The sequence below is a fragment of the Paenibacillus endophyticus genome (genome assembly GCF_014192395.1).
Classification (GTDB): Bacteria; Bacillota; Bacilli; order Paenibacillales; family Paenibacillaceae; genus Pristimantibacillus; species Pristimantibacillus endophyticus.
Window position 1 is genome coordinate 57,672 of record NZ_JACHXW010000015.1, and the last position, 111,927, is coordinate 169,598.

102 protein-coding genes and 2 other annotated features are annotated in these 111,927 nt (G+C 48.7%); of the genes, 26 read left to right on the top strand and 76 right to left on the bottom strand.

Features of this window, described 5'->3' with window-relative positions; all coding sequences use genetic code 11:
• The first annotated feature begins 465 nt into the window (after positions 1-465).
• Positions 466-837 (top strand): hypothetical protein, encoded by a 372-nt coding sequence (locus FHS16_RS21215; protein ID WP_183567394.1) that lies wholly within the window; start codon positions 466-468, stop codon positions 835-837.
• Positions 838-1,028: 191 nt separating this feature from the next.
• Here FHS16_RS21215 and kduD read toward each other — a convergent pair whose 3' ends face one another.
• From kduD to FHS16_RS21250, 7 genes are all read right to left on the bottom strand, one after another.
• Complete coding sequence (gene kduD, locus FHS16_RS21220; RefSeq protein ID WP_183567397.1) at positions 1,029-1,784, bottom strand: 2-dehydro-3-deoxy-D-gluconate 5-dehydrogenase KduD; 756 nt, start codon at positions 1,782-1,784, stop codon at positions 1,029-1,031.
• A 4-nt stretch (positions 1,785-1,788) separates the two neighbouring features.
• Positions 1,789-2,583 carry a DeoR/GlpR family DNA-binding transcription regulator gene (locus FHS16_RS21225; protein ID WP_183567400.1) on the bottom strand — a complete coding sequence of 265 codons (795 nt, stop codon included), beginning with the start codon at positions 2,581-2,583 and terminating at the stop codon, positions 1,789-1,791.
• Between the two features lie 25 nt (positions 2,584-2,608).
• Entirely contained in the window at positions 2,609-3,439 is an 831-nt protein-coding gene (kduI, locus tag FHS16_RS21230) for a 5-dehydro-4-deoxy-D-glucuronate isomerase (protein WP_183567403.1), read from the bottom strand.
• Between the two features lie 229 nt (positions 3,440-3,668).
• Positions 3,669-3,932 (bottom strand): hypothetical protein, encoded by a 264-nt coding sequence (locus FHS16_RS21235; protein ID WP_246431888.1) that lies wholly within the window; start codon positions 3,930-3,932, stop codon positions 3,669-3,671.
• Between the two features lie 124 nt (positions 3,933-4,056).
• Entirely contained in the window at positions 4,057-4,608 is a 552-nt protein-coding gene (locus FHS16_RS21240; RefSeq protein ID WP_183567409.1) for a histidine phosphatase family protein, read from the bottom strand.
• Positions 4,609-4,632: 24 nt separating this feature from the next.
• Positions 4,633-5,196 carry a hypothetical protein gene (locus FHS16_RS21245; RefSeq protein WP_183567411.1) on the bottom strand — a complete coding sequence of 188 codons (564 nt, stop codon included), beginning with the start codon at positions 5,194-5,196 and terminating at the stop codon, positions 4,633-4,635.
• A 37-nt stretch (positions 5,197-5,233) separates the two neighbouring features.
• Positions 5,234-5,650 (bottom strand): hypothetical protein, encoded by a 417-nt coding sequence (locus tag FHS16_RS21250; protein ID WP_183567415.1) that lies wholly within the window; start codon positions 5,648-5,650, stop codon positions 5,234-5,236.
• A gap of 264 nt (positions 5,651-5,914) precedes the next feature.
• Here FHS16_RS21250 and FHS16_RS21255 point away from each other — a divergent pair, with 264 nt between their 5' ends.
• Positions 5,915-6,397: an NUDIX hydrolase gene (locus FHS16_RS21255; protein WP_183567418.1), complete on the top strand. Its 483-nt coding sequence runs from the start codon at positions 5,915-5,917 to the stop codon at positions 6,395-6,397.
• Positions 6,398-6,574: 177 nt separating this feature from the next.
• Here the strand turns inward: FHS16_RS21255 and FHS16_RS21260 are convergent, their stop codons facing one another.
• The 7 genes from FHS16_RS21260 to FHS16_RS21290 all read right to left on the bottom strand — a co-directional run bounded on the left by FHS16_RS21260 (position 6,575) and on the right by FHS16_RS21290 (position 18,223).
• Positions 6,575-8,638, bottom strand: coding sequence for an alpha-glucuronidase family glycosyl hydrolase (locus FHS16_RS21260; RefSeq protein ID WP_312891012.1), 2,064 nt, complete (start codon positions 8,636-8,638; stop codon positions 6,575-6,577).
• Between the two features lie 23 nt (positions 8,639-8,661).
• Positions 8,662-9,600 carry a carbohydrate ABC transporter permease gene (locus FHS16_RS21265; protein WP_183567421.1) on the bottom strand — a complete coding sequence of 313 codons (939 nt, stop codon included), beginning with the start codon at positions 9,598-9,600 and terminating at the stop codon, positions 8,662-8,664.
• Between the two features lie 15 nt (positions 9,601-9,615).
• Positions 9,616-10,572, bottom strand: coding sequence for an ABC transporter permease (locus tag FHS16_RS21270; protein ID WP_376769692.1), 957 nt, complete (start codon positions 10,570-10,572; stop codon positions 9,616-9,618).
• A 111-nt stretch (positions 10,573-10,683) separates the two neighbouring features.
• Complete coding sequence (locus FHS16_RS21275; RefSeq protein WP_221226437.1) at positions 10,684-12,348, bottom strand: type 2 periplasmic-binding domain-containing protein; 1,665 nt, start codon at positions 12,346-12,348, stop codon at positions 10,684-10,686.
• Between the two features lie 179 nt (positions 12,349-12,527).
• Entirely contained in the window at positions 12,528-14,333 is a 1,806-nt protein-coding gene (locus FHS16_RS21280; protein ID WP_183567430.1) for a sensor histidine kinase, read from the bottom strand.
• A gap of 11 nt (positions 14,334-14,344) precedes the next feature.
• Positions 14,345-15,925, bottom strand: coding sequence for a response regulator (locus FHS16_RS21285; protein ID WP_183567434.1), 1,581 nt, complete (start codon positions 15,923-15,925; stop codon positions 14,345-14,347).
• Positions 15,926-16,249: 324 nt separating this feature from the next.
• Complete coding sequence (locus FHS16_RS21290; protein ID WP_183567437.1) at positions 16,250-18,223, bottom strand: glycoside hydrolase family 127 protein; 1,974 nt, start codon at positions 18,221-18,223, stop codon at positions 16,250-16,252.
• 138 nt (positions 18,224-18,361) lie between these two features.
• Here FHS16_RS21290 and FHS16_RS21295 point away from each other — a divergent pair, with 138 nt between their 5' ends.
• Positions 18,362-19,234 (top strand): AraC family transcriptional regulator, encoded by an 873-nt coding sequence (locus FHS16_RS21295; protein ID WP_183567440.1) that lies wholly within the window; start codon positions 18,362-18,364, stop codon positions 19,232-19,234.
• A 143-nt stretch (positions 19,235-19,377) separates the two neighbouring features.
• Positions 19,378-19,640, top strand: a binding site (T-box leader).
• 141 nt (positions 19,641-19,781) lie between these two features.
• Positions 19,782-20,867, top strand: coding sequence for an aspartate-semialdehyde dehydrogenase (gene asd, locus FHS16_RS21300; protein WP_183567443.1), 1,086 nt, complete (start codon positions 19,782-19,784; stop codon positions 20,865-20,867).
• 1,068 nt (positions 20,868-21,935) lie between these two features.
• Here asd and FHS16_RS21305 read toward each other — a convergent pair.
• The 12 genes from FHS16_RS21305 to FHS16_RS21360 form a co-directional block, all read right to left on the bottom strand.
• Entirely contained in the window at positions 21,936-23,393 is a 1,458-nt protein-coding gene (locus FHS16_RS21305) for an alpha-L-fucosidase (RefSeq protein WP_183567446.1), read from the bottom strand.
• A gap of 358 nt (positions 23,394-23,751) precedes the next feature.
• Positions 23,752-24,780, bottom strand: coding sequence for a dienelactone hydrolase family protein (locus FHS16_RS21310; protein ID WP_183567449.1), 1,029 nt, complete (start codon positions 24,778-24,780; stop codon positions 23,752-23,754).
• Positions 24,781-24,808: 28 nt separating this feature from the next.
• Entirely contained in the window at positions 24,809-25,897 is a 1,089-nt protein-coding gene (thiO, locus tag FHS16_RS21315; protein WP_183567663.1) for a glycine oxidase ThiO, read from the bottom strand.
• 49 nt (positions 25,898-25,946) lie between these two features.
• A complete protein-coding gene (locus FHS16_RS21320) occupies positions 25,947-26,726 on the bottom strand; it encodes a thiazole synthase (RefSeq protein ID WP_183567452.1) in 780 nt (259 codons plus the stop codon).
• A 4-nt stretch (positions 26,727-26,730) separates the two neighbouring features.
• Positions 26,731-26,931 carry a sulfur carrier protein ThiS gene (thiS, locus tag FHS16_RS21325; protein WP_183567455.1) on the bottom strand — a complete coding sequence of 67 codons (201 nt, stop codon included), beginning with the start codon at positions 26,929-26,931 and terminating at the stop codon, positions 26,731-26,733.
• Positions 26,932-26,938: 7 nt separating this feature from the next.
• Complete coding sequence (gene thiE, locus FHS16_RS21330; RefSeq protein WP_183567458.1) at positions 26,939-27,559, bottom strand: thiamine phosphate synthase; 621 nt, start codon at positions 27,557-27,559, stop codon at positions 26,939-26,941.
• A 20-nt stretch (positions 27,560-27,579) separates the two neighbouring features.
• Positions 27,580-28,614 (bottom strand): ThiF family adenylyltransferase, encoded by a 1,035-nt coding sequence (locus tag FHS16_RS21335; RefSeq protein ID WP_183567460.1) that lies wholly within the window; start codon positions 28,612-28,614, stop codon positions 27,580-27,582.
• A gap of 32 nt (positions 28,615-28,646) precedes the next feature.
• Complete coding sequence (locus tag FHS16_RS21340; protein ID WP_183567666.1) at positions 28,647-29,651, bottom strand: ABC transporter substrate-binding protein; 1,005 nt, start codon at positions 29,649-29,651, stop codon at positions 28,647-28,649.
• Between the two features lie 33 nt (positions 29,652-29,684).
• Positions 29,685-30,437, bottom strand: a complete 753-nt coding sequence (locus tag FHS16_RS21345; RefSeq protein ID WP_183567463.1) for an ABC transporter permease — start codon at positions 30,435-30,437, stop codon at positions 29,685-29,687.
• The gene (locus tag FHS16_RS21350) at positions 30,434-31,258 is read right to left on the bottom strand and encodes an ABC transporter ATP-binding protein (protein ID WP_183567669.1); all 825 of its coding nucleotides are present in this window, start codon (positions 31,256-31,258) and stop codon (positions 30,434-30,436) included. Before FHS16_RS21350 ends, FHS16_RS21345 begins: the two co-directional genes overlap by 4 nt.
• 2 nt (positions 31,259-31,260) lie before the next feature.
• Positions 31,261-31,953 carry a thiaminase II gene (tenA, locus tag FHS16_RS21355; RefSeq protein WP_183567466.1) on the bottom strand — a complete coding sequence of 231 codons (693 nt, stop codon included), beginning with the start codon at positions 31,951-31,953 and terminating at the stop codon, positions 31,261-31,263.
• Positions 31,954-31,956: 3 nt separating this feature from the next.
• Positions 31,957-33,255, bottom strand: coding sequence for an acetylornithine deacetylase (locus FHS16_RS21360; RefSeq protein ID WP_183567469.1), 1,299 nt, complete (start codon positions 33,253-33,255; stop codon positions 31,957-31,959).
• An 800-nt stretch (positions 33,256-34,055) separates the two neighbouring features.
• Between FHS16_RS21360 and FHS16_RS21365 the strand changes: the two genes are divergently transcribed.
• Positions 34,056-35,267 (top strand): aspartate aminotransferase family protein, encoded by a 1,212-nt coding sequence (locus FHS16_RS21365; RefSeq protein WP_183567472.1) that lies wholly within the window; start codon positions 34,056-34,058, stop codon positions 35,265-35,267.
• Between the two features lie 3 nt (positions 35,268-35,270).
• Here the strand turns inward: FHS16_RS21365 and FHS16_RS21370 are convergent, their stop codons facing one another.
• Positions 35,271-36,284 (bottom strand): hypothetical protein, encoded by a 1,014-nt coding sequence (locus FHS16_RS21370; protein WP_183567475.1) that lies wholly within the window; start codon positions 36,282-36,284, stop codon positions 35,271-35,273.
• A 45-nt stretch (positions 36,285-36,329) separates the two neighbouring features.
• A complete protein-coding gene (locus FHS16_RS21375) occupies positions 36,330-37,058 on the bottom strand; it encodes an SDR family NAD(P)-dependent oxidoreductase (protein WP_183567478.1) in 729 nt (242 codons plus the stop codon).
• Between the two features lie 112 nt (positions 37,059-37,170).
• On the opposite strand from FHS16_RS21375, the gene FHS16_RS21380 reads away from it, so the two are divergent.
• A complete protein-coding gene (locus FHS16_RS21380; RefSeq protein ID WP_183567481.1) occupies positions 37,171-37,413 on the top strand; it encodes a hypothetical protein in 243 nt (80 codons plus the stop codon).
• A 26-nt stretch (positions 37,414-37,439) separates the two neighbouring features.
• Here FHS16_RS21380 and uxaC read toward each other — a convergent pair whose 3' ends face one another.
• Both uxaC and FHS16_RS21390 read right to left on the bottom strand, forming a co-directional pair.
• The gene (gene uxaC / locus FHS16_RS21385; protein ID WP_183567484.1) at positions 37,440-38,846 is read right to left on the bottom strand and encodes a glucuronate isomerase; all 1,407 of its coding nucleotides are present in this window, start codon (positions 38,844-38,846) and stop codon (positions 37,440-37,442) included.
• Positions 38,847-38,866: 20 nt separating this feature from the next.
• The gene (locus FHS16_RS21390; RefSeq protein WP_183567672.1) at positions 38,867-40,162 is read right to left on the bottom strand and encodes a Gfo/Idh/MocA family protein; all 1,296 of its coding nucleotides are present in this window, start codon (positions 40,160-40,162) and stop codon (positions 38,867-38,869) included.
• A gap of 124 nt (positions 40,163-40,286) precedes the next feature.
• On the opposite strand from FHS16_RS21390, the gene FHS16_RS21395 reads away from it, so the two are divergent.
• The 4 genes from FHS16_RS21395 (at position 40,287) to FHS16_RS21410 (ending at position 44,382) form a co-directional block, all read left to right on the top strand.
• Complete coding sequence (locus FHS16_RS21395) at positions 40,287-41,138, top strand: helix-turn-helix transcriptional regulator (protein ID WP_183567487.1); 852 nt, start codon at positions 40,287-40,289, stop codon at positions 41,136-41,138.
• Between the two features lie 149 nt (positions 41,139-41,287).
• Positions 41,288-42,292: a Gfo/Idh/MocA family protein gene (locus FHS16_RS21400; RefSeq protein ID WP_183567490.1), complete on the top strand. Its 1,005-nt coding sequence runs from the start codon at positions 41,288-41,290 to the stop codon at positions 42,290-42,292.
• A 29-nt stretch (positions 42,293-42,321) separates the two neighbouring features.
• Positions 42,322-43,269 carry an AraC family transcriptional regulator gene (locus FHS16_RS21405; RefSeq protein WP_183567493.1) on the top strand — a complete coding sequence of 316 codons (948 nt, stop codon included), beginning with the start codon at positions 42,322-42,324 and terminating at the stop codon, positions 43,267-43,269.
• A gap of 33 nt (positions 43,270-43,302) precedes the next feature.
• Complete coding sequence (locus FHS16_RS21410; RefSeq protein ID WP_183567496.1) at positions 43,303-44,382, top strand: Gfo/Idh/MocA family protein; 1,080 nt, start codon at positions 43,303-43,305, stop codon at positions 44,380-44,382.
• A 203-nt stretch (positions 44,383-44,585) separates the two neighbouring features.
• Here FHS16_RS21410 and FHS16_RS21415 read toward each other — a convergent pair whose 3' ends face one another.
• The 6 genes from FHS16_RS21415 to FHS16_RS21440 form a co-directional block, all read right to left on the bottom strand.
• Complete coding sequence (locus tag FHS16_RS21415; protein WP_183567499.1) at positions 44,586-45,281, bottom strand: SDR family oxidoreductase; 696 nt, start codon at positions 45,279-45,281, stop codon at positions 44,586-44,588.
• Positions 45,282-45,338: 57 nt separating this feature from the next.
• On the bottom strand, positions 45,339-45,800 hold the full coding sequence (locus FHS16_RS21420) for a VOC family protein (protein ID WP_183567502.1): 462 nt from the start codon (positions 45,798-45,800) through the stop codon (positions 45,339-45,341).
• 157 nt (positions 45,801-45,957) lie between these two features.
• Positions 45,958-47,004, bottom strand: a complete 1,047-nt coding sequence (locus FHS16_RS21425; RefSeq protein ID WP_183567505.1) for a LacI family DNA-binding transcriptional regulator — start codon at positions 47,002-47,004, stop codon at positions 45,958-45,960.
• Between the two features lie 246 nt (positions 47,005-47,250).
• Complete coding sequence (gene rpmG / locus FHS16_RS21430; RefSeq protein WP_138752655.1) at positions 47,251-47,400, bottom strand: 50S ribosomal protein L33; 150 nt, start codon at positions 47,398-47,400, stop codon at positions 47,251-47,253.
• Positions 47,401-47,458: 58 nt separating this feature from the next.
• A complete protein-coding gene (locus FHS16_RS21435) occupies positions 47,459-48,673 on the bottom strand; it encodes a GTP-binding protein (RefSeq protein WP_183567508.1) in 1,215 nt (404 codons plus the stop codon).
• 285 nt (positions 48,674-48,958) lie between these two features.
• Positions 48,959-49,537, bottom strand: coding sequence for a TetR/AcrR family transcriptional regulator (locus tag FHS16_RS21440; RefSeq protein ID WP_221226435.1), 579 nt, complete (start codon positions 49,535-49,537; stop codon positions 48,959-48,961).
• Positions 49,538-49,716: 179 nt separating this feature from the next.
• Between FHS16_RS21440 and FHS16_RS21445 the strand changes: the two genes are divergently transcribed.
• On the top strand, positions 49,717-50,457 hold the full coding sequence (locus FHS16_RS21445; protein WP_183567511.1) for an SDR family oxidoreductase: 741 nt from the start codon (positions 49,717-49,719) through the stop codon (positions 50,455-50,457).
• A 348-nt stretch (positions 50,458-50,805) separates the two neighbouring features.
• On the opposite strand, the gene FHS16_RS21450 is transcribed toward FHS16_RS21445, so the two are convergent.
• Positions 50,806-51,546: a hypothetical protein gene (locus FHS16_RS21450; RefSeq protein WP_183567514.1), complete on the bottom strand. Its 741-nt coding sequence runs from the start codon at positions 51,544-51,546 to the stop codon at positions 50,806-50,808.
• 114 nt (positions 51,547-51,660) lie between these two features.
• Between FHS16_RS21450 and FHS16_RS21455 the strand changes: the two genes are divergently transcribed.
• Entirely contained in the window at positions 51,661-52,053 is a 393-nt protein-coding gene (locus FHS16_RS21455) for a hypothetical protein (protein ID WP_183567517.1), read from the top strand.
• Between the two features lie 75 nt (positions 52,054-52,128).
• Here the strand turns inward: FHS16_RS21455 and FHS16_RS21460 are convergent, their stop codons facing one another.
• Together FHS16_RS21460 and FHS16_RS21465 are read right to left on the bottom strand one after the other, a co-directional pair.
• Positions 52,129-53,202, bottom strand: coding sequence for a Gfo/Idh/MocA family protein (locus FHS16_RS21460; protein WP_183567520.1), 1,074 nt, complete (start codon positions 53,200-53,202; stop codon positions 52,129-52,131).
• Positions 53,199-54,335 (bottom strand): Gfo/Idh/MocA family protein, encoded by a 1,137-nt coding sequence (locus FHS16_RS21465; RefSeq protein ID WP_183567523.1) that lies wholly within the window; start codon positions 54,333-54,335, stop codon positions 53,199-53,201. The genes FHS16_RS21460 and FHS16_RS21465 overlap by 4 nt, the downstream gene beginning before the upstream one ends.
• A 171-nt stretch (positions 54,336-54,506) precedes the next feature.
• On the opposite strand from FHS16_RS21465, the gene FHS16_RS21470 reads away from it, so the two are divergent.
• From FHS16_RS21470 to FHS16_RS21480, 3 genes are all read left to right on the top strand, one after another.
• Entirely contained in the window at positions 54,507-55,364 is an 858-nt protein-coding gene (locus FHS16_RS21470; RefSeq protein ID WP_183567524.1) for a helix-turn-helix transcriptional regulator, read from the top strand.
• Positions 55,365-55,460: 96 nt separating this feature from the next.
• Complete coding sequence (locus tag FHS16_RS21475; protein WP_183567527.1) at positions 55,461-55,886, top strand: MarR family winged helix-turn-helix transcriptional regulator; 426 nt, start codon at positions 55,461-55,463, stop codon at positions 55,884-55,886.
• A 52-nt stretch (positions 55,887-55,938) separates the two neighbouring features.
• Positions 55,939-57,177: an MFS transporter gene (locus FHS16_RS21480; RefSeq protein WP_183567530.1), complete on the top strand. Its 1,239-nt coding sequence runs from the start codon at positions 55,939-55,941 to the stop codon at positions 57,175-57,177.
• 1 nt (position 57,178) lies between these two features.
• Here the strand turns inward: FHS16_RS21480 and FHS16_RS21485 are convergent, their stop codons facing one another.
• From FHS16_RS21485 to ilvB, 16 genes are all read right to left on the bottom strand, one after another.
• Positions 57,179-59,002: a PAS domain-containing protein gene (locus FHS16_RS21485; RefSeq protein WP_183567533.1), complete on the bottom strand. Its 1,824-nt coding sequence runs from the start codon at positions 59,000-59,002 to the stop codon at positions 57,179-57,181.
• Between the two features lie 451 nt (positions 59,003-59,453).
• Positions 59,454-60,680: a 2-oxoglutarate dehydrogenase complex dihydrolipoyllysine-residue succinyltransferase gene (gene odhB, locus FHS16_RS21490; protein WP_183567536.1), complete on the bottom strand. Its 1,227-nt coding sequence runs from the start codon at positions 60,678-60,680 to the stop codon at positions 59,454-59,456.
• A gap of 6 nt (positions 60,681-60,686) precedes the next feature.
• The gene (locus FHS16_RS21495) at positions 60,687-63,596 is read right to left on the bottom strand and encodes a 2-oxoglutarate dehydrogenase E1 component (RefSeq protein ID WP_183567539.1); all 2,910 of its coding nucleotides are present in this window, start codon (positions 63,594-63,596) and stop codon (positions 60,687-60,689) included.
• A 300-nt stretch (positions 63,597-63,896) separates the two neighbouring features.
• On the bottom strand, positions 63,897-64,859 hold the full coding sequence (locus FHS16_RS21500; RefSeq protein WP_183567542.1) for an acetylxylan esterase: 963 nt from the start codon (positions 64,857-64,859) through the stop codon (positions 63,897-63,899).
• A 154-nt stretch (positions 64,860-65,013) separates the two neighbouring features.
• Positions 65,014-66,285: an MFS transporter gene (locus tag FHS16_RS21505; protein ID WP_183567545.1), complete on the bottom strand. Its 1,272-nt coding sequence runs from the start codon at positions 66,283-66,285 to the stop codon at positions 65,014-65,016.
• A 20-nt stretch (positions 66,286-66,305) separates the two neighbouring features.
• Positions 66,306-67,829: a leucyl aminopeptidase gene (locus tag FHS16_RS21510; RefSeq protein WP_183567548.1), complete on the bottom strand. Its 1,524-nt coding sequence runs from the start codon at positions 67,827-67,829 to the stop codon at positions 66,306-66,308.
• A gap of 222 nt (positions 67,830-68,051) precedes the next feature.
• Positions 68,052-69,422: an ATP-binding protein gene (locus tag FHS16_RS21515; protein ID WP_183567678.1), complete on the bottom strand. Its 1,371-nt coding sequence runs from the start codon at positions 69,420-69,422 to the stop codon at positions 68,052-68,054.
• 256 nt (positions 69,423-69,678) lie between these two features.
• The gene (locus FHS16_RS21520; RefSeq protein ID WP_183567551.1) at positions 69,679-71,076 is read right to left on the bottom strand and encodes an anti-sigma factor domain-containing protein; all 1,398 of its coding nucleotides are present in this window, start codon (positions 71,074-71,076) and stop codon (positions 69,679-69,681) included.
• Positions 71,073-71,885 carry an RNA polymerase sigma factor SigI gene (gene sigI, locus FHS16_RS21525; RefSeq protein WP_183567554.1) on the bottom strand — a complete coding sequence of 271 codons (813 nt, stop codon included), beginning with the start codon at positions 71,883-71,885 and terminating at the stop codon, positions 71,073-71,075. Before sigI ends, FHS16_RS21520 begins: the two co-directional genes overlap by 4 nt.
• 235 nt (positions 71,886-72,120) lie before the next feature.
• Complete coding sequence (locus tag FHS16_RS21530) at positions 72,121-72,537, bottom strand: hypothetical protein (protein WP_183567557.1); 417 nt, start codon at positions 72,535-72,537, stop codon at positions 72,121-72,123.
• Between the two features lie 266 nt (positions 72,538-72,803).
• Entirely contained in the window at positions 72,804-73,352 is a 549-nt protein-coding gene (locus FHS16_RS21535; protein ID WP_138752673.1) for a peroxiredoxin, read from the bottom strand.
• 146 nt (positions 73,353-73,498) lie between these two features.
• A complete protein-coding gene (leuB, locus tag FHS16_RS21540; RefSeq protein ID WP_183567560.1) occupies positions 73,499-74,578 on the bottom strand; it encodes a 3-isopropylmalate dehydrogenase in 1,080 nt (359 codons plus the stop codon).
• A 315-nt stretch (positions 74,579-74,893) separates the two neighbouring features.
• The gene (locus FHS16_RS21545) at positions 74,894-76,438 is read right to left on the bottom strand and encodes a 2-isopropylmalate synthase (RefSeq protein ID WP_183567563.1); all 1,545 of its coding nucleotides are present in this window, start codon (positions 76,436-76,438) and stop codon (positions 74,894-74,896) included.
• Between the two features lie 123 nt (positions 76,439-76,561).
• Complete coding sequence (gene ilvC, locus FHS16_RS21550) at positions 76,562-77,554, bottom strand: ketol-acid reductoisomerase (protein ID WP_183567566.1); 993 nt, start codon at positions 77,552-77,554, stop codon at positions 76,562-76,564.
• A gap of 129 nt (positions 77,555-77,683) precedes the next feature.
• Entirely contained in the window at positions 77,684-78,169 is a 486-nt protein-coding gene (gene ilvN, locus FHS16_RS21555; RefSeq protein ID WP_183567569.1) for an acetolactate synthase small subunit, read from the bottom strand.
• On the bottom strand, positions 78,166-79,911 hold the full coding sequence (gene ilvB, locus FHS16_RS21560; protein ID WP_183567572.1) for a biosynthetic-type acetolactate synthase large subunit: 1,746 nt from the start codon (positions 79,909-79,911) through the stop codon (positions 78,166-78,168). The genes ilvN and ilvB overlap by 4 nt, the downstream gene beginning before the upstream one ends.
• Before the next feature lie 561 nt (positions 79,912-80,472).
• Between ilvB and FHS16_RS21565 the strand changes: the two genes are divergently transcribed.
• Positions 80,473-80,925, top strand: a complete 453-nt coding sequence (locus FHS16_RS21565; RefSeq protein ID WP_183567575.1) for a GNAT family N-acetyltransferase — start codon at positions 80,473-80,475, stop codon at positions 80,923-80,925.
• 14 nt (positions 80,926-80,939) lie between these two features.
• Here FHS16_RS21565 and FHS16_RS21570 read toward each other — a convergent pair whose 3' ends face one another.
• The 5 genes from FHS16_RS21570 to FHS16_RS21590 all read right to left on the bottom strand — a co-directional run bounded on the left by FHS16_RS21570 (position 80,940) and on the right by FHS16_RS21590 (position 84,188).
• Positions 80,940-81,293 (bottom strand): eL33 family ribosomal protein, encoded by a 354-nt coding sequence (locus FHS16_RS21570; RefSeq protein WP_183567578.1) that lies wholly within the window; start codon positions 81,291-81,293, stop codon positions 80,940-80,942.
• A gap of 202 nt (positions 81,294-81,495) precedes the next feature.
• The gene (gene rplT, locus FHS16_RS21575; protein WP_054028358.1) at positions 81,496-81,855 is read right to left on the bottom strand and encodes a 50S ribosomal protein L20; all 360 of its coding nucleotides are present in this window, start codon (positions 81,853-81,855) and stop codon (positions 81,496-81,498) included.
• 50 nt (positions 81,856-81,905) lie between these two features.
• Positions 81,906-82,103, bottom strand: coding sequence for a 50S ribosomal protein L35 (rpmI, locus tag FHS16_RS21580; protein WP_053374531.1), 198 nt, complete (start codon positions 82,101-82,103; stop codon positions 81,906-81,908).
• A 34-nt stretch (positions 82,104-82,137) separates the two neighbouring features.
• A complete protein-coding gene (gene infC, locus FHS16_RS21585) occupies positions 82,138-82,635 on the bottom strand; it encodes a translation initiation factor IF-3 (RefSeq protein ID WP_183567682.1) in 498 nt (165 codons plus the stop codon).
• Between the two features lie 56 nt (positions 82,636-82,691).
• Positions 82,692-82,849, bottom strand: a sequence feature (ribosomal protein L20 leader region).
• 103 nt (positions 82,850-82,952) lie between these two features.
• The gene (locus FHS16_RS21590; RefSeq protein WP_183567581.1) at positions 82,953-84,188 is read right to left on the bottom strand and encodes a glycosyltransferase family 2 protein; all 1,236 of its coding nucleotides are present in this window, start codon (positions 84,186-84,188) and stop codon (positions 82,953-82,955) included.
• A 703-nt stretch (positions 84,189-84,891) separates the two neighbouring features.
• Here FHS16_RS21590 and FHS16_RS21595 point away from each other — a divergent pair.
• Complete coding sequence (locus tag FHS16_RS21595; RefSeq protein ID WP_183567584.1) at positions 84,892-85,464, top strand: phosphatase PAP2 family protein; 573 nt, start codon at positions 84,892-84,894, stop codon at positions 85,462-85,464.
• Here the strand turns inward: FHS16_RS21595 and trmB are convergent.
• Positions 85,461-86,228, bottom strand: a complete 768-nt coding sequence (trmB, locus tag FHS16_RS21600; protein ID WP_183567587.1) for a tRNA (guanosine(46)-N7)-methyltransferase TrmB — start codon at positions 86,226-86,228, stop codon at positions 85,461-85,463. The two genes, FHS16_RS21595 and trmB, sit on opposite strands and share 4 nt — an antisense overlap.
• A gap of 173 nt (positions 86,229-86,401) precedes the next feature.
• Entirely contained in the window at positions 86,402-86,611 is a 210-nt protein-coding gene (locus tag FHS16_RS21605) for a hypothetical protein (RefSeq protein WP_183567589.1), read from the bottom strand.
• A gap of 281 nt (positions 86,612-86,892) precedes the next feature.
• Here FHS16_RS21605 and mnmL point away from each other — a divergent pair, with 281 nt between their 5' ends.
• From mnmL to FHS16_RS21620, 3 genes are all read left to right on the top strand, one after another.
• Positions 86,893-87,849 (top strand): tRNA modification radical SAM protein MnmL/YtqA, encoded by a 957-nt coding sequence (mnmL, locus tag FHS16_RS21610; protein ID WP_183567592.1) that lies wholly within the window; start codon positions 86,893-86,895, stop codon positions 87,847-87,849.
• Positions 87,850-87,908: 59 nt separating this feature from the next.
• The gene (mnmM, locus tag FHS16_RS21615; protein WP_183567595.1) at positions 87,909-88,505 is read left to right on the top strand and encodes a tRNA 5-(aminomethyl)-2-thiouridylate-methyltransferase MnmM; all 597 of its coding nucleotides are present in this window, start codon (positions 87,909-87,911) and stop codon (positions 88,503-88,505) included.
• Between the two features lie 93 nt (positions 88,506-88,598).
• A complete protein-coding gene (locus FHS16_RS21620; protein WP_183567598.1) occupies positions 88,599-89,582 on the top strand; it encodes a type I phosphomannose isomerase catalytic subunit in 984 nt (327 codons plus the stop codon).
• A gap of 274 nt (positions 89,583-89,856) precedes the next feature.
• Here the strand turns inward: FHS16_RS21620 and FHS16_RS21625 are convergent, their stop codons facing one another.
• Positions 89,857-91,749, bottom strand: a complete 1,893-nt coding sequence (locus tag FHS16_RS21625; RefSeq protein WP_183567601.1) for a B12-binding domain-containing radical SAM protein — start codon at positions 91,747-91,749, stop codon at positions 89,857-89,859.
• Positions 91,750-91,905: 156 nt separating this feature from the next.
• The gene (locus FHS16_RS21630) at positions 91,906-93,450 is read right to left on the bottom strand and encodes a stalk domain-containing protein (RefSeq protein ID WP_183567604.1); all 1,545 of its coding nucleotides are present in this window, start codon (positions 93,448-93,450) and stop codon (positions 91,906-91,908) included.
• Between the two features lie 187 nt (positions 93,451-93,637).
• On the opposite strand from FHS16_RS21630, the gene FHS16_RS21635 reads away from it, so the two are divergent.
• Together FHS16_RS21635 and FHS16_RS21640 are read left to right on the top strand one after the other, a co-directional pair.
• A complete protein-coding gene (locus FHS16_RS21635; RefSeq protein WP_183567607.1) occupies positions 93,638-94,576 on the top strand; it encodes an RluA family pseudouridine synthase in 939 nt (312 codons plus the stop codon).
• 92 nt (positions 94,577-94,668) lie between these two features.
• On the top strand, positions 94,669-95,004 hold the full coding sequence (locus FHS16_RS21640; RefSeq protein ID WP_183567610.1) for a DUF1904 family protein: 336 nt from the start codon (positions 94,669-94,671) through the stop codon (positions 95,002-95,004).
• Between the two features lie 100 nt (positions 95,005-95,104).
• Here the strand turns inward: FHS16_RS21640 and FHS16_RS21645 are convergent, their stop codons facing one another.
• The 3 genes from FHS16_RS21645 to FHS16_RS21655 form a co-directional block, all read right to left on the bottom strand.
• Entirely contained in the window at positions 95,105-97,075 is a 1,971-nt protein-coding gene (locus FHS16_RS21645; RefSeq protein WP_183567612.1) for a glycosyltransferase family 39 protein, read from the bottom strand.
• On the bottom strand, positions 97,075-98,367 hold the full coding sequence (locus FHS16_RS21650; RefSeq protein ID WP_183567615.1) for an MFS transporter: 1,293 nt from the start codon (positions 98,365-98,367) through the stop codon (positions 97,075-97,077). The genes FHS16_RS21645 and FHS16_RS21650 overlap by 1 nt, the downstream gene beginning before the upstream one ends.
• A gap of 107 nt (positions 98,368-98,474) precedes the next feature.
• Positions 98,475-99,011: a GNAT family N-acetyltransferase gene (locus FHS16_RS21655; protein ID WP_183567618.1), complete on the bottom strand. Its 537-nt coding sequence runs from the start codon at positions 99,009-99,011 to the stop codon at positions 98,475-98,477.
• A 70-nt stretch (positions 99,012-99,081) separates the two neighbouring features.
• Between FHS16_RS21655 and FHS16_RS21660 the strand changes: the two genes are divergently transcribed.
• Together FHS16_RS21660 and FHS16_RS21665 are read left to right on the top strand one after the other, a co-directional pair.
• Positions 99,082-101,316, top strand: a complete 2,235-nt coding sequence (locus tag FHS16_RS21660) for a UvrD-helicase domain-containing protein (protein WP_183567621.1) — start codon at positions 99,082-99,084, stop codon at positions 101,314-101,316.
• 17 nt (positions 101,317-101,333) lie between these two features.
• Positions 101,334-102,332 carry an HD-GYP domain-containing protein gene (locus FHS16_RS21665; protein ID WP_183567624.1) on the top strand — a complete coding sequence of 333 codons (999 nt, stop codon included), beginning with the start codon at positions 101,334-101,336 and terminating at the stop codon, positions 102,330-102,332.
• 118 nt (positions 102,333-102,450) lie between these two features.
• On the opposite strand, the gene FHS16_RS21670 is transcribed toward FHS16_RS21665, so the two are convergent.
• The 4 genes from FHS16_RS21670 to FHS16_RS21685 all read right to left on the bottom strand — a co-directional run bounded on the left by FHS16_RS21670 (position 102,451) and on the right by FHS16_RS21685 (position 105,539).
• Positions 102,451-102,936, bottom strand: a complete 486-nt coding sequence (locus FHS16_RS21670; RefSeq protein ID WP_183567627.1) for a DinB family protein — start codon at positions 102,934-102,936, stop codon at positions 102,451-102,453.
• A gap of 289 nt (positions 102,937-103,225) precedes the next feature.
• Positions 103,226-103,729, bottom strand: coding sequence for a ferritin (locus tag FHS16_RS21675; RefSeq protein ID WP_183567685.1), 504 nt, complete (start codon positions 103,727-103,729; stop codon positions 103,226-103,228).
• A 95-nt stretch (positions 103,730-103,824) separates the two neighbouring features.
• Complete coding sequence (locus FHS16_RS21680) at positions 103,825-104,046, bottom strand: DUF1450 domain-containing protein (protein WP_183567629.1); 222 nt, start codon at positions 104,044-104,046, stop codon at positions 103,825-103,827.
• A 68-nt stretch (positions 104,047-104,114) separates the two neighbouring features.
• Positions 104,115-105,539, bottom strand: coding sequence for a S41 family peptidase (locus tag FHS16_RS21685; RefSeq protein WP_183567634.1), 1,425 nt, complete (start codon positions 105,537-105,539; stop codon positions 104,115-104,117).
• 293 nt (positions 105,540-105,832) lie between these two features.
• Here FHS16_RS21685 and FHS16_RS21690 point away from each other — a divergent pair, with 293 nt between their 5' ends.
• Entirely contained in the window at positions 105,833-106,639 is an 807-nt protein-coding gene (locus tag FHS16_RS21690) for a Cof-type HAD-IIB family hydrolase (protein WP_183567637.1), read from the top strand.
• A 182-nt stretch (positions 106,640-106,821) separates the two neighbouring features.
• Positions 106,822-107,031: a cysteine-rich CWC family protein gene (locus tag FHS16_RS32700; protein WP_183567639.1), complete on the top strand. Its 210-nt coding sequence runs from the start codon at positions 106,822-106,824 to the stop codon at positions 107,029-107,031.
• Between the two features lie 31 nt (positions 107,032-107,062).
• Here FHS16_RS32700 and FHS16_RS21700 read toward each other — a convergent pair whose 3' ends face one another.
• The 5 genes from FHS16_RS21700 to FHS16_RS21720 form a co-directional block, all read right to left on the bottom strand.
• Entirely contained in the window at positions 107,063-109,513 is a 2,451-nt protein-coding gene (locus FHS16_RS21700) for an EAL domain-containing protein (RefSeq protein WP_183567642.1), read from the bottom strand.
• Between the two features lie 261 nt (positions 109,514-109,774).
• Positions 109,775-109,966 (bottom strand): iron chelate uptake ABC transporter family permease subunit, encoded by a 192-nt coding sequence (locus tag FHS16_RS31915; RefSeq protein ID WP_246431889.1) that lies wholly within the window; start codon positions 109,964-109,966, stop codon positions 109,775-109,777.
• Between the two features lie 43 nt (positions 109,967-110,009).
• Positions 110,010-110,483, bottom strand: coding sequence for a hypothetical protein (locus tag FHS16_RS21710; protein ID WP_246431890.1), 474 nt, complete (start codon positions 110,481-110,483; stop codon positions 110,010-110,012).
• A 19-nt stretch (positions 110,484-110,502) separates the two neighbouring features.
• Complete coding sequence (locus FHS16_RS32485; RefSeq protein ID WP_312891018.1) at positions 110,503-110,748, bottom strand: hypothetical protein; 246 nt, start codon at positions 110,746-110,748, stop codon at positions 110,503-110,505.
• 170 nt (positions 110,749-110,918) lie between these two features.
• Positions 110,919-111,725 carry an AAA family ATPase gene (locus tag FHS16_RS21720; RefSeq protein WP_183567648.1) on the bottom strand — a complete coding sequence of 269 codons (807 nt, stop codon included), beginning with the start codon at positions 111,723-111,725 and terminating at the stop codon, positions 110,919-110,921.
• Between the last annotated feature and the right edge of the window lie 202 nt (positions 111,726-111,927).

Consider the following 111,927-nt stretch of genomic DNA (forward strand, 5'->3'; position numbering starts at 1 on the left):
AATATGTTTTTAAATATATAAGTCTAAAGTAATAGTCATTTCGCTAAGATTTTATCTTTTCGTCACAATTGATATGATAATATACGGCTTTTTGGAGTGTTTTTAGTTCTATCAGTCTATTTATTTTCAAAAAAAACATATGTATACAAATAAAAAAGCGTATAAAAAAGAAGAGTTATATCCAATGTCATTAAGTTAAGCTCAAAGATAAGCCCGGGAATAAAAATGGAATCCGAAACGGCATGGGAGTGAGATCCGAAGAGGCAAGCGTATGTTCTGAAATTTATCGCGCCGCACTCGCTATCAAAACAGTACCGTTGGCGCTACCCTAACGTGTAAAGAGGAACGTAGTTATAGGTCTTGGCCCTTCCCCTAAAGAACCTAACATTGCTTTGAATTTGATTCTATAGTGTCTTTTGCAATAATCGCTAATCCTTCATTATATTGTATGGGAGTTGATTTTATATGATTTTGAGGAGACCTTGGAAAGTCGCGGTATTCGGAATTATTGGAGTCGTTGTACTTATTGTTATATTCGCTGCTGCCTTTATCAATAATATTGGATTCCATAACATTAAGCTCATGTATACGTTAGGCACAACGGATAAACAAATAGTCTTGATGGACGAGAAAGGGAATTATTTAGCGGAGGATCGTTCCATTGGGCTTCTTCTTCAAGAACGAATGAGTAGCAAGGGCTGGACCTATGTCAGGCAAGAAGGCGCTAATTTTTTTTTTGAAAAGGGAAACGAATCAACCATCGTTACCGTGCAGCAATGGAATCATAACTATGTCATTTATCACGTTAAAGACAACGTCGTCAATATAGCGGACTAGTACGTAATTGTATGATAAACAGCATGTATGAGTCTTTTCAAAGGAAATCATTGTTGCTGAATGCGAGAAGCCGTTCGAATTGCCATTTCCGTTCGTTTTCAATACAGGCTGCGATATTGCTCGATAAAACAAGGCCCTCACCCATACAGCTATAGCCGTACAGGGAGAGCCTTATTATTAACACGCTTAGTTTATCTTACCAGCCAACCGCCATCCACCGCGAGAATATGTCCGTTCATATAATCGGATGCCGCTGACGCTAGAAATACTGCTGGACCGATTAAATCCTCAGAAGTGCCCCAGCGTCCAGCCGGAATACGCTGCAGGATTTGAACGCTGCGAACCGGGTCTTCGCGAAGCGCTTCGGTGTTATCCGTGCTCATGTAGCCTGGGGCAATTGCGTTAACCTGCAAGCCTTTGCTCGCCCACTCGCTCGCAAGCGCCTTGGTCAGCCCTGCTACCGCATGCTTGCTTGACGTATAGCCAGGCACGTTAATGCCGCCTTGATAGGTCAGCATCGAAGCGATATTAATGATTTTGCCGGAGCCTTGCTCGATCATTTTTTTCCCTGCAAGCTGTGATAATACAAATACCGAATTTAAATTGACGTCAAGTACCGCCTGCCAATCCTCATAGCTGTGCTCGGCGGCTGGCGTCCGGCGAATAATGCCAGCATTATTCACTAGAATATCGATTCTACCCAGCTCGTCCACTGTCCGCTCAATAATGCCGGCCAGTTTGGTACGGTCAGAAATATCCGCTTGGATCGTAATCGCTTTCCGTCCCAAAGCTCTAATCGCATCCGCCGCTTTGTCGGCAGGCGTGCTGTTAGTAACAAGCGCTACGTCAGCGCCTGCCTCCGCTAATCCAAGTGCGATAGCTGCTCCGAGGCCGCGTCCCGCTCCCGTAACGACTGCCGTTTTTCCGCTCAAATCAAACAAACCCATCGGTTCATGTCCTCCCTTTTGCACGCTTTCCGCTCTCTGGAAGCTGCGCCTTCATCATTTGTATCGGAAGAGCCTCATATTTGGCTGCAACTTCGGGCGAGATCCCCTCATCTGTGATGATGCAATCAATCTCGCCTAGGCCAGCAAATGTAATCAAGGCGCCTTTATCGAATTTGCTATGGTCAGCCAGGCAATAAACGGTCTTAGCATTGTCCATGTACAGCTTCTTCAGCTTGGACAATTCCTCTGTAAATATCGTCAAGCCATATTCCAGATGAATGCCTGTCGTCGAAAGAAACAGCTTATGAACATTCAGCCTTTTAATCCATTCCTGTGACTCCGCTCCGATCAGCAGATTGTTGTGACGGTAGCCGCCGGGAATGACCAATCTCACCTGTTCCTTCAAGGTCAGTTCGCGGATAATAAGCAGGTCATTCGTCAGCACGGTTACGGGCATATTCGGGAGCTTCTTGGCCATCTCCAGCGTCGTGCTTCCCGCATCAAGCGCTATGATATCATTCTCCTCGATGCAAGAGAGGGCTAGCGCCGCAATCGCAGACTTCTCCTGCTGGTGCTTGCTGTTAGGAAATTGGAGCGGATAGAGGCTGTCCTCGCCCTCTTGCTCTACCACGGCCCCGCCATGCGTACGTTTGAGCAGCCCCTTCTCCTCCAGCTTCTCCAGATCTTCCCGAACCGTTTTTTCCGTCACGCCGAATTGCTCGCTCAGCTCAGATACTTTCACTGCGCCGAGCTGCTCTAGTTTCTCTATAATTTTCCGATGCCGTTCAGCAGCGAGCATGGTGCACCTCCTGTAGCGAATGCTTCTATTTTAGCTCGCTTGCAGGCACTGCGTCCATGTCTGTAAATGTATAATTCTCGCCTGCCATCGACCAGCAGAACGTGTAGTTGCTCGTTCCTACGCCTGAATGGATGGACCATGGAGGAGAAATGATCGCTTGCTCGTTCGCTACGACCAGATGTCTCGTCTGCGAAGGCTCGCCCATCATATGGAATACGCGTGCGTCGTCGTTCATATCGAAGTATAGGTAAGCTTCCATGCGGCGATCATGCACATGAGAAGGCATCGTATTCCACACGCTTCCCGTTTTGAGGCTTGTTACGCCCAGCATCAACTGACAGCTTTGAATGCCATCTGCATGGATGTATTTGTACAGCACGCGCTCATTCGACGTTTCTTGTGAGCCAAGATGAGTCGGATTCGCTTCCTCCATCGTCATTTTGCGTGTTGCGATCTCCGCGTGAGCGAGCGCTGAACAGAAGTACAACTTGGCCGGGTTCGCTTTGTCTACGCTTGAAAGCAGCACTTGTCGCTTGCCTTTCCCGACGTAAAGCACTTCCAGCTTGCTCAGCTCGTAAACCTCGCCGTCCACGGAAATCGAAGCCGGGCCGCCAATGTTCAGAAATCCGATTTCACGGCGCTCCAAGAAATATTCCGTTTTCAGCGTCGCCGCATCCTCAAGCTCCAGCGTCTCATTCACAGGTGTTGCTCCGCCAACGATCATGCGATCATAATGCGTATATGTCATCTTGATTTGATCCTGTACGAATAGGCTCTCGATCAAAAACTCGCTGCGCAGACGTTCCGTATCATATTGCTTCACATCGGTAGGGTTTGTTGTGTGGCGTACTTCCATTGGATAAAAGCCTCCTATAGTTTTATTGTGCAGCCGCTTGCAGCCAGTCGCACTAACGTTTGTTAATGTTCGTTTTTATAATATCACACAATTACGAACATAAACAGTACTGAAATGGAATTTGCAGCATTTCAAACAGAATCGATTGGATGTTTTCATATGAAAAGGCGACCCATGCTGCAGGCCGCCTTTTCATCCGATTTTGGATATTTGAAGCGAATGATACAGATTACCAGGTAAGCCATCCACCAGTATGCTTATATCCATGCAGAAGTTCATACTTTTCTATGCGCATGAGATGCTTCATCTTCGTTCTATATAGGCGAGAATAATCTCTCCTTGCTTCTGCGCATTCTTTGCCAAAATGAACACTTCTTATGCCCTTCCGGTATTCCTTCGTTTTGCTGACTCTTGGATTCTTGTGCTTCTTCTCACGTACCTGCTGCGCGCTTTGCTCAGCTTCCCATACCCATATGTCTTCTCTTGCGAACATCTTCATCCCCGCCGTACCGGGTTAGATTATGGCAACCAGCCATTATTCCGATACAACTAATAGAAGAAGACCTTTGGATTGAACATGCATGTCACTCACCTCTCTGCTTTATTTATTCCACCAGCTAACTCCATATTCTTTTTACCTCCATGAGCTTAGTGCCCTCGAAGGAAAGCTTGTAAATATCCGGCATAGCCAGCTGTTTCCAGAACTCAAAGCCATAGCTTTGATCGAAAGCATTCATTATTAACACAAGCAAATTTCCGTGCGTTCCAATGACGACATTTTTGCCGGGATAGCTGCTCAGCACCTGAAGCATCGCTTCCACTCCACGTTTCTGAGCCGCCGCATTCGACTCCCCGCCATCCCATGCAAAGCTCGTATCATCCCATACCCTCTCGATTGCTGCTTGAAAATCATCTACCGGCATGCCCGATAACAACCTTTCCCTAAAGTCCTCTAATATGAATAGCTGTCCGCCTATGTATGCAGCAATCCCTTCAACGGTCTGAACTGCCCGTTTGTACGGACTGGAGATGACATATTCGACAGAGAGATCCTTAAGGAATTCCGTTACCTTTTTTGCATCATTCAAACCTTGCTCCGACAAGGGCCTAGTTAATTCGTCCGGCGTATAGACTGAATGCGCATGTCTTACAAAATAAAGATTCGTCATAGGCTTTACGGGCTCCTCCACTTGTTATTCCACTGTAATCGTTGCATGTACAAAACCGCGATAATAGCTGTCTACGACCTTTTCGTCCAAGGAGAAATCGGTATTCGCTGCGATGAGATAGGTGCCGCTTGGCAGCAGCAATTCCTTCTCCCCGTAAAAGGTTTTCCAAAAGCTCGCGTCGGGATCGTCCTGCGAATAGCCACCGCTTTTGTGGAAGGGAAAATGATGCTTTTCGCCTCTTTTCAGCACGGTCGGTTGAAGCTCAGTCGTATTAGCGCCTTCCATTTCAATGCGCTTGCCATCTGTCAAATAAAATACAAGATAAGTGCTTGGCCCCCAAATCGTAATCGAGTCTTGATCACCAATGTAGGTCAGGCTAACCGAATAATCGATAGGCTCGCCCTTAGCGAAGGCAGTCTTCTCGATGTTCAAAGTCATTTCGAATAGCTCGTCTTTGTGATGGAGCTTCGGCTCAGCCAGCTTATGGGCTAGCTCAGCGTCAATCTTATTCACTTGCCCGCCTTCTCCATGATGTGCTCCGCAGGAAGTTAACATGATCATAATAGCGATTAAAAATAGGCGTTTCATCGCATTCCTCCTCTTTTTGCGCTTCCCGCTCGAATGGTTACTTTAGGAACGATAGCACATGCGCCTTTACTTCGGTCTTTTGTTCCTCGGTCAGCTCTACCGAATGATGCTCTTCAGAGACAAGCTCCGGAACGAGTATCGTTGAAGGGTTATCGAGCTTCGTTACGTGCTCGTCGCCATCATTGGACATAAACATTTCCGACCTGCTTGAATTGTTGAGTGTGATTTCTGATTTTATGAAGTTTCCGTCAATGTCGTAATGATCCTCAATCTTTTTGATTTCGGACTTCACGTATTTCTCTCCTTCAACGACACTGGTAATGGCATTTACCTTTTTATAGCCCGTTCTCTCGAAAATGCCTTCAGCATTCTGCTCGCTCATTTCTGTGGCAAAAGCCTCAATATGTTCGATCTTCTCCGATTTACCGCAGCCATTTAATGTAACGACAATCACGCATAGAAGAATCCATTTTATAGAAATTGTGCAACTGATTATTTTCCTTTTACTGCTCAAAACACCACTCCTCTGATATATGATTTTTAATCTGATTACGGTATGAGCAGGTCTTCATCCCCATAATTACAAACGTTTACAAATTTGTAAAGGTTGCGTTTGAGCGTGTAGCAATCTGCCGCTTCATTCATGCCATTCAAAATGATATGATTGGTATGATTTTCTATTTCTCTACCCCATTATTCGTTATTGGAGGTTATATGCATGCCCATGCCCACGCATATTGTAGCAGCAGGCGGTTTCGTAGAAAACGAACACGGACAGATTCTTCTGGTGAAAACAGAGCATGACGGATGGGTGTTCCCAGGCGGACAGGTAGAAGCAGGCGAGAATGTAATCGACGCATTAATCCGGGAAATAAAAGAGGAAAGCGGAATCGACGCTAATGTTTCATTTTTAATTGGCATTTATTCGAATACAGGAACCTATAAGTGGCATGACGGCGTGACTGACATTCCAACGAAGGTCATGATGGATTTTTCATGCAAGGCAGAAGGCGGACAGCTAGCTGTTTCGGAGGAAACGTCTGAAAGCGGATGGTTCGACAAGGCAGATGTGCTGGCATTCATAACTTCTCCGGCGATCCGTACCCGTTACCAGGCCTATCTGGATTTCAATGGAAGCATCTGCTATATGGACTATATCACCAAGCCTGATTTTGAGATTAAGCTAAATCGGACCTTATGAGAATACCCAATCTGCGCAAACGAGATTAGAGCAAAGAAAGATATGCAAAAAAATAACCGCTACCTGTGAAGTGACCCCTTAAAGTTAGACATCATCTAACTTTTGGAGGTGCAGTTCACAGCATAGCGGTTTTATTATAGAGATTGTTCACCATGTTGTATTCGATGCATCTAACAGCTAATAAATTACTCGCCCGTCCGCGTCCGGAATACCCGATTTGCGGAAGAAATACGTATTGATCACGTCGCGCCAATGCTTGGCATGCTCCGCTTGCTCGGCCAGCCGCTCCGCAACGTGGACAAAGCTTGCTTCATCGATTTGGCCTTCCAACTCAGCCCACTGCTCACGCAAACGCTCGGCTTCGTCCGCGCCACCGAAATGCGTATCATAAATATGTTGAATGACGGTTTTTCCAGATTGGAGAATATGCGTATACGGCACATGATGGAAAAAAAGCAGAAGCTCATCCGGGCAAGTCGCCGCATTCTCATAGAGAGACGCATTCGGCTCGCTATACTGCGAAGTATAGCCTGTTCCGCTTGCTTGCGTTCGATCTACGCCGATGCCGTCCCGATCCGCAAAATGATAGGTTCCCCATCTAGAATACTCATAACCGTCTACATCTGGTCCGTAATGATGATTAGGCGCAACCATCCAGCCAACGCCAAGCGGCGCCGTGTAGGCTTCATATATAGCCCACGACTTCATCAGCATGCCGATGATTACTGTAGTCACCGTTGGATTGTACCCGAATGTGGCAGCTGCCCACTCCAACGCAATCTGTTCGGCGGTCAGCTCCGGATTCCACACTAGCCTGCCATACCCGTAAAAATTCGCCTGCGCGAGAATATGACCGGTCCAGCTCTCCTCATCCCCGATATTCGATACGGCAGCTATTCCGCTATGTGCCGTGCCGTATAATGAACCGTCCGCTATCCGTTTGACCTGCGAGCCTTCCCCTTGCGCATACGAATCGAAATCCAGTACCTGCTTCCATTGCGGCACGAGGTAGCAAAGATGGCGCTGCTGGCCGGTATATTCCTGCGTAATTTGAAACTCAACCATTTGGTTGGTTTCCTTGAGCGCGCCAATTAACGGAGACACGGGCTCCCGTACTTGGAAATCCATTGGGCCGTTCTTGATTTGCAGCAGCACATTGCTTCTAAACCTGCCGTCCAGCGGTTTGAAGTGATCATACGCCGCGCGTGCGCGATCCGTCTTCCTATCCCGCCAATCCTGCATGCAGTCATAGACGAAGCATCTCCATATGACGAGTCCGCTATAATCGGCAAGCGCTTCAGCAAGCATGTTCGCTCCATCCGCATGGTCACGCCCGTATGTGAAGGGACCGGGACGGTGCTCAGAGTCCGCCTTCACTACGAATCCTCCAAAATCGGGTATATGGGAATAAATGCGGGCAGCCGTATCCTTCCACCAGCTTTGCACCCCTGCATCAAGCGGGTCAGCTGTATTCCGTTCGCCTAATTGCAGAGGAGCGGCAAAGTTAACGCTTAGGAACAACGCAATCCCGTACGCCCGGAAAAGATCGGCAAGGCGCGCTACCTCCGGAAGCTGCTCCTCCGTAATAAACCGGGTTTCCAGCTCGTGCACATTCACATTATTGATGGAAATGGCATTCAGCCCGATGGAAGCGAGCAGCCGCGCGTAATCCCGAATTCGCCCCAAGTCGCTTGCAATGCGGCCGTTTCCATAAAAAATAGACCTGCCCGCATACCCTCTCTCAATGGTGCCGTCAGCATTATCCCATTGATTGATCATGCGCAGCTCATTGGCGGGTGACTCCTTGGTATTCAGCTCAGCTGCCCGCTTACCGGAAGCGACCATTCGCAGCAAATGGAATACCCCATACATAATGCCTTTGTCGGAGCCTCCGATAAGATATATAGCCTCATTGCCGTTCGCTGCTTGCATATACTGTAGCTCGAATCCATCCTCGCGCTGGCTCCGCTCTCCCTGAGTGTTAGCTTCGGGACATAGGCGGATACGGAGACCGCCTGCGTTTTCTTCTTCCGCCCTGCTCGCTGAGCCTTCCTTCACGCTTGCTGCAATGCCTAGCAAAGCCTGAATACCCTGCTGCAGCTCCTTTAAAGCGGTTTGCAAGACCAAGGTCGGCTTGCATTCAACCGATACCTGCCCGAGGAGAGAAGCATATGCTTCTCTCCTTTCTTTATCTTCAATCAGCTGAACATTCAGCCACGCTTTATACATGGAAAGACTCACGTTTGTTTATGCCTCCTCGTGCGTTATCCTTTCACGCCGCCAACCGTCATCCCTTTTACGAAATATTTCTGCAGGAACGGATATACCATAATGATCGGCAGCGACGCTACGATGGTCATCGTTGCGCGGATGGCGAACGGCGTTACCGTATTGGCCCCCGAATTGCCCGCATTGGCGAATGCATCGCCAGCAGATTTGGTCGTTAAGGACGCATTGGAATTTTGCAGGATTTTCTGAAGCTCATACTGCAATGTGCTCAAATCAATGTTCGACGAGTTGTAGAGGAATACGTCAAACCATTGATTCCATTGATAGACGGCCGAGAACAAAGCTACGGTGGCAAGCACAGGAACGCACAGCGGCAGCACGATGCTGTAGAACATTTTGAAATCGCCTGCCCCGTCAATTCTTGCCGACTCCAATATGCTCTCCGGCAGCCCTTCGATAAAGGAGCGGATGATAATTAAATTGAACACGCCGATCAAGCCTGGAAAGATGTAGACCCAGAAATTGTCGAGCAAGCCTAAATCACGGATTAATAGAAAGTTCGGAATAAGGCCGCCGTTGAAATACATGGTCAGTATAAAGGCTATCGTCACGAACTTACGAAGCACGAATTCTTGCCTGGTAATCGTATACGCGACCATTGCCGAGCAAAATACGGTGGCAATCGTCCCAATTACTGTGCGCAGAATGGAAATAAGCGTCGCATGGAAAATCGTCGATTCCTTCATGACGTAGGCATAGTTGTCGAGTGTCCACATCCGAGGAAGCAAATAGATGCCCCCTTTGATCGAATCGGTCGCGTTATTCAGCGATACGGCAGCCGTATTCAAGAATGGGTACAGGGTTACAACCATCAGCAAGGTGAGAAAAATATAATTGCAAATATCGAAGATACGATCGCCGTGCGACGAACGAATCTGGCTTGGCTTTGTGGGCACCGCTTTAGAATGATTCATGACGCACCCCTTCCTCTAGAATAGTCTGGACTCGCCCATTCGCTTCGCAAGATTGTTGGCCGCGAATAAGAGAATGAAGCTGATGATTGTTTTGAACATGCCTGCCGCAATAGATAACGAATAATTGCCTTGTGCAATTCCGTATTTCAGTACAAATATGTCAAGGTTCTCTGAAAAGTCGACATTCATGCCATTACCCAGCAAATACTGCGGCTCGAAGCCCGACTCCAGCAAATACCCGATATTCATAATTAGCAATACGATAATAACCGGTTTAATACCTGGCAGCGTCACATACCACATCCGTTTGATCCGACCTGCCCCGTCCATCTCCGCCGCTTCGTATTGCGCAGGGTCGATCATCGTCATGGCTGCCAAATAGACAATCGTATTCCAACCCACGTCTTTCCACACGGAGCTTGCGCCGAATATATTCCAGAATTGCTCCGGAATGCCGAGAAACAGGATTTCCTCACCCTTCTCTACGAAGCCCATCCACAGCAGCAATTGATTGATAATGCCATCTGGCGATAACGTGGTCTGAATAATGCTGGCCGCAACAACCCATGAAATGAAATGCGGCAAATAACTGACCGTTTGTACAATTCGCTTGAAAGCTACCTTACGTACCTCGTTAAGCAGCAAGGCAAGCGTTATGGCTGTTACGAAGCCAAGAACTAGATTGATTCCGCTCATTGCAAGCGTATTGCGAAGAACGCGAATGAAACGCTCATCCTGGAATAGAAACTTAAAATGCTCGAATCCCGCCCACGTCTGTTCGCCGAAGCTTCTCGCTGGCTTATAATCCTGGAAGGCGATGGTCCACCCCCAAAGAGGCATGTATTTAAAAATGAACAGCCAAACCAAAAACGGTACAGACATAAGTACGAGCACACGCTGCTCGACAAGCTTTATCGCAAAACGCTTCAGTCCTGACGGCTTCTTAGGCAACATCAGAGGTGACGCTGGCATCGTAGGTTTATGTTCCATCTATTCTCTCTCCTTCCGGACTGAATGAGGCTAGAGCAGCAGAAAGGCCAGCTCCTTAAGCTGAAAACCGGCCTTTCGCTCTCTTCTAGTTTGCTATTGTTTGGAAGCCTCGATGAGCTTCTTCACTTCGTCTGTCGTCCATTTCTCGTAGGCTGCGGTATCAAGCTTGCCGAATGCCTCCAAATATTCCGCCCAGACTTTATCAAAGTCGGCTGTTTTCGCAAGCACAAGCTTAGGGAAGTACTTCTTCGTAATTTCGTCTTTTTTCGTTTCCCATATTTGCTGCGCGGAGCCCTGCTCCTTCGGAATGCCCCATGATGGATACCAAGGACGGTTATCCGGCGCGGCAAACATTTCGGAATAGGTTTTCACGCCATATTTGTCAAGAATCATTTTATCTGCGTCCGTGAGGCTCATTTGGAATACTTCCGGCTGCAAGCCAGGTGCAGCGGAGTTGCCGTCAGGCAGCGATGAACCGCCTCCATACAGCGGCCAGTTCCATGAATAGTATTTAAAGCCGAAGGATTCATTGAACGGCTCGTCGATCTTAGCGATTTGCTCTGCGGTACGGAACATGCGGCCTTTGTCGTCAACCTCGTAGGTTTCACCTTTGATGCCCCATTTTTGCAAAATTTGGTTCTCATCCGTTAGCAAATTATCGAGATATTGAATAATGCGAACCGGATCCTTCGCGCTAACGGTAATGCCCATGCCGCGGTTTTTGACGAAGCCTGGAGGGTCCAAATATTGGTCCTTCTGTCCGTCGAACGTTACCGGCAATGGGAAGTAAACGAAATCGTCCTGCGTCGGATCGGCTTTCGCTGCATCCTTAAGCGCATTCTGGGCATTCGCGAATTGCCAGCCGTAATCGAAGAAGCCCACAACTTTATGCGAAGTCAATTTCGCCAAATATTGATCAAAATTGTCTACAAAGGATGCTTTGTCGAACAGCCCTTGCGCGTTAAGCTCATTCAGCTTGGACAGCCAACGCTTCGTATTGTCATCCGCCGCGTAGGTTTTGGCATCGAATGTCGTCATGTCTACAATGACATTCCCATCATTCGGATAACCAGCTAGATGGTTCGGAGGATTGGAGGTAGCGAAAAAGCGCCAGTCATGCGTTAAGGAAACCATACCTGTCAGTTCCTCGTCTTTGTGCTTCTCCACGAAGTTTTTAATCAAATCCACATAGGCATCCAGCGTCGTGATTTTCGGATAGCCCGCTTCCTTCAGCACGCGGCGCTGTACCCAGAAAGCGCCTTGGTTGATATTCGGATCAGGAATGTATTCCCCAACTGTATTGGAGAAAGGCAGGAAGTAGATTTTACCGTCTGCTGCTTTCATTTGGTTGAAGTAAGGGCCGTATACGCGTTTGATATTCGGACCATATTTCTCGATAAGCTCATCGAGTGCAATGAATGCTCCCGCATCGAGAATCTTATCAATCGCCGCATCAGGGATCATCACATCGGGATAAGCATTCGATGCGATCATCGTACCGATCTTCGTATTCAGATCTCCGACCAAATGCTCAATTTTGAAGTTAACGCCAGTTTGATCCTCGAGCAGCTTGCCGATCTTTGTCTCGTTCGTATTCGTATCCTTTGCCGCCGCTACTCCGTTGAAATAAGTAAAGGTCACTTTCTCAACAGGTTTCTCTGTCTCGCTGTTCACGGCCGTATTTGTGTCATTCGTGCTGTTTGATGGCTTTGCTTCCCCGCCATTTCCGTTATTCGAGCATGCTACAGTAAAAATCATGAAGGCAGCCAAACAAACAAATAATAATTTCTTTGTCACTTTTTTCTAGCCCCTTTCCAATCTTTTGTTTTTTGTAAGCACTTTCATTATAAAAAAATTAAAAACCTTTGTTCACCCGCTAAACTATAGTTCATACTTAAAAAAACATATATCCTTTGGCGCCTTCAGGTGCAGCATGTTCATTCAACGGGAACTTTAACCTGTATGAACGTCCCCTGTCCCGGGCTGCTTTGAATGAGAATCTGAAACCGGTCGCCGTAAATAAGCTTTAAGCGATAAATGACATTCTGAACGCCTATGCGCTCCCCAAGCTCCTCCTCGCTGTCCAAGTACCTATACAGCGTCTGCACTTTCTCCTCATCCATGCCGATGCCGTTATCCGTGATCGAGAAGATCAGCTCCTCTTCCGCTCGTTCAACTTTCACTTGAATCAGCCCGCCATGCTTCAGCGGCTCAATGCCGTGGATACTCGCATTTTCTACAAACGGTAGAAACATCATTTTGGGTACCATGCAGCCTTTCGCGGAAGGGTCGATATTGATTTCGTATACCATTCTATCCTCGAACCGGTATTTTTGAATTTCGAGGAAACAGATGATGAATTCGACTTCCTCGCTTACCATAACGCGATCCTTACCCCAGGTAAGGGAAGTTCGGAATATTTTGGCCATGTTATGAATGATCTTGGCGGTTTCCGCTTCGTCCTTTATCAAGCTTCGCATACGAATCGTCTCCAGCGCGTTGAATAAAAAATGCGGATTAATTTGGCTTTGCAGCGCATTCAGCTGCGCCTTCCTTCGCTCGAGCTCTAGCGTCTTGGTCTGGATATCCGCAATGTATACGTCATCAATCAAGCTCTTCACTTGTATCGTCATCCGGTTGAATTCGCTCGTTAATTGGCCGATTTCATCCCGGTATTCCCCCGCTTTAATCGTATCGAAATGCTGGTTTTTCACTTTTTTCATATGGCGCAATATTTGAATCAGCCGCATATTCAAGGAACGCGTAATCCATAAAATGATGGCGGTTGGGATGAAGATGTTCAAAAATGCCAGCACAATAACGAACTCTCTAGATTGCCGGACGCTCTTCAGCACCTCCTCCTCGGAAATGGTGCCGATAATGCGCCAGTTTTCTAAATAGCTTACATAGGAATAGTTCGCCTGGAAGGCGATCGCATCTGTCGGGAATTCCATGGCATCATAATCAATCGATTCCATGCGCCAGTCCACGGCAGGATCTGTCGTAAATTCAATTTGTCCGTTGTCATTCACGAGATAGATATTGCCCTGCAGGTTCTGGTTTTGAAAAATCTGCTCGATCGTGCTCGTTTTCAAATCGATTTTCAAATACTTTTTCCAGTTGTTTTTGGATTCAAAATAATTCATTTCACGAATGATGCTGAACGTATTGCGCACGGGATTGCCGTCGCTTTTCAAAAAGTCCTCCTGCTGCGTGCGTATAAAGATCGGGTATGCGCTGTTTTTTTTCTGCAGCAGCTTGTACCAATCCGTTTGCTTCATTTCATCGGAAAGAAACCCAATACCGCCTGAGTGCAGCATAGTTGGGTTTTCCACAAATATTTTAATATTCTGAATGGACGTGTAGACGGGAGTATAGCTGTTCAGTATTCTGCGGAAATACGTATCGTAAGCCTCCACATAGGCCGCCGGCTCCTTATAATCCGTTTCCAAAATCTCGTTTAAATTGTAGTCGGTATAGAACACGGATGAGATCGTAACCGCATCCTCCACCTCTGATCGGAACTCGTTGTTGATTTGGTCAACTGCCCGCGAGATATCTTTCATTCGCTGGTTTTTCACGTTATTCGTCGTCACATTGTAGAAAATAACGTTCGTCAGTACGATCGGAAGAAAGACGGAAAATACGTAAACGATCAGCATCTTATTGCGCAACCGGACATGATTGAGATTGAAGTGCAGCTTCACATGGATACTCCCCTTTTTCTGGACAACCTTATGCATAGCGGACAGGCTCATTTTAGCTGATTGCGGTACTCCGTAGGCGTCATCTGCTCAATCTTCTCGAATTGGGTCACAAAATAATCCGCATTGCTGAATCCAACTTTTTCGGCAATTTCGTAAATTCGCATGGAGCATGATTGGCGCAGCAGCTTCTTCGCTTCGTTGACGCGCAATTGAAGCAGGAATTCATTGAAATAAACGCTGTATGTCTTCTTGAACAGCTGGCCCAAATATACGGGATTGATATAAAACTTCGCAGCGATGCTCTTCAAGCTTATATTTTCCGAGTAATGAAGCTCAATATAGCTTTTGATTTTCTGAATGCCTCCCTTTTGCTGCTCCCCTCGCAGCACCGCAACATATTGCTGGCTCTCCTCAATAAACGCAGCAAACAGACGGCGGAGCTCGCCGAGAGATAGATTGCTGTCATGCCAATTCAGAACCGGCTGCAGCGTAGGCAAGGTGAGCTCATCTCCCTCCATGCTGCGGATTGTTTTCAGAATGGCTAATACGCATTGCTGAAGGTTCATCTTGATAGCCTCCGGCGCATAACGCTTCTCGCGAAAATCACGGAACCACTGCTCGACAGTCGCTTGAACGGAATCCTGCTTCTGCTCCTCGAATTGTTCCATGAACAACTGAAGCAGCGACGGCTCAAATCCGATGTACTGAAGCTGCTCCGAGCGGATTTGATCATAAACAACGATGCGCATATCCTCGTTTATATATTTATAAAGCAGCGCCTCTTTGGCTGATTTATACGACTCTCGAAGATCAGATAACCGCGAAACAAACGTACCCGCATACAGAAATACCGTTTTCCCGTATTGAGCGTCCAACATAGTTCTAAGCTTAATCAAGAAACGCTCCAAGTCTCCTTGGAACGGATCCAGCAATTGACTCGTCAGCAGGAAACCAATTCGGTTGCGGTGCTCATGCATGCAGATAGGTTGAACTGCGCCAGTTAGCCGGGTAAGCTCTTCTCGCAAAAGTTCATGGAAACGGGCACTGGAAATCGTCTGAACCGCCTGCTTCCAGCTATGGTTGTCATTAAGCTCTGCGAATACATAGGTAAGGCGATCCTTCTTGCCGAGATTCAGGCGGGCCTCCCACTCATCTGTGGAAGCGGCATCCGCTTCCTCCAGAATGAGTGCTTTTATGAGCTCGCTCCCCTGCAGCCTTTCCTTTTTCAGCTGCTCTTCTTTTTCTTGCTTCAGCTTCCCGTTTAACGTTTGCAAAATAGCAGAAAACTCGATATCGTCTATGGGTTTGACTACGAAATCATGTACGCCGTAGCGCATCGCTTGCTGGGCATATTTGAAATCATTATAGCCGCTTATAATAATGAAAGAAGGCTTTGGCATCGTTTCTAACGAGACAAGCCTTATCAGCTCCAAGCCGTCAATGACCGGCATCCGGATATCGGTTATGACAAGCTCAGGCTTAATCCGCTTAATCAACTCTAGCGCATCCTCACCGTTGTCTGCCTCACCGACGATTTGAAATCCGCATGCTTCCCAATCGATAAGCTTCATTAAACCTTTTCGGGTAAAGGATTCATCATCAACCAAAATAGCACGATGCAAATGCATGTTATCCTTCCTCCTTGTTCTTCTGATAATCGGCCAACGTATCTGCTAGCGTATGGTTTTAACCTATTGATTATATCCTGAATGCGGACGATTCTGCTCGTCTCTTATCTTTTCAATATATGGAAGGCTCGATACTTAAATAGTAAATTTCTTGAATCAAGCACACAATGTAAAAACTATAGTGTCAACCCTATAAACTAAAGAACATTTGCTAGTGAATCCTATTCGTTTGCTGTACAGGGACGTGAAAAAGCGGCCGCTCCCCGCTACCACGGGAACGACCGCCTATTTAACTCTTTCATATGAAGCAACATGAAGCTGATTTTAGAAACGTTCCTTAACCCAAACGGTCATTTCGCCCTTGCCGCGATTTGCCCACGCATAATAAGGAATAAAAGCAAGACTGGCTGGCTCCATGGCTGCTTCTGTATCCGTACGGTATAGCTGCGTGCCCCATTGCTCGAATTGAAGCCTTGAGCCTTCCGCTTTGATGACATGAATACCGCCGATTAAGCTTTCTTCATAAGCGTCTTCAAGCTTCGCGTCCTGCGGCAGAAGCAGCTGCTGCAATTGCGCTCCGTTGTCAGCTTCCTCCAAGCAATAGACGAGCGGACCGCGCTGCAGCGCAACCTTGCCGGCGTTTTGCTTGACGAGCGGATGGCTTCTAACGCGAAGTATTGGCATAGCGAGTACAAGCTCAAGCTGGTCGCCGGAAGTCCATACACGCTCAATCCGTGCATAGCCATCTACCACTTTGTCTGTAAGCGCATAGGCTTCGCCATTGACGACAACCGATGCTTCCGAAGCCCAACCCGGAATCCGCAGCGCCAGCGTAAAGGCAGCAGGCTTCGCAAGTGAAATCTCAAACCGTGCTGTTCCTTCCCACGGAAGCGAAGAATGCTGCTTCAGCTTAACCTTTGTCCCGTCCAGCGAAAGCTCTACCTCGCCACCGATATAAAGATGGGAATAAATCGTATTGCCGTTCGTTGAATACATATATCCACCTAGCGATGCCAGCAAGCGGGCGATATTCGGCGGGCAGCATGCACAGCCGAACCACTCCTGGCGTACAGGCTTCACATGGTTAAAATTTTTGTTTCTGCCCTCGCATACGTCCGGCGTAACCTCCAGGGGGTTTACATAGAAGAAATGCCTGCCATCGCGGGACATGCCTGCCAGCACGGTATTATACAGCGCCCGCTCCATGACATCGGCATAGCGGCTGTTTGGTTCCAACTGCAGCATCCTGTGGGCGAAAAAAATAAGGCCAATCGATGCGCAGGTTTCTGAATATACCGTATCATTGGGCAAGTCATAATCGAATGAGAACGCCTCGCCGTGTGCCATCGAGCCGATGCCGCCTGTAATATACATCTGCTTGGAAGCAATGTTATCCCATAATCGGCGGCATGCTTCAATTAGCGATTCATCTCCTGTTTCCTTGGCTACATCCGCCATTCCAGCCAGCATGTACACGACGCGTACGGCATGCCCGACCGCCGCCTCCTGCTCACGTACCGGACGATGGGTTTGGAAATATTCCGGATCGATATGAATCTTATTGTTGTTCCAATGCGTCGATCTGCCTCGCGCGTCAGCCTCTGCCTCGAAAAAGCTCGGCTGCTGCCCGCGCTTATCGATGAAGTAGCTGCTGATATCCAAATATTTGCGATTGCCCATCGCTTCATACAGTTTCACTAGTGCAAGCTCAACCTCTTGGTGACCATCATAGCCCGCAATTTGCCCTGGGCCATCGCCGAATACAACAGCAATGTCGTCCGCGATTCGACATACGATATCAAGCAGATTTCGCTTCCCAGTGGCATTGTAATAAGCTACGCCCGCCTCGATCATATGGCCAGCCGAATAAAGCTCATGGCATTCTGTTAGATTCGTCCACTTTTTGCCTGGCTCTTTGATCGTAAAGTAGGTATTGAGGTATCCGCTTGGCTGCTGGGCTTTGCCGATGATATCGATCATCTCGTCCGCGAGCTGCTCAAGTGCGTCATCCCGCTTCGTTACGAGCAAATAGGCAACGGCCTCAAGCCATTTGGCTACGTCCGTATCTTGGAATACAAAGCCGTAAAAATCCCCTTTTTCCAAACCGGCGGCAATTTTGAAATTGCTTACCGCACCGCTTCGTTCCGCGCCTTCAATCCGGTCATTTATCGCATCCCACTGATAAGGCACGACGACATCTCTCACCAAATCAATATAATAATTCCAGAAGTGATCTGTAATATGAACTTGCTTCAGTGAAACCGGCTTCGCTTGAACCTTGCCCAACGCTTGTCCCATCCGTATCGCACCTCTCCATGACTTCATATATTTCATACTGCTGATTTCTATTTTATGCGTTAGAATAGAACATAAATACAAACACAACTAACCTATTCCTTATAAAATATCACACAAGCAAGGGGGGCTTGGCTTCGAATGCTAGACGCCAATGATCATATTTATTTCGCAGCGCCGCCGCTTCCCTACTATTTAGAGAGCGGCGTTACCGTCCATAAACGCGGAGATCAGCATCCCAATCGCAGACAGCTTGGCGTATTCGATTTGCTCGTCGTGGAGAGTGGCTGTCTGTTCATAGGCGAGGAAGATCGGCATTGGCAATTAACAGCTGGCCAGACGCTGCTGCTATTGCCGAATCGGCATCATTATTCCGTAAAGCCCTCCGAGGAGGAGACGGTCTTTTATTGGGTTCACTTTCTGCCTGTTGGCGAATGGCAGCAAACGGAGCTGGACCATGCCAGCCTTAACCATGACAACCATTACAACCGATTTCTAACCTCGCCTTACTCGCTTCATATTCAGAAGGCTTGGACGCTTCCGTATCCCGAGCAAACCTACCGAATTATGCGCGCGCTGAACAATGCCAGTGAAGAGCGTCAATCACGGGCTTTCTGGACGCAGCAGCAATCGTTCGAGGAGCTCCTGCGGATGATGGATTTGCGTCAAAATGACAGCTATACAAGCCCGTCCGTTACCCTTGCCGAGAAAACAGAGGTTTATATCAAAAACAATTATCGTACAGAGATAACGAGCAAAATGATGAGTCACGCCCTGAATTTCCATTACAACTACATCATGCGCTGCATGAAGCAGGTATACGGCATGACGCCGATCGACTACTTATCCAAATACCGATTAGAGCAAGCCAAGCTTCTTCTATTGAAGACGGAATGGCCAGTGGCAGAAATCGCATCGTACGTCGGGTTCGAGAACGCCCCCTACTTCTCGAATTGCTTCACCCGCCAAATTGGCATGCCCCCGACGAAGTTTCGCAAGCAATATACGAGTTGAGGCGCTTGGTGTAAGATCGGCAGCAGCAGAAGCCTCATAATGGGCATAATGATGAAAAAAAAGGACTCAAATGTGGAAAGTTTTCTAATTTTTAAAAATAGTATTTACCTCTTGGATGTTATCTGATAATATAATCGCAATATTCAAATGCGATGAAGAGATGAGTAAATAACCGAATTCTTCCACAGAGAGCTCCGTCAGCTGAAAAGGAGCATGAATTCCTTATTGAATAAAGACTCAGAGCATCGCATCGGAACCTTGTATAATGGGGGATGGTGCGACAGGAGCTCCTGTTACAGAGCTAAAGTATAAGCATTCCTAGCAATGTCGTACTTGAAGAGGCTAATATGGCGACCTATTAGCGAATTTAGGGTGGTACCACGAGTATACAAATCTCGTCCCTGAGACTGCATGTAGTCTTGGGGGTGGGATTTTTTTTATTGGGACAAAGAAAATATCGCTTAAAGTCGGCAACAGGTACACCAAACTAAACTTTTTGAATAGTTATTTAGGGAAGATTATATAAAGCTGAAAGGAATGGAATATCATGACGCAAAAATTAAAGGTTGGTATTGTAGGAGGCACTGGCATGGTTGGCCAGCGTTTCATTGAATTGCTGGACCAGCATCCTTGGTTTCAAGTAACGGCGATTGCCGCAAGCGCCGGGTCAGCAGGCAAAACATATGAGGAATCCGTTCAAAGCAGATGGAAGCTGTCTACGCCTATGCCTGAAGCGGTAAAAAATATGGTCATTCTGGACGCTTCAAAAGTGGAGGAAGTTGCCACCCAGGTCGATTTTATCTTTTGCGCGGTCGATATGAAAAAGAATGAAATTCAAGCGCTGGAAGAGGCTTATGCCAAAACAGGTACGCCGGTCGTTTCCAACAATTCGGCTCATCGCTGGACGCCTGATATCCCGATGGTCATCCCTGAGATTAATGCCGGTCACCTGGAAGTCATTGCCGCACAGAGAAAACGCCTTGGAACGTCAACTGGGTTTATTGCCGTTAAGCCTAACTGCTCCATTCAGAGCTATGTGCCTGCGCTTCATGCCTTGCTGGACTTCAAGCCAACAAACGTAGTCGCTTCCACCTATCAAGCGATATCCGGAGCAGGCAAAAACTTTACCGATTGGCCTGAAATGCTGGACAACGTTATTCCTTATATTGGCGGCGAGGAAGAAAAAAGCGAGCAGGAGCCTTTGCGTATTTGGGGCAGCTTAGTCAATAACGAAATCGTAAAAGCAAGCGCGCCTTTGATTACGACGCAATGCATTCGCGTTCCGGTATTGGATGGGCATTTGGCAACCGTATTTGTTTCGTTCGAGAACAAACCTTCGAAGGATGAAATTCTGGAACGCTGGCTGCAATTCAAAGGACGTCCGCAGGAGCTTGGCCTGCCTAGTGCTCCGAAGCAATTCATCACCTACTTCGAAGAAGAGAACAGACCTCAGACGAGACTCGATCGTGATATTGAGCGAGGCATGGGCGTTTCGGCGGGCAGATTGCGTGAGGACAGCCTATTCGATTACAAATTTGTCGGATTATCGCATAATACTCTACGCGGTGCGGCAGGCGGCGCCGTTCTGATTGCTGAGCTGCTTAAAGCAGAAGGTTATATTCAGGCGAAATAGATTTTTAACTCGCATTCGCGAAACGAGACACGAACAGCAAGCTGTTTATCCTGATTAGGATAGGCAGCTTGCTGTTTTTCAATTGGCGTCTATATGCTTAACCTTCAAAGTGAGAGCGCCTCCTTGATGTATCGTAGACAAACCCATCACACCGAGGCGCTCGTACAAAAATAAGACTATTTATTCCTCCTACTGCATTGTTTTTCTCCAAAATCTACGTCTTCTCCTATTACTACTTGTGCGAGGGCTTTCCTGTTATTCACCCACACCGAGTCTTTTGGTTTCACATATGTTGTGAGAGATCGAATTGAGGGAGTGATAGCTTTGCCCGGACTGCTACGCACAGTCAACGGAACGACCGCCCTTTTTGCAACAGCAAGCATAAAATCCAAGCAAGAAGGCATCTTAAGCGCGAACATCGAATTGGTTTTAAACGCCCGTCGAGGTGTCTCCGACATCTTCCTAAACATCACGTAGAATGCATGTAACTTAGCAACATTCAAAATACAATCTCTGAATCGCACAAGCAGCAGACTCATTGCATCCTTTGGTAAACAAGTGAACGGCGTCTCCAGTGCCAGCATCATTCTCCAAGATAAGAACAGCAATATCACTGCAAGAGGATTCATTAATAAGAAAGCAATCGTTCCAGTTAGACTTGAAAGCGGCTGTCAATGTGGTTGCTCTTGCACGCGTACAAAAAAAATAAGATTCAAAGACGGCACAACATTAAAGGTGATCATCGATAAATCGCTCCAACTTGCCCTTAAACGACTATTTGCTAAGCTTGAGCGTGTATTAAAAAGGCTGACTCCGCAGAGAGGCAAAGGCGCGGCCGCTGATCCCGAATGCAATGCAAGATGTTATCGTATTGCAAACTCTTGCCGGGCTGCATGTGGCATCTTCGCTGTCTTATGCACTCCGATTTGTTTGAGTGCGCAGGCGGTTTGTCTCATTAGCTGTTTGCCGACATAGCGGCTGAATATCTTATCAATGAATTCGATTAACTATTCTCATTCCTTATTCTCTGAAAAGCTGCCCACCCTTGAAAATTTGGAACCATATCCCTTAATCAAGCGTCAAACGTATGACAACCGGAGCAGCGCTCTGAACCGTGCTTGTCTTCACGATCAGCGCTTCCTCCGTCCTCTCCCAGATCGGCTGCTCATCAAAGCCTAAAAGGCTAATTTCCTCGATAATCCCTTGGAAATCATGGGATTTCTTCCGCAGCGACTTGATCTTAACGATCCCATCCTTCGGATAGGCAAGCACAATTGCATAAAGACAGCTGCCTTTCACTGTAAACCGAATATCCTCTTTAGTGAAAGCCTTTGTCTTCCCGTCCGTGAATTGTCCTTCCTCTACTAAGGTCGGCCCTTCTCCGAAAGTACGCCAATAGGAAGTGCCGTAAATCGCCTCGCCGTTAACCTTCAGCCAATCGCCGATTTCAAGGAGAATCTGTTTGTCTTCTTCTGGTATCGAACCATCCGCTTTAGGCCCGATATTAAGCAGCAGACTACCGTTTTTACTCACGATATCAACCAAATCGCGAATAATTTCGACCGACGTTTTATAATCATTACCTGATGTATAGCTCCAAGAATTTTTGGCTACAGCGGTATCCGTCTGCCAGAAATATGGCTTCAGCTCAGCGAATTGTCCTCTTTCTACATCAGGCACGGCTGTTCCGAAATGAAAAGCCTCATGCTTATAATTAATCGCTACCTCCAATCCCCATTCCATTGCTTTGTTGTAATAATAAGCTGCGAACTTCTTAAGATAAGGCTTAAAAGCTTCCGTTTGAATCCACCAATCAAAATAAAAAATGCTTGGCCTATACGCATCTACGAGCTCGCAGCATCTTATTAACCAGTCCTCTAAATATTCGCGTGTAGGTGGGGAGCCGTAAAGATCCTGGTGGTCCGGTTCCGGCATCGACGGCCAATAGAAATCACCACATACGAGCGGCTCTTTTACGTCCGATTCAAACTCTTTGCCATGTGAAAGAAAAAACCAATGCTCTGCCCGATGTGAGGATACACAGAACGTCATCCGGCGCTTCTCGAACGCTTCTTTTAGCTCTCCGAGAACATCTCGCTGCGGTCCCATTTCATATGCATTGAAAGAAGAAACCTCGCTCTTGTACATCTGGAACCCATCATGATGCTCCGCAACGGGCATGACGTATTTGGCGCCAGACTGCAGGAACAGCTCCGCCCACTCGGCAGCATCGAACCGCTCCGCTTTAAACATTGGAATAAAATCTTTATAGCCAAAATCCTTGTGCTGTCCGTAGGTTTCGATATGATGCTTGTATTCATCTGAGCCTTGGATATACATATTTCTTGGATACCACTCATTCTTGAATGCTGGAACCGAGTACACGCCCCAGTGGATAAAAATGCCGAACTTCGCTCTTTTATACCATGCCGGCACCTCATACTCGCTTAACGACTGCCAATTATCCTTAAACTTGCCTTTCGCAATTACAGCTTCGATAGCTATTAAATAGGCATGCTTATCCATAGTCAACATCGCTCCTTCGTCGTCATCTCTATACTTATTGTAGCGACGCCCCCTTATTAAACAAAGGTATAAAACGAGTATTCTAGTGGATGAGAATAACTTTTTTTAAGTTTTTGGCCCAATTTCAAATAGATTCTCTGCTCATCCGCTCCTAGATTCTATGAACAACGATGAACTTTCTTTGCACAAGCGTAAACGGCTGATGCCGTCCTCTGGCGGCTAAGCTTACGTTTCGCGTAGAAATATAGAGAAAGTTGGCGAAATGATATACTTTCCTATATTTTAAAAAAAATGCTTTTCTCTAATGCATGCCGTGAACAACGCAGCAGCTTACTAGAAAAAAAGCATCTCATTTGATTTAAATTCCGTTTGACAATGTTCGCTTTAACCAATCGTACGACAGACGGCCGCTTATCTCATGCACACCGGGGAATACGTCTATTTCAAGCTTGTCTCCAGCGCCCTCAGCCTCATAAATCCCCTTAATCTCGGCTGCCGCCTTACGGAAGCCTGCCACTGGGAAAATGGGATCATGCTCGCCCGATTCTAGAAACAACGGACGCGGCGCGACAAGTCCGATTAGCTCTGGCAGCTCGGCATGTACGAGTAAGCCCGGCGTATAGTTGTCAATACAATGGCGAACGGCAAATATGCTGTCTTTGACCGTATTCGCAAAGCCCGTTAATACCGTCGCCTGCAGCCTTGATTCCAGAACGGAAGCCGCAAAGCCGATCAGCCCGCCACCAGAGAACCCCATTACGCCAATACGCTCCGCGTCAACTTCGGGTCTTGCAGCTAAATAATGGAACGCCTGCAGCGCTTCGGCGACACGAAGACCTGTAAGAGTCTTTCCAAGCATCATCAGCTGTGTAGACAAATTGTAGCAAGAGCTTGGCGTATCGGGGTTCAGCGCCAAGTCGGCTCGCAGCCGCCGTTCGCCGAAACCGATCACATCTGGAGCGATTACAACCATGCCCCTCTTAACAAGCTGTAGGGCAAAATGCTGATGAATGCCCGGTTTTTCTTTGTCTAGCGTGCCATCCTTAAGGAGTCCGACGATTTCGCGGCTGCCATAGCCATGCCCGTGAATAGCAAGCACGCCGGGCAAAGGCCCCATCATGCCATCCGGAACGAGGATATAAGCGGCAAAGGTCAGCTCTGGTGTGGCGGACAGCTCCACTCTCTCACGAACATAACCCTCGCACTGCACACGCTCCAGCAGCCTAGGCACAAATCCGTGGTTAGGCTCGAAATGACCCATGCTATCACGAAGCGCCGCCTTCAGCTTAAGTCTACGTTCGTTGCGAAGCTCCCGCTTTGATTGTATGTGATGCTCTTTTACCGCTTCATTATACAGCTTCTCTAACAAAGAATCGCCAGACCACATTGGTCAAATCACCGCCTCGACTAGATGATCAGATGAACCTATTCGGCAGAAAAGCATCATCGAATACCGAAAACTGCTTGTCCACGATATAATCCGCCGCCAGAAGCGCGGTAGCCGGACTAAGCAAGATGCCGTTCCGATAATGTCCCACAGCGAGCACGACACGCTCCGTTCCCGGTACCGGGCCAATTAACGGAAAGCCGTCCTGCGTTGCGGGACGCAAGCCCGCCCAGCTGTGAAACGGCGTTTGCTTCTCTAGGAAAGGAAACAGCTGCTTATTCCAATTCAAGAGCCGGCTTATTCCTTTCTCCGTGACGGTCGTGTCGTAGCCCGCAACGTCCTCCGATGCACCGCAGACAAGCGTCCCGTTTGCTTTGCCCACCAAGTAGCCTTGATTGCAAAAAACCATGTGCGAAACCGGTCTCGACTCTGCCTCGTACGCGCAAATTTGCCCGCGAATCGGATATACCGGGATATTCAGATGCAAGGTGTCCGTCAGATGCTGCGCCCAGGCACCGGAGCATATGAGCAGCTGGTCGCCTTCAAAAAAACGTCCGTTAGATGCGTGTACGACTACCTCGTTCTGCCATTCTACGATTTCAAGCTGCTCCAGCTCCTCGTAGATTTGCACGCCTAGCCGCCGGCATGCCGTCTCAAGTGCACGCACATAATGAGGCGCATATATATGGCTCTCCTCCGGTGTGTATAACGCAGCTCTCGCCTCACCCGTAAGCAGCGGCTCCATGCGATACAGCGCATCGCCTTCCACAATCATGCCGGTGGAGCCGTATTGCCGCTGCCAGAGCAGTCTGCCTTCAAGCGCCAACAGATCAGCGTCGTGATAAGCGACGTACAGACTGCCCGACTCCGTATATTCAAAGGACTCACCGGAAATCTCCCTTACAGCCCGCTGCCACTCCGGATACAGCTGAAGGCTTTCTAGGCACAGCCGAAAAAACGAATCTGGTCCCTCCACGTTTTCCGAGTAAGGGGCAAGCATACCTGCTGCCGCGCCGGAAGCTTGTCCGCCGCAGCGCTTCGTTTCTAACACCATCGCTTGATGTCCGCGTCTTTGCAGCTCAAGGGCGCAAGACAAGCCGATGATGCCTCCGCCCATGACGATTACTTGTTGTTTCTTCAATTCACCATCGCTCCCGTAAATCCGGCTATTTCAATTTGAATGCATCAAGCCCGCTGCTAGCTGAGGCGTACCTCTTTTTCCCAATCCGGCCAGCCAGATAAGATAGGCGTCCCGCTTCGATCGCCAGGCTCATCGCTCTCGCCATCCTTACCGGATCCTTTGCCTTGGCGACCGGCGTGTTCATCAGCACGCCGCTCACGCCGAGCTCCATCGCCTGCGTGACGTCGCTTGCCGAGCCAAGTCCGGCATCCACAATAATCGGTACGCCCGCCTCCTCGACGATCAAGCCGAGGTTATACGGGTTCAGAATCCCTAGCCCGGTTCCGATCGGAGCCGCGCCAGGCATGACAGCCGCCGCTCCTGCTTCCTCCAGCCGCTTGCAAATGACCGGATCATCGGAAGTATACGGCAGTACCGTAAAGCCTTCTTTCACTAATTGCTCGGTTGCTTTGAGCGTCTCGATCGGGTCTGGCAGAAGCGTCCGTTCATTGACGCTAATCTCCACCTTGATCCAGTCGCTGAGACCGGATGCGCGTGCAAGGCGGGCAATACGTACCGCCTCGTCCGCGTTCCGCGCACCGGAGGTATTCGGCAAATACACATAGTTCTCTCCTTCCAGATGTTGAAGGATTGAATCATCCTCCGTTGAAGCGAGATTGATTCTTCTAATCGCAAAGGTCAACACCTCTGCGCCGGAAGCCTTGATAGCTTCCTTCTGCACGTAAGGGTTAGGAAAAAGTCCTGTTCCTATGAAAAACCGGGAGGTCAGCGTACGACCGCCAATGGTAAGCGAATCTGTATGCATGCGTCTAGCCTCCTCCTACGAAATGAACCAATTCTATCTTCATGCCTGGATATACCGATGTTTCGGTCCATAGCTCCGCGGTTAGCACCTTGCCGTCCGCCTCCGCGACAACCGGCTTGCCGGTCAATCCCAGCTTCTCGATGACATCTTGAATCGTACCCACTAGCTCCAAATGCTGCTTCTCCCCATTTATGACAAGCTCCATGCCCTCACTACCCTCTCTCCAGCTTCCGAATAAACGCCTCGCAGACGCCTTTTACATCATCGCTTCCAACGATTTCGCTCACTGCGCATATCCGCGTGGCTCCAGCTTGAATAACGTCATCCACGTTGTGCAGCTTAATGCCGCCTATCGCCACAAACGGGATGCTAACTTCCTTCACGACCTCACGGACATAGGCAATCGTGACTGGATCTACGACATCCACCTTAGTAGCCGTTGGGTAGATCGGACCTACGCCGATGTAGTCTGCTCCCTGCTGCTCGGCAAGAAGCGCTTCCGCAATTGCATGGGTAGAGATGCCGATTATTTTGTTGCCAACCATTTTTCTCGCTTCCAGCAGCGGTACGTCGCCTTGTCCCAGATGAATGCCGTCCGCATCCACTTCCATTGCAATATCGATGTAGTCGTTGACGATAAAGGTTACGCCGTATTTCCGCGTCAGCTCTCTAAGCGCTTTGGCCTTCTCCGTTATCACGGCCTTGTCACCCGATTTGTCGCGCAGCTGAATGATGTCAACGCCGCCCTTTATCGCTTCCTCCATGACCTCGATCATGCTGCGGCCGGGGTGGAACTGCTCGCCGGTAATGGCATACAATCTGAAATCCTTCATCGATTCGTCACTCCTCTGTATTAAAGCCCGATATAACGGGCGTATAAGCTTCTCGCTCTCACGAAATCATCCGTACCCTGGACCAGCACGCGCCCGTCCGCGAACAGTACAAGCCGTTCGCCCTCCGGCAGCTCCGCTTTCAACAGGAATGGATTGAGGCTTACTTTCACCGCCGCCTGCTCCAGCCGGTCCCTCCATAGCACAAGATCAAGCGCACCGCTGCCCGCGATCTGAATAGTCTCCCGTCCGCATAAAGACAGAACCGCTTGATCCCCATTTAGCTCCAGCGCAGGGTATTCCTTCAACTGGCAGCAGGGGCAATTGTTATCCGGCTCGCCCAGCTTCATCTCGAAGTATTGATTCTGCCACAGATCAAAGGTAACCAGGCTATTTCTTCGCTGCTTCTCATCTCCGACCAAATACTTCATCGCCTCAACCGCCTGATAGGAAGCGACCATATCTACAACCGGCGCAATGACCCCGATCATATCGCATGTCTGGCCGCCGGAATCACCTGTCTTGATAAAACATCGCAGGCATGGCGTCTGCCCTGGAACGAAGATCGCGCTCATCCCCCGCGAGCTGACTGCTCCTCCGTACGTAAACGGGATACCTCGCTTAAAGCAGGCGTCATTAAGCAGGAAACGAGTTTGGAAATTGTCCGTCCCATCGAGTACCAAATCCATACCGTCAATCAGCTCTTCGATATTAAGCGCCGTTACATCAGCAACAATCGCTTCCAACCGAACAGAAGAATTAATTCTGCGAAGCTTCTTCTCCGCGGCAACTACCTTCGGATACACCTGCTCCACATCATCTTCGTCGAACAGCATTTGCCTTTGGAGATTGCTTCTCTCCACATAATCCCTATCGACAAGGCGCACACGGCCGACACCAGCGCGAACCATATGGTTCGCCAGCACCGTTCCAAGTGCTCCCATTCCTACGATACAAACCGCACTATCCATCAGCTTCTGCTGCCCCGCTTCACCAATTGGCGCAAATAACATTTGTCTTGAATACCGTTCCTCCACCTGCTGCTCCTTTCCGCACATTGCTGCTGCATCTTGCTTCTATTGTAATCCCATTATAATGGACGGAAGGCATCCTCTGCCTTAATCTCTTTCTTTAATTGGCCATGTTCGCTTAGCCAGTCAATAACGGCATTCCAAGAATCAGCGGTTTGAGAACCAAACGGCTCCGACCCGGCATCCATGAGCGGCAGCAAAATATCCAAACTCTGCTTCTCAATTTCCGCATCCAGAGGGAAATTCTCATTCTGCGAATCCAGCAGATTCTGGAGCGATTCCTCTGGATGCTCAGCCGTATATTGCTGGCCTTTGGCCGCTGCAGCGATAAATTTCTTAAATGCCTCGCTTTTGCTCGCAAGCCCTTCCTCGCTGGCAGTAAGCACTAGCTCATAATAGTCGGGCACGCCGAATTCCGATGGATCAAATGCGGTCAGCTTCATGCCTTCCTTCTCCAGCAGCGGCTTCTCATGGTTGACGTAGCCGCCGATTATGGCATCTACCTTGTTCGTGGTAATCGCAGGGATGAGATCCCATCCGATATCAATATAATTCAGCTTGGAGACGTCGCCGCCGTCCGATTCGACCATCGTATTCACGATTAGCTGGTCAAGCGGAATGGAAGGATATCCGATCTTTTTGCCAACCAAATCCTTCGGGCTTTGCACCCCTGCTGTATCGAGCGCAAACAAACGGTTAAGCGGATGCCGCACGATGGCCGCCACCGACACGATTGGAATGTCTTCTGCACGGGAAATCGCCACCTGCATCTGGTAGCTTAGCGCTAGATCAGCTTTGCCCGTAGCCACTAATTTGAGCGCATCATTCGTATCGGCCGGAGTCTGGAGCTTGACCTTAAGACCTTCCTCCGCGAAATACCCTTGCTCCTCGGCTGCGTACAGGAAAGAATGTACCGCATTCGGATACCAATCCAGCAGTACGGTAAGCTCGGTTTCCGGAGCAGCCTCTGCGTCTTTATGGTTCGGTGATCCGCAGGCAGCCAGCGCGGATAAGATCAGCACGGAAGCAGCTGTTGCCCTCATATATTTTTTCCAATGATGCATGCCCATTATTTGTTATTCCTCTCTACTTTACATTTAAGATGAACGCCGCGACAGAGCAGCCTTCTCCAGCCACAACGCAGCTAAAAACAATAAGATTCCCATGAGCGACAGCAGCAGAACACCCGAGAATACGGCATCTCCCCTCAGCATGCTTGATGCCCGCTTCGTGTACATGCCAAGTCCGGCCTCTCCGCCCAGCCATTCTCCGAGAGTCGCACCGCCCACGCTAATGGTTGCCGCCATCTTAAGCCCCGTGAAAAAACCAGGAAGCGCAGACGGTATTTTCCATTTCAGAAACAAATCACGCCTTCTCGCGCCCATCGAGCGCATGACCTCGCCTATACCGGAATCTGCCGTGCGGAACCCGTCCGACGTGTTAACCGCAATCGGGAAAAAGGTAAATAAAATGACGACCGCCACCTTGCTCCAAATCTCGTAGCCGAACCACATGACCATAATTGGCGATAGCGCGATAATCGGAATCGTTTGGGACGCAATAATAAGCGGGTATATGGTCTTTCTGGCCAAGCTCGACCCTTCGATGCAGACCGCTGCGAGCGTTCCGAATACAACGGATATGCTTAGGCCAAGCAGCGACTCTCCCAAAGTAATCATGAAATGCTTGCCGAGCAGCTGACGATTGTCCCACATGGACATCAACACGTCCGACAGCTGCGGAATAATGTAATGAGGAATAGAAAGCCATGCTGTTGCCGCCTCCCAGAGAAGGGCCAGCAGCAGGACAAAAACAAGAACAGGCACGCCCGAGCGCAATCGCTGTTTCACCGGCTTGCTCCTTCCTGTCTCGCAGCCTCTTTGCCAAGCAGCCCCAGAGCCTGCCGTTTAAGCAAAACAAAAGAATCGTCCAGCACGGTTTGGTACGTTCTCGGTCTGGGCAGTGCAACGGCAAGCTCCTTCATGATGGACACCGGCGACGCTTCCGCAACGAGCACCCTGTCCGACAGAAGAAGCGCCTCATCGATGTCATGCGTAATGAACAAGATCGTTTTGCGATGCTGCTCCCATATTTGCAGCAGCCATTCCTGCATGCTGATGCGGGTCATCGCATCCAGAGCGCTGAACGGTTCATCCAGCAGCAGCAGTTCTCCACCGCCAAGCACCGAGCGAAGAAAGGATACACGCTGGCGCATACCGCCGGACAGCTCATGGGGACGCTTTTCTTCCGTTCCTTCAAGTCCGAACGTCGGCAGCAGCTCCCGCACGCGCCGCCTCGCCTCCCGCCTTGGTATGCCGGACAGCTCAAGGCCGAGCGCCGCGTTGTCGAGCACGCTTCGCCACGGCATCAGGCTGTCCCGCTGCGGCATGTAGCCGATGCGTCCGGATTGTCGGCGGTGAGCCGCTCCGGAAGGTTCTACTTTCTCCGCGCCGAGCCTGATGGATCCGCCTTGCGGAGTGAGAAGCCCTGCAAGCAAACGAAACAATGTCGTCTTGCCGATGCCGCTTGGCGCAAGGAGCGATACGAATTCGCCCTCCCGAATCGTAAAGCTAAGGTTGGCGAATAACGGCATGCTTTCGTTGAAGGCATACGTAAGTCCCTCTACGGACAAAGCTAGCGGACGCTTATCTCCACTTGGCGTTATCGCCATGCTCACACGTCCCACTCCTCTTGCCGGAATGCCATATCCCAGAACCTGAATTCGAATTTGGACGTCATAACGAAAAGCTCCTCCAGCCTTGCAAGCTCTCGCTCCGGCAGCCCTTCAGCCAGCCTGTCCATCAGCCCGATCGTCCATTCCGCAAGCTCGCCGAACTCCTTCGAACTGTACATAAGGATCCATTCCTTATACAGCGGATGCGCAAGCGCCCCCGGATGAGCGGCGAATGCCTTCCCAATTTCCCAGTAGCTCCACATGCACGGCAGCAAGGCGGCAACCGCCTCTGCCAGCGAGCCTTGACCTGCATCAAGCATATATTTGGTATATGCAATTGTAGTCGGTGCGGGCTTTGTTGCTTCGAGTTCATTGCGCGTAATGCCGAATTGCTCCGCATACTGGCGGTGCAGCTCCATCTCCACATTCAGTGTAGCGTGTAGGAGCTCGGCGAATTTCCCCATAGTCTCCAAATCTCTAGCCTTCAAGCTGCCAAGCGCGAACATCTTGGCATAGTCGATCAAATACACATAATCCTGTTTCATATAATAAATGAATCGTTCCAGCTCCAATGTGCCTTCCCTCAGTCCTGCCAGGAACGGATGCGCATGGCATTTCTCCCACACAGGCTGTACCGCTTGGTACAGCCTTTCGCTAAAACGCTCTGCTTCCGCTTCCGCTTCGTTTCGCATCTGCTACCCCCTCTCGCTTTCCGTTTTCGGCTGGTTGCACCAGTCCGCAATGAAAGCAATCATGACCTTTACATAATCGACGAGCTCGCGCAGCTCGACGCTTTCATCTACTGCATGCGCATGGCGCAGCTCTCCTGGACCGTATATAACGGTCTCGATTCCCGCTCTGCCGATCCACCCCGCATCGGTTACGCTGCCGCTCATACCGATCGTCGGCTTAGAGCCAAGCTGATTGGCATGTGCTGCGGCGAGCGACTTCAGACCGTCTCCTTCCGCTTCAAGCGTCAGAGACGGGAATATTTCGCCGCGCTCCTCCAGCATCGATCGTCCGCCCCAGCGGAAGGTCGGCGGATGCTCGCGGAGCCAAGGATCGGCCTCGGCAACCTTGAGCAGGTGGCTCTCGATTTCGGAAGCTACCGATTCGTAATCCTCGTCAGGGTAGAAATGGACTGTGATCCACAATGCGCATTGATCAGCAATAAATGCCGCATGGCGGCCGCCTTCGATAACGGCGGGATTAATCGTATTCGAGCCTGCCGGAAAACCTGGATATGACTTCGTTACCGCCCAATGGCGTTCAAGCTCCTGAAGCCCCTCGATCAGCTTGACCATTTTCTCAATTGCGCTGGCACCTCTTACGCCTCCGCCTGCATGTATCATTCGCGAGCGCATGCCGTCATGGTAGGTCACGGGGCTTTGCACCGTGACCCAAGCTGTGATGACGCCGCCTTGACCTTGAATCTCCATATGGCTGGTATCCGCGACAATCGCAAAGTCGGCGGTACAGCCTCTTTCCATGCAGGCTCTCGTTCCTGCCTCTCCGGCTTCCTCTCCGATCACCGATTGAAACAGCAGATCACCCTTCAGCTCAACTCCCGCTTCAGCCAACAGCCTGATCGCAAACAGCAGCGCTGCCATACCGCCTTTCATATCCGCGGTTCCCCGGCCATACACGCTGCCAGACTCAACGGTCAGCTTAAAGGGATCATGCTGCCACTGCGCAGCGTCGCCCACCTCGGCAACATCCATATGCCCATTCAGCAGAAGGCTTCGATAATCCGCTCGCTGCGTGCCCGGCTTAATGGCTGTAACGTTAGGATCGCCGGGATAAACCTCCCACAGCTCCGTCTCAAAGCCCGCCGACCGCAGCTGCTCTTCGACGAACCGCTGCGCTTCCAGCGTATTTCGCGCCGGGGGGCTTACGGTCGGATAAGCGATCAGCTGCGACAGCAGCGCAAGCAGCTCATCCTGCCGCTCTTCAGTCGCCTGCTGCAGCTTCGTAATTACGCTTCCCTCAATCATTTCGGTTTCCTCCTATTTACGGAAACGCAGGTGCGGGCAATAGAAAAAAACCATTCGAGAATACACGAATGGTTACGATTCGATACGTTCTCTACGCCAGCATTACCTGGTTCAGATTAACGGTCAGGGACAAAGGGCCCCTATCTCAGCCGGACTACATCCAGCACCCGTACTCCATATGAAGTTAAAACAACTATAGCCTAAGCCTATCCAATTGGCAATATGAATCTGATCATGATTCTCACTTACGAAGGCTCCATTCCTGCCTTCGTCCGATATAGTCTATTGCTTAGAACGCATAGCGGCGTAGACGAATGCTCGTCCAGCATAAACGCGGAGTATTCGCTTGCCGGGAACTCCAATTAGGGATACCTGGAAACCATGTCTCTATTCGATGCTTGAAGGCCGCAAGCTCGCCCACAAGCTTCACTTCAGAAGTCCCTTCCTTGTCTCCTGCGAGTATCCCAATCATGTCGATACCAATTGCGTCAATAAATGATAGGGGAATGCCGAGATCCGCAGCTCCGTTAGGTATTCATACACGCCCTCTCAGCACTTTCCTTACTATGCGCATAAAATGAAACCGGCTCAGACGATCTAGAATGTTCCTCTAGTACGAGAATATGATGCAGCTTTGCCTCAGGTTGTCCGCATTCTACTTTTTTCTCCTTGACGCTTTCCAGCCCGAATGATGCAAGCCTCGCATGCCATTCGAAAATACATCGTTTTTTTAAAACGTTGAATATTTAAACGGTTTAATGTATATTTATGCAATGAGATGAATTTTCGGGAGGTTTATTATGATTCAGACAGAAAACGCAATGACATCGGCTTTATTGGAAACAGCAGAAAAATCCGTTCTATTTACGGCAAATCGTCCGAATATCGTGATGGAGCGCGGCAAGGGCATGTATTTGTGGGATACGGACGATAATCGTTATCTGGATTTCGTCGGCGGATGGGCCGTTGCAAGCCTGGGCCATTCTCCTGAAGCCCTGCAGGAAGCTTTGTCCCGCCAAGCTGCGACACTCGTACATGCAAGCCCTGGCTACTACAACCGCCCTATGCTTGAATTTGCCGAGCTGCTGACCAGCCTGAGCGGAATGGATAAGGTTTTCTTCGGCAGCAGCGGCGCGGAGGCGAACGAAAGCGCCATAAAGCTCGCAAGAAAGCATGGCGCCGTGAACTTGAATGGCGCTTTCGAAATCATTACGCTTGCGAACAGCTTTCATGGACGTTCGCTAGCCACGATGTCAGCGACCGGAAAGCCGCATTGGAAGGAGCTTTTCTCGCCTAAGGTCGATGGCTTCAAGCATGTTCCCATTAATGATTTGGATGCAATCTTCGCAGCCGTTACGAATCAAACCTGTGCCATTATGATCGAGCTCGTGCAGGGGGAAGGCGGCGTCCATTCCGTTGATGAAGCTTATTTATACGGCATTCGCAAAATTTGCGATATGTACGGGATCATGCTTATTTTCGATGAAGTCCAGACGGGGCTTGGAAGAACGGGGAAACTTTTTGCTTACGAGCATTATGGCATCAAGCCCGATGTAATGACGCTGGGCAAAGGCATTGGAGCTGGCTTCCCGCTCTCCGCCATGCTAGCCAAGAGCAAGTACGATTTGTTCGAGCCGGGTGACCAAGGAGGGACTTATACGGGAGCGCCGCTTGCCATGGCCGCAGGCTACGCCGTACTTACGGAGCTGCTTGAGCGGAATGTGACGGATAACGCCAAAACGCAAGGCAACTATATAATGAGCAAGCTGGAGCAATTGTCCGGTGAATTTCCCATTACGAATATTCGCGGCAAGGGCCTTCTTCTCGCCTTTGATACGCCTGCTGGAGCCGCTGCCGAACTTGCTGCAATCTGCTTGCGCGAGGGTCTGCTGATCAATGCGCTCAACCCCTCCACCGTGCGGCTCGTCCCGCCATTAATCGTATCGCAGCAGGACAGCGACGCCATGCTTGGCATTTTGCGCAAAGCATGGGGGCAGCTGTCCTCCTCGTGAATATCAAATAAACGGTCTGCGGTCCAACACGAGCCGAAGCGGCTTATCGGTTCGGATGAGCTCGGGAGTGATCTGCTGAATTGCTGCCAAGCCGCAGACCGCCCCGCATAAGGTATGCAGATCATCGAAGGGCTCGTCCGACTCCTCTCCCAGCTTCGCGAGTCCGGCAATAAATGCTTCCGAGCTGCCTCTGATCGCCGCTTTGCATTCTTCTCTTCGGTAGATCGGATTTTGTCTCAGACAGGTTAGAATCGTATACGCCCAATCAATATGGAAATAGGAGAACAGCTCGGTCGGCACTTCAAGCCCCCCGCTTTGGTAGAGTTCCAGGCAGGTGTCTACCATTCGTCCCGGATATGGAATAGGCTCTTTTCGATGAGCAAGGTTAAATAAGTAATGAAAACTGCCTGCTATATGATGGAACAGCGGCGCGCTCACTAAGCTGCCATCCATTTGCTTCACGCAATCACGTCGCCAAAGACCGGTTAAAGGGTCCGCATTATGCCGGAGCCAGTCGAAATACGTCCGCTCCCAGTCCTCTGTCACGGAGTCGGACAGTACCAGGCTGGCATAAAGGCCCGCTCCTTTTAACGACTCTCCCCACGGCTCATCCCGCCAATCCAAGCTTTCAAGAAATGGCGCGATCTGCTCCTTATCTATCAATGGCTTAAGCATAACGAGCGGATATTTCGCTTTCCCGTCAAACAGCTCCAATGCAGAAAGCGCGAACGCTGTGCTGTGCAGTTCATTATGGCCTAAGCCGGCGAACATACCCGTATGCTCCGATTGATGCTGCTGGATAGCCGCAATCCACAGGTTTAGATCATCTTGGTTATGCGGAAATTCATTCAATATATAAAATAGAATAGCGGCATCCGCCGTTCCGTAAACATCATCATTCCTATTATCCTGCTCAAGCTGGGATAAAAACCTGCCATAGCTTCTGCCCGCTGCATCGTACCGATGAGCCGCAAGCGTTGTCATTACGCGAGCGATAAAAGGGCGCAAATCCGTCATAACCAGCCACCCGCCTTCGTTTCTTTGTTCTGCATTTCGCAGTGCTTACCAATGAAGCGCCTCGCCTGCATAGTCGACATACTCGCACTCCGCCTCGGCTGCCGGAAGCCGTAAACGTTCTGCAATCAGCTGCTGGATGGAGCTCGCCGACTGCTCCGGCGTCAGCGCTGCGCCAGCGTCAAGCTTGCCCTGCATATAGGTTTGCACCCAGCCTGGATGAACGACCAATACACGTCCGCCATGCCTCTTGATGCCGTTATGAATCAGCTTGGACTGCATATTGAGCGCTGCTTTGGACATGCAATAAGCATACCAGCTTTCTCGGTGGCAATCGCCGATGCTGCCTGCCTCAGACGACACGTTCACCAGAAAACGCGACTCGCTTTTCAGCAGCAAGGGCATGAACGCCTGGCTCATGCGAAGGCTGCCCAGCGTATTCACATTGAAGACGTCCAGCATTTCCGCAAAGTTTAACGGATCCAGCACCGTGGCGCCGATGTCGCCTAATATGGCTCCGTTATTGATAAGCAGATCAATCCGCTCCGTTTCCCGGGATACCGCTTCAAGCGCAGCTGCTACGCTTTGGTCGCTCGCTATATCCAGCGGAATAACCGTCAGCTGCTTCGGAAGCTGTTCCCTTAGCGAGTGAAGCTCGGCGGTCTCAGCCGCATATTGACCAGCAAATACCTTATAATCATGAGCAAGCAGCCCCTTTACTAAGGCGAGCCCAACGCCTCGGTCCGCTCCTGTTACGAATGCTGTTTTTCCAGCCAAATTCGTTCCTCCTCTTTCCTATTATTATTCAATCATCGTGTATGTTGGATAAGCCGCTCCGCATATTCTAGATACGGTTGTAATGCGCCTAATCAGCAGGAGGGCTGCCAATTTGCGTACATGGGCTGGCAAAAACAAAGAATTCAAAATCTACGTCATACCCGCATGGAAATGGAAGGAATTCATCGCCTTCGAGCTGATTGCCGGAACGGCGTTTTATTTGCTCTGCAGAAAAACGGCCCATTCGGAGCTTTTCGGCTTAGCTGCGAATATCGCCGGGCCTCAGATGCTCAAATACCTCATGGCTGCTTATCGTCTCGATGCAAAAAACGTTCCACAGCCGCCGCCAAACTGACGGGTCTGCAGAACGTTTCATTCGGATTAGAAACCGAAATATGCCTTCGCATTGCGGTACGATATGTTTTGAACCATATTGCCAAGCAGCTCCATATCATGCGGAGCCTCGCCGTTCTCCACCCATTCGCCAAGCAGGTTGCAAAGCAAGCGCCTGAAATATTCATGCCGGGTGTAGGAAAGAAAGCTGCGTGAGTCGGTGAGCATCCCGACAAAGCGGCTAAGCAGACCAAGATTGGCGAGCGCATTCATTTGGTCCAGCATGCCGTTTTTCGTATCATTGAACCACCAAGCTGAGCCAAGCTGGATTTTGCCAGGCACGCCTCCGCCTTGGAAGCTGCCGATGATCGACCCAAGCACATCATTGTCCTTCGCATTCAGTGAATAGACGATTGTTTTCGGCAATGCATCGTCGGAATCAAGCGCATCAAGCAGCTTTGCAAGCGGGTATGCGACTGCGCTGTCATTGATAGAGTCGAAGCCGGTATCCGGTCCCAGCTTGCCGAACATCCGCGTGCTATTGTTTCTAGCCGCATTAATATGGAACTGCATGGCCCAGCCGTGCTTCGCATATAAACGTCCAAGAAACAGCAGCGTATACGTTTTGTATTGCTTTTCCTCGTCTAAGCTGACCGTTTCCCCGTTCAGAGCTTTGGCGAATATGGCGGAAGCCGCAGCCTTTGTCGTTTCTGCATAAGCCACATAATCAAGCGCATGGTCTGACACCTTGCAGCCAACCTCATTGAAAAACGCTACTCGTGCTTTAAGCGCCTCAAGTAGCTCATCATAACTGTTAATGGAAGCGGAAGCCGAAGCGCCGAGCTTGCCTACCCATTCAAGGAATGTCGGCCGATTAATTTCGAGCGCTTTATCCGGACGGAAGGACGGCAGCACCTGCACATTGAAATCGTCCAATCCCTTGATCGCAATATGATACTCCAGCGAATCGACCGGATCATCCGTCGTACAGATGACCTCGACATTCGACATTTGGATAAGATCGCGCGCCTTGTACCCGCCAGTTGCCAGCTTGGCACCCACCTGATCCCAAATCGCCTGAGCGTTGTTCTCGTTAATGAGCTCCTCCACGCCGAAGTAACGGCGAAGCTCCAAATGCGACCATTGATATAACGGATTGCCAATCGTTTGCGGCACGGTTCCAGCCCAAGCGGCAAACCTGTCATAGTCGCTCACGCCTTCGCCGCCCGTTACGTAACGCTCTTCTACGCCGTTCGCACGCAGCGCCCGCCATTTGTAATGATCACCATACAGCCAAGCCTCCGTCAAATTCGTAAAACTCGTATTCTCAAAAATCTGCTGCGGGCTCAAATGGCAGTGATAGTCAATGATCGGCATGTCCTTGGCAAAATCATGATACAGCCTTACAGCCGTTTCGTTCGATAGCAAAAAATCGTCGTCCATAAATGGTTTCATTTCCGCTTTCCTCCTGAACACTATTTATGAAATTTCACAAGGTCATCAATCTGAACAGCCAGCCCCGTTTGAATCGAACGGTTAGCGGCAATGCCCGTTAGAATTGATCTGGCTCCATCGATATGGTTAGCCGCGCGATTCCAAGGATCCTCTACCGGCGTCCCGAACAAGTCGTTCAGCAATACGGGATCTCCGCCGCCGTGGCCGCCCACGCCTTCTTCCACCTCTACCTCGTAAGGAGCCGCGAACATCGGGAACACTTTAATGGTTTTCTCCTTGAGAGCGCCTTCATCCGCCTTCTCGCCGCCGGAATTTACGTAGGATTGCTCGACGATATTCATCTCAAGCCGTCCTTTCGTTCCATTAAACGCAATTCGATAGCCTTCCCATGGCAAGTAAGCGTTTAACGAATACGTAAGGATGGCGTTGTTTTTGTAGCGGACAAGCACGCCCATCGTGTCTTCGATATTGATTCCGTCGCCGAATACGCTTTGGTCGCGGCGATAGCCGTCCTCATGCTCTGCGTCCAGATACATCGCTTTCAAATGGTCATTTTTATCCAAGTGTAACGCAAACGGATCGTTCTCGGCAATCGGATTTCCCGTCGCACGCTCATAAAATTGTGTTTCGCCGCGCTCCTCTGCGTTCTCGCGCCCGTAGAACAAAAGATCCCCATATGCGAATACCGACTCCGGCTGCGAACCGATCCAGAAATTAACGAGATCGAAATGGTGAGTCGATTTGTGAACCAGCAAACCGCCGCTGTTCTGCTTGTTGCGATGCCATCTGCGGAAATAGTCCGCTCCATGCTGCGTATTCAACAGCCACTCAAAGTGGACGGAAGTTACTTTGCCGATCGTGCCGCTTGCGATAATCTCTCTCGCCTTCGTATGATGAGGCGCATAGCGATAGTTGAACGTCACGCGTACATGGCGGCCCGTCCGTTCGACTGCATCCAATATTTCCTGGCATTTCTTCTCATCCACCGTCATTGGCTTCTCGGTCACGACATCGCAGCCCAGCTCAAGCGCTCGAATGATGTACGTATGATGCGTGCGGTCCATGCTCGTCACGATGACTGCATCCGGCTTCTCCTGCTCGATCATGCGCTCGAATTCATTCGACTTATACGTTCTTACTTCGTTATATTTATATTTATCCACTAGAATGCGGTTCGCATAGTCCATCCGGGTTTGGTTAATATCGCAAAAGGCAAGCAGCTCAGAGGTTTCTCTGAAATCAGATGCAAGCGCACCGTAAAAAAATTCAGCCCTGCCGCCGCTTCCCACAAGCACATAACGTTTTTTTGTCATAATCATGATTCCTCCTTGGATTTGCTTACTTTCATATTAACGCATAATAATGATATAATTCTCTGCATATCCTGCCCTTTTTTGTTGATACACCGCTTTTCTTGCGCAATGTAGAGGAGACTCATTCATGGATAATCCATTTGAAACATGCAGCTTCGGCAGCACTCCCGAGCTCTATGTAGAATACACAAAGCGGTCGACGCCTTATACGATGGCAGACGACCATTACCACGAATATTACGAAATCTATTATATGCTCTCCGGACAACGCATTTATTTCATAAAGGACCGCTCCTATTCCATTGAGCAAGGCGATCTCGTTTTTATTCGGAAGCATGAGCTGCACAAAACGATGCAGGTCGGCCACGACTCCCACGAGCGGCTCATCCTTCATTTCGACGATACCATGCTGAAGCGGTTGGCGGGAGCGCATGTGGGGCTTCTCTTGTCCGCGTTCAATGAGACAGCTCCTGTTATCCGTCTGCCCCGGCAAGAGCTGCTGGCTATGGATCAGCTAATGAGAAAGCTGCTGACAGAGATAAAAGAAGAAACGCCTGGTTATGAGCTTATTCCTCCAAATGTTCTAACGATGCTGCTATTGACTGCTGCCAGACATATTCAGCAGCACGAACCTGTTCCGATGCATCATGCAACGCCTATGCATGCCAAGATTACGGAGATCACCCGCTACATTAACGGGCATTTTGCAGAGTCTCTTCGGCTGAGCACAGTGGCCGATCATTATTTCATCAGCCCTTACTATTTGAGCCGCATGTTTAAAGAAATAACGGGGTTCGCTTTCTCCGACTACATCATCATAACGCGCATCAAAGAGGCGCAGCGCCTGCTTCGTGAGACGGACAGCAGCGTCACCGATATCGCAGCCGCGGTTGGTTTCGACAATTTCTCCCATTTCGGTAAAACGTTTAAAAAAATAACCCGTCACTCCCCGCGCGATTATCGAAAGCAATATCTGTGATGATATTAAACTATGTCGTAATATCGTATAATAATGGTCATTAATTCGCACTAAAAATGAGTGTGAATCTATGTTAAATTATATTTGTTGTCATAAATTTATAGATGAACCACAGAAACGCAAATAGATGCCCAGGGAGAGATGAACCGATGATCCGAATTGGTAAAATCAGTTATTGGCATGTACACGCATGGGATTATACAAAGCAAGCGCAGGAGCACCCCGGTACGGAGATCGTCGCAGTATGGGATGAAATCGCGGAACGCGGCCAAGCTGCCGCTGACAAGCTAGGTGTTGACTTCCACGCTAATTTGGATGAAATGCTTCAGCGCGACGATATCGACGCCGTTATCGTAGACGCACCCACAAACAGGCACCAAGAAGTAATCGTTGCTGCTGCCAAAGCAGGCAAGCATATTTTCACGGAGAAGGTCATTGCTGCAACATTGAAGGAATTGAACATTATACTAGATGAAGTAGCCAAAAGTAATGTAAAATTAACAGTGTCGCTGCCGCGCTTGAATGATGGCTACACACTTGCGATTCGTGATATTTTATCGCAAGGCGTGCTTGGCAGAATCACGCTCGTACGTGCCCGCTTGTCCCATAACGGAGCAACAGCCAACTGGCTGCCTGAGCATTTCTACAGCCTTGAGGAATGCGGCGGAGGCGCTTTGATCGATCTTGGTTGCCATCCGATGTATTTGACTAGACTGTTTATGAACGAGATGCCTCAAGAGGTGTCCGCTCATTTCGGCTATGTTACCGGCAAACAGGTAGAAGACAACGCCGTGTCAATCTTGACATCCGCTTCCGGTTCAATCGGGATTGTAGAGGCCGGCTTCGTGAACAACCATTCGCCATTTACGCTTGAGGTGCACGGTACGGAAGGCTCGCTGCTTTACGGAACGCCTGAGAACCAGCTGCTGCTTCGCACGTCGGCACCAGGTGCGGACTCTTCGGAGAAATGGACAGCGCAGTCTATTCCGCCGGCTCGCGAGAGCGCTTTTGACCAGTGGGTACAGCATATCGAGAACGACACGACAGCAGACGAAAATGTAAGCCTTGCCATCGATTTGACGAAGCTGATGGAAGCTTCCAATCTATCGGCCCGTGAGCATCGCGCCGTTCGAATCGATGAGCTGAGCAAGTAGCGGCAAGGGGGCTCCGAGGAGGAAGCAGCATGCCCAATTTTCCATACGAAATTATGCATGATCGCCAAGACGCGCTTGAGCGTCTGGAGCTGTGCATTCGATGGGGACAATACGACATTCATGTGCTCCGCTTCCATTTAACGCAGTTTCCTCCCGGACGAGTTATCGGGTTCCACAAGCATGCCGAGTATGAATTTCATTTCATCCCGCAGGGCAAAGGAAAGGTCATACTGATTGACCAGGAATTCGCTTTGAAGCCCGGCATGCTTTATTTGACCGGACCAGACATAATGCATTACCAGGAAGCAGATGCCTTCGAGGCAATGGATGAGCTATGCTTGCATGTCGATATTATCGACAGGAATCTGGATCATCCGGACACGGATTCCCATTCGTATGATGAGTGGGAAGCTGCTGAAGCCCGCGACTGCATCGAGAAGCTTAGGATGCTTCCGCTCTATCCGACTGCGGACCTGCACCAAGCCATGCCCCGCTTTCTGGAAGCCTATCAGGCATGCAACGACAATTTCGTCGGAAGCTATACAACCATTAAGCAAACCGTCATACAAATTCTTCTGAGAGCCGTACGCGCTTACGATAAGGCGAGCGAGCAGAAGCAGTTTCCAACACGCGACATGAAGGCTTACCGGTATCGGCTCGCCTTGGAATACATGTATGCGAACTATGACGGCAGCATTACGCTTGAGGATGTCGCGGACAAGCTCAACTTAAGTTCAAGGCATATTCAAAGGCTATTCAAGGAGCTTCATCACGGACATACCTTTAGCCGCATACTCGAGGATATTCGATTGGCGGTCGTGTGCCGTGAGCTTCAGGAAAGCGAACAATCCGTTGAGCAGATCGCGAAGCTTGCCGGTTTTGCAGGCGGCAATTACTTACATGCCGTATTTCGCAAGAAATTTGGCCAAACCCCTTCCGAGTACCGGAGGAGCGCACGACCCCCACAACCGCAATGACAACTATTTGGAATTATTAGGAGGCTGCTTAACATGTCCAAAATTTACAAACTCGCTATTATCGGCTGCGGCGGAATTGCCAATGGCAAGCATTTGCCGAGCCTGAAGAAGCTAGACAACGTTGAAATCGTCGCTTTCTGTGATATCGTCGAGCATCGTGCTTTTGAAGCAGCAGGCTTGTATGGTGCCGAAGGCGCTCGTGTATATACGGATTACACCGAACTGCTGAAAGATGAGTCCATCGAAATCGTCCATGTATGTACGCCTAACGATTCGCATGCGGATATTTCCATCGCAGCACTCGAAGCCGGCAAGCATGTTATGAGCGAAAAGCCGATGGCCAAAACCGCTCATGACGCACAGCGCATGGTTGATGCGGCTCGCCGTACAGGCAAGAAGCTTACGGTTGGCTACAACAACCGCTTCCGTCCGGACAGCCAGCATTTGAAGCAGCTTTGCGCTGCCGGCGAACTCGGCGATATTTATTACGCCAAAGCACATGCGATTCGTCGCCGTGCCGTACCGACTTGGGGCGTATTCCTCGATGAAGAGAAACAAGGCGGCGGCCCGCTAATCGATATCGGAACCCATGCTTTGGATTTGACGCTTTGGATGCTCGACAACTACAAGCCGAAGGTTGTACTCGGTACGTCCTACCATAAGCTTTCTCAGAAGGAGAATGCCGCTAACGCTTGGGGACCTTGGGATCCTGCCAAATTCACGGTTGAAGATTCCGCATTCGGGATGATCGTCATGGAGAACGGCGCGACAATCGTATTGGAATCCAGCTGGGCACTCAACACGCTTGAGGTTGATGAGGCGAAATGTACACTATCGGGTACTGAAGGCGGAGCGGATATGAAAGACGGACTTCGCGTCAATGGTGAAAAACACAGTCGCTTGTTCACAACGCAAATTGATTTGAAAGCAGGCGGAGTTGCTTTCTTCGATGGCAAAACCGAAAGCGATGCCGATCTTGAAATGAGAATGTGGCTGAAAGCAATCGACGAGGATACCGATCCTGTCGTAACGCCGGAGCAAGCATTCGTCGTTTCTCAAATTCTTGAAGCGATTTATGAATCCTCCAAAACAGGCAAAGCCGTTTATCTATAAGCTGTAAATCAAAAGCTGCGAGGCTTGGTCGAATGACCTGCCTCGCAGCTTTTTTAATGACGCTATTTATGAATTCGGAGTCTGTTTTGCTTGATGTTATCCATAAATTCCGAGTCTGTTTCGCTTGATGCTATCCATAATTCGGAGTCTATTTCGCTTGACGCTATCCATGAATTCGGAGTCTGTTACGTGTTTGCCCACAATTACAACGGCATTGGAGCTGCTGTATGATCGATAAACAAGGCATCCGCCGTTTTCTTGCGTTCGACTATATCTAGAATGCCCTTCGCGGAAATAGCCGCATCGCCTGGAGCCTGATCACCGCCCATATCCGTTCTAATCCAGCCGGGATGCAGCGCATGGACAAGGACGCCCTGCGGCGCCAGCTCGTTTCGAATCTGGGCAGAGAACATATTCAATGCCGACTTGGACATGGCGTAGGAGTAATCCCCGCCATATGCGCCTGCAAAGCTTCCAGCCTCCGAGCTGATGTTGATTACAGTCGGTTTTTCTCCATTAACGAGCAGTGGGAGAAAGTGCTTAAGCACCGCTATCGGACCGAATAAGTTGGTCTGGAACGATTGCTCCAGCTGCTCCAGATTAAGCTCACCGAGCTTTTGTTCCCTGCCAAGCAGAATAGCCGCGCTGTTAATAATCCCGTCAATACCATCGTATCGGCTCGCAACCTGCTCGTATGCATAGCGAACTGACTGTTCATCCGTAACGTCAAGCGGTACAATGGTTACTTTCTCTGGAAAAGCTGAGGCTAGCGCGAGCAGACCTTCCGCAGATGAGCCAGGGCTGCGCACGCCTGCCAGTACATGATGTCCGCGTTCGCAAGCTTCGTTTGCCAGCGCAAGTCCTAATCCTCGGTTCGCCCCTGTAATTAATAGATTCATTCGGTTATTCTCCTCCTATCCATTCACAAGCCATATGCGATGCCCTGTTGATCAGCATCATTCGTTCTTATCGTTCTCCAACAATTCAAGCATCACCTTCAGCTGCTTGAACGAATCCATATAGGCGTAGCGCCCGCCGGTATACTCCCCTTTTTGCACAAGGGCCATGCCGTTTTTCTCCATGAGAGCTACCTTATCCTTCATGCCGTCAATCACGAAGGCAATGTGATGCGGGCCTTCACCATGCGTATCTAGATGCTCTCTCCACGTGCTTGGATGCTTATCCGGCTCGATAAGCTCAAGCTGCAGCGCTCCCATATCGAAAAAAGCAAGCTTCGCGCGGGCAACCGACGAATCCCCTTTGTATTCGGTTTGCGCTTTGTCTACCGTATCCGTCCAGAACCAATCCGGCTTCTCCACGCCAAAAAAATCGGCATACGCCTGAGAGGTTTCGTCAATGTCATTCACCAGCAAGCCAATCTGTGTAACCGTTCGAGTTCCAAGTACATTTTTGTCCACGTTTATCTTCCCCTTATCGGTTATCGTAATCGTTCTTGAACGTTGCACATGCGTGATCTACACTACAGCTTGCTTACGCTACATGACGATCCCCCCTCTCACGTCATTTCATATCGCTTGTAATCTACTTATCCGTGCTGCGTCCTTATGCTGCCAGCTAATCAATCGCGATGCTTTGGCAGGACTCCCTTACAACCAAGGCCGTACCAGCTGTCGCTTGTTTGGTGGAGGTCGAACCATGCTCGATGGCTGCGATTAACGTTTTCGTCAATTGATCCATCATGCCTGCAAAATCAATTCGAATCGTCGTTAAGGCAGGACGATGGTGCTCACTTCGAAAATGATCATCGAAGCCGATCACGGATATGTGCTGCGGAACCCGAAATCCTGCTTCCTTCAACGCCCGAATTGCTCCGAATGCGACACTGTCATTCGCTGCAAATAGCGCGGAAGGCAGTTCTCGATCTACCTTCAAAAAATCTTTGATCGCCTTATAACCGCTTGACTCATTGAAGTCGCCGGGCAGCATCCATTCCGGATTCATCTCAAGCTTGTGCCTCGCCATCGCGCGCTGAAAGCCGTGCAGCTTGGACGGTCCTGAATATCTGTTCATATCACCGTTAATGATGCCGATTTGGCGATGCCCCAAAGAAACCAAATAATCAACCGCTTGGCCAACGCCCGTTTCATTGTCAAAATTAAACACTAGCCGATTCGGCATTTCCCGGCCAGGCAGATGCTGATCAACAATCGCAACGATAAAGCCTTCCTCGATCAGCTCCTCAATCAATGGCTCCTGGTTGGCGGCACCAATGAAAATACCTCCATCGATCCTTCGCTGGTAGAAGCTTTCCTTAATTGTACGAATCTCCTCTTTTTCGCTTACATCCCTCACGATATGCGTCAGTACGTAATAGCCTTGAGAAGAAGCGCTTTCAATGATTCGCGCAAGCAACAAGCTCGAAATGCTGTCGCCTGACACACGCCCCGAATCGATCATGAACAATCCAATCGTTCGAGTCCGCTTGCCTGCCAGCACCTGTGCCGATAAATTCGGATAATAATTGTACTGCTGAATAACCTGCATGACCTTTTGCTTGGTATGTTCAGGTACGTTGGCATAATTGTTAATAACCCTGCTTACCGTGCTTCTTGATACGCCAGCCAGCTTCGCAATTTCCGTACTGTTTATTTCTTTAGTCAATCCCATACCCCCGACTGTGAACACGCGTTTATGCGCATATGGTACCAATGATAGCCACGTCTGTCAATTAATAATTTGAATGATGCTTCTTGACCAATGCTGCTGGATGAACACAAAAAAGACTGAACGCGTACGTCCAGTCTCTTGCTCTTGTCCTGCTCTTGTCCTGCTCTTGTCTTGCTCTTGTCCCGCTCTTGTCCTGCTCTTGTCTCGCTCTTGTCCCGCTCTTATTCTGCTCTTGTCCCGTTATCTTGTTTCTCTGTGCACCGTCACGCGTTTGAGTCGCGGGCTGTATTTTTTAACCTCCAGCCGCTCCGGTGTCGTTCTTTTGTTTTTGGTCGTCGTATAGTTACGGTCACCCGATTCCGTACAAGCAAGCGTAATAATTACTCTCAATGCATTCACCTCCTGCCAAATATTATCCATTTTTTCGCGTCCATACTGCGCGCCTGATCTAGTTAAGCAAGGACTCGAGTTGCTCAGTCGCAGCATTTGGAAAGTCATCCTGAAACGAATCCCAGTCCAGTTCAAGCTCTCCGTCGCTGAGCAAGCAGCTGTCCAGGGAGTCAACCAGCTTCGTACGATCCATTTCGATTCCGATAAAGACCACTTTATTGATCCGGTCCCCATATTCCTCATGCCAAAGCTCTGCAAGTTCAGGGTCCTCCTGCAGCACTGCTGCCCTCTCCTCGTCAGAAAGTGCTGCTGCCCACTGCCCTGCAGGACCGAATTGAATGGACGGTCCCGCTTGGCTTAGGCTCTGGGCGTAATCATTTCGCGTAGCCAGCCATACCATGCCCTTGGCCCGGATAACCTCCTCCGGCCATTCCTCCATCCATTCCATAAGCCGCTGCGGATGAAAGGGCTTTGTACGCTCGTACACGAATGATGCTATTCCGTATTCCTCCGTCTCTGGCGTATGTGCAGGAGCTGCCATCTCCTTCATCCACCCAGCGGATTGACTCGCTTCCTCAAAGTCGAACAAGCCGGTATTTAAAATCGCTTTTGGGTCAATCTCGCCTCTTGAGGTGCGAATGAGCTTCGCCCGGGGCTGCAGTGTCCGAAGGACGCCCTCCAGCTCGGTCAGCTCCTCCTCGTCAACCAAATCGCATTTGTTCAGAACGAGGACATCACAAAACTCGATTTGATCAATAAGCAGATCAACGACCTCGCGCGTATCATCCTCACCTACAGCTTGGCTTCGCTCCAGCAGCGTCTCCCCGGATGAATAATCATGCCAGAACCTGTAGGCGTCTACGACCGTAACCATACAATCCAGTTTGCAGAATTGCGTCAAATCGATACCCTGCTCCTCGTCAATATACGAGAAGGTTTGCGCCACGGGTACCGGCTCGCCTACGCCAGTCGATTCAATGAGGATATAATCGAATCGATTTTCCTTGGCAAGCTTTTCAACCTCCATCAGCAAATCCTCTCGGAGTGTGCAGCATATACAGCCATTGGACATCTCCACCAGCTTCTCTTCCGTTCTGGATAATCCACCGCCATCTTTTATGAGAGCGGCGTCTACGTTTAACTCGCTTAGATCGTTTACGATAACAGCAACCCGAAGGCCATCGCGGTTATGAAGCACATGATTCATTATTGTCGTTTTTCCAGCACCCAAATAACCGCTTAATACCGTTACTGGAATTTTGTTTGTAGTCATGAAGCACCTCTTTTTCTATTCCATTCTGCATGCATTTAAACGTTATAATTACGATTAAACACCAATAAAAAAGCTGATCAAGTCAGCTAATAGTAATCATTACGTTTTTAATTAGTATAACAGCCACTGTTGCATCGGTCAAGATCGAAATGATTACTATTAACAAAAACTGCGCATGATGGCTCATGAACGATCAATTATGCTCCTGCTGCTATTGAAAGAAAACTTGGATATGCAACAGCGCCAGAAACACGGTCAATGCCATTTTCCCCGTGTGTCGCATCATTATTGATCCGGAAAGATGTCGTTCTTAGCAAAAAGCTTCCACAGCTGCTCGGCCATATAGGATGTCGCATGCGGCATTTGATGCTGAATCCACCATTCCACAATACCGACGAAAGCCGATGCCATAAACTGTGCTTTCAGCTCATTGTCGATATCGGATTGCGGCTCTTGCTTGCGGAGCTTCTCTTTCACGTTCGCTGATATGAACGCAAGCAGCCGCGCTCGGAATACGGTTGTTCTCTGATTGGAAAGCATGGCGGAGAAGAACATGTAATGATTCTCGAAATAAACGAATACGGGCAGCAGATCACTGATCAGCGTTCCATCCCCCGCTTTTGTCTCATTGGCACTGCAAAAAGTAATTAATTTGTTTAAGTGCTCCTCAATGCTTTTATCAAGCAAATCGTATTTGTCGCTATAGTGCAGATAAACGGTTCCTCTATTTACATTCGCCCGTTCCGAAATATCATTGATCGTAATTTGCTCCAGCTCTTTTTCCGAAAAAAGCTCCAAAAACGCCTTGTTTATAGCCTCCTTCGTTTTTACAACCCGCCTGTCCAACTTAGGTGCGATTACCATGGATACTGACCTCCCGTTTTAATAAACACTTTCATTCCTTATGTTGATTATGAAACAAAAGCGATCACAATAGCGATTGAACTCTCCTTGTATCTCTTTATAATAATAATCAACGAGCGTCAATTAATCAACGTTCGTTGAAAAAGATATCTACAACATCTATTTAAGGAGAGATAAGAATGGAACATGTACAGCCTAAGGTCGTTATCATTACAGGTGCATCCAGCGGGATAGGGGAAGCAACAGCCAAGCTATTAGCCCAACAAGGAGCAAAGGTGGTATTGGCCGCAAGAAGAGAGGAACGTCTGAAAACGATTGTGAACGAAATTAAACAAGACGGCGGTGAGGCCGTTTGTATACAAGCAGACGTTGTTTCCTCCGAGGATATGCAGAAGCTGGCACAATTCGCATTGGATCAGTACGGACGTATCGACGTGCTCGTAAATAATGCCGGAGTTATGCCTGTTTCACGGCTCAATGAGCTAAGAGTAGTGGAATGGACCCAGATGATCGATGTGAACATTAAAGGCGTGCTGCATGGCATTGCGGCGGTTCTGCCGACGATGCGCGAACAGCAATCAGGCCACATTATTAACGTCTCATCCGTTGCGGGCCATGAGGTTCATCCAACCTCTGCCGTATACAGCGCGACCAAATTTGCGGTTAGAGCGATTTCGGAAGGGCTGCGCGTTGAAGAATCGCCTTCCTCCCGTATTCGTTCGACCATCATCTCGCCAGGCATAACGGAATCAGAACTGCTTCAAACCATAAAAAGCCCTGAGGTACAAGCTATGGCGAGCCATTTCACCGCACTCAGCATTTCTCCCTATCGTATCGCTGGTGCCATCGCCTATGCCATCAATGAGCCCGAAGATACCGGAATCAATGAAATTATCATAAGGCCGACTTTGCAGCCTTAATCCAGAACGTATGATCGAGAGCATATGATTCAGGTCTCAACCATCGCAGATAACCAGACATATGAAGATGATACAGCTCGGCATGCCATCCTTTAGACTGAACTGTTGCAAGACTCAAGCGGGCTGCTGTGAATACTGAAGGCTGTCGATTGCCGACAGCCTTCATTTTTTTTCATAACACTGAGCAAACGAGAAACGGCTTGATCTGAATTCACTTTTCCTATGTAAGAGCCATACAGATCTTTAATATCCAAAGTAAAATCGTCTTTGAAAATTCCGTAACCACGTGTTCATGCCACCTTAATATTAATTAGATTCATAACCGTTATACGTCTCTGCGATTCTGCGTTATTCTTTTGGCTTGGCGAGGCTTGCTCTTGCCGCATGCCTTATTTGTTTTGCATTTTTTATATTCGCTGCACCTAATAAAATGTGCAATATAGCTTCCGGTGTATTCTCGTTTTGGGATAATGAAAGCCATACTTTCGGCTCATTCGTCTCCAAAAGAAAATAAAATTGTTCGTTCGTCAAATCAGCACGGCTAGCTAGTTTAGCATGATCCAGAACGATCATAAGCCGTTGCAATTCAACGGAATGGCTATTTTGTTGGATCGCTGATTCCAGCAATGATCTTTTCTCCAGCGATGAAGGATTTTTATAAATCAGGGTTTCCAGCATCCACCTGTTACCGCAAAACTTATTTAGCAGTGAAGCCATTGGATCTATTCCAAAACATTCTATCGTGTACATATCAATCGCTAACGTCAGCAAAGCTTCATCTACCAGCTCTGCCAATCTCCACATCACTTGATGCTCTTGTCTGGTGTGGCCTAATGCCATGATGGCTATCTTCCGATCAATAAGGTCCATGACAATAGGTTTGGGAAGTGACCCGCCATAGCTTAAAGACAGTTTACTCCAAATCTCATCCTCGACATCCGTATGCTTAACTGCGTTGTAAACCTCGAACAGCCTATTTTCTGTTAATTCCGATGCAACGTACTCATCCTTTAAAATATGATCGATAAAAGAATCCATCATTGTTCTTTTCACCTCAACCATCGAGCCGCTTGCTCGTGTGATGTTCAATCATGCTCTTCCAAATCAATATAACACGCCTTCACTCCTCTGTAACTTTTTGGATAAAAACTCGTCTTATAAAGTAATGACAATTCAATTTTTTGTTAGGAGGTGCTGCTGAATATGAAGCTTTGGCAATCCATTCTGCTGCTTGGGATGCTTACGGCGTGTTCTGGCAGATCTGATCCTTTTTATGATGAGAATGCAGGATATAAACCATCCACTGTAAACAATGATTTTATTGTCCCCTTGCAAGCTGAGTCTGAGGAAACAAAGTTCAGTAACCCCAACATTCTAAAGGGATTGAAATATAATCTCAAAGACGTTGGAGGATTGCAGGGGTTATATCCGCCGATGCACTATTTCGAGGAGCTAGAGAGGCTCGGTTGGATGGAGCAGAAGGAAGAACGGATGGGGCATGCCCATTTCTTTAAGAAGGAAACAACTGTAATGTCTGTCATCGTCAAAGAAGATTTCTTTCACGTTTATGAAATGAAGAAAACGAAGCAAAAGTAACATCCTGCTAATAGAAAAAGAGCTGCATGCAGGCAATGACCGCAGGCAGCTCTCTATATTCAAATGGACAGCTCCTTATTCTACTCGTACCGCATTCTTCTGCGCCAGCAGCGAAAGCTCCGCCGCTTTAAACGTATGCTCCTGAGTCATCGCATTTTCCGTGCCGTTCAAGCAATCCAGAATGAGCTGGCCAAAATAGGGAAAGCCGACCTTGCCGCCTAGCTTCATATGCTGCTCGCCGTCTCCATTCACCAAATACAGCTGGTCACCCTCCGCTTCCCGTGCGATATCGATATACTTGCGCATCTCAATATAACCTTCGGTTCCGAGGATAAGCGTACGCCCGTCTCCCCAAGTGCCAAGCCCGTTCGGCGTGAGCCAATCGACGCGGAAGTATCCGGTTGCCCCGTTATCTCCAACTACGTTCATGTCTCCGAAATCCTCGAGCTCCGGATATTCCTTGTTGGCATAATTGGCAACCTTGCTGTTCACGACCGAAGCATTCTGGTTGCCCGTGTAATACAAGAACTGCTCGATTTGATGAGAGCCGATATCGCAAATAATGCCGCCATACTTTTCCTTCTCGAAAAACCAAGCCGGACGGGCTCCCGCATTCAAGCGATGCGGCCCAAGCCCAAGCACTTGAACAACACGCCCGATCGCTCCCTGCTCAATTAGTTGGCCAGCAAATACAGCGCTCTCCACATGCAGCCTTTCACTGTAGTAGACGGCATATTTCTTGCCTGTCTCTGAATAAGCTGTACGCGCATCCCCCAGCTGCTCAAGTGTCGTAAACGGTGCTTTATCCGTGAAATAATGTTTCCCGCTGCGCATTACGCGTATGCCAAGCGGCCCGCGTTCCGAAGTGATAGCGGCTGCAGCCACCAATTGCACCTCCGGATCGGAGAGGACCTGCTCCTCCGATGCCGCAGCTCTCGCTTGAGGGTATTGACGGATAAATGCCTCCACTCTTGCAGGATCGGGATCGTACACCCATTTCAATGCTGCACCTGCTTCGATAAGTCCATTGCACATGCCATAAATATGCCCGTGATCAAGACTCACCGCAGAAATAATGAATTGTCCATTCTCCACTACTTTGTTCGGTTTTCCTTTAGGCGCATATTTCATGCCGTCTGCTTTGCTCATTTGCTTACTGCCTCCTTCTGAAAGGAAGAATTCGCGATTCGATCCTGCAGATGCTGATAGAACAGCTCCTCGTCAATCGGCAGGTCGACCCAGTTATCCGTCCACGTGGAGAGAAGCATCGCATTAGAGAGCATAAGTCCTTTGATGCCCTCTTCGCCAGGCGCGATCAGCGGCTCATCGAACAGAATCGCATTCACGAAGTTTTGCGTAATGCCTTTATGATCCGGGTAGCTGCCTTGCACCGGAATTTCGCATTTCCAGCATTCCGGCTGTCCGAAGCCACCTTTATACTCTTTATTGAATTCCGGCTCCGGCACGCGAAGACGCCAGAACGTTAATTCGTTGTTTTCAATGACGACCTTGCCGCGGTCACCGCTGATTTCAAGCCGGTTCGTACCTGGAGCTTCGCCCGTCGTTGTTACGAACACGCCGGTAGCACCATTCTCATATTCGACGAAAGCCGTCACATCATCCTCAACCTCGATATTGCGATGCTTACCGAAATAACAAAAGGCACGAACGCGCTTCGGCATCATGCTAATCGTCCATTGCCACAAGTCAAGCTGATGCGGATCTTGGTTAAGCAGTACGCCTCCGCCTTCACCGGCCCAGGTAGCCCGCCAAGTCCCTGAGTCATAGTAGCTTTGAGAGCGATACCAATTCGTAATAATCCAATTCGTTCTTCTAATTTCCCCTAACTCGCCTGCATCAATCATATCTTTGAGTTTCACATATAGCGGATTCGTCCGTTGATTATACATCATGCTGAACTTCACGTTCGCTTTACTGCCCGCCTCATTCATTTCGCGAACCTGCTTCGTGTATACGCCAGCCGGCTTCTCGCAAAGGACATGAAGCCCGCGCTCGAAGCAGGCGATTGCAAGCTCTGGATGCGAGAAATGCGGAGTAGCGATGAGAACGCCGTCCACCAGGCCAGAATCCATCATTTTGAGAGGATCTAGATACAAACCAACTTGATCGCCAAGCTTTTCTTTGGCCCACGCAAGATTTGCTTCGATCGCGTCACTGACAGCCGTTACTTCTACGCCGCTCACTTCACCATTGACTAAATAATGGATATGCCCTTTCCCCATATTGCCAAGCCCAATAATTCCCAAACGAACGATCTGCATCCGGATGCCGCCCCTTTATTATAAAATGAATGGTTGCGCTTACTGCTTACTGTTACTTGCCTTTATAGTATCACTTTGCGATCCGCTCGACTTCATTCGCATTATCCTGTTTGTTATTTTATTTGACTGTGGTTGGTGTATAATGATGTTATTTACGAGGGGAGTGACAGGATGAGCATCCAGCACCAGATTAGCGTACCGTTCACGATGGGCACCAGCTCGGATTATAATGCCCATGTTGCGTATCACACCCATTTTCATTATGAAGTCTATTATTTCCATAGCGGAAAAGTGAACTATCTTATAAATGACCGTATCTATGTGCTTGAGCCTGGTGACCTGCTGCTTATGCACGGCATGACGCTTCATCGTGCCCATGTTGACCCCGAGGTGAAGTACCATCGCTCCACGCTGCACTTTGATCCTTTTTATTTCAAACAATTCATTCAGCCGCCCTTTGCTGCCGATCTGCTCGAGCCGTTCCGCAAGCTGCAAAATGTTAGGCTTCAGCTGCGCGGGTCAGAGAAAACGGAGGTCGAAGCGGTTATGAATCGGTTAGAGCTGCATTATGCGCGGAAGGATTCCTTCTCAACCCAACGCTTTCAAGCGCAGCTGCTCGATTTCATGATTCTAATCAATCAGCTGTGTCAGAAGCCGATGAAGGAAAAGTCTACTTTCCCGTCATCCAAGCAGCTGCATGTCCAAACGATTATATCTTATCTAGACAGCCATTATCAGGAAGAAATTACGCTGGAGAGCATTCAAACGGAGCTTCATCTCAGCAAGTTTTATTTGGCAAAAACATTCAAAGAGGTTACAGGCAGTACGATCTTTCAATTTCTGATGCAGCGAAGAATCTATCAAGCCAAAATCGAGCTGATTGACGGCGACCAGTCCATTACCGATGTCGGTTACGAGGTCGGCTTTAAGCATCCTTCGCATTTCAGCCGCGCTTTCAAGCTTCATACCGACCTCACGCCTGAGCAGTATCGCAAGCAGAATCAACTCCATACTGTGCCTGCCGATTAAGCGTTAATTCGAAACCGAGGATTAGCGCTATTGACCCATTTAGTTGATAAGCGTATTATTGATATATCAACTATATAAATAGAGCAGGTGAAGACATTGGAATTAAAACAATCCGTAGGTTACGTAATCAGCAATACAGGACGCCGGCTGAATCAACGGCTGCAGCAGCTTTTTCAACATCACGACGTAACGCCCGAGCAATTTACACTCTTAATGTGTCTGAGTGAGCATGATGGAATTTCCCACAAGGATTTGGCTCAGCGTACCGATAAGGACCCTGCTAACATCACCCGCTTGGTTGATCAGCTTGAGCGCAAAGCTCTCGTTAAGCGAATAGCAAATCCGAACGACCGCCGCTCGCAGCTGATCTATATTACTGACAGCGGTACAAGCTGCGCAATAGAGCTTGCGCCTATAGAAAGAGAGTACGTTCAACAAATGTTAACTGGCATCACTCCGGATGAAATTAAGGCCTTTATGCGCTTTATGGACAAAATCAATCATAATTCTGGCATACAATAATACGCTCAATCTGTAAAACATGGTTGACCAACAGCTGAGAGGGGAACTCGCATTGAATACGAATAAATTATGGAGCGCCGACTTCATCAAAATATGCTTAAGCAGCTTTTTCTTGTTTTTTTCATTCTATACGCTGGCGACGGCTCTTTCGGTTTACGTAACCGATGGACTTGGGGGAACAGGCACGCAGGCCGGCTTGTCGATGACCGTTTTTGTAATAGCTTCCGTGCTGCTTCGGCCATTCGCAGGGCAGTTGATGGCCAAATATGGCGAACGTAAAATCGTGATCTTGTCTTTATTGCTTTTTTTACTTTTCTCAGTCGCTTATTTAGGCGTTTTTGGCTATGCCATGCTGCTGCTCGTTCGTTTTTTTCACGGCGGCACGTTTGCTATCGCAACGACTTCTACAAATACGACGGCAATTGGCATTATTCCAGAGCATCGCAAAGGCGAGGGCATCAGCTATTTCAGCTTGTTCATGAGCCTCGCGATGGTCATTGGACCGTTTGCTGGGCTTACGATTACGACGCATGGCGGTTTTACCGCGATGTTCATATTATGCGCATTATGCTCATTGATCGCCTTTGTGCTCGGAGCTTCAACGAAGCGGCAAAAGGAAGCCCTACACTCAGACTCCGCTAAAAACGATTCCACGGAGACAATCCCGAAAGCAAAGCTGCACTGGCGTGACCTTGTAGAACGGAAAGCTATCCCGATCGCACTTAGCGGCTTTGTCGTCGCCTTTGCGTATAGCGGGTTAGTGACGTTTATGTCCGTTTATACGCAAGAACAGGCACTTGATCAGTATGCGAGCTATTTTTTCGTCTGTTTTGGCATTATGATTGTGCTTCCGCGTCCGATCATCGGGAAATTGCTCGATCGTGTAGGCGAGCATGTAATTGTGTATCCGAGCATTGTCATCTTTACGATTGGCATGCTGATGCTCAGCCAAGCCAGCTCTCCTGCATCGCTGCTCGTGTCTGGCGGCGTCATTGGCCTTGGCTACGGTGCACTGCTCCCCTGCTTTCAGACGATTGCCGTACTTGCAGCACCTGTACACAGAAGAGGCCTCGCTACCGCGACCTTTTACTTACTGTTTGACCTAGGCTATGGAATTGGCTCCTATTCGCTTGGAGCACTCGCATCCGACTACGGCTACCGTTCCATGTATATGCTGTGTGCTGTTATTATCGCCGCTTCTTCTGTTATTTATTTCATGCTTCACCATAAACGCAAACGGATGACGACGAAGGCCGATGCCGAGCAAGCGCTGGGCACATCCGGCTACTGATTCAGCTCGCTTCCTGAATAGGCAACATAATTTCGACGACCGTTCCTACATTTACGACACTGCTTAGCTTCAGAGTGCCTTTATGCGCCTCGATAATTCGCGTGCTGATCATGATACCAAGGCCGGTCCCTTTTTCCTTGGTAGTCACAAAGGGCTCACCTATCTTTTTAATGAGCTCCTCGGGAATACCGGACCCTCCGTCTTTAATTCGGATCAACACATTTCCTTCATCATTAGTAGCAACGGATAGCTGTACCTCTCCGCCATGAGGCATCGCCTCAATAGCATTTTTTATAATGTTGAGGAACACTTGCTTCAGCTGATCGGCATTGCCAAATACGGTAGGTGCAGTGTGATCTAAACAAACCTTAAGCTCCACATTCAACAGAATGGCCTGCGTTTCCAGGATAGAAAGAACGCTGCTGAGGATAGGCACAAGCGGTACATCATGGAACTGGGTGAAGTGGGGCTTAGCTAGCGTCATGAATTCATTCACAATTAACGTGATTCGATCAATTTCATTCGACATAATCGTAAAATAATGCGGGTGCTCCGGGTATCTAGCACTCAGAAGCTGTGTAAAACCTTTTAGCGCAGTCAACGGATTACGGATTTCGTGCGCAACGCCTGCAGCAAGCTGTCCGATCGCAGAGAGCTTTTCGGATCGAATCAGCACCTCCTCCGACCGTTTTCGATCGGTCAGGTCTCGGATTACGCTCAGCATCACGTCCTTGCCCATATAGTTGTTGATCCGAATGCTCGAGAGCTCCACATCCATTTGCCGTCCATCCGGACAAATGATAATTCGCTCTTGGAATGGAGAAGGATCATCCGATGCCATAATTTTTTGCACCGTTTCTACGACCATGTCGTGCTGTGTCGGATGAATAAAATCGAAAATGCTTTTACCGGAAAGCTCGCAATTCTCATCCAGCCCGATAAGCTTCAGAGCAAGCTTGTTGGCGTACACAATGATGCCCTGGTCGCTCAGAACAATCGGCTCAGGAACGAATTTAATCATCTTCTGATAAAGCTTTGCGCTGTCCTTCAGCAGCTTTTCCTTTTCAAGCTTAAAGGTTACGTCCTGCACAGTACCAAGCAATGAAGGCTGTCCGTCCAGCATAATGACGGAGCTGTTCCCTTCCAGAAAGATGATGCTTCCGTCTTTTTTCTTCCCGCTTAATCGCAAGACAAACTGGGTCACTCCGCTAACCATTCCCACGAGCACTTCGTTCTGAATGCGGGAAAGCTCTTCCTTTGGAATAAAGCAGTCTGGTGATAAAGCGAGCAGCTCATCGACTGTATATCCGAATAGTTCTGCCAAATACGGATTGGCATATATGAGATTATATTGTTGCCCTACGAAAACGCCCGCTACGACGTTTTCCATCAAGCTTTTGTATAAATAATCCTTCTCGAACAAGGACTCTTCCATTCGAATTCGGTTGGAGATGTCACGAATGATAAGCTGGACCGAGGGCTTGCCGTCATAGGTAACATTAGCCGCACTGAGCTCCGTTTCAAACGTTTCACCGTTTCGTCGAAGAAGCTTGTAATTCATGAAGACAGTTGGGTTGGCTTCCCTGATTAGGTAGTGTACATTAGGCGTGAACTGCTCCAAATATTCGGAATGAACGAAGCTTTTAATCGGAAGCCCCACAATTTCATCTACGCAATCAACACCAATCATACTTAATAACGAACGATTAGCCAGAACAATACAACCTTCACAATAAATAATGAGACCGTCAGACATCATATGGACCAAATTCTCGTATCTGTCTTCGCTTTCTCTCAACTGCTTGTTCACTTGAATGATCTCCATCTGCCCTAAGCCACCTCATCCAACTAATAACTTTGCTTGATTGTTATTTTCAACATTTCCTGCCCTCTTCCTGCTCCACATTAAGATTTAAAATAAAAAAACATTGCCGTCTGTCAATGTCGTATCTCATTTGCTTGCCATTCTTGTTCACATTCCGATTAACATCGCCTGTAGCTCGGTGCTTTCCTTCAAGAATGTCTTTGATCGTGAACACCACCTTGGTCTTGAAGCTGTTAGCTTCAGATTCGCATAACTAGCGATAGATCCAAGCCCATCTTCGCCGATTCCTCCGAGCTCTCCTGCGTCACTCATCAGGAGATCGATTATTGTCAACGATATTCTGTTCTTCTCGACATGTTTTTATAGCGCAGGAGCCCTGTATACAAAAAAGAAGCTGACTGTAAAGTAGAATTCTCTACTTTACGGTCAGCCTCTATTGGTTTATCGGTGATTAGCCTTCAAGAAGGAGCGCTTCTGGATCTTCAAGCAGAGCCTTAACGGTTACAAGGAAGCGAACGGCTTCGCTGCCGTCTACGATACGGTGATCGTATGACAATGCGATGTACATCATCGGACGGTTTTCCATGCGTACATCGTCAATCGCTACCGGCCGGATTTGAATCTTATGCATACCGAGGATACCAACCTGCGGCGCATTTAGAATCGGAGTCGACAGCAAGGAGCCGAAGACGCCGCCGTTCGTGATGGTGAAGCTTCCGCCTTGCAGATCAGAGATCGCAAGCGTGTTGGATCTTGCCTTTCCAGCAAGCTCAACGATGTTTTTCTCGATTTCAGCGAAGCTTAGACGGTCTGCGTCGCGAACGACTGGAACAACAAGACCTTCCTTAGCCGAAACTGCTATGCCGATATCATAGAATTTTTTGGTAACGATCTCTTCGCCGTCAATCTCTGCGTTAAGCAGCGGGAAAGCTTTAAGCGCTCCAACCACCGCTTTCGTAAAGAATGACATAAAACCAAGGTTCACATCATTTCTCTCAAAAAATGCTTGCTTGCGGCGTTTCCGAAGATCAAGAATCGCAGTCATATCCACTTCGTTGAATGTCGTCAGCATGGCTGCCGTACGCTGTGCTTCAACCAGACGGTTTGCAATCGTAACCCGGCGGCGCGACATCCGTTTGCGTTCAGTCGGCTTGCCTTCTTTGCCTGCGCTTGCTGGCTCGGCAGCTTGCGTAAGCGGAGCTGATTTGACAGGTGTCGCTACTGCAGGAGCTTGTCCTTGCGGCTGCGAAAGATCAATGCCTTGCTCACGGGCACGTTTGCGTGCTGCCGGCGATGCGTTGATCGCTGCCGCGCTGTCGCTGGCAGGAGCAGCCGCTTGCGCAGCTGGTGCTGCAACTGGCGCTGCTGCTTGTGCCGCTGGAGGTGTTGGAGCTGCAACCGCAGCTTTCTCTACCGCAGGAGCTGCTGGCGCGGAGGCGCCAGCTCCTTCGCCGATCGATCCAATTGCTTCGCCTACTAATACAACATCTCCGTCTTGCTTCGCGATACGGGATACAACGCCGCTGTTATCAGCGCTAATCTCGATGTTTACTTTATCGGTTTCAAGCTCCAGCAGGACATCTCCTTGATTGACGGAGTCGCCTTCCTTCACGAACCACTTGGTAATCGTGCCCTCTGAAATGGACTCGCCTAATTCTGGTACTATAATTTCAGCCATTAGTCGCTACCCCCTTATCAAACTTGTTTCAACTGGTTTGCCGTTCAAGGCTGTCGAAATAATCCACTTTTGCTCTGCGGCATGCACCTCTTGGTGTCCGCTTGCCGTACTTGAGCGGTCCGGTCTGCCGACGTAACGGACAGCCGCCTTCTTAGGCGCCAATGCGCGCAGCCTTGGCTCCATGAAGCTCCATGAACCCATGTTCTGCGGCTCTTCCTGTACCCACACGATTTCTTCCAGCTTATCGAATTGCTTCACGATACGCTCGATTTCGGCATGTGCGAACGGATACAGCTGCTCTACCCTTGCAACGCGCAGCCATTCGAAATCCTCTGCGTTGGATGAAGCAAGTGCTTCTTCCACATCAATAGCAACCTTACCCGTGCAAAGCAGAAGACGTTTTACCTTATCCTTCTGATCCTTCGATTCCGTCAGGCTAAACTGCGGAAGCACCGGTTTGAATGAGCCTTCGCTGAATTCAGCGCCATGCGACGCAACGCGCGGATTACGGATCAAGCTTTTTGGCGCCATAAGCACGAGCGGGCGAACCTGTTCGGTGCCAAGCGATGCCGCTTGCTTGCGCAGCAAGTGAAAATATTGGGCGGATGATGTCAAGTTCGCAACCGTCCAGTTGTTATCGGCTGAGAGCTGTAGGAATCGCTCTAGCCTTGCGCTTGAATGCTCCGGTCCTTGACCTTCGTAGCCATGCGGCAGCAAAATCGTAATTCCTGATTTCTGCGACCATTTCGCTCGGCCAGCTGAGATAAACTGGTCAAAGATAACCTGTGCGACATTCGCAAAATCTCCGTATTGCGCTTCCCAAATCACGAAGGTTTCTGGAGCGAATACGTTATAGCCATATTCAAAGCCAAGCACTGCCGTTTCAGACAATGGGCTGTTGTGAACCGCAAAGGATGCTTTAGCTTGCGGCAGCATATGAAGCGGCGAGAACTTAGCAGCCGTAGCATTATCATTGAGCATGATATGACGGTGTGCGAATGTTCCGCGCTCTGAATCCTGTCCGCTTAGGCGAATCGGCGTTCCGTCAGCAAGAATCGTGGCGAAAGCAAGCGACTCTGCATGTGCCCAGTCAACCTTTTCACCATCATTCAGGGCTGACGCTCTGCGCTGCAAAATACGCTGCAGCTTCGTATATTCAGTGAAGCCCTCTGGGCGGTTGAGAAGCTCCAGATTAATCTCGCGCAGCGTCTCAAGCGGAACAGCCGTGCGTGCTTCTTCTCCGGATGGAAGCTCCGATTTCCGCTGCTCTCCGCGCAATTTCGGCTCGCCTTCCTTTGCTTTCATCGCATCGTAGGCTGCTTGAAGCTTGCCGTTCGTACGCTGGCGCAGCTCCTCAACTTGCTCCTCAGAGATTGCTTTCGCCGATTTAAGCTGCTCGGAATAAAGCGTGCTTACGGTCGGGTGATTGCGAACCTTCGTGTACATAAGCGGTTGTGTTACTTCTGGATCATCCATTTCATTATGACCGAAGCGGCGGTAGCCGATCAAATCAATAACAAAACCTTTATTATAACGCAGACGATATTCGCATGCGAGACGAACTGCAGCCAAGCATGCTTCCGGCTCATCCGCGTTGACGTGAACGATCGGAATGTCAAAGCCCTTCGCAAGATCACTTGCATAATGCGTGGAACGCGAATCAATGCTGTTCGTTGTGAAGCCTAGTCGGTTGTTGGCAATGATGTGCAGTGTGCCGCCGTTATGGTAGCCTTGCAGCTTATTGAAGTTAAGCGTCTCCGCTACGATACCTTCTCCGATGAAAGCAGCGTCGCCATGTACGCAAATGGTAACGGCTTTGGATGAATCCTGCTTCGGCATCCCCGGCTTGCTTCTATCCTCTTGAGCTGCTCGTGTGAAGCCTTCAACTACAGGATTAACAAACTCCAGATGGCTCGGGTTGTTCGCAAGCGTAAGGTTGGCACGAATCGTTTCGCCTTCCTTAATCGCGCGATCTGCACCCAGATGGTATTTCACATCGCCCGTCCAGCCATAGTTGAGACCCATCGAGCCTTCGGATGGAATAAGCTCTTTGTTAGGGGCATGATGAAACTCGGAGAAGATTTTCTCATACGGCTTGCCGAGTACATGCGTAAGTACGTTTAGACGGCCGCGGTGAGCCATTCCCATTAGAATATTGTTCGCACCGTCATGCGCGACGGCACGGACGATCTCATCCAACACGGGCACGAGCATATCCACGCCCTCTATCGAGAAACGCTTCTGACCGACGAATGTCCGGTGCAAGAAATTCTCGAAATATTCGACTTCCAATAGACGCTCAAGCAACGCCGAACGTTCTCTTGCCGACAACGGCGCCGGGAAGCTACCCGATTCCGCTTGCTTATTCAGCCAGTTCCGCTCATTCTCGTCATGGATATGTGTAAATTCATAAGCAGCCGAGCGTGTATAAATTTCTCTTAGACGGCTGATTGCCTCCCACCCGTTCGAGATCGATGCAGGTGCATTGTCCCAAATAAGCGAAGCAGGTATAGAAGCCAAATCTGCTTGCGTAAGGCCAAAGGTTTCTGGTTCAAGCAGCTTCGTATCCGCTGCCGGACTAAAACCAAGGGGGTCGATATCCGCAGCTAAATGGCCGTATCTGCGAATGTTCAGCATAAGCTGATGCGCAGCGACAACCTTCTTCAACATATTTGAATCAATCGGTCCAGGTGCTGCACTTGATGCAGCCTGTTGCTCGCTTGGCTTTGCTGTATTAGCAGCGGCTCCTATCGATACTGCCGGAGGTGCTCCAAAACGTTCAAAAAGCTCACGAACCGTTGCTTCAACGGCATCAGGCTCTGTTAAAAAACGTTCGTATTGCTCCTGCACATACCCAAGGTTGGGTCCATAGTAGCTTTGCCAAGGCGAATAATTACGCTCATCATGGTTGCTCATTGCAGAAAATTCCACCCTCTCTATTCATTGCCATCCTATTATTTTCTAAGGCGGAGCTCGTCATACATGCCCGCCAGCTTGCAAAGCCTTAATCCGTTTCAACTTGCTCTATAATATGATTGGTTATTAAGTTATACCGTAATCTTCAGTACATGGTTTCAAATTACGGCAATTTATAGGATGTTGATTGAAAGCTCCCTTATATTTTAGTACATAGTACGCTTGCCTTCCATAATCATATTGGCATTGATATCATCCATTTCAAGCATTGATTGTCGTTCTCGGACATCCATCGAAGCATTAATCATCTTGAAAAACGTTTTTCAGAAATAAAATTGCTGCCCGATTCTGGTACCCTCCTACCTCATGTCCTGAAAAAGGATAGTCATTCAGCTCTTTTTTGGCATTGATCCGATTGAAAACCGCGTAAATCGTTTCCGGCATGCATACCGTGTCTTTCCAGCCAACCGACATTAAGACCGGCGCTTGAATTCGTTCCGCTAGGTTGAGCATGTCGAAATGTGCCAGTGTATGCAGTATATGCTCAAGCCTGTCTGGATAACGCTTTACGTGCTGAGCAACCTCGGTCAACGAACCTGTCGAATGCATAATGCCATAATCCATATGGCACATATTCGGAATATCGGCTACGACAGCGCTTACCTTCGAATTAAGAGCAGCAGCTAAAAGCGCAAGCCCGCCACCTTGGCTGCCTCCGACTACCGCTATACGGGCGGCATCCACCTCCGGCTGCAGCGCAGCAGCATCGACCGCTCTTACCGTATCCATTGTGATTGCCCTGTAATAGCTTTGCTCAATGTTTTCAATGCCTTGCGTGACCCAGCCTTTTATCGTCCCTTCCTCCGAAGTCAGCAGGTTGCCGGTCTCACCGCCTTGTCCTCTAGCATCGACCGCAAATACTGCATAGCCGAGAAGCAGCCATGCCGCATAGCGCTCGGGCAGGCCTTTGTCGCCCGTATACCCTTGATAGATGACGACGCAAGGAAGCTTCTTCCCAAGCAATCCCTGCTCCGGAACGATATAAAGCGCATGAATGGGGGTTTCGTCACTCCCCTTGTAGGTCAAGCGTTCCGTTCTAACCGTACTTAGCGGTGTATCCAGCAGCTCCTTCACAATTTCAAGCGGCTTGTCCGAATAGCTCGCAAGCACAGCGTCCCAGTAACGGTTCAGTTCTGCCAAATCCATCGTAACAGGCGGATAATAGGCCAATAAATCACTTTTTCTTCTTTCTATCGCATGCATATTAGTATACCCCTATTCCAATATGTATTTTCGTCGCACTCCAGTCTTGCATGAAAGAGTTTAAGTAAGCGTTATCAAAACCGTTCGAAAAGCAAGCTCCCTAAGTACAAGGAGGCTCTGCTTAACTTTGTATTTTATAATAAATGCGCCTATCCTATCTATCGGATTTTTGATTCTTATCCTTTAACACTAGCGGTCCAATCACAAATGCCATGACAAGCAGCGTTGCGCCAGTCATCATCGCGATTCCGTAGCTTTGCACCCAGTAAGGACTGTCCGCAACTCGCTTGTAAATCCAGCCTCCCAGAAGCGGACCCGCAAATCCAGTAATGCCAGTCAGCGCAGAGAATACGGCAATATACATGGGACGCTCCGATTTAGGCGTATCCCCGATAATAAAGTTAAAGGCAAGCAGATTGTAGCCTCCAACGCCGACGCCAAGCACAATATGGACGGCAATAAGGATCAGAATGGCAGGCAGAAACGCCATCCCACCCCATAATAAACAGGCAATTCCTATAATGGGAAGCGCCCACCGCAGCAAAGCGCGTGTTGAATATTTGCTGTTCATATTTCCCCAATAGTAATAGCTGAACATCATCACAATCATTTGAATCGTAGTGATGACCGTCACCCAGGTGTAATTGAGGTTGACGATATCCAGCATGACATAAGAGAAAAATGGCACAGCTATATTTTGGATCAATATAAAAGTAGCCAGAAATAAGGTAGCCAGTAAAAACGTAAGGTCGCCAAGCGGCTTCTTTAATCTTTTCCATTTCGAAGCTTCGATTGAGCGTTCGAGCGGAAGATTCGGATAACGGTACAGCTCAATGCCGTTCCAGACTGTGGCTGCCGCACAAATCACATACAGGACAACAAAACCGCTGCCTTCAGGCAATCGATTCAAAATTTGCCCGCCGATGAGCAGGCAGAGGCTTGCGACCGCCCAATGAATCGTATTCCGAATGCCGAAATACCGTCCACGAACCTGAGCGGGCACCATATCCGCCACAAGCGAGGTCCACAGGACCCCAGCAGACTGCGCGCAAATATAAGAGACCGTAAACATCACGATATACGCAGCCACCCAGTAGCCCTCCGGCACCCAGAATGGGATAAGCCCGGTTGCTGTCCATAACGAACGGTGAACAAGGCTGAATATCATAACGTAACGCCTTCTGTTTTCGAACCGATGCATGTAAAAGGCGATAATGAGCTGTACGAGGTTGGCAAACGCAGGAATCGCTAGCGCTGCACCAATTGCGTCCGACTTCGCTCCCAAATAAAGGAGGTACGCTGTAAGCAGCGGACCTCCTAGCAAATTTCCGATAATTGTTGCAGGAATGCCTTCCACTATAGCTGTGTGCAAGCCCCTTCTCTGCTCGGACATTCTCCGTCTTGGCAACAGGATGTCCTTTAACATACATACCCTCTCCGCTCTGCTTACTCGTGGTGTACAATCAATTCAATCAATGTTCTAACCATTACGCCAGTTGCGCCTTTCGTTTCCCAACCCCGACTCGAATCCAGCCAAGCCGTTCCTGCGATATCCAAATGCACCCAAGGCAGATCCTCCGCAAAATGCCCGATAAAGAGCCCGCCGGTTATCGTTCCGGCATACCTGCCGCCGCTATTTTTCAAATCTGCCGCATCACTCATGATCTGTTTCTTATATTCTGGATAAGCAGGCAGCTGCCAGATCCGCTCGCCCGATCGATCCGATGCCGCTTGCACTTGGTTGAAGAGAGCTTCGTTGTTCGTTACCGCTCCTGTCGCTTGCGTGCCAAGAGCAACGGATACAGCTCCCGTCAATGTTGCCACATCCACAAGCTTTGTCGCGCCTCTCGTAATCGCCGTCGTGAGACCGTCTGCAAGCACGAGCCTTCCCTCTGCGTCCGTATTCACAATCTCCACCGTATGGCCGCTCATCATCCGCAGAACATCTCCCGGTTTCATTGCACGGTCTGAAGGCATGTTCTCCGCTGTCGGAATAACGGCAATTACATTCCTTGCAGGTTTCAGCTCTCCGATTACACGCATGGCACCAAGGACTGCTGCCGCACCGCCCATATCCGAAATCATTTCCTGCATGCCGTCAGCCCTCTTCAAAGAGATGCCTCCCGTATCAAACGTAATGCCCTTTCCTACCAATCCCCATGCCTCATCCGAGCTTGGGTTGCCTTTATAATGAATGACGATCATGCGTGGCGGGTTAATGCTTCCTTGACCAACGCCCAGCAAGCCGCCCATGCGCTGCTCCGCGGCGCTCCATTCATCGATTACCTCGATCTCCAAATCAAGCTCCCGCGCCAGCTCCTCTGCATGATAGGCAAGCCGCTCCGGCGTTAGATCATTTCCTGGCAGATTAGTCAAATCACGGGCCAAAACAACTCCTTCGGCATACAGCTTGCCTTTAGCAATACCCTGCTCCCACAATGCGGCATCTTCAGCCGAAGCTGCCGCCCCTTGCGGTAAAAAGCCCACCTCTTTCAGTGAAAACCGTTCAGACGGCTCGCGTTTCAGCGGCTGGCGTACGTGAAGCGATAACAGCAGTCCCTCAGTCAACGCCTGCGCTGAACGTTCTATCCCCAGCTTCGCTAGCGACCCATCAAGCAAGACGTCTGACAGCAGAACCTGAACCTTCTCCGCACGCAGCTTTTTCAGCGCTTTCGCAGCAGCAGCGGCAGCAAGGCGAAGGCCTGTCGCGCCTCCCTCTGAATCAAGCCCTACGAACACGATATGTGCAGCGGGATATAGACCGAGTGTCGGCATAACTGCAACTTGCTCAGCATCTGCCTTAAACAATCCTTTAGCATGCTGGGCCCTAAGCGCTTCATCGATTTGCGGCTGCAAAATCGGAAGCGCTCCTTCACCTTGAACGAATTCTTTTTTGCCTATAAAACGTATGACCGCCTCTGCAGCCGCTTGCTCCGTATTTCTCAATCCGTATGTAAATGATACGTTCATTAGTTGTTTCCTCACTTTCTTCATCGGTATATTTGCATAGACGTCCACCGAAATGCAGACTTATTCATACCGTTTGCCAAACTCATTATACCTAAGGATCTTCGACTTTTCCATGTTTATCATTGAAGCATGTACGACCTTAACAATCGAAAAGCTCCCCTCCCAAGTCGGGAGAAGAGCCCTTATATGTTCTTTTGCTCGCGGTTCATATACGCCACCTAATTAGGCAAGCGGCAAAGTTATGATGAATTCCGTCCCTACGCCCCGTTGGCTGTCAACCCGAATAGTCCCATTATGATTGCGAACAATCCGATAACTGACGGACAGCCCCAGTCCCGTTCCGGCTTGCTTTGTCGTAAAGAAGGGGTCAAACAACCGATTCATCGTCGCCTTTTCCATGCCTTTACCGTTGTCCTTGATGATAATCTCAGCAGATTGCCCGTTGCTGCGCGTAACAATATCAATCAGGCCTCGTCGTTCACTTTGTACCTCTTCAATGGCATCAAGCGCATTTTTGATAATATTCAATATGACCTGCTTGACCTGCTTGACGTCGATGGAAACCAAATGCTCCGCGCAATAGCATTCAGCCTTAATCTCGCAGTTCCGCATCAGTGCTTCGCTTTCAGTCAGCAAAACGACTTCCTTTATCAAATGATCGATGGACACCAATTGCTTCATCGGCGCCGACGGCTTGGACGAGTTTAGAAATTCATAAATAATATCATTAGCTCGATCAATCTCCGTCAAAATAATACGTGCGTACTCCTCTTTGCCAACCTCAAGCAAATAAGGCCGGAGCAGCTGTATAAAGCCCCGGATGCTCGTCAACGGATTTCGAATTTCATGTGCAATGGCGGCTGCGATCTTTCCGAGCATTGCAAGCTTGTCATTCTGCAAAGCGGTTTGCTCAATCTGCTTGTATTCCGAAACATCCTTAACACTGAATAAAAAATCACCGTCTAATTGATCACCGTAAGTAACCGTTACTAATAGATGTTTGCCGTCTTTATGCTGGAATTCATAGTACCGACTGTGCATCAGAAACATTTCCTTGTAAAGCCTTAGAACTGTCCGTTTTGTACTGCTCGCAAGCTGTCTATGCCGCAATATTTCCTTGATCGTGCAGCCAATCAACGTTTTCCTAGGAATATCGAGCAGCTTGGCCATCTGCACATTAATAAAAGACAATATGCCGTCGCTGTCAAATAAGGCGATACCGCTGTCCATGTGCTGAAGCACATTTTCATATTTATTTTTCACCTTTTCGAAGGAGCGATTGGATCTGAACAGCATTTCACGCATTTCACTAAATTTCTGTTCAGTAGACCGTTCCGGCTGCAGCCGGAAGCGGCAAGCGACCATGATTTCCATTAAGAACACAAATGAACGATTATATAACCGCACAGCTTCCTCCGAGTCGACATTCGCGGCTAATGACTGTATGCATTCTTCATGTACAGCAATGATTTCTTCCGGATTTATTCCGTAAAGCTCCTTGCCCAGCTCGTTGGCATGGAATAATGATACTTCCTTACCACTTCTAATATACTCGGCAAGCGCCGGGAAATAGCGCTTTCGAATGGCCAACATCATGTACTCCTCCCCGGCAACGTCTATAGAGATAACAGTTACAGTTACTACTAATCATAGGGCGAGTTTACAATCGCTGTCAATCGGAAATACTGTCGAAATTTGTTCGTCAACTGGGTAAAAAGTATCGTACGGACACGATTAGGTCTTTAGACTGTTTGTGAGACAAATGACTTTCTACACCCTTTTTACGATTAAAAAACCAGCCCTTTTTCCTTGTCGGCATGGTTGGCTAAGCTAATTCGCTAGTTTGTATTCAATCCCTATTATTGTCCTTTTCATTCGTGTTTCTATTATCGTTTGACTTATCATCTTTTCCCTTATCGTTTTTTTTATCTGAATTCCAGCCATCGCGATCGTCACGGTTATCCTTATCGTCATCACGCCAATTGATTCCCCAACCGATATTATCACGGTTATCCTTATTGTCGTCACGCCAATTGGTTCCCCAGCCGTTGTTATCGCGGTCCTCATTGCGAATGTCGCCTCTGTTATCTTTGTCATCATCGTCGTTATTGTTACGCGATTGATTCCAGCCTTGATTCCAATCTCGGTCATCGTCCTCTTTATCGTCATCCTGTTTATCCGAATTCGGACGATTTGGTTTGCTCGGTTTGCTCGGTTTGCCCGGTTTTCCTGGTGTTGTCACCGGTTTATCATCCAAAGCACCGTTTCTTATAGGCTTTTTCGTCTCCGATGGTTTCAAGGTTACAACACTGCTCGGCTTCTCAGGCTTCGCTGCCTTGACCGGTTTATTCGGTTTAGCGGTTGCAGTCGGCTTAGCTGCTCCACCTTTGTTTATATTGTTTTGCTGCTTGGCTTTTTCCTTTTTTTCCTTCGCAACCAGCTCTTTCAGCTTTTCTTTGCTCTTGTCCTGCGCATTGTCTACAATCGTTTTTACTCCACCAACCGGCTCCGTTGCTTTATCGATGGACTGCTGCTTCAATTGCTCTATTTCAAGCGAATATCCCTCTTCCTTCGCCATTAAATAAACGGCCATTTTACCTGAGGATATACCGTTGATCGCCGCTTCCTCACGCACCTCATTTGGGATAGACATGGTCGTAATATTTGCAGTTGCGGCCTCATCTGTCAGATTGTTTAGCAGCAGCCTCAGCGCTTCGTCGACTTTTCCTGTCAAAATACTCTCATAATCGAGTTTTAGTGCAGAAGCATCACTAAGCAGAACACTTGTAATAAAAATATCCTTGTTTGGCGTATCCAAATAATGCGATGTCTTCGCTTTTTCTAGCAGGGACGAGGCAACGTTCTCTACATTGATTCCGTCGAATGGAAGGCCTTTAATAATATTCTCGCCGTCAGCATTTAACGCCCGCAGCTCACGTACCTTCCCATTCTCGTCCACGCCTAGCTCTACGCTTGGATTAATGTCCATACTTACATATGCCACGACAGGATTCTTATCTCTTTGAATAAAGAATAAGAGAGGCAGGATGAACACTAGCAGAATAGCAGCTGCACTCCCATACCAGTATGCAGGCTTTACATTTCGGGTTTTCTTGTACACCGCTTCGAAAATAATTTCTTCTCCCAGCTGCGGCGTACCTTGAATAGGGGCTTGCAAAAATTGTCCGTCTGCCGTCATGACGACCGCATGCTGCTTATGGATACTCACAACAATTCCGCGTTTCATTTGCTTGCCTCCTTATTCGAACCCATATGGTCTTCGGATATATGTAGATAATCATGCATGTATGGATATGGTCCTGATATGACGAGTGAGATCGCAATAATATACTTTCGGTTGCGCTCCACTGTTTTGCGTGAAACGCCGCACAGTTCAGTCAGCTCTTTAACTGGCAGCTTCCCTGATTGCCTAAGCGAATCGAACAATGGCTCTTCGCCTAACAGCGTTTGAGCGATGCCAATCAGCAGCCTTCTGGAATCTGCATGCTTCGGAGATACTTCCACCAGCTCAGCGAATGAAATTCCAAAACGATCAAGTTCATTGTTCAACTCGCCGATTTCGACTCTGCGTTCATCCTCGGTTCGTTTCATCTCGAAAGCGAACATCGCTTGCTTCGTTTCTACTGAATTATATTGAGGCTGTTCTTCTTCCTCTGAGTCAAACATGCTATAGGGAACAACCTTGGAATGCCTCTGTTCTTTTCGGACATGGTCAATAAGCCGGCGGCGAATGACGGTTTCAGAAAATCCGATAAACGATTTCCCTGCATGACTGGAGAACTGATTGATGGCTTCATTAAAAGCTAACAGCGCTATGCTGAACTCATCGTCTCGGCTCGGATCAATATACCGTTTGCAAAATCGGCTTGTCACTTTCATTATATAAGGTTTGTAATCTGCTATGAATTGCTCACGCAGCAGCTCGTCGCCATCTCGAATACGAGCAATCTTTTGTTCGGGAGTCAGCTTATCCTCCTCCGCAGCTTCTGCAGAAACAGTATTCCGCAAGAAGCGTTTGAACAATACGAGTAACAACCGCTCCACCTCACTATTAGTATGATTCGTTTCTGTCATTCCGGTTTCGGGGGGTACATTATGAGAACATCTTCATTTATTTTAAAACAAGAAGAAACGGCTTCTCCATCCTCTGCAAGAGGAGGGTATCCGTTTCTCGTAGAAATAGAAGAATAATTATCGCGTGAAACAAATAAAGTCTTATATTTTAATAAAAGCCTCCCAAAAGGAGGCTCACCATTCATGTTTAAAAAAACTAAACGGAAGTACGGCGTTGTCGCAGCTTATTCCTTCGGTTATTCAGCATCCCAAGACGCTTCTTAAGGACAAGCTGCCATTCCGTATCCTCAATCTGCTTCGCAAAGCTTAGCAAATCAAGTGCCATATCAATTTGACTGTGAACGACATCCATCGGATCCTCATTCTCGTGATTCACGCAATTTTCAAGCAGCGCCATGCCTTCTTGCTCAACGTACTCCTGGAAATCAACTTCAGCAGCACCGTCGCCATGCGCATATTCAGCTAATATTTCATATTCGTTTTCGATTAAGTAATGAATATCTACACGGTGACATACCGGACAAAACACAATCGGTACATTGTGAATATGCGTCCGAAAATGCTTAAGCGTTCCCTTAGTCCCAATCATGCTAGCTCCACAGCAAAAGCTCATTGACGACCCCTCCTTAAAGGTTTGCGAAGCAAACCTACTTCGTAAGCATCAACTAAGGTTTGCGAAGCAAACCTTCAGCAATATCATGATAATCGATTACGTACGCTAATGTCTTATTCATTCGATCCTGTGGCTATTACCTTATTCGCCCTGCACTACGTAAATTCCTGCTTTTCATTGATAATATGTACCCGGCCATGCCTATAAATAAACAAAACCCGCGCCATCGCATGGCGCGGGTTTTGTTGTGACCGGTACGAAACGTATTATTTCGATACCAATGTTTGTTGACCTGGTTTCCAGTTGATTGGGCAAAGTCCGCCGGATTGCAAAGCTTGCAATACGCGAAGCGTCTCATCAACGCTGCGGCCTACGTTGTTATGGTTAACAACTTGGTATTGTACTTCGCCTTCTGGATTGATGATGAATAGACCGCGAAGCGCGATACCTTCTTCTTCAATGAGGACGCCGTAGTCACGAGCAACGCTCTTCGTGATGTCAGCTGCAAGCGGGAATTCAAGCTGGCCTAGTCCATTATCATTAACCGGCGTGTTGATCCATGCGCGGTGGCTGTGTTTGCTATCAACGCTGACACCTAGAACTTCAGTGTCCAATTTTTTGAATTCAGCAGCTGCAAGGCTAAGTGCTGTGATTTCAGTTGGGCATACGAAAGTGAAATCTAGCGGGTAGAAAAACAATACCAACCATTTGCCTTTGTAATCTGCAAGTGATGCTGTACCAAAATCTTTACCGTCGCCTGTTGCTGTTTCCATCGAAAAATCTGGGGCCTGGCGGCCTACCAAACGCTCTGCCATTATAGAAAACCTCCTTGGACCTATCCATAAATTTTTATTATTTTTGTCACTTCATCTGTGTGACTTACCTAGTAAATAGTATCACTAGTCTAGAATGAAGTCAATATTATAATTAATACTTATTTATAATAATTATAATCTAGAAACTATTTTCTAAGAGCAGCTACGATCAAATCGCCCATTTCTGTCGTACCGATTGCAGTGCTCTTATCAACTGCAATATCACCAGTACGGTGGCCTGCATCAAGAACTTCTTTAACAGCCGCTTCAATAGCCGCTGCAGCCTCATGATAGCCAAATGTAAGGCGGAACATTAATGCTACGGATAGAATCGTTGCGATTGGATTAGAGATGCCTTGTCCAGCAATGTCAGGAGCGGAGCCGTGTACCGGCTCGTACAAGCCGAAGCTTCCTTCGCCAAGCGAAGCGGATGAAAGCATGCCAATCGAGCCTGTAAGCATTGCTGCTTCGTCACTTAGAATATCACCGAACATATTTTCAGTCACGATTACATCGAAGCTTGACGGACGGCGAAGCAATTGCATCGCGCAGTTGTCTACAAGCACGTGTTCCAGCTCAACCTCTGGATATTCAGGAGCAATCCGGTTAACTACTTCACGCCATAGACGGGAAGTTTCCAGAACGTTTGCTTTATCAACGGAAGCAAGGCGCTTGCCGCGAGTCATCGCGATATCGAATGCTTGACGAACGATACGCTCAATTTCTTGTACATTGTATACGCAAGTATCAACAGCTTCTTCGCCGAATGCACCTTCACGACGGAATTTCTCTCCGAAGTAGATTCCGCCTGTCAATTCACGAACAACGATAAGATCCGTGCCCTCAAGCACTTCAGGCTTCAACGTCGATGCTTCTTTCAAGCAATCGAACACTGTTGCAGGGCGGATGTTGGAGAATAGTCCAAGCGCTTTGCGAATGCCGAGCAAGCCTGTTTCAGGACGAAGCTCTTTGGAATTGTTGTCCCATTTCGGGCCGCCTACAGCTCCAAGCAATACGGCGTCTGCTCCTTTGCAAAGATCAAGCGTTTCTTGCGGTAGCGGCGTTCCTTTCTCGTCGATAGCGATTCCGCCGAATAAGCCATGCTCCGTTTCGAATTGGTAACCGAAAAGCTCTTCGGTTTTTTTAAGTACTTTAAGCGCTTCGCCAACAACCTCTGGACCAATACCGTCGCCGGCAATAACCGCGATTTTTTTAACTTCTGACATAATAAATGTAACACTCCTCTTTTTCATTTAACTTGTCCTTCATCGCTCCCTGCGGACTCGGTGAACAACATGTTTCACTCATTCTCATTCTATTATCATTTGTACCACAAAAACGCTCTGATTACAAAGATATAAAATCTATTTACTCTATAGACTACGGCTATAAAGAACCTAAAAACGTCCTACTTTCAACCGTTTCGGGATGCTCAGCTTCATATGGGAGTCATCATCTATTAGAAATGAAAATAGGACGGCCCCATAGGTCAGCTAGGACCTGGCGGGACTATCCTATTTCCTCATGCTATTCGTTTTACACTAAATTAAGCTCATTTTATCGCGGCGGCCTGGCGTTTTGCGTTTCTCGATAAGGCGGTTAAGCGCGTCAATATAGGCACGCGCGCTCGCTTCAAGAATGTCCGTGCTCAATCCCCGACCTTGGGCAGAAACATCATTCTGCTTCAGTACCACATGAACCTCACCTTGTGCGTCCTTGCCTTGCGACACGGATTTGATCGAATAGTCTTCCAGTTCCACAATCTCTTGCGTAACTTTGTCAATCGCATTGTAGATCGCGTCCACAGACCCATTGCCTATTGCAATCTCCTCAACAACTTCGCCTTCTGCTTTGCGAATTCGAACAGAAGCGCTTGGCGTTGACTGATTGCCATAGCTCACTTGAATCGTCTCCAAGCTGAATACCTCCGGCGTATCAATCAGCTTCTCCTCAAGCATCGCAAGAATATCCTCGTCGCTGACCGTTTTCTTGCGATCCGCAAGATCCTTAAACTTAGCAAATGCTGCATTAACCGCATCGTCCTCAAGCTCGTAACCGAGATCGATTAGCTTCTCGCGGAATGCATGGCGCCCAGAGTGCTTGCCCAGTACAAGCTTTGATTCCTTCAGCCCGATTGTTTCAGGAGAAATAATCTCATAAGTCGTTTTCTCTTTCAGCATGCCATCCTGATGAATGCCTGACTCATGCGCGAAAGCATTGGCGCCGACGATTGCTTTGTTTCCAGGCACGACCATGCCTGTCAGCTTGCTGACTAGTCGGCTTGTTTTTGCAATTTCCTTTAGGTTCAATGTCGTTTGCGCGCCGAAATAATCCGGACGCGTCGCAAGTGTCATCGCGATTTCTTCAATCGCGGTGTTGCCTGCACGCTCGCCAATCCCATTGATTGTACCTTCGATTTGATCCGCGCCGTTTAGTATCGCTGCAAGAGAGTTGGCAGTCGCCATGCCAAGATCATCATGACAGTGGGCGCTTAGCTGGATCTTCTCGATATTCGGAACATTTTCCTTCAACGTCTTGAAGATATTGCCGAACTCAAGCGGATTCAAATAACCGACCGTATCCGGAATATTGACAACCGTAGCTCCTGCATTAATGGCCATTTCTACTACCTGGCATAGGAAATCCAGCTCCGTACGTCCGGCATCCTCTGCCGAGAATTCAACCTTGTCGAAATATTTCTTCGCATAGCGAATCGCACGCTCCGCCGTTTCCAGCACTTGATCCTTCTCCATGCGCAGCTTGTGCTTGCGGTGGATGGGACTTGTAGCAAGAAATACGTGAATACAAGGATCCTGTGCACCAATAAGCGCTTCACGAACGGCGTCAATGTCTTGCTCGCGTGAACGGGAAAGACCGATAACCGTTGCGTTTTTGACCGCGCGAGCCACCGCGTTAACGGCTGCAAGATCACCAGGCGAAGCAGCTGGGAAGCCGGCTTCCATACGATCTACGCCAAGGCGTTCAAGTTGAAGGGCGATCTCTACCTTTTCCTTCGTGTTCAGGTTCACACCAGGAGATTGCTCTCCGTCACGAAGCGTTGTATCGAAAACATAAATTTTCCGCATTTGTGCATTGCACCTCCGTGAACAGAATGATCCCGGCACGCGAATGGATTCGCCCTGCGCTGCGGATCCCGCAGCGCAAAGCGATCCGGCGAGCCGGGATATGGTCGTTTCTTCTATCTGTTATTACTTCTTGATCCAGTGCATCAATTCGCGAAGCTGTGCGCCTGTTTGCTCGATAGGGTGAGCAGCTTCGTTACGGCGAGTAGCCGTAAGCATCGCACGGTTGGATTGGTTCTCCAAGATGAAGTCGCGAGCGAAACGACCGGATTGGATATCTTCCAATACGCGTTTCATTTCTTTTTTCGTTTCTTCTGTAACGATGCGAGGACCTGTTACATAATCGCCGTATTCAGCAGTGTTGGAGATGGAGTCGCGCATCGACGAGATTCCGCCTTCATACATCATGTCAACGATCAGTTTAAGCTCGTGCAAGCACTCGAAGTAAGCCATTTCTGGAGCGTAGCCAGCTTCAACAAGCGTCTCGAAGCCCGCTTTAACAAGCGCTGAAGCGCCGCCGCATAGAACCGCTTGCTCACCGAACAAATCTGTTTCTGTTTCTTCTTTGAAAGATGTTTCGATAACGCCTGCACGAGTACAGCCGATACCTTTAGCATATGCAAGGCCAATTGCTTTAGCATTGCCTGTTGCATCTTGCTCGATCGCGATAAGACCAGGAACGCCAAAACCTTCTTGGTACGTACGGCGAACCATGTGACCAGGAGATTTAGGAGCAACTAGGAATACGTCTGTATCAGCGTTCGGCACGATTTGGCCGTAATGAATGTTGAAGCCGTGTGAGAACATAAGAGCCGCGCCTTTTTTGAGGTTAGGAGCGATTTCTTCGCTGTATACTTTCGCTTGTGTTTCGTCAGGAAGCAAGATTTGAACAACGTCAGCTACTTTAGTCGCTTCTGCAACTGTAAGTACTTCAAAACCGTCTTTTTTAGCTACATCAGCTGATTTACCAGGACGAAGCCCGATAACTACTTTCAAGCCGCTGTCGCGAAGGTTTTGTGCTTGTGCATGACCTTGGCTGCCGTAACCGATAACTGCGATTGTTTTGCCTTGTAGTACGCCTTGATCAGCGTCTTTTTCATAGTACATTGTAACTGCCATTTTAATAATTGCCTCCTTTAATTTAACCCTTTTGAGCGGGTGTTTAAGCAGAGAATGACCCATAAGCAGCGGTTCTCCCCTTAAACTCCCGCTCAAAACGGGATGTTGAAATGGGAATAGAAGTGATTACTATTTCGCGTTGCCTCTGTTAAGCGCCGTTACGCCAGTGCGCGAAAGCTCGCGGATGCCGTAAGGCTTCAGCAGCTCAACCATAGCGTCGATTTTCTCGGTGTCGCCGACTACCTGTACCATAAGAGAATGCGTGCCAATATCGACAACCGCTGCACGGAACGTTTCAACGACTCCTAAAATTTCCGGTCTAGTAGACGGCTCTGCATTGACTTTAATCAGTGCAAGCTCACGCGCGACCATCGGATTGGAACTAAGATCAATAACCTTAATAACATCAATAAGCTTGTACAATTGCTTCGTGACTTGCTCGAGGGTATGGTCATCACCTGAAGTGACGATGACCATACGCGACAAGCCTGCTTCTTCGCTGGATCCTACCGTAATGCTCTCAATATTGAAGCCGCGGCGTCCGAACAAGCCGGAAACGCGCTGCAGAACACCGGGCTGATCGTTTACGATTACTGCGATCGTGTGTTTTTTCATTCCGCATCCCCCATGATCATTTCGTCGATGGTGCTTCCTTGTGCAACCATTGGGTACACGTTTTCTTCCTTGCGAACGACGAACTCCACAACGGCCGGACCAGGATGACGGAGTGCTTCTTCCCAAGCTGCCCGTGCTTCTTCCTTGTTCGTTGCCCGAAAGCCTTTGACGCCGTAAGCTTCGGAGAGCTTGACAAAATCCGGGCTGCCGGAAAGATCGATATGGCTATAGCGGTTATCGTAGATAAGCTCCTGCCATTGACGAACCATCCCGAGCACTTGGTTATTGATAATAGCCACTTTTACCGGAATGTTGTTAATTGCGCAAATCGCAAGCTCTTGCGCACACATCTGCATGCCGCCGTCACCGTTGATGGAAACGACTACGCGATCAGGATTAGCCATTTGAGCGCCGATTGCTGAAGGGAAGCCGAAGCCCATCGTTCCGAGCCCGCCAGACGTTACCCATGAACGCGGCTTATTGAACTTGTAATACTGCGCTGCCCACATTTGGTGCTGGCCAACGTCAGTCGTTACAATTGCATCGCCGTTCGTCGTTTCATGAATGAGCTCAACTACCCATTGCGGCTTAAGCTCAACATCCGAATCCTTGTAGCTGAACGGATATTGCTCACAGGACGCTTTAAGCTTGGCGCGCCAGTCATCTGCTTTGTCCGCGCGCTTAGCCAGCTTGTTGACGACTTCCAGCACGGTTTTTACATCGCCAACGATTGGAATGTCCGTCGGTACGTTTTTGCCGATTTCCGCAGGATCGATATCGATATGAACAATCTTCGCCAGCGGTGCGAAACCCGAAAGCTTGCCGGTCACCCGGTCATCGAAGCGTGCGCCGATGTTAATAAGCAGATCCGCGCTTTGAATCGATTTGTTTGCCGTATAGGTTCCATGCATTCCAGGCATGCCCAGGAACAAGTCGTTGCCGCTTGGGAATGCGCCAAGTCCAAGCAACGTCGTCGTAATCGGAATTTGTGTTTTCGTTACGAACTCGAATAATTGTTCGTGACCGCCAGAGTATACTACTCCGCCGCCAGCAAGGATAAGCGGACGCTCTGCCTGTTCAATGGCTTTAATCAGCTTGTCGACTTGATTCTTGTTCGGCGATACGGTCGGGTTATACCCGCGAATGTTAACTTCCGTTGACGGCTTGAACAGCGTTTTAGCAGCAGAGATATCTTTCGGTATGTCAATCAATACCGGACCTTTACGGCCCGTATTGGCAATATGGAATGCTTCATGAATAATGCGCGGCAGGTCCTCAACATCGCGCACCAAGTAGCTGTGCTTCGTAATTGGCATCGTGATTCCCGTGATATCCGCTTCTTGGAAAGCATCGCTTCCGATCAAGCTGGATATGACATTACCCGTAATGACAACAAGTGGCACTGAATCCATATAGGCTGTAGCAATTCCCGTTACGAGGTTTGTTGCCCCCGGTCCAGAGGTTGCGATACATACGCCTACTTTGCCGCTTGCACGAGCATAGCCGTCTGCAGCATGTATTGCGCCTTGTTCATGGCGTGTAAGCAAATGATTGAAGTCGGGATTGCCGTGCATCGCGTCATAAATGTACAATACTGCTCCGCCTGGATATCCGAATACACAATCTACATCCTCAAGCAATAGACTTCTAAGCAAAATTTCCGAACCAGATATGACTTCGGGCTTCGAAATCCTTTCCTTCATTTCCTCTTTTGACTTCAGTGTTGCACCTTGCGTTACCATCAGTCATCCTCCTCTCAAAAAAAACAAAAAAACCTCTCGCTCCTCATGCTTCAAAAAGAAGCAACGAGGGACGAAAGGTATATCTTCCGTGGTACCACCCAAATTTGTTATACCTCTCTCGACGTATAACCTCCACAAGTAAGAACGTCGTGCACATACGTTCATACTATTGGCACTTTAACGCTTGCCCTGCGATTTCCCCTATTAGGCAACAGTTGTTGCTTTTCAAGGAAACAGCTCCGAGGTGAGCTCGTAGAAAAGGGATTTTGGCGATGGTTGCAGCTGATCCATCCGCTCTCTGTTCAAAAGGGCCCTAAGCACTTCGTCCTCATCATTGCTGATTGTGTATGTACCACATGGCGTTACACCGGTACGTGGTAGATAAGACTTTCTTTATTATATGCCGTGAATCACCGTTCGTCAAGAACCATAAACAACTCTTCCCGCAAAATGTAATCGGCGCATTCCAAGCCCGTTTCACATATAGTAGTGTAGCCTCCAAACGGCAAACTCATGCAGCGTTCACCGCCGCTCCCCCGCTGCAGAAATGGAATGATGATAATGATCAGACTTTATGAGCCAAGGCTCGATGAGGCCGAAGTCGTTCGGCTTATAAAAAACGAGCTTATCCCTTTGTCACATACGGTTCATCAGCACGATGCTCAAACCATTCGCGAGCTGCCGAAGCGGTTTCGCCGTGGTGTTACTTATGTAGCTTCTTTATCCAAAAAAAGCCCGCCAATCTCCTTCCTCCACTTCGAGGTAATGGGAGAGGTGCTTTATTTAGATATGATGGTCACCCATCCCGATCACCGCAACCGACAATGGGGTAGGAAATTAATCGCGCAGAGCGAGGCTTACGGCAGATCCCAGAACTGCATCATTGCAAGACTGTTTGTGGACCAAGTAAATGGCAAAGCCCATCAACTTTACAGTAAATTGGGTTACCAAACCGTCCGTTATTATCCTGAACTTCGCTGCTTTGAGATGCTCAAGCCGCTCACCCCGCTATGATCGACTAATGATTCTTAGTACCCGTTATAGCCTTGATTTCCGTAACCATAACCTCCACCGCATTGGTTGAAATTATTGTTGCAGCATCCTCCGCCGCCATAACCACCGCCGAAGCCACCGCCAAACCCGCCACCAAAGCCGCCGCCAAGGAATGGAAGCGTACCGATTGCCAGAAGATCAAACAATACAAGCGGCAGAATTGCATTTGTCTGCACAACTTTCCCCTTGTCCTGCTTGAGCGGAGCAACGATTAGTTTATTTTGGTGAACTCGAACGAGCTTGCCTGTGACGACAGAGCCATCTGGACGTACTGCATAGATGGATTTGCCGACCAGTTTCCGTACTTGTTGTTTGGAAACACTATTCATGCATAATCCCTCCTTTCCCTTTGTCCTATACCATATTCAAGGGAAGCAGCATCCGTCTGTTTGTTTGTCCTCTGCATCAATAAATGTACATTTCTTCACGTCGCGAATATCCAAGCCCGAACAGGCGATCCACATGATCAAAACAAAAAAGGCTGTCCAACCTCAATGAATGAGTCGGACAGCCTTTATATGTGATTAACGCCTATGCGTTAATTTTTTCTTTCGCAATACCTGCAAGTGAGTTAAACGATGTCATATCGTTAACAGCCAGGTCAGCAAGGATTTTGCGGTTCACTTCTACGCCCGCAAGCTTCAAGCCATGCATGAATTTGTTGTATGAAAGACCGTTAATGCGTGCTGCCGCATTGATACGAACGATCCACAGTCTGCGGATGTCACGTTTTTTGTTGCGACGGTCACGGTAAGCGTACATAAGGGACTTACCTACTTGCTCCTTCGCTGTTTTAAACAGGCGATGCTTCGAACCGAAATAACCTTTTGCTAGCTTTAGAATTCTTTTGCGACGACGAGTGCGGACAAAACCGCCTTTGACTCTTGCCATGAATGGAAACCTCCTGTAGGTTGAATTAGCTTATTTGTTGTTGCTTATGATTACAAGTTGGAAAGGCCTTGCTTCAAACGACGAACGTCGCCAGCAGCCATAAGCGGTTGGCCAGCAAGTACGCGTTTTTGACGACCGGATTTGTGTGAAAGCAAGTGGTTACGGTAAGCTTTGTAACGTTTTACTTTACCAGTTCCAGTAATTTTAAAGCGGTCTTTCAGACTGCTGTGTGTTTTCATCTTAGGCATATCAGTTATCCTCCTTAAGGTTCTTCATCAGTTGTTAGCTGTTGGTTTTGGGTGCCAAAATCATAATCATGCTCCGGCCTTCCAGCTTAGGAGCGCGCTCAACGCTGCATAATTCGGCAACCTCTTTCGAAAGACGATCCAAAATCTTCTGTCCAAGAGAAGCATGTGCAATCTCACGGCCACGGAATCTTACGGATGCTTTCACTTTATCGCCTTCATTGAGGAATTTAACGACGTTCCGGAATTTCGTTTGGTAGTCGTTCTCGTCAATGTTAGCACGGAACCAAACTTCCTTAAGATCAACGATCTTTTGGTTTTTACGAGCTTCTTTTTCTTTCTTCTGCTGCTCATAACGGAACTTTCCGTAGTCCATGATCCGGCATACCGGCGGCTTAGCCGTCGGTGCGACGTTCACCAGGTCCAAATTAAGCTCAACAGCTAGCTGCATAGCATCGCGAATCGATTTGATACCGATTTGCTCGCCTTCAGCACCTACTAAACGTACTTCTCTGGCCCGGATCTCATCATTGATTTGATGTTCTCTGCTAATAACGTGCCACCTCCAAAATTGGTTGTTTCATGTCTCTACGCAATAAAAAAATGCGGGTTCGCTCGAACCCGCATCTCATAACCGTACATGTATGTCAGAGCATCATTTCGTTAGAAATAATGGAATGACTAATCGATTATCGCGAACCAGCCAGCCTTAGCCGAAAGGTGAGAAGCGGGTGCTTCTGCTTGTGCGTCATTAAGTTAGTTGAAAATGTTACCGTGTTACTATACCATGGCCTACGAATCCATGTCAACAGCTGAGAATATGTTTTTGAACTGCGTTGCCGAACGTCAACGCTATTTGCTCTGTACTTCCTCAATACGAACAACGCGTGTATGTTGCGTATGACTCCACGTTTTGTTGTTCTGAGTAAAGAATGCGTAGAACGTAATCGGCCACCACGATATGAGGAAGAACGGCAATGTCAGCAGATGCGCATACATCTTCCACGATTTCACTCCTTCTAGCATGAGCGCTATCGGGAACTGAATAATTCCAGCAAAAGCAGCGATTCCTACCGTCCACCAAGGCAGATAGTTGTACAGCGAGTCTAGGTAGTTCGTGGATGGGATCGCGATGTCGATCCACATCACCAGCGTCAGAATAAAACCAAGCAGCGTATTATATACGGAGATCGTGTAGATCGCCGAATCGAATTTCACGAAGTTGCGCTCCTTGATGCTTGCCCATAGAAGGGGGAAAAAGTAATTGCGGGCAACGTTGAAATGGCCCTGCATCCAGCGAAGGCGCTGCCTTGCCGAAGCCTTGAACGTGACCGGCTTCTCGTCGTATACTTTTGCATCATAGTTCAAGATTGGATAAATGCCGCGCTGCACGCAGCGCATCGAGAACTCCAAATCCTCAACCAAGCTCGTTGCGCCCCAGCCCATATCCTTCAGCAGCGCAGATTCGAAGCACATGCCGGTTCCGCCAAGGAAGTTGCTCATCTTGAGGTTTGTCCTCGACAGCTGCCACAAGCGATTGCAATACCAATAGGTAATGCCATAAGCTGCAGTAACCCATGAATCGTCAGGGTTCTTCGTATCCAAATAACCTTGGATTACTTGGTGGCCTTCGCACAAATCATCATTCATCAATTGCAGGAAGTCCGGATTCACCAAATTATCCGCATCGAACATGACAACCGCGTCATATTGACGGGGCATAGCCCATAGCTCCTTGAGCATCCATTCAATCGCATAGCCTTTGCCGCGAAGCAACTGGTTCGTTCTCTCGCATGCATGGACCCCCATGCTGCGGCTAATATCTGCCGTGCCGTCCGTACAATTGTCACAGATTACAAATATATCGTATAGCTCTTCTGGATAGTCCATTTTCTTCAAGTTTTCGATTAGCGCCCCGACCACTTGCTCTTCGTTATGCGCTGCGACAAGCACAGCGAACGATTTTTGTGCAGCGTGATGCTTGCGGCTTTTGTTTTTGATCATTCCAAAAATAGAAATACCGAACTGGTAAACCGCAAGTGAAGCCATTACGATTTGAAACGCGATAAAAATAACACTTAGAACCATGCGATACTGCCCCCTTGAGACCCCATTTTTTTGCTTTTTTTCAGCAATCACTCATAACTGCCGCAAGCTTTTTATTATATATTTTCTCTTTGAATGAGTGTTTCTCTGCAAACACTCTCGGACCTTTATTGATTCTCCACAGAAACATCTTCTTTGTCAAAAGTTGAATTTGTCTCCATTAGGCTTAATCTTGGCAGAAAAACGCTTGCATGGCATGCCAATGAACGCATTACCTCCTTTTACGACGACTCAGCCTTATTTTCAACCATTTACTGACTTTTTAGCTCTAACGTCCTTATTTACGATGGAAGACAAGAAAATGTTTCTTAAGTTTCGCTAACCTTGTGTGACGAACAGGTGAACTAGACCTTCCCCGTTGACATGATTTGCAGTTTCGACAAGTTCTGCCGCAACGACCGAATATATGTCCATTACAGTTTTACCATCAACTGCACATTATTAAACAGCAAACAGCATCAATATTTGTATCTTTTATCTGGTACGTTTTTCCTAGGCATTCTGATATGCGAATTGCGGGCGTCGAGCTGGACACACAGTCGTCCAATTAAATGCTATAATACTTACTTATCTTTAATAATGGGACAAGAAATAGTTTACGCTCGGCTTACAAAAACATGATAAAATTAAATTTATCTAAGAAAGTCACCATTTAAAGTAAGCCACCGTTAGGAGGATGACAGCGATGGAAAGAATGATAGGCTGGCTGAAAACAAGTGAGCAAAAAGTGCTGATTTGGGCAAATCGGAGACCTTCTGGGGGGAAACGACAGCGATTTTTGGGTAAATGGCTAAGCATAGTCACACATATGGGCGGCGCTACCTTCACGCTCGCAACCGCCCTGCTATATGCAATACTCGCACCTGCACCATGGAGCCTTACGGGCTGGCAATGCTTGACTGCGGTTATTATCAGCCACCTGCCTGTGGCTGTCGTAAAACGGAAATTCAAACGGCTTCGGCCTTACCAAGCGATGCCTGACGTCAATACGGGACATAATCCATTAGTGGATTCTTCCTTTCCATCCGGCCATACCACCGCTATTTTTGCATGGCTCGTCCCAATCCTGCTGACCAGCGGAGTCTGGTTAACCTTGCTAATACCCATAGCGCTTATAATAGGTGTTTCGGTGGGATGGTCAAGAATGTACTTAGGCCTGCATTATCCTTCCGATGTTGCGGCAGGCGCGTTAATCGGAAGTGTGACGGCAATAGCCGTCAATTATTCATGGGTAGGCTCCGCAGTGGGGATCAATTAATTAGTTTCATCCTCGGAATCTTCTGCTTCCGCCTTGCTGGCTTCTGCCTCTTCCTTTAGTGACTTCTCCTGCTTCGCTTCGCGATGCTTTTGGAGTGCCTCGGAGCCGATAACAGCCTCAACGCGATAAATGTTTTGCCCTTTTTCCATAAATTTCATTTCATACTCGGTAAACACAAGGTCCTCTCGGGGACCTTCTTTATGTAGATGAAGCGATATATTGCGCATAATGAGCTCCATCTCAGCAAAGCTATTCAAGGAAAACTCAAACAATGACTGCGAGTCCGTCTTGAAATGGATTTCACCGCGCTCATTGAGCAGCTCGATATACTTGGCGACAAGTCTCGGGTGCGTAAGTCTCCGGCGGGCATGCTTTGCTTTCGGCCATGGATCACTGAAATTAAGATGAACGCGTTCGATTTCTCCAGGCGCGAACATCGTTTCGATGCCTTCGATATTTGCGCGAAGCAAGGCAAGATTCGGCGGGTGAGACTCCCCTTTTTGTTCCCAGACAATCCGAGCCTTATCGCTCGCCCGGCGCAGCAACTCGTCATACATATCAACGCCGATGAAGTTGATATGCGGATAGCGAACGCTCATTTGGCTAATAAAACGGCCTTTCCCCATTCCCAGCTCAACGTATATCGGCTGATCGTTTCCAAAAAACTCACGCCATTTTCCTTTGTGAGGAGCGGCATCAAGCACAACAAGCTCCGGCTGGCCCTCTAGACTTTCACGAATTCCTTTTCTTCCTCTTAAACGCATATGCTGTGATTCCTCCAATTATCGTAGACGATGCAACGAATAGACTATTCCTTATTGTGCCGAACAATCTACACAATGTAAAGAGGTCTAATCAAACGAGCGGTTCATTGAAAAAAGCCGGCACCCATTACTTGGATGCTCGGCTTTATTGGGTTTCGCTCGCTTAACCATGCTTAAGATAGAAGCTGGTAAGGAATGGGGCCATTCTCTTGCTGCTCGCGCTCGTAAGTATCGACCAGCACTTCGTTAAGTTTCTTCCGGGCAGAAATCTCTACGCCATGGTTATTGTGAAAACGGACACCCGTAAGTGCCATCAGTTCTTTTACAGTTAGCTCGACCGTTACTATATCGTCGCCGCGCAAAATTTTGGATACATTATTCATCTCTAATCACCTCATCGATTTATTGTAAGAGTATTTCCATTTAATCGACGTTTCATGAATGCAGGTGCAATTGGGCTATGTCAGGTTTATTTGTTGTTATGTCGCACTTTTAATATAACACTTCATGTAAGGTTAAGCAAGCCCAAATTACTCCTTTTCAAAAATAATTTCCAATTAAAGCGGTTTCCGAACATTCAAGCTCCTACTTGATATCAGACGTGGCTTTTCCGCTCGTTTTTCGCTAAAATATAGGATGTATGTGTTGAAAGAAGGGGAAATCGATGATTGGATCAGACACATCGCAGCCTTCACTCTGGGGCGATAAACGATTTCATACATGGAATTACGAAATGCGGGAACAATTCGGCGGGAAAGTATTCAAGGTAATGCTCGATGCCGGCTTCACCTGTCCGAACCGCGATGGTTCAATTGCGAAAGGCGGCTGTACGTTTTGCAGCGCACGAGGATCAGGAGATTTCGCCGGCAGCCGCCGGGACGATCTGGTCACGCAGTTCAATAATATTCGCGACCGCCAGCATCAGAAATGGCAGGAAGCGCAATATATCGGTTACTTCCAGGCGTATACGAATACGTATGCGCCTGTCCGGGAGCTGCGTGAGTATTACGAGATCATTTTGCAGCAACCGGGAGTCGTTGGCCTTTCTATAGCAACTCGTCCCGATTGTTTGCCGGACGATGTCGTTGATTATTTGGCCGAGTTGAATGAGCGTACCTACCTTTGGGTGGAGATGGGTCTTCAAACCGTGCACGAATCGACCTCCGAGCTCATTAATCGGGCACATGACACCGCATGCTACGTTGACGCAGTGAAGCGGCTTCGCGCTCGCGGCATTCGTGTCTGTGCGCATATCATTTATGGACTGCCGCAGGAAACGCATGAAATGATGCTCGATACGGGGCGTGCGGTTGCCCAAATGGATGTACAGGGCATTAAGATCCATTTGCTGCATCTGATGCGCAAGACACCTATGGTTCGCCAGTATGAAGCCGGTCTTTTGCAGTTTTTGGAGCAGGACGAGTACGTAAATCTGATTGTCGACACCCTTGAATTTCTTCCTCCCGAGATGATTGTTCATCGCCTCACCGGAGACGCACCGCGTGATCTTCTGTTGGGACCGATGTGGAGTCTCAACAAATGGGCAGTGCTAAATGGATTCGACGATGAGCTGAAGCGCCGCAATACTTGGCAGGGCAAGCATTGGAACTCGGAGTCATAGGCCGCAATGTATGCTAAACATTAGCCTGCGATTCAAACCAAAGGTATAGGAGGTGGCCCATGGGTTTTCTATCCGTCCTAAGTATGGCTCACAAATGGATTGCTGAGCGCACTTTGCCAGGGGACATCGTAATTGATGCTACCGCCGGCGGCGGTGTCGATACGCTAATGCTCGCAGAGCTTGTCGGACCGAAGGGCACCGTGTATGCCTTCGATATTCAACAGGAAGCGCTTGATCGCACGCAGGAACGACTCTCATCGTCAGCAAGCGCCGATAAGCTGCCGAATGTGAAGCTTTTGCTTGAGAGCCATGCAGGAATGGCATACGCAGTTGACGGCAAAGCAATCGGACAAGTCGCAACTGTTATGTTCAACCTCGGCTACTTGCCGGGGAGCAGCGACCTTACGGTTATTACCGAACCCGCGTCAACGTTGCTTGCGCTTGAAGGCGCAATCCGTTTACTGCGTCCTGGCGGCATCATTACCTGCGTCTTATATCCCGGCCATCCAGGCGGGGCAGACGAAGCAAACAGCGTAGAGCAATGGGCAGCGCAGCTTCCCCAGCATTCCGCACAGACCGTTATTTATCGGCAATTGCAGCGTGCTTCGGCGCCCTACCTCATTGCAATAGAAAAACGTCCAGACGCGGCTAGGTAATTGGTTACTAGATTACGATACGAAAGGGCGCTATTATCGAATAGGATGCAGCTGTAGCAGCCCTACATACAACAGAAATGGGAGAGATGAGAGATGACAGTAAAACCATATCCATTACAGTTTAAAGCAGAAATGAAAGAAAGAATTTGGGGCGGACGCGCTTTAGAGGGCTTTGGTCTTGAGCTTCCTGAAGGCTCCATAGGTGAAGGTTGGATGATCGGGGATCACCCGAATGGCACAACGAAAGTGATGAATGGCGTGCTTTCAGGCACAGGCCTTGATCAAATTCGCGAAACATATGGTCCGGTCTGGTTCGGAACGCAAGGCTTTTCTGAGAAAAACGGTCGTTTCCCGCTTCTCATCAAGCTGCTCGATTGCAACGACGACCTCTCAATTCAGGTTCATCCTACCGATGAATATGAAGGCCTTCCTGCCGGTGAGCTGGGCAAAACAGAGATGTGGTATATCCTTGATGCCAAGCCAGGCGCAAAAATCATTTATGGCTTGAAGGATGGCGTGGACCGCTCCGCAATGGAAGCCGCTATAACAGAAGGACGCATCATGGACACGCTGCAGGAGGTACCTGTTCAAGCTGGGGATGCATTCTACATTCCTGCTGGTACGGTGCACGCGCTATGCTCCGGCGTTGTCGTAGCCGAAATCCAGCAAAACTCCGATACCACCTACCGATTGTTTGATTACGACCGTCCAGGCCTTGACGGACAGCTGCGTGAGCTGCATATCGAGGATTCCCTCAACGTTATCGCCTATGAGGGCGCAGGCGCTGCACGCATGAAGACCGACCATGCCGTAGCAGGCGAATGGCTGACGATTGCTTCCTCTCCATACTTTGTCGTTGAGAAAGGCATTGTCGCCGCACCTTGGCAACTATCCACTTCCTTGGAGAGCTTCGTTATTCTAGTCATCGCAGAAGGCGATGGCGCATTGAAATGGGATGACGGCGAGCAAGCAGTGAAAGCAGGCGAATGCTTCCTTCTTCCTGCCAACCTCGGTAACTATGAGCTTTCTGGAAGCATGACCGTGCTTAGAAGCATCGTACCCGCTGCTGTTCTCTAACCCTTACGATATAAGAAGAAACGCCTGACGGCGTCCTTTCAATAGACGCCATCGTTTCAGCGAAACGTATAGAGAAAGTAGGAGCAAACCCATATACTTTCCTATACGTCAAGAAGAAACGGCTTCGCCGTCCTCTGCAAGAGGCAGGTATCCGTTTCTCGTAGAAATAGAAAAATACGTTATCGCGTGAAACATATAAAGTCTTATATTTTGAAAAGAACCGCCAACCCTAGGCATTGCCTAGGGCGGCGGTTCTTTTTCATTCTATATCGAATTAGCTTTGCAGTGCCTCTTGTTCGACTTCAATCGATAACGTAAATGGCCGCGGCTTCGGCTTGCTGCTTCCGGCCTCAAGCGCATAGAGCACGGCAAGCAGCGTGTGGCGTTCCCGAACTACCTCGCCCGTTGACAGGAAGGTCGCAAGATCAAACGGCAGCTTCTCGATTACCGCATGCTTGTGAAGCTCCTTCTCCCCGAACTTTAACGCGGCGAATTCCGGCGATACATCCGCAGGACGCTCTGCCAAGCGGCGCATCCATCCGCTCCATACAGACTTGTCCATCGTAAATTCCCACCAGGTTTTACGCGGTTTATAGTTATGGTTAAGGAAATAATCATATTTCATTAGTCCCAGCACCACATCCGAATCAAGACGCGAACCGGCAATCGCCAGCACCTCATCAAATGTAAACGACTGCTTCTGAGCATCCTCCTCCAGAACCGGCAAGGAACCGACCGCTAATTTCCCTGAACGCGGCAAGGATTCAAGGAATGCCCACAGCCGAGAATACAGGTCCTCAAGCTGGTGGCCGATCTTTTGCCAGCCGCTGCGCTCCCAGAAGTCGCCAAAGGCTTGGAAGAAGTCAAACGGCGACGGAAATACGCGATCGACCAAGTAAAGCAGGGTATGATCCATCCGATGAGCATTCCAGTATTTCTCAAGCACATCCTCTACCCGCTTAATGCGAACGATATCGCCGAATGGCATGAGATCATTCCCAAGCATTTCGTAGGGCGAGCGGTCCATATAAATATAGCCCCATTTGTCTGCTTCCCGCCGCAAACCGGTGCCTCGAAGCATTTTGAGAAAGCCAAGCTGGAGCTCTTCCGGCCTTAGCTCGAACACATCGTTGAACGTGCCTCTGAACGTATCGTAGTTCTCAAGCGGCAAGCCAGCAATCAAATCGAGATGCTGATCGATTTTTTGCGAGTTTTTCACCTTCATGACCGTACGAACAAGCTTCATCCAGTTTTGGCGGCGCTGTACCGCTTCGTTTGTTGAATCATTGGTCGACTGCACGCCGATTTCGAAGCGGAAGATACCGGGAGGCGCATGCTCTGCCAGATAGTCCAGCACCTCAGGGCGCATAATATCAGCTGTTATTTCGAATTGAAAAACGCAGCCTTGATGGTTTTTGATCAGAAACTCAAAAATTTCGAGCGCGTAGTCTCGTTTGATGTTAAAAGTTCTGTCTACAAACTTAATGAGCTTGGCGCCTTTCTCAATCAAGTACAAAATATCTGCCTTCGTACGCTCCATGTCGTAGTACCGAACGCCGACCTCGATGCTCGATAAGCAGAATTGGCAGCTGAATGGACAGCCTCGGCTTGTCTCGAAATACACGACACGGCTGCCAAGATGGGGAATATCCTCCTTGAAGCGATGCGGGGAAGGCAGCTCGTTCAGGTTCAGCTTCGGACGCGGAGGGTTAATAAGCACCTCGACGCGATCCTCGCGCTGCTTTCTGTAGGTAACGCCGAATACCATATGGTACTTCCCGTCTCCCTCAATCTCCGTCAGCAGATGATGGAAGGTCTCTTCGCCTTCCCCAACCACGATAAAGTCGACCTCCTGCACGCGTTCCATCCAATAGTCCATATCGTAGCTGACTTCCGGGCCGCCGAGAATAATTTTGATTTCCGGCATGATTTTGCGCAGCATGTTAATGACCGTTATCGTTTCCTCAATGTTCCAAATGTAACAGGAGAAGCCGACGACATCCGGCTTGCGCGAATAGATATCCGAGACAATGTTCATCACCGGGTCTTTGATGGTATATTCCGCGATTTCAATATCGAATCGGTCGCCGCTGAATGCCTTCAGACATCGCAGGGCAAGCGATGTGTGTATAAATTTAGCGTTTAAGGTGGACAGTACCACTTTCATAGCATAACCTCTCTAACTTAAGCATTTGCTTTCTGAGCGGAATCACGCAAAGCACTCCCGCATCGAGCAAGATGCCTTCTATTGTACCGAAAAAAAGCAAAAAAAAGAAGAGGCATCGAACGGGCGCTTATCCCGCCAGCTCTTGCCTCCATCCTTTTACACGCGCACTTTAATAAATAGCTCGTTTTTGAGCTGCATATCAATGACAGGGAAACGCACCTGCCACTTGTCCCCGCCAAGCGAAGTCACCTCGCCAGGGGCAAAGCCTCGCGGCTCGAAGCCGTATTCACGCTCATAGTTAATCAATACCTGAATTTTTTCGTCGGGCAGCATTTCATGGAACTCATGACCTAAGTTAATGGCCCATAAGCGAAGCTCCTGAGCGGAGGCAGCACCGTAATACATGTAGAATAAAGGATCAATCTCAGCCGTGAGCACCAGCCAGCCCGAGGAATCGCGTTTTGCCGTCCACTTCGTGAATGCTGCTTCGCCCTCTGTCGTTGAGAGCAGGCCATAGTGATCCTTTAGCAGCTTCTCGATGTCGGTCAATGGCGCTCCCACTAGGGTTGCCGGCAAGCTCGAAGGCAAAAACCTCGCGTCTTCGACATCCTTGTCTGTAATTTCGCTGTTCAAGCTTGCCGCATGAATGACGGAAACGGCAAAATTAAGGTCAGCGCTTGTGCCGGAATAGCCTAGCGTAGTGATCCCCACTAGATCTCCGAACTCATTAAACAACGCGCCGCCAGAGCTTCCGTGATCAATTGGAGCACTCGTTTGTATATATCTAATGCCATCCTCATACGTAATATTACTTATTAAACCGTCAGAAACCGTATTCTGCAGTCCAAGCGGGCTGCCGATTGCTACGACCTTTCCGCCTTTGTACGAATTGAGTCCGTAACCTAGCGTGACAGGCGCGATTCCGATCGCTCCTCCCGTTCTAACGATTGCGAGATCGGCATCCTCGTCATATTTCACAACGCCAGCAATCGTAAGCTGCTTGCCATTGATCGTTAATGCTGTAGCGGATGCAGCGTCCGCGATGACGTGGTAATTAGTGAGAATTAAGTTTTCGCCGATCACAACGCCGCTTCCCTGCGCCTTGTTCGTCATGATTAGAACGACGCTTTCATCGAATTTATCTACGATTTCTTTGCTCGTCAGCGTAGGCAGATTATTTTGCGATTCCAGCCATTCCTCATATTCTGCATTCTCCGCAGCCTCTTGGGAAGTAATGCGCACCGCGCTGGCCGCTTTATCCCATTTCACCGTAGCGTTAAGCGATTCTGCTATAAAGCGGGCCGGCACGAAGGTAACGCCCTTCCGAATGAGGGCAGGTGCATCCAGCTTAACCGTTTTGCCGTTAATGACAGCCGTCTTCTTGCCAACTTGAAGAGAAATAGATAAATACCCTTTTCGTGCGATAATCGTCTGCGTCTTGCTTTCCCAGGTAACCGATGCGCCTAATGCCTTGAAAATATCACGCATAGGTACGTATGTAACGCCATTCTCTGCATAGGCAGCCGCCGATAAAGAGATTTTCTTCCCGTCTACAATGACTTGCAATTGCTGTGCTGCGGCAGTCGCTTTTGTCGTAACGCTTGCTGCTGCGGCATGGCCGCTTAATCCCGGAAGCGGAGCCAGCAATAAGCCTGCTACCAGCAAAGGACTGAGCAAAGAATGAATCAGTTTTGTTTTCACGCGTTGATTTCCTCCAACCTTTTCCATTTTCACCATTTGGTATATCTAGCCATTATCCTACCATTCCTCATGATGCTTTGTCTATTAAACCGGAATTGATAGAATATGAGTTTAACGTAAATAGAAGATTAGAACAGAGCCGCTCACTCGTGGTATAGTAGGAGCATTGAATCTAGGAGGGTTTTACATGCAAAGAGGGAAAAAGCGAAGAGCTCCTCAAACACAAGCAGACAAGAGCAAGTCCTATCCGGTCACGGAACCGATGGAGCTGCTGCCTTTTCTCTTACAAAATATATCCGGTGCAGGCCGAAACGTCGTCAAATCCATACTTGCGCACGGACAAGTATCAGTCAGCGGCAAATCAACGACTGCATACAATTATCAGCTCCAGCCCGGTCAGACCGTCACGGTAGGCAAGGATCGGCCTCAGGAGAAGCTTCCCCTTGAAGGCCTCGCGATTCTGTTCGAAGATGAACATATTATCGTCATCAAGAAAGAGTCCGGACTGTTGTCTATTTCATCCGACTCTGCGCCGGAGAATGAAGTGACGGCTTATCGCCAGCTTACCGCTCATGTCAGGCTTGAGAATTCGAAGAACCGCATTTTCGTCGTGCACAGGCTCGACCGCGATACTTCAGGGGTTATGATGTTCGCCAAAAGCGAAGCCGTTCAGCAGCAGCTGCAAAACAGCTGGCAGGACACCGTTCAAGAGCGTATTTATGTGGCGCTCGTCGAAGGGGCAGTCAAGAAGGAGAAAGGTACGATCTCCTCCTGGCTTAAGGAAAGCAAGACGCTCAAAATGTATTCCAGCTCATACCCGAATGACGGACTGCACGCCGTTACCCACTATAAGGTGCTTCGCTCGAATAAAAGCTTCTCCTTACTGGAGGTCCAGCTCGAAACTGGCCGAAAAAACCAAATTCGCGTGCATATGGAGGATATCGGCCATCCTGTTGTTGGTGACAAAAAATATGGCGCCAAATCACGGACTATCGGCCGTCTCGGCTTGCATGCCCGCGTACTCGCCTTCACGCATCCCGTTACAGGCAAGCTAGTCCGGTTCGAAACCGACATTCCGAAGCTGTTCCTCCGGCCGTTCCATGCCGCTGAGGGAGTAGAAAACTAAAAAGCATCGGCTGCTGGTTACAAAGCGGCCGATGCTTTTTTCTGATATACTACAAACAGCATTTATTCTAGCTCGTATTGGAGGAATAACCTATGCCTCATTTAGTATTCCGCGGTGTTGCCGCTGATCAATTGATAACCGTTACTTCTACCCTTGCCGCAGAGCTTGCGGATATATGCGAATGCGGAACCGATAATTTCACGATGGCATGTCTGCACGCGACGAATGTTTATGGCGGAATGCCGGGCGAGCCTTCCTTCGCCTTTATCGAAGTAGGCTGGTTCGAGCGCGGTCAGCTCGTGCAGAGCCGCTTCGCGGAAACAGTCAACCGCCACGTCGCACAGCTCGGAATCCAGGAAATCGAGATTGTATTCCATGCCTACCGCGAGGATAGCTATTATATTAACGGTAAGCCAGTAAAAGGTTAGAGCCAAGAAATTAGCCTGAAAAGATCAAAGATACGGAACAAGCGTATGCATATCACAAACCATCCGCTTACTTACGGCTGTGCCGCTTATGTTCATTCCGTTATTTCTGAAGCGTCCATTCCACGTCATCGATGTTCACCCAGCCAGAGCCGCCCTGAACATACACCGTAACCAAATCCTGTTCCGCAATCGAAACGGCGGGCAGCTGAATTTTCGTATATTCTTCTCGAGCGGCAATAAACTGTTCCTGTACCTTTCTTCCATTAACCAACACGCCTATTGCTCCGCCTTCCGCATTAGCGCTTACCATAGCCGACAATGAGTGTTCACCTGACGCGGGGTTAACGAAGGTCTGTGATGCACGTTGATCCTTGCCCGGATCCAAGTACATCAGCTTCGTGCCGCCGAATGGCCGATTCCCAGCAACGCCCGCGCCCAATGTGAGCCTCCAATGTTGCTGTCCTTCCTCAAACCCGCCATTCCGGAACGAAACGTGGGCATCCGTTTTCTCCTGGTTGCCTTTTCCGCTCACAACCGTATAGTTTTTGAACTTTTTGATTTGGTAGCCCAATTCTTCGGCAGGAAGAGGAGCGCTGTTCGAAACAACATAGGCGGCCTCCAACTCCGATTGTATCGTCGGCTTGCCGAATTGATACCGGCCAAAAGAGCGGACAAACTGAAAGGCTCCACCCGGGTTTATATAGTCCACCGTATCCAAATACAGCTGCGGGGAGATTCGTTCATAAAACAACACATAAATATATGGCATCATGACGTCATCCGTCACGTAGACGGTACCCTCGGTCGCATCGGACGCATACGCGATTGCCTCGCCAAAGGACTCGTAGAACATCGGACTGATCTGCTTCGAGTAAGAAGTGAAATATTGCCCGCAAAACAAGCCGAAATACACGGAGAATGCGGCAATCGCAATAGCGAGTGCATACTTGATATGCTTATGCAGCCAAACCAAGCCCGCTGCAGCCGCAAATACCGTCGGGTAGAAGATGATATTGATGCGGTTGATATTAACGTCTGTTATCAGCGTCATGAGCAGCGCCGTTCCGAGCCATAATCCTATGACCGCCGTTTCCACACGGAATTGGACGACGAGCCGATATGCCCCATAAATGATCCCAATGCCGATAATCGGCAAAGCCAAAGGATACATATAACCGAAAGTCGGAATCGCATTCCACAAGAGTCCATCATTTTGCGTCAAATACAGCTGTAAGAACGATTTAAAATGATGCGAAAGCATCGCCAGCGGCTGTCCTTCGAACGCCGATGAAACCTGCTCAACGCGAGGAACCGTCAGCTTCGGTATCGAGAATAAAAATGACATCATCGGCCTATCCAATCGATTCACCAGCAGAAACAAACCGATCGGCGCCGCTAGAACAAACAGCAGTACACTGTTCCAAACCAGCACACTCCGCTTGATCGTCTGTTTCACGGCAAGCAGCGCAAGCACGCTCAATCCAAACACGGGTACAAAAAAATAAGCGGTCCCGTATGCATAAAGCGAAAGGCCAATCGTAATCGTGAAGCCGACCAGCCATCTTGGCTGCTCAAACGCCTTGAACAAAAAATAGACAGCCAGCAGCACAAGGGTAGGAAAAATATTAGACTCCAGCGCCCATCTGGACATCATAATATGCCAAGGACAAATGACAATGAGGAACGCTGACGATAAGGCAGCTGCTTCCTTCTTGAAAACGCGCTTTGCAATGAGGTAAAACAATACCATTCCGACCAAGCCAAACAGCATGCTGACCATTCGGACGCTTACCAGATTCAAACCAAACAAATAAACAAACGGAATGGATAAATAGGCATATAGCGCGTTTTGCCCGCTTCCCCATGCGATCAAATGAATCGGCAGCGTTATGCCGTTGCGATCCATTCCATAATGAAGAATCGAGAAGGCCTCGTAGCCTATTGATGCCTCATCCTGGTTTAAGCCGCCCGGTATCGCTCCCGCGTAAAGCACCCGCACGGCTGCACCAACCATAAATAATAGAAGAAGCAGTCTATTTCGCTGGATCCATCTCTTAAGTCGAATAAGCATTAGTTGCGATCACCATTTCCAGCTATGGAGTTAGTCTGTCTAATCGGATACAAGAAGAAGAAAATAAGAGCGATTAGCAATGCGAAAAACGGAATAATACTCAGCATGGAGCGGATGCCCCATACGGCGGCCTCGGCTTGCACTGCATCCTTCACGTAACCGCTGGCCTCTAAAATTACGCCTAGTACGACAGCCTGGAGCGACACGCCCCATTTGACGATAAATCCGTTCATTCCGAAATACATGCCTTCCCTGCGCACTCCCGTCCGCCGTTCATCCTCGTCAATAATTTCAGATAAAAGGACATCCAGCAGCACGAGAAGCCCGGCAAGACCAATCCCGATTGCTGCCGCAGCGACAGCAGCTGCTGCAACGCTTTGCACGAATAGAAAAGGAATCATAGCAAGCGCATAAATGCTGACCGCAACGATGACCGTTTGGCGCGGTCCCCATTTCTGTACCAATCTGCCCCATAAGTAGACGCAGGGTATAGCAGCTATAAAAATCGCGCCAAGCAATACCGTATTGCTCTCATCCCCTGCGGCAAGCACGTATTTGGTGAAGAACGGAATCGCTGCCGGCAGCATCGCAAACGTGAATTGCACGAAGAAGCTGCCGATGACAAACCATAAGAACGCCTTATTGGAAAACGTAAATTTCAAAGATTGCACAAAACCGATCTCTTCGCGTTTAACGACTCGCGTCTCTTTGCTTGCAGAAACCATAATGATCAAGAATACTAACGCAATGCCTGCAAAGATGGCTCCCATTGGCCCCCAGCCCAGCTTGCCGTAAACGAGCGGCGGCAGAGCCACGCCGATAATCATCCCGACAATCCCGAACATTTGCCGCCACGAGGATACGGAAGCACGCTCCTTCATCGTCGTGAACATTTCCGGGAATAGTGCAGAATAATTCAGTACGACCATAACGAACAAAATATCATATAGCAGCACGATCGTTAAAAAATACCAAAACAATGTCAATCCGGTTCCCACTGGAAACCATATGGCCGTAAATAAGGCCGCGAGCGGAACCATGCCGAACAGCATATACGGTACGCGCCTTCCGAAGCGGCTCCTGGTCCGGTCCGAGATATACCCAAACAACGGATTTAATACTGCATTCACGATGCCATGGATGACCATTGCCGCGCTGATAAGCGTCGGCTTCACCCCAAGAACGTCCACATAATAGAAGACGATGTAGGATGCAAAGGCTTGCGCGATCAGGTTTACCGATAAATTGCCCGAGCTGTAAGCCAATTTCGATTTAAAGCTTGTACTTGCCATGCACAACACGCCCCCGGTTACGATGAAAGTCTATTATTAATAAGGTTAATAACTCTCTCATCTTACCGTAAAAACCCTTATTATTCCATAATTAACTTTTGGATCAATTACAGCTGTTTAACCATGCGGATATAACGGCTGCCGCTTACCTGAATCGAGCCGTCTTCCTCGTAATTCAGCTTGTTGTACAGCGCGTAAGCTCTTGCATTATTCGGCTCGACAATGAGTGAAAGCTTGCTATAGCCTTGTTCCTGACCCTTGCTCTCGAAGGCGCTGATCAACGCTTTGGCGATGCCTTGCCCTTGATAATGCTCATCGACGGCGATCGAATCCAAATAATACTCTCCCTCCCTCGCCTCCACCGCAATCGCATCGCCGCCACGCGCTGCAAAAGGCAAATCCAGCGCAGCAGCACCATCTCCCGCATAGCTGAGCAGCATGCCGGCAATTTTATGCTCGCGTCTGTCTACGAGTACATGCTTATAGCTGATTCGATTGTCTTCCCTCTTATAAAAGCCAATGAGTATGCGCCTAGCCTCCTCTAAATCCTCCGTACCTGCCAGTGTATAGGCAATATGGCCAATAGCGGCCAGAATCAGAGGCATTACCTCTTCCGCGTCTTCTATTCGGGCTGATTCTATCATGATGACATCCCTCATTCTGAATATTGTTCTGTTATAATAAACAATTATAATTACTAAAGGTGATGAAGCAATGGGCAACAACTATTATACATTTCCTATAGGGGTCAAGGACAGAGAGGTTCCCTTCGCACCAACCGCAGAGGCCAAGACGAGCCAGCAGCTGGTTGGGGCTGATGAGCAAGATTCCGGTTTCTTCCGCTCATTGGAGCAATACGGCATATCCCTCAACAGACCGCAGCTGGCTGCCGTTCGACATAATCATGGACCGGCGCTTACGCTGGCCGGGGCTGGATCGGGTAAAACCTCCGTGCTCGTATGCCGAACTGCTTACCTGCTCGCTGTCAGGCGCGTGCAGCCTCAGCATATTCTGTTAATGACCTTCTCCAAAAAAGCGGCCGACGAGATGCGCGGACGCATCCGTTCTCTGCCTGCGCTCAACCCGCAGGCAGCAAATGGGGTTGAAGCACGCACCTTTCATTCCTTCTGCCTCCAGCTTCTAAGAGGACGAGGCTATCGTCAAGGCATACTAGGCGAAACCGGTCAAAAGCATATCTTTTTCAAAAGGCTGATGCGTGAGCTGATGCTGAAAAATGATTACGAACCCGAGACGCTGCTTGCCCAGCTCTCGGCAATTAAGCTGCAAATGATCAACGTCAGCGACCTTCCATCCGCGACAACGGAGGAACGTGAGCTGAAGCTGCTTTTCACACGTTATGAGCAGTGGAAGAAGGATATGGACAAGCTGGATTATGATGATCTGCTTCTGGAGGCCTATAAGCTGCTAAAGGATGACGAGGCACTGCTTGCCGCACTCCAGAACCGATTCCACTATGTTATGATCGACGAGTTTCAGGATACGAACCAGGTACAGTATGTGCTGGTGCAAATGCTGGCGGACAAGCATCGCAACCTGATGGTGGTTGGCGACGACGATCAGACGATCTATTCTTTTAACGGCGCCAAAAACGACTATATCTTGAACTTTGAGCATCAATATCCTGGAGCGGTTACCTATGTGCTTGACATCAACTACCGTTCAACGAGCACAATCGTAGGACTTGGCAATGCCATTATTCAATACAACAAGCTGCGCAAGGAGAAGACGCTGCTGGCGGTGAAGCCAAAAGGCGTTAACCCGGCTTATGCCCGGCTCAAATCCACGCAGGAAGAAGCTCTGCTGATCGTCGACACGGTTGCAAATCAGGTGAATGCAGGCAAGCGCGCTTATGGCGACTTTGCGGTCCTATTCCGAACGGCAAGCAGCAGCCGGGCACTGACAGAGCTGCTTCTGACAAAGGAGCTCCCGTTCATCGACTTCGGGGACGGCCAGCTCTTTTATGACCAATGGGCGATCAAACCGCTGCTCGCGCATCTGCGGCTCGTGCAGGACCGCCGCAACTTCGATGCGATGGAAACGCTGCTGCCCTCCTTGTATGTCAATCGCGAGCAGGCCATGGCATTTATTTGGAACCAAGACAAGCAAAGGGCAAAGAAATGGCCGCTTATCCATTTGCTTGAATTCCCTCAGCTTAAGGAATTCCAGAAGGATAAGATCAAAGAGCGGATCAAGCTGATCAAATCGTTGACCGATCTTAAGCCTGCTGCCGCTATTATGCAGCTTCGCCAAGCGTTTTATGACCAATTTCTTGAAACGAGCAAAAAACATGAAATGACTGAGCACAAAGAAGGCTTGAAGGAAGTGCTGGATGAATTCGAATCAGCAGCTGGTATATATGACACCATCGAGGCGTTTCTTGCATACATTGATGATATTACAGACAAGCATGCGGCGCTGCAAAAGCTCCAAAAGCACGAGCATAACCGCAGTGCAATATCACTGATGTCCATACACAAATCCAAAGGACTCGAATTTCCCGTCGTGTTCGTCATCGGTGCCTCGGAAGGCATCCTTCCGCACAGCTCCGCGCTAGCCGCAGACAAGCATAGCGATCGGACCTACATTCAAACAGGTGAAGACTCGCTTGCCGAAGCGCTCGAGGAAGAAAGGCGCCTAGCTTATGTTGCGGTCACGCGGGCACAAGAGGAACTGTATATAAGCTCTCCCGCTCTTTATCGGGGGAAACCGGCGGAATTATCCCGCTTTATCCGCTCCGCTTTCTCGAATGGCGAGGAGGAGGATGCTGATTCCGAATCTGTGCTCGCGTGGCTGTGTACAAGCTCCACTTGCCAAGTATGGCAACGTATCATTACTTATGAGGATTCTCAAACCGAGACAAGGTCTTGCCCGCTGTGCGAGGCACCGATGGAGCAAGGGACGAAGATTCTGCCCAAGAAGAAGAAATAAGGAGAAGCGATCGCAGCATGAGCACCCTACACGAACTTCTGATGCCATACCTCAAGCTAGCCGATGCCGTTATCATTACAGACATCAACCATGTCATCCTTGCCGTGAATGCTCCCTATGAGAAAATAACAGGATATGGAGAATCCGAAATTACCGGCAAAAAAGCAAGCGTTCTGCGAACGTCCTATACGCCAAAAGAGACGCATGACCAGATGAAACGCGCGCTCAGCCTTGGATTATCATGGTCTGGCGTATTTACGAATCGCAGGAGAGACAGCAGCATCTGGCATTCGTCCATCACGATTACGGTAATAGAGATTGACGAAGCGTTCTACTACATTGGGATCTTCCGCGAGCTGGAGAAGCTGAAAAGCGGTTTTTATTTGCCAGAGGAGCGCATCGGCTCTATTCAAAGCTCGATGCTGAAGGTACTCGCGATTTCATGCGAGATAAGAGATCCCGGCATTGAGCAGCATCTCGTACGCGTTCGCGAACTAACAGAGCGGCTGACCCATTTCCACAACGAACGGCTGCAGTTGAACTGGCCGGAGGAGCTTGTCAATCGCATCACGCATGCCAGCATTTTGCACGATATCGGCAAATCGGGCATACCCGAGGGCATTCTCTACAAGCCGGGCCCCTTAGCTTATTATGAGCGGCAGATTGTCGAGATGCACACTCAGATCGGCGTTGACATCATCGATAAAATTTATGCGGGGCTGAATGACGACCTCTTTCACCAAGAGCTTGAAATGGGTAAAAACATCATTCTCTACCACCACGAGAAATGGGACGGAAGCGGCTATCCCCACCAGCTTGCAGGCGAGGATATACCGATTGAAGCACGAATTGTCAGTGTCGTTGACGTATTTGATGCGCTTACCAGCATCCGGCCGTACAAAGATAAGTGGTCCGAGGAGCGTGCGCTTGCCTTTATTACCGAGCAGCGCGGTCTCCACTTCGACCCGGAGCTGGTCGATTCTTTTCTCGCACTCATTCAGAGTCATTCCAACTAGAATAACGAAGCAGCAGCCCCCTGCATGTGGACATGCAGGGGGCTGCTGCTTCGTTACACTTCTTTAAAATATGCCTATTTCGGACCAAAGAACCGCTTCAGATCTATCATCTCCGCCTTCATTCCGCCGCTATTTCCATGAGTCCTCTTCCAATAACGTTAGCGGAGACTGGCTTCTTGCCAACTTCCCTTGCCCATACCGATAATTGTCCAGCGTGATGGATATGATGGGCAATAACATGACGCATAATCTCGCCCCAGGTGTCAACGGCTACTTTCCCATTTGGCTGGGGATCCAAGTGTGGGCGGTGCTCCATACTGTTGTCCCAGGCGAGTACGAAGCTCTCCACATCCATTCTAAAGGCGCGATCAAGCTCGCGCACCTTCGCCAAGCTGTCATAAGCATTGAAGCTTTCTTGAAAATCAGGCTTTCCTTGAAGCGCACGAATCCAGCTCCATTCTACGTCGACCATATGGAAGAGCGTATGTAAAATTCCACCAATCCCGCCTGTCCGGGCACGCAGCAGTTCAGTCTCAGACACGTCCTCACACCATCTGTACCAATCTTCGCGCACCAGCCAATTGTAACGAAACATCGTTTGCAAAAAATCATTCCCCCATTCAGTTTCAATCCTTCGATATCTGCAGCATCAGCTTACTACGCCGGATTAGAGGTTCCACGCCGAAAATAATTATCCTAGCAGCATGCTAGTTTTACCTTTGGCCTTCTGCTTTTTAGCAGATTCCACCCATGTGAACCCTATGCTGTGCTTTGCCGAAAATGTCGCTTGCAGATTATGAAAAGCTACGTCCTTGTCTATCCTGAGCAAAAAAGCCGTTCGCACATTCTATTGTGCAAACGGCTTTCGAATATTTATGGTTGCGCTGATTCTATTACAAAGCCGGCGCAGTAAAGGATCGTCCGGCAAACTCGGCATCCAACATGTAGAATGCATTGCTGTCCTTATCGATACGCTTCAGCTTATGGATAATATTATCGAACAGTGCTTCTTCTTCCACTTGCTCGTCAATAAACCATTTGAGGAAGTTGATTGTCGCGTGCTCGCGATCGCTGATTGCAAGGTCAGACAAATTGTAAAAACGTTTCGTATTTTGCTGCTCATGACCGTAGCCTTGCTCGAATGTGTCCAGAATGGACGAATATTCGTTATTAGGCTCGCCAAGCGCCGATAGCGTGGCACGACGGCCGCGGTCGTTCAGAAACTTGTATATTTTCATAGCGTGAAAACGTTCTTCCTCAGCTTGCACGATGAAGAAGTTTGCAAACCCGTCCAGACTCTCGCCCGAACAATACGCTGCCATTGCCAGATACACATGCGCTGAATAAAACTCAAAATTCATCTGTTCGTTTAATGCTTCTGCTAGTCCATCATTCATGCTCATGCACCTCAGCTTTCCTAGATTGTACTTATTCTAACATAAAAATAAAGAACGGCAAATGCCGTCCTTGTAAATGTATCCAAATATAAGGATTACCCGATCATTTTCTTCAATCGTTTGTAAAGCTTCTCTGCCGACGGCGCGCTTACCGTCTTCGACTTTATGACGACAAAGCATTCCAGCTTACAAGTTTTGCAATCGCCCAGGCAATCGCTCTTCTTTTGTTTAATATCCGGATATCGATTCTTCATCGCCTTATAAATCGGCTCTGAACCGTTCTTTAAATTCCGTCTGCAATATTTTATCTTCTTCAACCGATTCACCCCGCAGCGCAACGAAGGATTTGCTTCCTACTTGATGATAATGATTATCATCCCCGTTGTCAACCGCGATTTTTAAGGACATCCAATCCTTTAATCAGCTGGCTGTCTTCTTTGGCGAGCTTCTCCCTAAGCTTACTCAGCAGCTGATAGCCGGTTTTGTCATTAAAGCTGCCCGTAGCCTCCAGCTTCTCTGCCGTTTGGAATTTCCGCAGCGCTTCAGCAGTATCCTTATCGAACATGCCTTCTTGTCCAGTTGGTGTATAACCGAGCTCCTTCAGCATCAGCTGCAATGTTTTGACATCCTCCCCATAGCTGCCAACCTTCATCTCCGTACCGATCGCGAGCGGTCGCAGCTGCGTATAGGCTGGAAGCTCCACTGCAAAATCAGGCGATACCCCTGTTTTATTGATCCAAGTTCCTCCTGGTGTCTTCCACTGAGCCTCAGTTAAGCTTAAGACTGAACCATCTTTAAATTGATTAAAAGCTTGAACGACACCTTTGCCGTAGGTTTTCTCCCCAATAACCGTAGCGCCTGCGGACTCCTTCAGGGCTGCGGTGAGCACCTCGCTCGCGCTAGCGGACTGCCCATTCACGAGTACCGCAATGGGTACTTTCCATTCCTTCTCTTGCTTCGATTTGTAAGAAATCGTCTGGCGCTCGTTTTTGTAGACGACATTCAGAATAACCTTATCCTTCGGGATCAGCGTGCTTGCAATTTTAATCGTCGGCTGAAGCAGGCCTCCTGGATTAGAGCGCATATCGAGCAGCAAGCCTTTGAGCGGCTGCTTCTCTTGAAGCTCTTTGATCGCCGCCTCGAATTCATCAGCCGTCTTCTCTGCAAAGCGGCTAATCGTTACATGCCCAATGCCACCATCCAGCAGCTCGGATGTGACAGTATGTACAGGTATCGCTTCGCGCTTCAGCGTAATGGAGATCAGCTCAGCTTGATTCGCTCTTTGAACCTCAAGCGAGACGTTTGTTCCTTCCTCTCCTCTGACAAGTCCTAACAGATCATCGAAAGTCTTGCCGCTCAGCTTCTGATTATCCACGGACATGATGATGTCCTCAGGCAGCAAGCCCCCGCGCTCGGCAGGAGCTCCTTTCGTAAGCGCCGTAATAACGAACTCGCCCTCTTCTTCTCGAAGCTCGGCTCCGATTCCGAATATTTCACCTTCGTAGGACTGCGTGTAGGCATCTCCCTTTTCTTCCACCAAATAGCGGGAATAAGGATCCTCAAGCGAGCTGACCATGCCAACTGCCGCCCCGTTGATCAGCTTTTTCGGCTCGGCGCCGTTCAAATAATCTTTTATAATTTTGTTATAGGACACGGTAAATTGCTTGAACGCAGGCTCCTTGAGCATTGGATAGCGGTTTCCCATCCATAGCAGGCCTACCGTGAAGCCAATCGCCGCGAATAAAAAAGCCCCAAGTACGCAAAAGGAAAGAAACCGTTGTTTTGCAGCCGCTGATGTAAAATAGTTCATTTGTTCATCTCCTAAAAGTTTTGTGAAGCAAAACTTGCTTCGTAAGCATACGCTCCGTTTTGTGAAGCAAAACTTACATCGTAAGCATACGCTCCATTTTGTGAAGCAAAACTTGCTTCGTAAGCATACGCTCCGTTTTGTGAAGCAAAACTTACATCGCAAGCATACGCTCCGTTTTGTGAAGCAAAACTTGCGTCTAAAGCGTGCGCACTGTCTTGTATGTACGCGCCATTTTCGCTACAATCAACCTATTCTTAACTATAAAGAGCTTGGAGAGGAGCTTTACCGCTAGTATGTATAAACTTATCGCAATTGATGTTGACGACACGTTATTAACGGATGACCTAATTGTAACAGAAGGAACGAAGCGCGCCATGGAGGCTGCCATTGCGAAGGGCGTTACGGTTACGCTGGCAACTGGCCGCATGTTCGCTTCCGCTCAAAAGATCGCAAAACAAATTGATCTCAATGTTCCTATTATTACTTATCAGGGAGCCCTCGTCAAAACGCTGCTCGACGGCCAGGTGCTGTATGAACGCAATGTCCCGATTGACGCGGCTAAACAGCTTCACGCCTATGCAGAGAAAAACGGCCTGCATTTGCAGCTTTATGTTAGCGACGAGCTTTACGGGACAGAGGATAACGATAAAATAAAAGCCTATTCCAAGCTTTCGAATATTCCTTACAAAATTGAGCCTGATTTCAACAAGCTGCTTGACTTCCCGATGAACAAAATGCTTATCATTGACGATCCTGCCCGCCTCGATATTATTGCCGAGGAGCTGAAGCTGCTGATTGGTGACCGTGTCCACATTACGAAGTCCAAAGCACATTACCTGGAGTTCATGCACAAGGAAGGCACGAAGGGCCATGCTCTTGCCTTTATGGCTGAGCATTTGGGCTGTTCGATGGAGCAGACCATCGCGCTCGGCGATGCATGGAATGACAATGAAATGATCCTTGCTGCCGGACTTGGCGTGGCTATGGGGAATGCGATCCAATCGCTCAAGGATATCGCTGATTATGTAACGCTAACCAACAATGAAGAAGGCGTTCGCCACGTCATTGAGAAATTTGTGCTTGATGCATCGGCCGAATAAGCGAATCATGCCTTGCACAAGAAGAAACGGTTTCTCCGTCCTCTGCAAGAGTGGGTATCCGTTTCTCGTAGAAATAGAAGAATACTTTATCGCGTGAACATATAAAGTCTTATATTTAAATAAAAGCCAGCCCTTCGCTGAAAGCGAATGAGCTGGCTCTTCTAGATAAGGAGGTGCTGTGATTGAATTGTCCCCTATGCGGCCAACCGAATGCCTGCGGAATCAAAGCTGTCCATGAAACTCAATCCGATTGCTGGTGCTTTCACGAACAATTCCCAGAAGCTTTGCTCCAGCAGCTGCCAGTGGATATGCGCGGCAAAGCTTGTATATGCAAATCATGCTTACATAACCATTTGCGTCTGCCCGCGCGTGAGGAGGAACAGCCTCACTAAACATCCAAGCTTACTTCCAGGTAAAACCCGCTCATTTCGTAGAGTTCGTTGCTTCCTTGCGCTCCGGTACAAAAAATGCCTGCTCTACGTCTAATGCGGGCAGCGGCTTGCTGAAGTAGTAGCCTTGGATCTTCTGGCAGGAGTTATCCGTCAAAATATCAAGCTGGTCCTTCGTTTCAATCCCCTCCGCAATGACCTCCATGTTCAGATGCTGCGCCATGGCAATGATCGTCGATACGATTGCCCGATCATTGTTGTTTTCTGTAATATCCCGAATGAAGGAACGATCAATCTTCACCTTGTGGATAGGGAACATTTTGAGATAGCTAAGCGAACTGTAGCCCGTCCCGAAATCATCAAGGCTTATCCGAATGCCATATTCATTAAGCTGATTTAGAATGCTGCTGGAAAGGGATGCGTCCATCATCATGCTCTCCGTTATTTCCAGCTCAAGAAACTCAGGCTTCAAGCCGGTTTGTTCTAGTATTGCCATAATATACTCCGCAAGCTTCGGCTGATGAAACTGCTGCGAAGACAGGTTTACAGATATCGGAATGAGCGGACCGCCTTCATCATGCCATCTTCTCATTTGCTGACAAGCCTCACGCAGCACCCAAGTCCCCATTTCATAAATAAGGCCCGTTTCCTCGGCAATCGGGATAAAGAGACCGGGAGACAACAAACCTTTTGTCGGATGCTCCCAGCGCACGAGAGCTTCAATACCGATCATCGCATGATCCTCCGTGCGAATCTGAGGCTGGTAATGGAGCAGCAGCTCGCCCCGTTCGATTGCTTTTCTAAGATCGCTTTCCAGCTCGATCTTTTCCAAAAGCTGCTCATCTAGCTCATTAGAGAAAAACAAAAAGTCGTTTTTCCCTTTTTTCTTCACCTCGTACATGGCCGTATCGGCGTTTCTCAGCAACTGGCCGGCATCCTGCCCATGCATTGGGAATATTGAGATGCCTATGCTTGCAGAGACATAGAAATCACTTTCTTTTAACCGATATGGCGCTTGGATTGCAATAATGATATCTTGCGCCAGCTGCTCGATTTCGGCAAGCTCACTATAACGGCTGCATAGAAGCGTAAACTCATCACCGCCCATGCGTGCAAGCATGGCGCTGCTTTCCATGGCTGCTAGTTGTATACGCTTGCTGACTTCCTGGAGAAACTGATCGCCTACCGTATGTCCAAGCGAGTCATTAATTATTTTGAAGCGGTCAATATCGAGCACCATTACAACAAAAGGCTCCCTTGTGCTGCTGTTCGCTGTTATGGCCTCAGATATCGCTTGGTTAAACATCCTGCGGTTAGGCAAGCCCGTCAGCTCGTCATGAAACGCCAAGTGGTTGATTCTGAGCTTCGCCTGTTTCTCTTGCGTAATATCCTTGAAGATGATATAGATGCCCACAACGATACCGTCTACGACAACCGGAACATTCGAAACGCTGAGCTCTACCCTCATCCCATCATGCCTAATAATAGAGGTTTCGTGATTGAGCGTTTCGCCATCAAAGCATCGTTGAAACATCTGCCGTACGCGTTCTTGATCCTCGGATACGATAATGTCTTTCAATGTGGATATCGATTGGTTCATAACCTCTTTGCTGCTGAAGCCCGTAATCTGCAGAGCGATCGGATTATGGCTAATGACATTGCGCTGCAGATCAACGGATACGATTCCATCCTGGCTGTTCTCGTACAATGACTTATACCACTTCTCGTTTTGCTCGATTTCCGAATCCTTGCGTGCCAGCCTTTTAGCGATGTAAATGCCGAATAATGACAGCCCCAGCGTAAAGAAGATGCCTCCCGCAATAAAATAGGCAAGCCATTTGTGATCCAGTGTCACACCGTAAAACAAGGCTGATTTACTGCTGTTATGGAAATTGGCAGCTGTCATTCCCGTATAATGCATGCCGGATATGGCCGCGCCCATAATTGCTCCGCTTCCGAGTTTCTTATAGAACTCGCCCTTCCGATTCCCTTTTCGGAAATAAAACGAAAGCCAGAGTGCGGCTATGGATGCCCCAAACGCAATGAGGACGGAGAGGATAAATATTAGTGGATTATAAGTAATCGGAATAAGCATCGCGGCCATTCCAACGTAATGCATGACGGATATTCCAATTGCAAGCAGTATGCCGCCGATAAGCAGCTGTATACCTGTGAGCTCGCTTCTTCCCACTACGAATAAAGCGATAAACGCTGCCCCAATCGCAGCAAAAACGGAAAGCAGTACAATAACCAAATCGTATTCGATCGCAATAGGAAGATTCAATGCAAGCATGCCGACGAAATGCATCGACCATATTCCCATCCCCATCGATGCGGCGCCAAACGTCAGCCATCTTAATCTCGTCGTCCCTTTGGAAGTGCTTACCCGCCCTGCTAAATCAAGAGCCGTGTAAGAGGCCATTACCGCAATAATGTATGAGAAAAGGACTAACAAACTATCATAAGACCCGTGAACATGCTCCATTTAATCCCCTCGATCCTGTATATATTAATATTTTGTAAGAGCATATTTCTATTATACAATATACGTGATTCATTTTTTAATAAAATATTGAATAATAATGGCAATACTTTTTTGAAACTAACGGCTGTGCATATCTAGCATTTCGGTGCTCTGGCCCGCAGTCTCATTAAGCAGACAGCAAGCTTCATACCGTAATGAAAAAGGAGCGGCCTGGCAGATTAATACCGCCGGGCCGCTCCTTTTCCTGCTTTTCCATTTCGATTAAACAGATATTTTGTTGTCCTCTGCCTCGTCGCCAAGCTGCAGCAAATTAAGCGTACGGATGAATGACAAGGCCAAAGGCATTACGCATATAGTCCATGAAAGCATGCGTAACACATGCTCCCAGCTGCGGTTCGCAAGTACCCCCATCAGATAGATATAGAGCAGATTGACATCGTTGCTCGTAGCCAAAGAAAGCATCCACAATCGCCAGGGGAACAACAAACGGTTAAATTCAAGCACCGGTTCGCTCTGCGAACGCTTCAGCACAACGATACATAAGCAGGCAAAAGGATCGGTTATGTCCAATAAAAAACGAGGACATATCATAGCGCTTGCGAGCCGGCTCATAAGTAACCAACACACGATGTTTCATATAATTTGCCGCGAATTCGACGAACGACTCCGTCTGCTCACTTGCATGGAAAGTAACGTAAGCATATACGGAATGATCGAGTGGATCATCCAGTATACTGACACCGGCACATGAAAACTCGGTTGGGATTTGCAGCCGTCTCAGCACAAGCAAAGCCGGATACAGCTCCGCGTCGACAGCAAAGGAATCCAGCACCATAGACAGCTTTTCCTTCTTTTTGACTTTTTCCCGATCTGCCCAAGCTTCAAGCTCCGTCGCTCTTCGTTTCCACAAAGCTTCACTCTGAAGACTGATTACCTGCTCCATGTCTTCTTCCAGCGTGATGTTTCCCAATGTCCTTCCCTCCTGTTCTTCAAGAAGAAACGGCTTTGCCGTCCTTTGCAAGAGGACGGTATCCGTTTCTCGTAGAAATAGAAGAATACTTTATTGCGTGAATCATATAAAATCTTATATTTCCCCACTTATCGTCCCAGTCAGCCGTTTTCTCGCATTCACCTCCGAAATAAGAGAACCGTTCTTCCTCGGATAACGACGCTACCCAGAGCCCTGCTGGAGACAACTGCCTGGACACGCCTGCTTGGCTGAATGTGATTGCCATATTTCGGGCCATCACCGACGATTTGGCAAACAAATTACTTCATGCTGTCCCTACTTCTTGCTGTCCCTCACTCGCCAAATTCGTAAATATTACGATTAAACACCGCGTAGATATCTGCTTTTGGCTAATATATGTTTACTTCTATGCCTATCGCATTCACAAGGCAGCCATTAGGCCATCACATGCGGCTTGTATTCCTCCAAGGAATAGTCAATGTGGCGGGCAGTCAGCATCGCGCTCTCAATGATTGCTTTCCGCTTTGCTTTCAGAACAATTTGCTCCATATCGGCAAAGCTGCAGCCCTTTAATAAAGCAGCAGCATGCTCCTGCGTTCCATCCTCCTGTCCGAATTCTCCAATGAGCAGACGTATATATTCATTTCGCGTCGCCACATCCGGCATGCCATAGGTCATCTTCGTATCAAATCTCCGCCACACGGCATGATCGAGCTCTTCCTGCAAATTCGTCGCCGCCATAAATACACTGCCGCATTCGAATTCGTCCAAGCACTGCAGCAGCGTATTAACGACCCTAGCCATTTCCTTCACTTCGTCATTGTTTTCCCTTGTTCTCGCAATCGCGTCAAATTCGTCCAGAAACAAAACGCATGGCGATGCTTTGGCATATTCGAATATTTTGCGGACATTGCTCGCGGTTTCGCCAAGATGGCTGTGGATGATCGTATCCAGACGTACGAGCACGAGCGGAACGTCAAGCTGCTGCGCCATGTAGAATGCCGTCAAGGTTTTTCCCGTCCCCGGAGGCCCGTACATGACAATTTTGTTCGGAATCGGCACGTCATGCTCCTCGAATTTGTCCTTCATGGCGAGAATGGTCAGAAACTCCTCTATAATGGTCCGATTCTCTGATTGAAATACGATACGCTTCACTTTGCGCGCGCAGTCCTTAGCTGTATAGTAGGTTGCCATCTCCGAGCCTTTTGCTCTAGGAAGGCGGTTATTATTGTTTTTGCTCATTGCTGATAGAACTCCTTTAGGTTTTCATTTATTCGTAATCGTTACGCTTATACTATATCAGAATCATTACGATTTGAAAACCTAAAACATGACGATTCGATTTCACCATGACGAATTGTCAAGCTAAGTGCGACACCTCGTCCATGAAAGCTTCGTGAGCCGACCTCCACCCTAGACATTTACGGGGCCGGTTGTTAATCAA

Excerpts from the sequence above, each read along its gene's own strand:
- FHS16_RS21660 (WP_183567621.1), top strand. The coding sequence starts at position 99,082 with ATGGGCAACAACTATTATACATTTCCTATAGGGGTCAAGGACAGAGAG.
- odhB (WP_183567536.1), bottom strand. The coding sequence starts at position 60,680 with ATGGCTGAAATTATAGTACCAGAATTAGGCGAGTCCATTTCAGAGGGC.
- FHS16_RS21625 (WP_183567601.1), bottom strand. The coding sequence starts at position 91,749 with ATGAAAGTGGTACTGTCCACCTTAAACGCTAAATTTATACACACATCG.
- FHS16_RS21685 (WP_183567634.1), bottom strand. The coding sequence starts at position 105,539 with ATGAACTATTTTACATCAGCGGCTGCAAAACAACGGTTTCTTTCCTTT.
- FHS16_RS21535 (WP_138752673.1), bottom strand. The coding sequence starts at position 73,352 with ATGGCAGAGCGTTTGGTAGGCCGCCAGGCCCCAGATTTTTCGATGGAA.
- FHS16_RS21335 (WP_183567460.1), bottom strand. The coding sequence starts at position 28,614 with ATGTGCGGAAAGGAGCAGCAGGTGGAGGAACGGTATTCAAGACAAATG.
- FHS16_RS21440 (WP_221226435.1), bottom strand. The coding sequence starts at position 49,537 with ATGGTAATCGCACCTAAGTTGGACAGGCGGGTTGTAAAAACGAAGGAG.
- FHS16_RS21225 (WP_183567400.1), bottom strand. The coding sequence starts at position 2,583 with ATGCTCGCTGCTGAACGGCATCGGAAAATTATAGAGAAACTAGAGCAG.
- FHS16_RS21545 (WP_183567563.1), bottom strand. The coding sequence starts at position 76,438 with ATGCGGAAAATTTATGTTTTCGATACAACGCTTCGTGACGGAGAGCAA.
- FHS16_RS21505 (WP_183567545.1), bottom strand. The coding sequence starts at position 66,285 with ATGTTAAAGGACATCCTGTTGCCAAGACGGAGAATGTCCGAGCAGAGA.
- leuB (WP_183567560.1), bottom strand. The coding sequence starts at position 74,578 with ATGTCAGAAGTTAAAAAAATCGCGGTTATTGCCGGCGACGGTATTGGT.
- mnmM (WP_183567595.1), top strand. The coding sequence starts at position 87,909 with ATGGGTTTTCTATCCGTCCTAAGTATGGCTCACAAATGGATTGCTGAG.
- FHS16_RS21305 (WP_183567446.1), bottom strand. The coding sequence starts at position 23,393 with ATGGATAAGCATGCCTATTTAATAGCTATCGAAGCTGTAATTGCGAAA.
- FHS16_RS21520 (WP_183567551.1), bottom strand. The coding sequence starts at position 71,076 with ATGAAACGCGGAATTGTTGTGAGTATCCATAAGCAGCATGCGGTCGTC.
- FHS16_RS21515 (WP_183567678.1), bottom strand. The coding sequence starts at position 69,422 with ATGTTGGCCATTCGAAAGCGCTATTTCCCGGCGCTTGCCGAGTATATT.
- FHS16_RS21495 (WP_183567539.1), bottom strand. The coding sequence starts at position 63,596 with ATGAGCAACCATGATGAGCGTAATTATTCGCCTTGGCAAAGCTACTAT.
- FHS16_RS21590 (WP_183567581.1), bottom strand. The coding sequence starts at position 84,188 with ATGGTTCTAAGTGTTATTTTTATCGCGTTTCAAATCGTAATGGCTTCA.
- ilvB (WP_183567572.1), bottom strand. The coding sequence starts at position 79,911 with ATGGTAACGCAAGGTGCAACACTGAAGTCAAAAGAGGAAATGAAGGAA.
- FHS16_RS21435 (WP_183567508.1), bottom strand. The coding sequence starts at position 48,673 with ATGACTACAAACAAAATTCCAGTAACGGTATTAAGCGGTTATTTGGGT.
- FHS16_RS21295 (WP_183567440.1), top strand. The coding sequence starts at position 18,362 with ATGCTAGACGCCAATGATCATATTTATTTCGCAGCGCCGCCGCTTCCC.
- FHS16_RS21365 (WP_183567472.1), top strand. The coding sequence starts at position 34,056 with ATGATTCAGACAGAAAACGCAATGACATCGGCTTTATTGGAAACAGCA.
- FHS16_RS21570 (WP_183567578.1), bottom strand. The coding sequence starts at position 81,293 with ATGAATAGTGTTTCCAAACAACAAGTACGGAAACTGGTCGGCAAATCC.
- FHS16_RS21645 (WP_183567612.1), bottom strand. The coding sequence starts at position 97,075 with ATGCTTATTCGACTTAAGAGATGGATCCAGCGAAATAGACTGCTTCTT.
- FHS16_RS21565 (WP_183567575.1), top strand. The coding sequence starts at position 80,473 with ATGATCAGACTTTATGAGCCAAGGCTCGATGAGGCCGAAGTCGTTCGG.
- FHS16_RS21470 (WP_183567524.1), top strand. The coding sequence starts at position 54,507 with ATGAGCATCCAGCACCAGATTAGCGTACCGTTCACGATGGGCACCAGC.
- FHS16_RS21400 (WP_183567490.1), top strand. The coding sequence starts at position 41,288 with ATGATCCGAATTGGTAAAATCAGTTATTGGCATGTACACGCATGGGAT.
- rpmI (WP_053374531.1), bottom strand. The coding sequence starts at position 82,103 with ATGCCTAAGATGAAAACACACAGCAGTCTGAAAGACCGCTTTAAAATT.
- FHS16_RS21690 (WP_183567637.1), top strand. The coding sequence starts at position 105,833 with ATGTATAAACTTATCGCAATTGATGTTGACGACACGTTATTAACGGAT.
- FHS16_RS21700 (WP_183567642.1), bottom strand. The coding sequence starts at position 109,513 with ATGGAGCATGTTCACGGGTCTTATGATAGTTTGTTAGTCCTTTTCTCA.
- FHS16_RS21395 (WP_183567487.1), top strand. The coding sequence starts at position 40,287 with ATGGATAATCCATTTGAAACATGCAGCTTCGGCAGCACTCCCGAGCTC.
- FHS16_RS21460 (WP_183567520.1), bottom strand. The coding sequence starts at position 53,202 with ATGAGCAAAGCAGACGGCATGAAATATGCGCCTAAAGGAAAACCGAAC.
- FHS16_RS21240 (WP_183567409.1), bottom strand. The coding sequence starts at position 4,608 with ATGACGAATCTTTATTTTGTAAGACATGCGCATTCAGTCTATACGCCG.
- FHS16_RS21635 (WP_183567607.1), top strand. The coding sequence starts at position 93,638 with ATGCAAAGAGGGAAAAAGCGAAGAGCTCCTCAAACACAAGCAGACAAG.
- FHS16_RS21265 (WP_183567421.1), bottom strand. The coding sequence starts at position 9,600 with ATGAATCATTCTAAAGCGGTGCCCACAAAGCCAAGCCAGATTCGTTCG.
- ilvN (WP_183567569.1), bottom strand. The coding sequence starts at position 78,169 with ATGAAAAAACACACGATCGCAGTAATCGTAAACGATCAGCCCGGTGTT.
- FHS16_RS32485 (WP_312891018.1), bottom strand. The coding sequence starts at position 110,748 with ATGGCAATCACATTCAGCCAAGCAGGCGTGTCCAGGCAGTTGTCTCCA.
- FHS16_RS21235 (WP_246431888.1), bottom strand. The coding sequence starts at position 3,932 with ATGTTCGCAAGAGAAGACATATGGGTATGGGAAGCTGAGCAAAGCGCG.
- FHS16_RS21655 (WP_183567618.1), bottom strand. The coding sequence starts at position 99,011 with ATGATAGAATCAGCCCGAATAGAAGACGCGGAAGAGGTAATGCCTCTG.
- FHS16_RS21445 (WP_183567511.1), top strand. The coding sequence starts at position 49,717 with ATGGAACATGTACAGCCTAAGGTCGTTATCATTACAGGTGCATCCAGC.
- FHS16_RS21640 (WP_183567610.1), top strand. The coding sequence starts at position 94,669 with ATGCCTCATTTAGTATTCCGCGGTGTTGCCGCTGATCAATTGATAACC.
- FHS16_RS21415 (WP_183567499.1), bottom strand. The coding sequence starts at position 45,281 with ATGAATCTATTAATTACAGGGGCGAACCGAGGATTAGGACTTGCGCTG.
- FHS16_RS21605 (WP_183567589.1), bottom strand. The coding sequence starts at position 86,611 with ATGAATAATGTATCCAAAATTTTGCGCGGCGACGATATAGTAACGGTC.
- kduD (WP_183567397.1), bottom strand. The coding sequence starts at position 1,784 with ATGGGTTTGTTTGATTTGAGCGGAAAAACGGCAGTCGTTACGGGAGCG.
- FHS16_RS21290 (WP_183567437.1), bottom strand. The coding sequence starts at position 18,223 with ATGGGACAAGCGTTGGGCAAGGTTCAAGCGAAGCCGGTTTCACTGAAG.
- thiS (WP_183567455.1), bottom strand. The coding sequence starts at position 26,931 with ATGGAGCTTGTCATAAATGGGGAGAAGCAGCATTTGGAGCTAGTGGGT.
- FHS16_RS21280 (WP_183567430.1), bottom strand. The coding sequence starts at position 14,333 with ATGCATAAGGTTGTCCAGAAAAAGGGGAGTATCCATGTGAAGCTGCAC.
- rplT (WP_054028358.1), bottom strand. The coding sequence starts at position 81,855 with ATGGCAAGAGTCAAAGGCGGTTTTGTCCGCACTCGTCGTCGCAAAAGA.
- ilvC (WP_183567566.1), bottom strand. The coding sequence starts at position 77,554 with ATGGCAGTTACAATGTACTATGAAAAAGACGCTGATCAAGGCGTACTA.
- FHS16_RS21595 (WP_183567584.1), top strand. The coding sequence starts at position 84,892 with ATGGAAAGAATGATAGGCTGGCTGAAAACAAGTGAGCAAAAAGTGCTG.
- FHS16_RS21285 (WP_183567434.1), bottom strand. The coding sequence starts at position 15,925 with ATGCATTTGCATCGTGCTATTTTGGTTGATGATGAATCCTTTACCCGA.
- tenA (WP_183567466.1), bottom strand. The coding sequence starts at position 31,953 with ATGCGAAACGAAGCGGAAGCGGAAGCAGAGCGTTTTAGCGAAAGGCTG.
- FHS16_RS21410 (WP_183567496.1), top strand. The coding sequence starts at position 43,303 with ATGTCCAAAATTTACAAACTCGCTATTATCGGCTGCGGCGGAATTGCC.
- mnmL (WP_183567592.1), top strand. The coding sequence starts at position 86,893 with ATGATTGGATCAGACACATCGCAGCCTTCACTCTGGGGCGATAAACGA.
- FHS16_RS21360 (WP_183567469.1), bottom strand. The coding sequence starts at position 33,255 with ATGATTGAGGGAAGCGTAATTACGAAGCTGCAGCAGGCGACTGAAGAG.
- FHS16_RS21720 (WP_183567648.1), bottom strand. The coding sequence starts at position 111,725 with ATGAGCAAAAACAATAATAACCGCCTTCCTAGAGCAAAAGGCTCGGAG.
- FHS16_RS21350 (WP_183567669.1), bottom strand. The coding sequence starts at position 31,258 with ATGGCGATAACGCCAAGTGGAGATAAGCGTCCGCTAGCTTTGTCCGTA.
- FHS16_RS21465 (WP_183567523.1), bottom strand. The coding sequence starts at position 54,335 with ATGCAGATCGTTCGTTTGGGAATTATTGGGCTTGGCAATATGGGGAAA.
- FHS16_RS21255 (WP_183567418.1), top strand. The coding sequence starts at position 5,915 with ATGCCCATGCCCACGCATATTGTAGCAGCAGGCGGTTTCGTAGAAAAC.
- FHS16_RS21650 (WP_183567615.1), bottom strand. The coding sequence starts at position 98,367 with ATGGCAAGTACAAGCTTTAAATCGAAATTGGCTTACAGCTCGGGCAAT.
- FHS16_RS21245 (WP_183567411.1), bottom strand. The coding sequence starts at position 5,196 with ATGAAACGCCTATTTTTAATCGCTATTATGATCATGTTAACTTCCTGC.
- FHS16_RS21455 (WP_183567517.1), top strand. The coding sequence starts at position 51,661 with ATGAAGCTTTGGCAATCCATTCTGCTGCTTGGGATGCTTACGGCGTGT.
- thiE (WP_183567458.1), bottom strand. The coding sequence starts at position 27,559 with ATGAAGGATTTCAGATTGTATGCCATTACCGGCGAGCAGTTCCACCCC.
- FHS16_RS21485 (WP_183567533.1), bottom strand. The coding sequence starts at position 59,002 with ATGGAGATCATTCAAGTGAACAAGCAGTTGAGAGAAAGCGAAGACAGA.
- FHS16_RS21675 (WP_183567685.1), bottom strand. The coding sequence starts at position 103,729 with ATGAATGATGGACTAGCAGAAGCATTAAACGAACAGATGAATTTTGAG.
- FHS16_RS21310 (WP_183567449.1), bottom strand. The coding sequence starts at position 24,780 with ATGTGGTCTGGCGATTCTTTGTTAGAGAAGCTGTATAATGAAGCGGTA.
- thiO (WP_183567663.1), bottom strand. The coding sequence starts at position 25,897 with ATGGGCGGAGGCATCATCGGCTTGTCTTGCGCCCTTGAGCTGCAAAGA.
- FHS16_RS21620 (WP_183567598.1), top strand. The coding sequence starts at position 88,599 with ATGACAGTAAAACCATATCCATTACAGTTTAAAGCAGAAATGAAAGAA.
- uxaC (WP_183567484.1), bottom strand. The coding sequence starts at position 38,846 with ATGAAACCATTTATGGACGACGATTTTTTGCTATCGAACGAAACGGCT.
- FHS16_RS21215 (WP_183567394.1), top strand. The coding sequence starts at position 466 with ATGATTTTGAGGAGACCTTGGAAAGTCGCGGTATTCGGAATTATTGGA.
- trmB (WP_183567587.1), bottom strand. The coding sequence starts at position 86,228 with ATGCGTTTAAGAGGAAGAAAAGGAATTCGTGAAAGTCTAGAGGGCCAG.
- FHS16_RS21405 (WP_183567493.1), top strand. The coding sequence starts at position 42,322 with ATGCCCAATTTTCCATACGAAATTATGCATGATCGCCAAGACGCGCTT.
- FHS16_RS21665 (WP_183567624.1), top strand. The coding sequence starts at position 101,334 with ATGAGCACCCTACACGAACTTCTGATGCCATACCTCAAGCTAGCCGAT.
- FHS16_RS21275 (WP_221226437.1), bottom strand. The coding sequence starts at position 12,348 with ATGATTTTTACTGTAGCATGCTCGAATAACGGAAATGGCGGGGAAGCA.
- FHS16_RS21270 (WP_376769692.1), bottom strand. The coding sequence starts at position 10,572 with ATGCCAGCGTCACCTCTGATGTTGCCTAAGAAGCCGTCAGGACTGAAG.
- kduI (WP_183567403.1), bottom strand. The coding sequence starts at position 3,439 with ATGGAAGTACGCCACACAACAAACCCTACCGATGTGAAGCAATATGAT.
- FHS16_RS21500 (WP_183567542.1), bottom strand. The coding sequence starts at position 64,859 with ATGCATGCGATAGAAAGAAGAAAAAGTGATTTATTGGCCTATTATCCG.
- FHS16_RS21370 (WP_183567475.1), bottom strand. The coding sequence starts at position 36,284 with ATGACGGATTTGCGCCCTTTTATCGCTCGCGTAATGACAACGCTTGCG.
- FHS16_RS21530 (WP_183567557.1), bottom strand. The coding sequence starts at position 72,537 with ATGAGCTTTTGCTGTGGAGCTAGCATGATTGGGACTAAGGGAACGCTT.
- FHS16_RS21320 (WP_183567452.1), bottom strand. The coding sequence starts at position 26,726 with ATGCATACAGATTCGCTTACCATTGGCGGTCGTACGCTGACCTCCCGG.
- FHS16_RS21510 (WP_183567548.1), bottom strand. The coding sequence starts at position 67,829 with ATGAACGTATCATTTACATACGGATTGAGAAATACGGAGCAAGCGGCT.
- FHS16_RS21340 (WP_183567666.1), bottom strand. The coding sequence starts at position 29,651 with ATGCATCATTGGAAAAAATATATGAGGGCAACAGCTGCTTCCGTGCTG.
- asd (WP_183567443.1), top strand. The coding sequence starts at position 19,782 with ATGACGCAAAAATTAAAGGTTGGTATTGTAGGAGGCACTGGCATGGTT.